Here is a 115,343-nt window from a genome sequence, read left to right on the forward strand (position 1 = left end):
CTGCTGTTGATCCTGCTGCTGTTGATCCTGCTGCTGTTGATCCTGCTGCTGTTGATCCTGCTGCTGTTGATCCTGCTGCTGTTGATCCTGCTGCTGTTGGTCCTGTTGCTGTTGATCCTGTTGTTGTTGATCCTGCTTCTCTTGCTCCTCTTCTTTCTGGAGTTGGTCGATCAGCATTTGAGCCAGTTGGGCGTTGGCTCGGGCGTCGGTGTCGTTTCCGTTGGCGGCCAGGGAGTTGCGATAGTGATCCAAAGCGGAGTTCAATCGCTCGATAGCCGCTGGCTTATCCTTTTGGGCAAGCTGAACTGCTTCGGCGTAATCGCAGTTGCCCAGGTTGTAGCGGGCTTGGGCATCGAGTGATTTATCGCCGGTGGCCAAAGTTTGGGTGAAAAGGTTACGAGCTGCCTCGAACTGGCCTCCTCGGTACTGTGCGACCGCTTGGTTGTAAAGCAGTTGCGGCGAGTTGGGCACTTCTGCGGCTGCTTGCTGATACGAATTCAACGCGGCTTCGACGTTGCCAGCGTGCAGCTCTTCATTTCCTTTTTGCACCAGGCTTTCTGGCGGAGCAGCTGCGGCGATGTTGGTAGCCACCAGGCAGAAGGCGATGGCAGCGGCACTTGCCGATTTGCCAAACATCCGCGAACGGAACCATGCTCGCTGCGGAGCACGTGCGGTCGTGGGGAGTAAGGTATCGATCAGCAGCAACAACAAGCCTGCCCCCACGAACCATTGAAAGCGTGGGATGTAGCTGTTGATGCGGGCCGTTTCGAAGTCTTGTGCTTCGACCTGAGCGATGTAATTGTGATAAACCTGATCCATTGCAACCTGTTTCGTGCCAGCGGGAATATAAGCCCCGCCCCCTTCAAGGGCGACTTGTTTGAGGGTGGTTCCGTTCATCTTCGACCAAACCTGTTCACCGTGATATTCCACGAACGAACGGCGGGACTGGCCATCGGGGATTCGGGCTCCTTGGTCCATGTCGCCCAGGCCAACGGTGAAGATGCGGATATCTTTATCATCATGCAATTGCTGGGCCACTTTGACAGGATCGCTCTCTTGATCTTCGCCATCGGTGAAGACGACGATAGCGCGGTGGTTTCCGGTTTCGTCGAGGAACCCATTGGCGGCCATTTGCAAGGCATCGCCCAGCCGCGAACCTCCGACGGTCACATCTTGCGGTCCCACTTCAGCCAGCGTCTTTTTGAAATCGTGATGATGGCTGGTCAGGGGAACCATTTGCCGCGAGTCGCCCGAGAAGACGACTAGGCCGACGCGGTCGCCCGCCATGGCATCGGTCATGTCTTCAATTTGCTGCTTGGCTCGCTGCAGACGGTTGGGGGTGGCATCTTGAGCCAGCATCGAGCGGGAGACGTCTAAGACGAACATGACTTCGATCCCTCGCTGCGGCACTTCTCGCCACACCTTGCCCCAGCGAACGTCAACTAAGGCCGCGACCAGGGCGATCATCGCGGCGACGACTAAAAAGCTTTTCACGAGGTAACGCCGCGAGCCGTTCTTGGCCGCAAACCGGTGCAGGAGGTTCGCCGTGGCGAAGCGTGCCAAAGCACGGTGCCGGGCGACGATAGCCACTGCCAGTACACCGACCACAGCCGCGACAATCCAAAGCCAGTTCAGGCTCGACAAGTTGCCAAATTGAATATCCATTCTTTCACTCACTCGGTTATCTTGCGGAAGACGGTATTACTAAGCACGATTTGGGCGGCCAACAGCCAGAACGCGATCAAGACGAAAGGAGGAAGGGTTCCTATCCCGGCATGAATCGGTTCGATGGCCAACTCGCGGTAGTCAACAAAGTGCTGGGCTTCGACCCGGCTTTTTTCCAACTGGTCGATCTCGCTATAGATCTTCTCCAGTGACTCGGTATCGGTGGCTCGGAAGTACTTGCCACCGGTGGCTTCAGCAACTTTCTTCAGGGTGGCTTCGTCAATATTGACTTGGGCCATCTGGAAAGTCTTCCGCCCGGTGAACGGATCGATCACCGGCACCGGGGCTTGCCCTTTGGTGCCAACGCCGATGGTGTACACCTTCACGTCCATGGTGGCGGCTAGTTCGGCGGCGACGACGGGATCGACATCGCCAGCGTTGTTCTCGCCGTCGGTCAACAGGATGACGACTTTGCTTTTCAGCTTTTGCTTGTCGCCATCCCCCAGGGCCGAGAGTTTCTCGACTGCCAGGCCCAGGGCATCGCCAATCGCGGTACCGTCTTCGTTGCGGTCCATGGCGATTTGTGTGTTATCTAATTGCTTGATCATGTAAGGATGATCGAGCGTTGGCGGCGCGATGCCGTCGGCATGCCGGGCGAAAGTCACCAAGCCGACCAGGTCGCTCGTACGGCCTGAAAGTTGGTCGTCGCCAGAGATGAACTTCGAGGCGACATCTTTCACTGCCGTCAAGCGATCGACCGGCTGGCCGTCGACTTGGAAGTCCATCGCTTGCATACTGCCGGAACGGTCGACCACCATTTCAATGGCGATCCCTTCGCTGTCGACCACCGTGTGCTTACGGCCTTCTTGCGGCCGAGCGAGGGCGACGATCAGCAGGACAATCGCAGCGACACGCAGAGCGTTGGGAACCCATTGCAATCGCTGTTTCCAGGTCGGGGAAAGGCCTGCCAGGAGGCCGGTCGAACTAAATGAAATGGCCGTTTTACTTCTTCCTTTCACCATCCACCAAATTAGTAGTGGCACTAAGAAGAGAAGTAGCAAAAACCAGGCCGAAGGTCCGTGAAACATTAGGCGTTCTCCTTAGCTGCCACCGGCGGCGGGGTAGTGGGTTCGACTGCCGATTGTTGAATGAATTGACTGGCCCGCTCGATGGCCTGATCGGCGTCTTTTTCGCCCGGTTGGAACTGGGCAAATTTCACCAAGTCGGCCAGCGATAGGAAGACACGCAATGTGCCACGCTGAGCGTCGTCGAGCAGACTGCCGGAGGCGATCTGGTCGAGGAACTCGTCCGTTGTCAATTTTGGGGCGGCGATGCCAAATTGGTTTTCGATGTATTGCCGCACGATATTGGTTAGGCGAACGTAATATTGCTCGGTCAGGCCAGCTTGTAAGAGGCTGCTGTGACGCAGTTCTTCCAGTTCGGCCAACGCTTGAGCCTTCGGGGAAAGCTGCTTGCGACGATTGGGCCAAGCCAACAACGCAGCGCCAGCCAATGCCAACGCGGTGCCACTACCGACCGACCAATAAACCCACGCATAGCTTGGTTTCTCGACGACCGGCAATTCGACCACGTCTTTGATATCGCGAAACTGCAGCGGATCTGGCGTTCCTTCCAGCACACTGGTGATCGCCACATTCATCGCAGGCGTTTCGACCACGTCACTGGAGAGAGCCGCTTCACGCCGATCGGAATAGGCGATCGCAATCGGCGGAAGCGTTTGCTCTCCAGGCACAAGGCTTTCGACCTGGTACCGGCGAATCCACTGTCGCCCGTTGGCGGTCGGGATATCGGCCGTGTCGTTCATGCTGAGGACATGAAACGAACCAAGTGTTTTCTGTTGTTGCGGTAAGGTGACCAGCACTTTTTCTGGGGCGTTCACGGTGACGGTTAATATCAGCGGCTCGGCGATTTGGGCGGTTGCTTTGTTCAAGGAAACTTGCACTTCGACCGGCCCTTGCGATTCGCTGCGTGTGATCGCGGCAGTGGCGTTGTCGGCCGCGCTGACTGCTGCCGAGGCCAGCGCGACCAACAACAAACTGAGTGCGGTGAGAGTCTGGTAACGTGAAATCATCGACGGCACTCCCTTTGGTGAAAAAATTTGCGTAGCGGATCGACGAAATCTTCCCCAGTTTGTACGTGAATGGGGTCCATTCGCAGACGTTTAAAAAGTTGGTCGCGTTGGTCAGCCAAGGCTTTGGTTTGTTCGGCGTAAAGCTGACGTTGGTGACGGTTGGACGTATCGATCATGACGACCTGACCCGTTTCGGCATCGACCAGGTCGAGCAAGCCGACGTTGGGTAGTTCAAACTCGCGGCGGTCCGCAACAACAATCGGGATGATGTCGTGCTTGCGACGGGCCACCTTCAATGCACGTTCGTAGCCGGTGTCTTGGAAATCGCTGACCAGAAACACGATCGAACGACGTTTGGCCGTGTGGTTGAGGTGTTCTAGGACGCGCGAAATATTGGTGCCGTGCCCCATGGGTTGGCAGTACAGCAGTTCCCGAATCACCCGCAACACGTGACGTGATCCACTGCGGGGGGGAATCGCTTTCTCGATGTTGTCGGTAAACAAGGTCAACGCGATCTTGTCGTTGTTGCTGATTGCTGAGAACGCCAATGAAGCGCCCAGTTCGGCAACTAGCTCTCGTTTCGATTGCCAGTTTGTGCCCAGCCCTTGCGAAGCGCTGAGGTCGACTAGCAAGGTGGCGGTCAGCTGGCGTTCCTCGCGAAACAACTTCACAAACGGTTCGCCGGTGCGGGCGGTCACGTTCCAGTCGATCGTGCGGATGTCGTCGCCGATGCGGTATGGCCGAACTTCTTCGAATTCGACACCCCGTCCTTTAAAGGCCGAGTGGTACTGACCGGCCAGCATGTTGTCGGCCAGGTGCGAGGTGCGAATCTGAATTCGGCGAATGTTTTGTAAGACTTCGCGGGGGATCATAAGTGGTTTCTCGTTAATACAACGTGTGTGAAGTGCCCTCGAATACGCCGCCGAGAACTGGTCGAGCTAGAGGGGGACTGACCAATTCTCGGACGACGTCTTCGCGTCTAGGGTACGGCAACGTGATCGAGGATCGAGCGGACCACGTCGTCGGAGGTCTTTTCTTCCGCTTCGGCCTCGTAGGTCACAATCAAACGATGGCGGAGCACATCCGGAGCAATTTCTTTCACGTCGCCAGGCACCACATAACCACGGCCGCTGAGGAAGGCGTTGGCCTTGGCTGCCAGGCTTAAGCTGATCGTCGCCCGAGGGGACACTCCATACTGAATCAAGTCGGCCAGCGGCAGGTTGTAAGCACTTGGCTCGCGGGTTGCCATGACCAAGTCGACGATGTAATCGCGGACCTTGTTATCGACGTAGATCTCGTCCACCAAGTCGCGGGCGCGGATGATTTCTTCCGGCGACAAGGTCGGCATGACTTCCAGCGAAGTCTTGGTCCGTGACATCCGTTCGAGAATCTGAATTTCTTCGTCTCGGGTTGGATGGCCGACGAGAACCTTAAGCATGAACCGGTCCATTTGAGCTTCGGGAAGCGGGTAGGTTCCTTCTTGCTCGATCGGGTTTTGGGTAGCCATGACCAGGAATGGATCGTCGAGCTTGTAGGTCGTGTGACCGATGGTGACTTGACGTTCCTGCATCGCTTCCAGCAAGGCACTTTGCACCTTGGCCGGAGCACGGTTGATTTCGTCGGCCAAAATCAGGTTCGAGAAAATCGGGCCTTTCTGAATCGCAAACTGCTGGTCTTGGGGACGATAAATCTGGGTACCAATCAAGTCCGCCGGTAACAAGTCGGGCGTGAACTGGATCCGCTGAAACCCGGTGCTGATGCCCTTGGCCAGGCAAGCCACCGCAGTCGTCTTCGCGAGGCCAGGTACCCCTTCGATGAGCAAGTGCCCGTTGGTCAAGAGGCCAACCTGCATGCGGTGGATCAATTGACGTTGTCCCACGATCACGCGACCAATTTCATCCAGCAGACGACGAAAAGGCGTACTGCGAATCTTGATTTCTTCTGTAAGTTCGTTGATTCGACCGTGAGCCGATTGTTGGGTATTTGTCACCACGTTGATGTTCCTCGAAAAAGAAAACAGGTTGAATTCGCCTGACAGTTGGTTGTCTCAAGCGGCTCAAGCGAGGTGCGGTAAACGATCCAGCACCGAGCCGCCACCTAGTAAGGCAACTTGTGTGCCAGAGGCGAATGAGCCTAGAAAACTAGGGTTTTCTTGTAAGTAAGGCCCGGCAGACTGGGGCATTTTGCCCCACGGTGTCAAAGTGCCCCAAAACCAAACGAGACATTTAGGACAGAGAAAGTTGGTCAGAGTGGAAAGATCGTGACCGGCGAAGAGGTTGGGCTATGTTGTTGAGAAAAGGAGAGAAAGAACCGCTCAATTCACGGATTAGAGAATGGTCAATCTGGTGTGCCCCGGGCATCTTGCCCGGGAGTCCCTGGTACCAGCTTCGCCCGGGCAGAATGCCCGGGGCACACACGATTTTCAAGCTATAGGATCGATGATCTTTGTGCTAATCATCAACACCGTATTGTTTCAGCTTGCGGTAGAGGGTCTTGCGGTCGAGTCCTAAGATTTGGGCGGCGATCGATTTGTTGTTGTCGACGGCTTGCAGCACGTGCAGGATATAGCGTCGTTCGACTTCTTGGACTGGGACTAGTTCGCTAGGGTCGTCGCCGCCGATGAAGACCTGGGAACTGCGGTAGTCGCGAATCTTCTCGGGAAGATCGTCCACGGCAATCTTGTCGAACGGGGTCAGCGCGACGGCCCGCTCCATCACGTTGCGTAGTTCGCGGACGTTGCCTGGCCAGGCGTAGTTTAACAACCGCTCAGCAGCCGGTTCCGAGATGCCCACCACGTTGCGGTGCGAACGCTTCGAGGCTTGTTCGACGAATTTCTGAGCGAGCAGCAAGGTGTCGGTACCACGCGCACGCAGTGGAGGAAGGTCGAGCTGAATCACGTTGATGCGATAGAAGAGGTCTTCACGAAAGCGGCCTTCTTCGACTTCGGTGAGCAGATCGCGATTGGTGGCGGTGACCACCCGTACATCGAAGGGAATCTCTTGGTCGCCACCCACCGGTCGAACGCGGCTTTCTTCCAAGGCACGCAGCAGCTTGGGCTGCATGGCCAAGGGAAGCTCGCCGATTTCGTCGAGGAAGAGCGTCCCTTTTTCGGCTTGAAAAAAGAGCCCGCGCCGTTCGGCTTTGGCATCGGTGAATGCCCCTTTCGCATGCCCGAACAGTTCGCTTTCGAGTAAGGCTTCCGGCAGGGCGGCGCAGTTGACCGGGATGAAGGGGCCACCGCTGCGGTGGCTGCGGCGATGGATCGAACGAGCGACCAGTTCCTTGCCGGTACCACTTTCACCACAAACGAGCACGGCCGTTTCGGTCGTCGCAATGCGAGAGATTTGGTCGTACAGTTTCGTCATCACCGGGCTGCCGCCGAGCATCTCTTCAAATTGATCGCTTTGGGCGGTGCTTTCACTGAGGAGCTTTACTTTCTCTTGCAGTTGCCGATGCTTGACGGCGCGAGACAAAGTGATTGCCAGCAATTCCATTTCGATTGGCTTGGTGACAAAGTCGTAGGCACCAGCGCGAATGGCTGCGACGGCTGTTTCCAGGCTGCCGAACGCGGTCATGACAATCACCGGGATGTCAGGGCGATTGGCGCAGACCCGTTCGCACAGTTCGGTGCCGCTCATGCCTTTCATGCGCAGATCGGTTAGTACGACGTCGAAGTCAGCGGACTTGACCAGCTCGATTGCTTCGTCCGCAGCGGTACGCCAAGTGGGCTGGAAACCACGCAGACGCAGGTCGGTTTCCAGCAGTTGGCACATATTGGCTTCGTCGTCGACGATGAGTATGCGGCCGTTGTGATTGGCTTCCATTTAAGCTTCCTGGGCAGGCAAATAGACCGTGAAGCGACTTCCTTCGCCGACTTGGCTTTCGACATCGATCCAGCCGTGATGGTCTTCAATGATACCGTACGAGACCGAAAGCCCTAGCCCGGTTCCTTCTCCCACATCCTTTGTGGTGAAGAATGGATCGAACAAGTGCGGCATGGCATCGTCCGCAATGCCGGTGCCCTGGTCTGCTACGCAAATACAGCAGTATTCGCGCAGGGGGGCTTTGGTGTCGGTCGGAGGGGTGGCTTCTTGTTTGAAAAGTGAAACGCGAATCTGATCGCCAGGAGAACTCGCATGGATGGCGTTGACAATCAAATTGGTAACGACTTGTTGAATTTGAGCAGGGTCGACTGCCGTAATCATCGGTTCGCAGTCGGTGGTGGTTAACTCGACATCACGTTGATGGGCCATCGGCTTCAGCAAGTTGATCGCGGTGGAGACGACATCGCCGATGTCTAACACCGATTGTTGGGGAGGACGACGGCGAGCGAAGTCGAGCAGTTGCCGAATGATGGTTGCCATTCGGTCGGCCTCCGATTTGATGACCAGGGCGCTATCGCGAACTTCGTCTTCGCTGAGGCGGTTGGATGCGATCAAGCCAGCACGCCCAGAAACAACATTAAGGGGCGTGCCAAGTTCGTGGGCCATGCCTGAAGCCAGGCGACCGACCGTTTTCAAACGATCGACATGCCGCAACTGTTCCATGGCCGAAATCCGTGCGGAGGAAGCGGCTTCCAACTCTTGCTGCTGCTGGGAAAGGGTGTCGCTCATTTGATTCAACGCCGCGCCCAGTTCCGAGATCTCGTCGTCTCCTTTGATTTCGACAGGCTCAGAAAAGTCGCCTTGGCTGATGCGTTTGGTTTTTTCGACCAGCTTATCGAGCCGCCGACCGACCATGCGAATGCCGAGCGTGATGATCATGAGCCCGCATGCCAGCATGCCAATGATAATCGCGGTGGTGCGGTACGTGGTTAGACGCGTGTACTCGGCCACATCGTTGAGTGGGACTTTAAATTCGACGTAGCCAGCCCGACTACTTTCGATGTCGATTGGGTAATAAATGAGGTACTGCTCGTTGCCGTCAGAGTCCTCGGTGGTGATGGTCGCCACGGTTTCAGGGGTGGCCAAGGCCAGCTCTTTGCTGGGGATGTCGGCTTGCGAGGTGGGCTGGTTTTCTTCGGTGGTGACCCAGCGGATGAGCATTTGCTGATGGCGGTTGGCGAAGTCTCGCACGAGGCGGATCGCCCCTTGATGCCCTTGGCTTTTCCAGGCTACCACCAGTGTCTCGCGGAATTCTTTGCCCAGCGAGGCGGCGTTCTGTTCTTTGATTCGCTTGAACTGCTGGTATTCGCTTTGGACGGTCAAATAGCCGAAAAGTGCCGTCAGCATCACGATGCCGAGCAGGAAAATGCTGACTATTTTCGCGGTTAATTTCATAAAGCTTAGCGAAGGTGAAGTGGATTGGCGTTGGCTATCTGGGATGGATGCCTACTGAACGGTTGCCGTCTTCTCATGAACTTTCGGGGTAATTTTTAACTATCGGCAAGGTACGTTACGTTTTTTTTCGCGAAGCGCCGAACGATGCTGAGGGATGGGCTATTGTTATTGAAACGATCGCCACGTGGTGTATTTTTGCGTTTGTTACGGATGCAAGAAAGCAACATGCAGGCGAAGAGAACGAAGCCAGCTAAGTGTTTTTCAAGCCAAGGGTCACGTTCATTATGAGGCCCATTTGTTGTCGGAATCGGTACGACAGCGAGAAAAGCATCGATTTTTTATCGTGAGAAAGACACTTTTTTTTCGCTCTTAGATCTCGTTTGGGAACGAATCGTGCAGTTGGTTTGTCAAGACGTGATAACGCTAACACTGCGGAGAATGTTGCCAGCGATGGGAATTGGTGGAGTGCTAGGGGGCGTTCTCCGATTCGTTAGGATCGAATTTGGCCTGCCGGGAACGTCTGTTGGACAAGTTGTGATCGGGAATTACGAGAATTTTGGCAGTAATGAACAATTATTTTCGACTTGTCTAAATGATGAACCCGATTTAATATTCACACAGCTAAATAGTTCGACGGATCGATAGAATAACCTTTTCTAGAGACGATCGTGTTCGGTTTTCCTTGCCAATCTGATGCTCTTGCTAAGTCTGCCCCGGCAGATTTTAGGAAGCTTTTGTCGCTCCGGCGGCTAGAGCAGATTGGTAAATCAAGTGGACTTGGTGCGTGGAAAGCGATCCTCGTACTTCTTTATACCGCTTGGTTGATCGGTGGGCTTTCTCAAACCCACCACCTACCCACAGGCAAACCTTCCCATCCTCATTCCGATGATTCGCTTTGTGCGGAAATTTCGGAGTTTGGCCACGATGAAGTCGAAGCTGAGATCGTCTACCTGGCAACGGTACCCGATCGGGTGACACCCTACATGCAGGTCATCTCCGAGCATGTGGTTAGTTGCCCCTTTTTGTATAGTGCTGACCAGCCTTGCAATTCTCATCTTCTCCGCGGCCCTCCGGTTGCTTAGCGCGCCGATACTCTAGCTGCAATGTGCCATATGAGTCGTGAATTCAATCGCACTGCGTAGTTTGGGGTCCCTCTCATGCTCCCCATGAATACCCCCTGATAAAACGCAGGTGGTTTGCCGCACTCGGTGCCGAAAGTTGCCTTTCGAACCCTACCGTTGTGATGGCTGTCGCAAGTGTTTTTTCACGAGGGGATTCCTCCCGATGTTTCCTCCTTCGTACTCTATGTCCGTGCCAGATTGGTCCGGGACATTCTCGCAATTAAGAGGTTTGTAACAAAACGATGAAGACCCCAGCCATTATGACCATCATGTTGGCGTTGGCTTGTCTTGCGTTCTCTGGCTGTGAAACAGCTGGCGAATCGCAAGAAGCCCATGCCTCACCCCATGCTGATGCTCACGGCGAAGAAGCTCATGGTGAAGAAGCTCACAGCGAATCAGGTCACCCGCAACACAAACTGATTGTCACAAGTCCTGTTAGAAAGGACGTGATCAGCACTCAGCAGTACGTTTGCCAGATTCACTCGTGCCAGCACATCGAGGTTCGCGCCTTGGAAGGTGGGTATTTAGAAGAGATTCGCGTCAAAGAAGGACAAGCGGTAAAGAAAGGGGAACTGATGTTCAAAATCTTCCCCCCTCTTTACAAAGCCCGACTTGATGCCGAGGTCGCAGAAGCCAATCGGATCGAAATCGAGCTGCAAAACGCCGAGAATTTGAACAAGAAAGGAATCGTGTCGCCGCAGGAGCTGGCCATCAAACGCGCCGAACTGAACAAAGCGAAAGCCAAAGTTGCTTTAGCTCAGGCCGAATTGAACTTCACCGATGTGAAGGCACCGTTCGATGGGATTGTTGACCGCCAGCGGAGCCAGCAGGGAAGCTTGATTGAAGAAGGAGATGTGCTAACGACCTTCTCAGACAACAGCCTGATGTGGGTTTACTTCAATGTGCCAGAAGCTCGCTACCTCGAGTACAAAGAAGAACTCGACAAAGACAAAGCGGAAGGTACCGGCGAACATCATTTGCAAATTGAATTGAAGTTGGCCAACGGTCAGATCTTTCCCCAGCATGGCGAGATCGGGGCGATTGAGGCCGACTTTAATAACACGACCGGTAACATTGCTTTCCGAGCCGACTTTCCCAATCCGACCAGCCTGCTACGTAACGGTCAGACCGGTACGATCTTAATCCATCGCACCTTGAAGGATGTGATTGTTATTCCACAGCGTGCCACTTACGAAATCCTTGCCAGACGTTATGCGTATGTGGTGGACAAGGACAACGTGGTTCATCAGCGCGATATCGAGATAGAGAGCGAACAGGACGACATCTTCGTTATCAAAGATGGACTCAAAGAAGGAGAGAAGATCATTCTGGAAGGCATTCGACAGGTTCGCGATGGCGACAAGATCAAATACGAATTCCGGGATCCCAAAGAAGTTCTCGCTCACTTGAAATACCACGCGGAATAAGGGGACCGGAAATATGTTTACCAAGTTTTTGCATAGGCCAGCGCTGGCCATCGTGATTTCGCTGCTCATCCTGTTTATGGGTGGGTTGTCGATCGCATCGCTACCGATTTCCCAGTTTCCGTCTGTCGCCCCGCCGAGTGTGGTGGTTGCGGTTTCGTATCCTGGGGCTAGTGCCAAGATTCTCGTGAATTCGACGCTCGTGATTCTGGAACGTGCCATCAATGGTGTTCCGAACATGCGTTACATGACCTCCGCCGCGACCAGTGCCGGTGAAGCGTCGATCATGATCACGTTCGAGCCAGGTACCGACCCGAACGTGGCCGTTTTGAACGTGAACAATCGTATCCAGATGGTCAAAAACCGTCTGCCACCGATTGTGGAACGAGAAGGTATCATCGTCATGCAGAACATGACGAGTATGTTGATGTACGTGAACGTTTACAGTAAAGATCCGAATCACGACCAGAACTTTCTTTACAACTATGTGAGCGCGAATCTGCTGCCAGAAATTCAGCGTATTCGTGGTGTTGGTCGGGCGAAGATCTTAGGGAACCGTGCCTATGCGATGCGTGTCGAATTAGATCTCGACCGCATGCGTGCCTACAACGTGTCCTCGGCTGACATCATGGAGGCGATCAAAGAACAAAGTATGATCGGCTCGCCTGGTCGACTTGGTCAGGCAACGGGTACAACCTCGCAAACGATTGAATATGTGTTGACGTGGGTCGGGCGCTATAACAAGCCCGAACAGTATGCCAATATGATTCTGCGAGCGAATCCCAACGGCGAGATTTTGCGGCTCAAGGACGTGGCAAAGGTCACGCTCGGTTCTTCTTTCTACGATTTGTACTCAGACATCGATGGCTATCCTTCCGCCTCTATCGTGTTGAAACAGATTCCAGGGTCGAATGCGTCGGACGTGATCGCGCAGGTGAAAGAGAAGCTGAGGGAGTTCAAGAAAGAGTCCTTTCCACCAGGCATGGATTACGCGGTGAGTTATGACGTCTCGAACTTCCTGGATGCATCGATTGAGAAAGTGTTGCATACACTGTTCGAGGCGTTCGTTCTCGTTTCGTTGGTGGTGTTTCTCTTTCTGGGAGACGTCCGTAGCACGCTCATTCCGACGTTGGCGGTGCCGGTTTCGTTGATTGGTACCTTCTTCTTCATGAGTATGTTCGGGATGTCGATTAACCTGATCACGCTCTTTGCGCTGGTGTTGGCGATCGGGGTTGTGGTGGACGACGCGATCGTGGTGGTGGAGGCGGTGCATGCGAAGATGCATGAGAAACACCTTTCCCCCTATGCCGCTACGAAAGAAGTGATCGGAGAAATCGCCGGGGCGATTATCGCGATTACCTTGGTGATGACCTCGGTGTTCATTCCCGTGACCTTCATGCCGGGGGCGGTGGGCGTGTTCTATCGCCAGTTTGCGTTAACGATGGCCATGTCGATCGTGCTCTCTGGGGTGGTCGCTTTGACGCTCACGCCGGTTTTGTGTGCGATGATTTTGAAGCCCCATTCCAAGCACGAAAAGCAGACGGGCTTGGTTGGCTTTGCCAATCGCTCGCTGAAAGCGGTTGGTGGTCGTTATGCCTTTGTGCTACGTGGTTTGTTAGCGATGATTTTAGGGGCAGCCACGGGATTTGCCGTGTACGAAGTGCTGCATATCAAGATCGTTCACGAAGTGATCTCTGAACAGTTCACCCTGACACCCATGCGGATGATGATCATTGGTGGTGTGTTGTCGGTTCTGTTTTTCTTTTCGTACCGAGCCGCCCTTTCCGGGAGCGAACCGGGGGAGAAAAAGAAACGGGGACCGATTGGTATCTTCCTGCATGTGTTTGACCGAGCGGTCGAAAAAGTGACGGGTGGGTATACCGGCATCGTGGGGCTGATTGTCACCCGCCGAGTTCTTACCTTGGCGGTCATCGGCGCGTTTAGCTACGGAATTCTCGTGGTGAACCAGGTTCTTCCTTCGGGCTTTATTCCCTTGGAAGACCAAGGCGTTATCTACGGGATTATTCAAACGCCGCCCGGTTCGACGTTGGAATACACCAACGCCAAATCGCACGAACTTCAGGCCATTTGTGAAGAGTTTGACGAAATTACTTCGGTGACTTCGTTGGCTGGTTACGAAATTTTGACCGAAGGTCGTGGATCGAATGCCGGTACATGTTTGATCAACTTGAAACCGTGGGCCGAACGAAAGCTGACCTCGAAGCAGATCATCGAGGAGTTAGAAGAAAAAGGACGTGAAATTGCCAACGTCAAACTTGAGTTCTTCGAGCCTCCGGCGGTTCCCGGTTTCGGTGCTGCAGGTGGTTTCTCGCTCTGTTTGCTCGACAAGACCAACAGCGGCGACTACGAGGCGTTCGGCGAGATTACCGAGAAATTCCTAGAAGATCTTGGCAAGCGGAAAGAGCTGAAAGGTATCTTCACGTTCTTTGCCAATAACTACCCACAGTATGAAATCATCATCGACAATGATGTCGCCATGCAGAAAGGGGTTTCTATCGAAGATGCGATGGAAAATCTCTCGATCGTGGTGGGTAGTACCTGGGAGCAAGGTTTCATTCGCTTTGGCCAGTTCTACAAGGTGTACGTTCAATCGTCACCGGAGTTCCGCCGTTATCCGGAGGATCTCGAGAACATGTTCGTCAAGAACGACGAAGGGGAAATGGTTCCTTACTCGGCATTCATGAAGCTCGAAAAACGCCAAGGGATGAACGAAATCAATCGTTACAACCTTTACACGACTGCGATCATTCAGGGGTCTCCGGCTGCCGGTTATAGTAGCGGTCAGGCGATTGACGCGATTAAAGAAGTGGCCGCCCAAACGTTGCCGCACGGCTACGACATTGGCTGGCAAGGTCTTTCGTACGACGAAGCCAACAAAGGGAATACGGCAATCTACATCTTTGCGATCGTGGTGTTGTTCGTGTACTTGGTGTTGGTGGGGCAGTACGAAAGCTTCCTGCTACCGTTGGCGGTACTCATCTCGTTGCCGGTTGGTTTGTTTGGCTCGTTCCTCTTACTGAAAGCGATGGGCTTGTCGAACGACGTGTACTGCCAGATTGGTCTGGTGATGCTCGTTGGTTTGTTAGGTAAGAATGCGATCTTAATTATCGAGTTCGCGGTTCAGCGGCGGCATGAAGGGTTGAGTATCAAGGATGCGGCGATCGAAGGTGGTAACCTGCGGTTCCGACCGATCGTGATGACCTCCTTCGCGTTTATTGCTGGTCTGATTCCGTTGGTGCGTGCTACTGGCCCTGGGGCGATTGGTAACCGAACCATCGGTACGACGGCGGTTGGCGGTATGCTGATGGGGACTCTGTTCGGAGTCTTGGTGATTCCTGGGTTGTATTACCTGTTTGCGAAGATTTCTGACGGCAAGAAATTGATTCGCGATGAGCACGATGACCCCTTGAGTGAGCTTGTCGAGCGGGAAGGAATTCACCCGCATCCAGAATAGTGCTTGCTGGTTAAATCAGAAAAGTCCGCGTAATTGATTTACGCGGACTTTTTCTTAGGTAGGTAGTCATTTCACGAGAACCTGATTTGCCTTCAGCGGCGGCCTTCACGCTGCGGCTGAAGGCTTTCATGGTAACCGCGACAAGGATGTCGTGTTCGTTGCTAAGAAGCGTCTAAAGGAGGGCCTCGGTGGGCCCAGACCATCAAGACGTTTGCTTATTAGGTCGACAACGCAGGAGGCGTTTTCTTCAAGGCATGCAACGACTTAGGCAATTCTTTTCGTTGCCAAGCATGGGCGAGTTGCAAAGTTCCATTTCGCTGCTCAGAAGCAGCCAGGGCACGGCTGCGCCCCAGAGGTTGCGCGATTCGAAAAGACAGCAAATGTTAATTTGGTAAAAATACGGGCGATAAGGGGACGATCGTAGCGATTCTCTGTCTTTTATCCAAATTACTACCGATAAGAACCATGCCGGCTATTACTGCGCCTACGGTTTGACAGGTATTGGCGATTGATTTGTCAGGGCATAGGCATTTGGTTTATGCGGCCGCAGTACCGGCAAAAGATGAAACGTTGGTTTCAACCACGAAATTGCCAAACCCCACGAATTTGTATTTTTTTGAGCTTTCGGCGATTTGATGATAGTGCAGGGTGAACAATGATAAGACAGAGCAACGCCTCCCAAAAATGCTGGGGGGTAATACCTCAGCGGCATCGGATTGTGAGTGCAATGGCCTGCGCCATGCTGATGGTTCTGTCCGGCTGTTCCATTCCGCAGCTTTGCTGTCCGCAGCCAGGACCAGCGATGCCGAACGACTTCAACGGAAAGTCGAGCGCGGAGAACACAGCGCAAGTGGGGATTGATGAATTCTTCAACGATCCTGTTCTGACGAATCTGATTTACGAGGGTCTAGCCTCGAATCAAGAGTTGAAGATACGGAACCAGGAAGTCCAAATCGCCCGCAACGAGATTTTATCGCGACGCGGTGCTTATCTTCCGTTTGTAAGTGTGGGGGCTCGTGGTGGCTTCGATCGGACTAGCCGCTACACGCCGCTGGGTGCTGCCGAAGACCAACTGACTTACCCAGGCGGTGGCCGGTTCCCCGATCCTTTGGGGAACGTAGGGCTTTCGGCCAACCTCTTCTGGCAGGTCGACATTTGGCGTCAATTGCGAAATGCTCGCGATTCGGCCACACAACGCTATGTGGAAGCGGTTGAGGCACGAGATTACTTTGTGACTCGCTTGGTTGCTGAGGTTGCCGAGAACTACTACGAGTTGGCGAGTCTCGACAAACGCTTAGTCTTCCTCGATCAAACCATCGAGATTCAAAAGCAGAGCTTGCAAGTTGCCGAGGCACAAAAAGAAGCTGCCCGCGGTACCGAACTGGGTGTGCAACGATTCTTGGCTGAAGTCCGCAAAAACGAAAGCCAACGGTTGATTGTTCAGCAACGGATCATTGAAGTTGAAAACAAGATCAACTTCCTTGCTGGTCGTTATCCCCAACGGGTCGCGCGTGAACAGTGGGATTTCATCAATCTCGATTCGCGGATACTCAATGTGGGTGTGCCTGCCCAACTGTTGCAAAATCGCCGCGACATCCGCGCTGCCGAACGCGAACTGGCCGCGTCAGGACTCGATGTGCAGGTTGCACGTGCCAATTTCTATCCACAGCTAAATATCTCGGCTGGCGTTGGTTTCGAGGCGTTTAACCCACGATACTTGTTCGATCCAGGTGCGTTCATCGCCAACACCGCCGGTGACTTGGTTGCTCCGCTGATCAACAAGAAGGCGATTCGTGCCGAATACCAAAGTGCCAATGCACGGCAGTTGCAGGCCGCCTACGATTACCAGCGAACAGTCCTCAACGCGTTTACCGAAGTGGTCAATCGCATGGCGAAAGTCGAGAACTACCGCCAGAGTGTGCTGATCAAACAAGGCCAGGTCAAAGCGTTGGAAGAATCGGTTTCGGTGGCGACCAACTTGTTCCAGAACGCTCGTGCCGAATACGTGGACGTGTTGCTCTCGCAGCGTGACTTGCTTGAAGCTCGTACGGCCTTGATCGAAACCAAGCAGCAACAGCTTTCTGCGATCGTCAATGCTTATCAAGCACTCGGTGGTGGTTACCTGCTGACCAGCGGGGGAACGACCTATGCCGACATTCGCTGCTTGCCGCCAGAAATGCTGCCGTCGATGTTGCCGATGGGTGAGGAAACCCCGGTGCCGCTGCCTGGTAACGAAACTTTGCCGGTCCCGCCGGGTGGCGATTCGTTGATGCCAGCTCCATTGGCTCCGGCTGCAGATCCCGCACCGGTTCCGGCCCAGTCCCCTGTCCTTGAACCGGCAGGGATGAGCCTGTTACCACCAACGACCGGTGAAGCAGTATTGCCGGTTTCGTACGGCCAGCACGAGCCGGTCATTCGGATGCAACATCTGCCAGAATCAACTTCGCAGATTCCCACGAAGTTTGAGAACTCGTTGCGGAACCCTCAATAAGAGGCCCGGCGACCGTTCGCCGCCAGTCCGAAAGCGATTTGTCGAAAGGAGCCGACCTATCCAAAAAGGTTGGCTCCTTTTTTTGCGCGCGATGGGTTGGTACCCCGCTTTGCGATTCAGGAAATCTGGCTTAGCGATTGGTTTCCGCAGGCGAAACCACGGAGGACGGTTTCCACCAGGTGATTAAATCCATCACCAAGCTGAATAGCAGCGGAATGACCAAGAGCGTAAAGATCGTGGCGAAGACCAGGCCACCGACGACAATCGCTCCGAGGCCGCGATAAAGCTCGCTGCCGGAACCGGGGGCAATCACCAGGGGAAGCATGCCGAACACACTGGTGAACGTGGTAATGAAAATCGGACGCATGCGAGTCCGCACCGATTCGCGAATCGCTTCCCTTGGAGGCATCGGTGGGATGTTGTTTCCTTGCTCGTCTTGTTCACCTCGCATGAAATTAAGAGCTTGATGCACGATCAAGATGGCATTGTTGACCACCACCCCAATCAAGATCACAAAGCCGAGCATCGTTAGCACATCCATTTGCTGGGTAGGATCTTGCTGGTGAACGATCCACAGTCCGAAGAACCCACCGATTGTGGCCAAGGGAACCGTAAACATAATCACGAAGGGGTGAATGAAGTTCTCGAACAACGCGGCCATCAGCAGGTAAGTAATGACCAACGCTAAAAAGAAACGACTCATCGCGACACTACCGAGCGACTGCCAGTTCCAACCGGTCCACTGCCCCATCAAGGTCGAGCGAACTTCGGATAAGCGGTCGGCATTGCCAGAGAGAGAAACAAAGATATCGCTCCCCATTTTGCCTTCCGCACGAGCTTGAGCCACGATATCAAGGATGCGGGCTTGGGCATCTTCCAGGGCAACTTCGTTGGGTGGGGTAACCGTCAAAGCGATGGCCCGCTGTTGTTCCACCCGCCGAATTTCCTGAGAGGCTTCGCTGGGAATAAAATCCGCGATCTGACCGAGCGAGACCATCACCACCGAGCCATCAGCCTCGCGCACGGCGATCGGTAGCTCGGCTACTTCTTCCGGCGAAATGCTGGAGGCTGGATCGCGAATCAACACTAAATCGATGTTGTCTCCTTCGAAATCGAAGTCTCCAACAAACGATCCATCGATCATGGAACGGGCCGAAACGGCCAGATCGCTGACGCTGAGGTTAAGCCGTTTGGCGACCTCTTGTTTGATACGCAATTGCTGCTCGGGGCCTGATTCACTGAAGTTCTCAGGCGAGGTTCTGACGGAGAAGCGTGAGAATTCTTTTTGCAGTGCCCCTTCCAAATAGGCACAAGCGGCCTTCAAACGATTCATGTCGTTGCCGCTAACTTCGATTTCCACCGCGTTCGAGCTACCGGCACCGCGGCCAAAGATCGAACGTTGTGAGGTTACCCCTTTGCTGGCCGGGATCACCTCGAAGGCCTTGTTGAAGACGGCGGCAACCGGCTTCACGTTGTTGGGATCGTCGCTGATGCCAATCATGAAAACACTTCCCCGAGCGACCACAAAGAAGAACTCTTTGAGCGCCGGGATGTCGTGATACTCTTTACCGGAACGGAGGTCGACAACCGGGCCATGCTGCGAAGCTTCTTCGCTGTTCTGGGCACTCCAAAACGGTTTCAACTCTTCTTCAATTCGCTGCCCGACGTAGAAGTTTTCCATGATGGAATAACCTGCTGGTGTCGACATGCGGCAAAACGTGAAGTTTTTGTTGCCGTTGGGCAAGTAGCTGGCCGGGGGCATCATCAGATAGCTAAAGCCGACTGACGCGACCATCAGCAATGTGATCACCATCATTCGAAGCCAGGCACTGGCCAAGCTAGGGAACGTAAGCAGATGAATAAACGACGCCCAGGCATTGCCCAACCACGAGAACAGCGGCACGAGCCCAAACAGGTTCGTGAATGGATTGCCAGCTTTCTCTGACTTGGGGCTATTGCTCAGAAACAGCGAAGCCAGCATCGGGATAACGGAAATGGAAACGATTAAGGAAAGGGCGACAGCAGCGCAGATGGCCAGCACCAAGTCGTAGAACAACTGGCCTGCTTCGTCCTGAATCGTTAGCACCGGGGCGAACACGGCAATGGTGGTTAGGGTGGAAGCGAGAATCGCGCCCCAAACTTCACGGGTTCCATGATACGCCGCCCTGAACGTACTGGCCCCCATTTGACGATGACGATCGATGTTCTCGAGCACAACAATCGCATTGTCGACCACCATCCCTACGGCGAAGCTGAGCCCCGCCAGCGAAATCACGTTCAAATTTCGCCCAGCGAGCCACATGACAACAAACGTGCCAATGATCGAAATAGGGATCGATACCGCAATGATTAGAGTCGAACGAAAGCTACGTAAGAACAAAAACAGAATCAACACGGCCAGCCCGCCGCCGATCAGCAAATTATCGCGCACCAGGCCGATCGCGCTGTAGATGTAGTAAGAATCGTCGAAGGCAGAACGAAGGCGTAAGCCGTAGCGATCGTTCTTGAACGCACGCAGCACGCCTCCTTCGGCGTTCATCTCGTCGACCACCACGTTCACTTTCTCGATGATGTCGAGCACGTTGCTGCCGGTCTTCCGTTTGATGAAGATCGTCATCGAGGTCTTGCCTTTGCTTTGATCGAAGTGATCTGATTTTTCTAAGGCAAGTTCCACATGGGCGACATCCGCTACGCGAATAGGACTTCCCTGTTCGTCGTACTTGATAATGGTGTCGCGGAGTGGTTCGAGGGAGTCGTACTGACCTAAGACCCGGAAACGAACATCCTGGCGATTGTTGGCTAAGTCGCCCGCCGAAGCGTTCACGTTGTCGAGTCGTAACGCGGCGTTCAGTTCGGGAACGGTAATGCTACGTTTGGCGAGGGCCTTGGGATCGAAGCGGATTTGAACTTGATGTTGTCGCCCTCCTTTGATATCGACCTCGGCGACCCCTTCAATCCGTTCCAAACTGGGCTTAAGGTAGCGATCGGCGTAATCGTAGAACGTGGCGACTTCAAAATTCGGGTCTTCGGCTTGGAGTAGCAGATAGGCGATCGCTTCGTCGCTGGCCGTGTCGGCGACATCGATGATGGGGCGGTCAACGTCTTCCGGGTATTCAGGAACTTCGTCGATCTTATTCGAGACTTCTTGCAGAATTCGATCAGGCGATGCGCCCACATTGAATTCGAGAGTGATCGTGGCCCGTCCTAAGCTGGCCAGCGAAGTCATTTTCCACAGCCCTTGAACCGACTTCAGCTTCTCTTCCTGTTCCAGGATGATCGACTTTTCGATTTCTTCGGGGCTGCGTCCGTCCCAGGTGGTTCGGATGGTGATTACTGGTCGGTCGACGTCCGGCGTCAATTGCACCGGAATTCGGGCAAAGGCGATCGCTCCGAACATCAAGATTAGGATCACCCCGACGGCGGTTTTTACCGGGTTTTCAATGGCAAACTTGATCGGGTCCATCAGTGGCTCTGAAGTCGTAGGAATAGTGTTCGCGAGCGAGGAAGACGAAGCGAAGCTGGGGCTAGTTGTCGGTCGAACTGCCTGGTCGGTCGACCATTTGTTGACCGGTGCGGTAGGTTCCCGGGACCGGCTGCAGGGGCGACTTGTCTGCATCAACCCGCACCAAAGCACCCGGCACCAAGCGTTCGAGACCTTCCGTAACGACTTGCACGCCGGGCGTCACAAGTTGACGATCGCTCTCGCGGACGCAGGCGATAGCGTACGCGTCTCGCGTGTGCGAAAGGATCCGCACTGGCACCGGTTGGACGACAAAATTGATTTGAGGTGACTTGGCCGTCCCCTGCGGATCTTGCTCGGTCAGCACCCAAATGGTCGATTCATCTGGCCGCGTGAGGACCGCATCGCGTGGGACAAGCAGTTCTGTCGATTCCCGGCTAAGAGGAACAAAGACACTGGCTCCCATGCCTGGCAACAGCTTGCCTGCCTGATCGTCGAGTTCAATACGAACAGGGAACGTACGGCTGCCGACAGAGCCTTGGGCATTGATGGACGAAACTTTGCCTTTGGTTTCGACCTTCAAACTATCGATGGCTACGTCAATCGTGTCTCCGACTTGGAGAATGCGAAGATTGTCTTCCGGCACCATCACGCGAGCATAGATCTTACCGGTGGAAACGATCACCGCAATTTGGCTGCCGACCGGAACGTACTCGCCGACTTCCGCTATTTTCGATACGACGGTTCCGTCGAACGGTGCGACGATATCAAGACGCTTTTTACGTTCTTGCACTTCTTTGAGCATAACTTCCAGATGTTGAACCGAGGCTTCCAATTCCTCCATCAAGGCGCGTTTCTGGGTTGTCTGACTTTCTGAAACCGCGTTTCGTTCCAATAGGTCAACATAGCGTTGGTAGTCCGATTTCTCGAACGTCAGGCTGGCCTTCTTTTCGGCGATTTGCGCGGCGATCTTATCAGCTTCCAAGGCGGTCCATGTTCCGTCGATGCGTGCCAGAATCGTTTGGCCGCCGATTACCTTCGCCCCTTCGTCGACGGGTAGTTCAAGAATCTTGCCGGCAACTTCGGTGGCAATCGTCGAGCTTTGAACGGCCATCAGGTCGCCAACTAAGGCACGTACCGGCACGATTGGTTTCTTTTCGACAACGCCTGTGCGGACGAGTTGTGCTTTGGGAGCGTTCCCTTTGCCAGAGCCGGCACCCTTGCTCGCTTCGGCTGCTGTGGTGTCGTGGGGGACAAGCTTGCCAAACGCCCAGGCTCCGATAACACCACCAACAAGGAAGGTGGTTAAAGAGATGGAAAGGACGAGCACCACAAGCTTTTGCGATTGGGATTCACTTCGCTTAGATGGGTCTAGCATATAGGAAAGTCATTGCGTAGGAGGCGGGGGAATAAAGCAGATGTGCATACGTAATATGACTGGTAATGCGTTATTCTCAGCAACCGAGTGCCAAAAAAACGGCAGAAATATTATGTGTTCCGCCCAGGGGAGGGGCTCTACAGAGACGGAAAGAAATACAAGATTCCTGTTATTTGTTGATTGCCACCAATTTGACCCATTTTTCCTCGCTTCGCAAATGGGGGTAACATTAGGCGAATATGCCCTGTCATGAGGCTTTAAGGTGCGGTGAGACAATCGCAATAGATCTCTGACCGGCAGCTAATTCTTTGCTGTTTGCTCTGTTGATAACAGGTGACATCCGCTTGGTGGCTTCCTTGATATTCATGTTGCAATTCACCAGAGGATGGTTGATATTGATCTAGCCCACCTAATCCCCGCACTAGCTGCGGTTCCCTCCCGCTTGCCCAAGCAAAACAAGACCTGCCATGTCTACTACTCCGCTTTTCGGATTGGATCGCCGGAATTTTTTGCGAGTTGCCGCCGCTGGTGTTGTCGGTTCGACATGGCCTACGTTGTCGGCTTCTGCGAACGATGCGAGCAAGCGCCGACCGCCTGGATTCGGCCAAGCGAAGTCGGTACTGATCGTGTTGTTAAGTGGTGGACCGAGTCAGCTTGATATGCTCGATCCGAAGCCTGAGGCACCAGCGGAAGTTCGTGGTGATTTCTCGGCGATTGGGACCACCATTCCTGGCGTGGCGGTGTGCGAACACTTGCCGAAGCTGGCAAAGCAAACCGACCGCTGGGCAATTGTTCGTACGTTAGCCCATCGCGAACATAACCATCTGCTGGCTACCCACGTCGCGCTGACAGGTCGCCCTACTCCGATACCACGTGGTGGCTCGGATTTAGATCGGGTGGAAAGCAGAAACGACTTTCCGAATTTCGCGGCAGCGCTCGACTTTATTCAGCCCCGCACCGACGGAATACCGAGCGGCGTTTCGTTGCCCAATTATTTGATCGAAGGGCCTTTGACTTGGCCTGGTCAGCATGCTGGTTTTCTCGGTTCCAAACATGATCCTTGGCAGATCAACGGCGACCCGAACGACAAAGACTTTCGTATGCAAGCCTTGTCGATGCGGGAAGGCGTTTCGACTGGGCGGTTGCAATCGCGTCGCCAACTGCTGGAAAGTTTAAATCGAGGACACACAACTCTGGCCGGTAGCGAGGCCAACTCTTTGCGCGATCAACAGTCGATCGCTTACAACTTGCTCACCTCTGGAAAGCTCACCCAGGCTTTTGAAATCAATCGCGAGTCGGACGAAACCCGCGACCGATACGGGAGAAACAAGTTTGGCCAATCGTTGCTCCTTTCCAAACGAATGATCGAAGCAGGCGTCCCTGTGGTGCAAGCCACGATGGGAATTGTGCAAACGTGGGACACCCACATCGATAACTGGGGCAGACTTAAGAACACGCTCTTGCCGCAACTCGACCAAGGGCTCGAAGCATTGACCGATGACTTGGCGAGTTCTGGCTTGCTGGATGAAACGTTGTTGATTGTGATGGGCGAATTTGGACGCACTCCGAAGATTTCGACCTTGCCAGGCCAAACCATTCCTGGACGCGATCACTGGGCGCATGCCTATTCTGGCTTATTCGCCGGTGCAGGTGTACAAGGTGGCCAAGTCTTGGGGCAAACCGACGCTCAGGCAGCCTACCCGATAACCAATTCCTGGTCTCCCGCCGACATTTGCAGTACCGTGTTCAATGCGTTGGGGGTCGACGAAGAAGCGACGATCTCCGACCCTCTGCAGCGTCCGCATTACCTGCTCAACGGGAAGGTGATTTCCAACCTCTATACCGGAGCGAGTGCATGAGCCGAGCCGCGCAGCGAAATCGGACGCACGGTTGGAACCATTCTCTGGTCACGCGGCGCGAGGCGCTGCAAGCCGGAGCGATTGGTATTCTTGGGCTGGGAATGAACCATCTGACAGGCCTACGAGAAGCGAACGCTGCGTCCGCTACTAAGCCGCACGGCAAAGCGAAGAAGTTGATTTTCATTTTCTTGTCTGGTGGATTAGCTCAGCACGAAAGCTTCGATATGAAGCCAGATGCTCCGGAGAATATTCGGGGCGAATTCAAACCCATCTCGACCAAGACCCCAGGTCTGCAGATTTGCGAACACTTGCCGTTACTGGCCCAGCGAAGCGAAAGCTGGGCTTTGTGCCGCTCGTTAACCCATGGATCGAACGAGCATTCCGCTGGGCATCACATGATGCTGACAGGGCATTCGACGCTGCCGACGGGGTTTAGCCCCAACGCCCCTAGCCGCAAAGATCGTGCCTCGATTGCCGCGATCGGCGGGTATGCTTTACGCGAGCGCCAAAAGAATAATCTGCCGACCGCCGTCGTGTTGCCAGAGAGATTGGTACATAGCAGCGGGCGAGTCATCCCTGGGCAACATGCCGGCGAGATGGGGCCGCGGCACGATCCGTGGCTGATTGAAGCTTCTCCATTTCACAATGCTTCGTACGGTGCTTTTCCGGAGTTCGCGTTCGATCATCAACAGCGAGGCAAAGCGGATAACCGCCTGTTTCAGGCCCCGCAACTTTCGCTGCCGAGTGGCTTGGGAATGGAATCGGTCGAGGGCCGCTTAACGCTGCTTAAGTCGATGAAGCGACAACGTCGCGCGTTAGGCCATCATGCGCAAGTCGAGAACTTCGACCGTTTACGCCAAGGGGCCGTTTCGCTGTTGACCGAGTCGAGTGTTCACGAGGCACTTGATGTTACCCACGCCGATAGTAAAGACCTCGATCGTTATGGGCGAAATTCATTCGGCTGGTCGCTGCTGATGGCACGTAAGCTGGTGGCGGCCGGGGTGACGCTTGTCCAAGTTAATTTAGGAAACGACGAAACCTGGGACACGCACGGCAATGCTTTTCCCCACTTAAAAGACAACCTGTTTCCTCCTACCGACAAAGCGTTGTCGGCCCTGCTCGATGATTTGCAAGCAAGTGGTGAGCTCGACGAGACGTTAATTGTCATGGCAGGGGAATTCGGACGGACTCCCCAAATTACTTTGCTGGAAAAACACTACAAATTGCCCGGTCGCGACCACTGGGGTGCGTTGCAGTCGGTGTTTTTCGCTGGCGGCGGCGTGCAAGGGGGGAACGTGATTGGAGCCTCGGATGCGATGGGGGCCTACCCGACCGAACGCCCTGTGAAACCTGAAAACTTCGCGGCCACCATTTACAGTGCCTTGGGCATCCCCGCGACGGCCGCCTGGCATGACATTGAAAATCGTCCCCACCAGATTTATCACGGCGAACCGATCGCCGAACTGTTTTAACGAATTTCCCTTCCCACGATTAACTAAACTGCAAGTTCATACACGAACGGCTTGTAGTCTTGCTCACCTCCACTTCCCTCCCCTTCCTGCAAGCAAGTGAATAATGTCACGGCGTAGATCAAATCAGACCAGTGGATGCGATGAGTTTCGCCAAGCGTCCCAAGTGAATCGTCGCCAACTTCTCCAAGTTGGGGCGCTCGGCGCCTTGGGCTTAGGCTGGGGAGGCTTACAGGCCCAACTGGAAGCGGCCAACTTGAGTCAATTGACACCCCGTAAAAAGCCCGCCAAGGCTTGTATCTTCATTTTCATGTGGGGTGGGCCCAGCCAGCTAGAGACCTTCGACCTGAAGCCCGATGCGCCTGCGGAAGTTCGGGGCGATTTCAATCCGATCGCAACCAAGGTGCCCGGTACGCAGATTTGCGAACACTTCAGCCGATTGGCCCAGTGGACCGATAAGCTGGCCATCATTCGTTCGTTAACGCATGACGATCCCGCTCACTTGTCCAGCGGACACGCCACGTTAACCGGGCAATTGGCCCCGGTTGTGAAAAGCGATGCCGATCCACCGAGTTCCAAAGATTCGCCGCATCTCGGTTCGCTCATTTCCAAGTTCCGCCCCAATCAAGCAGGGCTTCCTTCGTTCGTGGCGATGCCGTGGAAAGCCTTGCATCCGGCGGCGTCTGGGGGGGAAGCTCCGGGGCAGCATGGTGGTTGGCTCGGCTCGGCTTACGACGGGATGTTATTGAAAGGGGACCTGAACGATCCGAAGTGGCGACCGCAAGGGTTAGGGTTGCCCGATAATATGGGGCTCGATCGCCTAGAATCACGCGTCGCCCTGCTAAAGATGATGGACGCGCAGCGGGCAAGTTTGCATGAATCGCTGGCAGGTTCTGCGTTCGATAGCCATCAAACTCGCGCGATCGAAATGATCGGCTCGCCCCACGTTCGCCAGGCGTTTGATCTCACGCAAGAGTCGGACGCGACCCGCGATCGCTATGGACGCAATATTCATGGTCAGTGTGTCCTGATGGCACGCCGCCTGGTGGAACACGGCGTCCCGTTGGTCTCGGTGAATTGGCATAACGATGGGAAGAACTTCTGGGATACCCATGGCGACAATTTCAATCGGATGAAAAACGATTTAATCCCGCCTGCCGATATGGCCCTCTCCGCACTGCTGCAAGATTTAGAAGAACGCGGCATGTTGGAAGAAACGGTGGTGGCGTGGGTCGGAGAGTTCGGGCGACGGCCACAAATCACCAAGAATAACGCCGGACGCGAGCATTGGCCGTTCTGCTACAGCGGTTTGCTTGCCGGTGGCGGAATTAAGCCTGGGGTGGTGTACGGCGCCAGCGATAAGCATGCCGCTTACCCGGTTGCTGATCCCGTTTCGCCTCAAGATTACGCCACGACCATATTGCACGCGATGGGGGTGCCAACCGCCGAAACGCTGCCCGATCGTGAAAATCGTCCTCATCATATTTGTTCGGGAAAAGTCCTGCAGGATCTGCTGATTTAGACCCTCGGACGCTTTTCGTCTACCTTTTACCCTTCCTCGAACTCCTGCCCACAATGTTACCATGCGAATGAAAACGATCTCGACTTGTGTCGTCGGTATGTTGCTGACCTGGTCGCAGTTTCCATTGAACGCGCAGACGGTGGAAGCAATCCGGCCAAGGACTTGCCTGCCTGGGCAGGCAACCAAGCTGGTGATTCAGGGCAAAGATCTTACCGATTCGCTGCGAGTCGCGACCAACGTTCCTGGCGTGACTTGCCAGTTGGAGAAGGTCGAACCAACGCAGGCCGTTGTGTTGGTGACCATTCCCGCAGAGTTTCCATTGGGGCCGGTGCCACTGTGGTTGGTCACCCACGGAAACGCCACCCAAACAAGGACACTGCTGGTTGATGACTTGCCGGTGGTTGCCGATAACGGTGCGAATCATTCGATGGAAACGGCGCAAGAGATTCCGACTCTCGCTTCCGTGGAAGGGGTTTGCGATACGTCGGCGAGTGACTTTTACCGCATTCATGTGGCGGCTGGTCAACGAGTGGCCTGTGAGGTTCATACACAGGTGTTGCATTCCGCCATGGACCCGGTTTGCCGTGTGCTAAATGCCGACGGGAAGACCTTGATCCAGGCCGACGACACCAACGTCGGCCCCGATAATCGCTTCAGCTATCAGTTTCCTGAGGAAGGGGACTATTGGATCGAAGTGCATGACAATCGGAACGCGGCTGGTGGGGCGTTGTATCAACTGCGTGTGGGAGACTTTCCGGTGGTCAGCCAAAGCTATCCTTTGGCGGTACAAACCGATCAAAAGACTCGCGTTGCGTTCCTCGGCGCAGATGCCGATTTAACGCTACCCAGCGAAGTGCAATTGGCTGCGGGGCTGTCTGACAAAACCCATCTTCGGGCTCGCTTGCCCGAGGGGCAATCATCGACATGGGTTCCGCTGCAAATCAGCAAGCATCCGCAAATCGCGGAGTCGGCTGCCACGGAGACGCTAGCGGTGCCGGTTGGCATTAGCGGTTGCTTACAGCAGACGAAAGAAGTCGACAAGTTTGTGCTACAGGGGGTCAAAGGACAGACGGTCCGCTTCACTTCTCGCACGCGCAGTCTCAACAGTCCCACATTGCTGCAAATGCAGCTGTTTACTGCCGCAGGGGCAAAGGTCACCGAGACGAAGGTTGCTGACAGCGACGAATGGAGTATGGACGCCACGTTTCCGGAAGATGGCGAGTACCGTCTGGAGGTGTGCGACTTGCTAAAACGAGGCGGAGTGGACTTCGGCTATTGGGTCGAGATTGCCCCGGCAGGAACGTTTGCGGTATCGCTTCAAGGAGACGCAAATACACGCGAGCATTTTGGCGTCGCGCCCAAGAAGGGGGCGTGTGCAATCGATTTAACGGTAGCCCGATTTGGCTTCAATGGAGAGATCGACTTGTCTTTGGCCAATGCTGGGCAAGGGCTTCGGATTCTCAATCCACGAATTCCTGCCGGAGCTGGGGCGGCCCGAATTTATTTGACCGCTGACGATCAATGGAAGCCAGGCCAATTCGAGGTGCTCAAGATTGTTGCGACTGCGGTTGGTAATCCCCAGAACGCATGCGTGGTCGACAGCTATGCCATTCGTCGCGCGAAAGAGCCGGTGGTGCTCGCCCCTAATCCGCAATTGGATGGCGCGATCGCGATGGCCGCGATTGCGGAATCGGAATCTCCTTTCGCCTTGGAACCGGCAACACCGATTGCAATGGCGCGGCCAGTCCGCTCGCATGCCGCGTCGCTGACCTTGAAACGCGTTCAGGCTGAATTTAAAGCGGGCGTAGAGATCCTTTCGACCTCCTTGCCCTCGGGTTGGGGCTTAACGGCTAAGCCTGACAAAGATACGTACAACCTAACGCTCACGCGAGCCGAAGGAGAGCCTGAGCAGCTTTCGATGTTGGTGTACGGCGAGTTCAACGGAGCTGGCCGTTTGGAAACGTTTGACGTCCCGGTACGTTGGTTCGATCCGGTTCAAGTGAAGCTCGATTTCCCACACCCGCTGATTCGTGGGGGCAAAGGGACGGTTCAAGTTAATTTGAGCCGAGAAGGAGGCGAGCCGCAGCCCGTTACGCTGACTTTCGCCAATTTGCCGACAGGTATTACCGCACCGGAATCGCTTGTTGTGGCAGCAGACCAAACATCGGCTACGTTTGAGCTGACGATCGCCAATGAAGCGGCGCTCAATTCGGCTTCACCAATGACGATCAACGCTGCCAGCAAGTTTGGTGGGCAAGACTTTACCGTGGCCTCGACGCACGAGCTGCCGCCACTGATCGCGAGTCCGTCGGAGTTGGTGATTTATCCCTCCGCGATCCAACTGCACGATCCACTGGGGAGGCAGCAACTTGTCCTTCAAAGTGCCGGTAGCGAGGAGACGTCACGCGATTGGACTCGCTTGGCCCGGTTCACTTCGACACGTCCAGAAGTGGCCGAAGTGCGTGACGGCGTCGTCTATCCGGTGGCAGACGGCGAAGCAGAAGTTGTGGTCGAACTAGGTGCGATTCGCCAAACGATTCCTGTGCAAGTTACTCACATGACGACCACCCGTCCGGTCGAGTTCGAATCGGAAGTCTTGGTGGCGCTCTCCAAGCAAGGCTGTAACTCGGGCGCGTGCCATGGTTCGCCGAGCGGAAAAGGTGGCTTCCGCTTATCGCTCCGAGCCTTCGACATGAAGCTTGATGAGTTGACCTTGATCCGCGAGGAATTTGGTCGTCGTATCAATACGCTGGAACCGGAAGAAAGTCTCTTGCTGCTCAAGCCAATGATGAAGGTCGCCCATGGTGGCGGAAAGCTGTTACATAAACAGGACGAAGCATTTGCGATTTTGCGCGACTGGATTGCTGGCGGAGCGAAAGCCGACCCTGCGGGTTCACCACGTATTACCAAGCTGGAAGTGTTTCCCTCGGAGAAACAAGTTCATGCGTTAGCCGACGGCGCCCAGCAGTTTGCGGTGACGGCACATTTCTCGGATGGCCGTACCCGCGACGTCACGCACTTGGCGGCGTACGAAACCTCGAACACGAGTGTTGCCACGGTTGACGCCCATGGTTTGGTAACGCCGCGCGAACGAGGGGAAGTGGTTGTGTTGGTGCGGGTTCTTGAATACATCGAATCGGTTTCGTTGATGTTTGTTGAAGATCAGGAAGGCTTTCAGTGGGCCGCTCCGCCAGCGAACAATTACATCGATGAACTCGTCAATGCGAAGCTGCAGCAGTTGCAGTATGTTCCTGCCCAGACGTGTAGCGACGCCGAATTCATTCGTCGTGTCTACCTCGACTTGCTAGGCATTTTGCCAACGGTAGAGGAGTCGACCAGCTTCCTGGCAGATACTAGCGAAGATAAACGAACCCGTCTGATTGATGCCCTGCTAGAGCGTGAAGAGTACTCGAAGTTCTGGGCGTTGAAGTGGGGTGACTTGCTGAAGATGACCAGCAAGCAGGTCGGAGATGAAGGGGTTTACAAGTATCATCGCTGGGTGGAAAACGCCCTTGATAACAACATGCCGTACGATCAGTTTGCCATGCAACTACTGACCGGTTCCGGCAGTACCTTGGCCAATCCACCGGCGAATTTCTATCGCACTTCCGCCGACATGAACGATAGTGTCGAAACGATTTCTCAGGTGTTTCTGGGGGCACGTCTGCAATGTGCGAAGTGTCATAACCATCCTTTCGAGCGTTGGACGCAAGACAATTACTACGGCTTGGGGGCGTTCTTTAATCGTGTGCAAAAAAAGAAAACCGGGCGACCAGGAGAACTTTTCATCTATGCCGCAGCAGCAGGGGAAGTGACGCAGCCGCGCACCGGCCAGGTTATGTCTCCTTGGCTACCTCAAGTTGGTAGCATCGAGCGTTCCCCCGATACCGATCAGCGTGTGGCTTTCGCTGAGTGGTTGGTTAAGCCAGACAATCCATACTTCGCTCGGATTGAAGCAAATCGAATCTGGAGTCAACTGTTCGCGCGGGGAATTGTCGACCCTATCGACGACTTCCGCGACTCGAATCCACCGACGAATGGTCCTTTGCTGGATGCGTTGGCGCAAGAGTTTGTCGACAGTGGGTACGATCGGAAGCAACTGTTACGATCAATCTTGTCGAGCCGAACTTATCAGGCCAGTCATGTGACCGGTAAGTTGAATCGAGACGACACGCTTTACTTCTCACATCAGGAACCGCGGATGCTGAGTGCTGAGCAACTGCTCGATGCGATCAATCAGACATTGAATTTAGAGCAGAAGTTCGGCGGCTTACCGGAAGGTACCAAAGCCACCCAGTTGCCGGCCCCGGATGTGGTCAAAGTGGATTTCCTCAAGGTGTTCGGTCAGCCAGAACGAAGTACCGTTTGTGCTTGCGAACGGGCCGACGATTCGAACCTGGGTATGGCGATTGAGCTGTTCAATGGGCCGCTGATCCACGAGAAACTGCGGAGCGAAAACAATCGTTTTCGTAAGAGTTTGGCCGAAGGTAAGAGCGTGGAAGAAGTGATCCGCGAAATCTATCTGGCCGCCGTTTGTCGGCCTCCGGCAGATATTGAACTGAAGACAGCACTCGAGCATTGTGCGAAAAGCCCCGATCCGGCTGCAGGGGTCGAGGATGTTTGTTGGGCGCTCTTTAACACGGATGAGTTTTTGTTTCAGCATTAGTGGCGTTGCCATTTCATTCGTTGAATAACGGTCTGAAAGTTCGACCGACTACGTGAATAACCGAGTTGAAAATAGCACGATGAATCATTATCTCTCCGCCGCGTTTGTTTTGCTGAGCTTGGCTGCCCAATCGGCGCTGGCGGCCGAGCCCACAGTCAGCTTTCGTCAGGATATTGCTCCGATCTTGCTCGAAAACTGTCAGGCTTGTCATGGGGCTAAGAAAGCGGAAGGAGGCTATCGCGTTGATAGCTATGCCGAACTGCTGAAAGCAGGCGACTCTGGCGAGATTCCGATTGCCGAAGATCCTAACGATCCCAGCGAACTGTTACGGCGAATCGCTTGTGAGGACGAATTTGAACGGATGCCGCCAGAGAGCGATCCGCTGCCAGCCGACAAGATCGCGCTGGTGCAACAGTGGATTGCTGCAGGAGGCAAGTTTGATGGTGATAACCCAGAACAAACACTAGGGTTAGTGATTCCTCCCCCCACCTACGCCGCGCCGCCAGAGAAGTACACACATGCCGTTCCTTTAACCGCGATCACGTTTTCGCCTGATGGGAAGCAAGTGATTGTAGGGGGCTATCACGAGTTGACCGTCTGGAATGCCGAAGATGCCACACTTGCTCGGCGAATTCCTAATTTGGGACAACGCATTTTTGCCCTCAGCTTTTCGCCCGATGGCGAAACCTTAGCGGTGGGTTGCGGGGAAGCTGGTCAGAGCGGTGAAGTTCGCCTAGTGAATTTTGCTTCCGGCGAGGTCAAAGGGGTAATTGCCAGAACCAACGATGTCGTGCTCGATGTTGCTTTTCGCCCAGGCACGCCTGAGATCGCCGTCGCGGCCGCAGATAGTTCGTTGCGAATTATTAACACGCAAACATTGGCCGAAGTACGCGCGATCGCCAGCCATGCCGATTGGGTGAATGCGGTGGCCTGGAGCGATGATGGTTCTCTTTTAGTGTCCGGTAGTCGAGATAAGTCGGCCAAAGTTTATCAGGCAGAAACGGGCGAACTGTTGGCAAGTTATGTTGGCCATGGAGCGGCTGTGCGGGGCGTTAGCGTGCTGCCCGATAACAAACACATTGTTTCAGTCGGGGCCGATAACAAGCTGCATCGTTGGCAAGTCGCGGATGCCAAGAAGGTTGCTGAAGTTCCCCTGGGCAGCGAAGGGCAGAAGGTTTTGCGTGTGGCTAACGATCTTTTCGTCCCCTGTGCTGGCCAACGCTTGGTGCGAATTAATCTGGCCGATAATAAGATCACGCAAGAATACAAGGGGCACGGCGATTGGGTGTTGGCGATTGCCCAGCAGCCTGGCGAAGTCACCGACCCCAGCGGGCGACTTTTGGCGAGTGGCTCGTTCGATGGTGAGCTTCGGCTGTGGAAAGTTAGCGACGCAACGCCGGTACGCAACTGGATCGCCAAGCCGTAATTAGCGAAGCTTTTTGATGAATGCGCGAGGGAATCGAGGCATCGATCGATCCGTTTTGCCCCGATTTCCGGGGCTTCCGTTGGCTGACCCTGTTGGATTGCTGGCGCCGACGTCAAGAGAACAGCTCGCGGATGGCATCTCCTTCTTCGAGCAAGTTATAAGGCCGCCCTTGGCCATCGTGGGCTTGCAGGTTGTTGATGCCGGCGGCGTAGTAAACCGTTTTTGCAATGTCGGCCGGGGTAAGCGGGTGTTCGGCTGGATGTTCGCCTAGGCGGTCGCTGCTGCCAAATGCCTGTCCTCCTTGAATGCCTCCGCCGGCCATGAGCACGCTTTGGCAATGTGTCCAATGGTCTCGCCCGGCCCCGTTGACGCCACCGGAACGGGGATCGCCAATTTTAGGCGTGCGGCCCATTTCGCTGTTAACTACCAGCAAGGTTTGATCGAGCAGATTGCGTTGATTCAGGTCTTCAAGCAACGCGGAGAAAGCTTGATCGAATTCTGGTAGTAAATAGTTCTTCAAACAGTCAAAGTTGTTGCCATGGGTATCCCAGCCACCGGCGCTTTTGCACTGGTTTTTGATGGCCTCGTTCTCTTTCCAGAAAACGGTGATAAAAGGGACTTCCGATTCCACCATCCGGCGAGCCAAGAGCAAGCTCATCGCATTGATGCCCGATCCGTAACGTGCGCGAATCGATTCAGGCTCGCTGGCGACGTCGAAAACTTGCGAGGTTTGCGCGGATAGCAGTAAGTTCAAGGTCCGCTCTTGATGCTGCTTCCAGGTGCGCTCGATGGGAGAGTTCTCGAATTGACGGCGGGCAACATCGAGCGTCTCGAGCAGCTTCTGCCGAGAGCGAAGTTGATCGGCGGTGACATCGCCGCCAAGGACTAGCGACGGAACTTGAAATTTAAGAGGCTCGGCGATATCGCCTTGCACGTACAAGGGATCGAATTCAACGCCAAGGCGAGCCGCGAATTGGCCTGGGCGTGTGTAAGGTGCTTTGCTTGGCTTATGGGGCAACGTCATCGCGTTGGGAAGGCCACCCTGATCGCGCCGTCGCGAGGCAACCACCGAGCCGATGAACGGCCAATCGTCAGGATAAGGTCGACGATCGTTCCCTTCGATTTTGAAGGAGGCATCCGGCTGGTGCCCAGTTAGGTTGTAGTAGTAACCGGCGTGGTGATCGTTGGTGCTAACCGTTCCGCAAACGGAACGAATGACGGCCAAGTGATGCGCTTGCTGGCGAAGCAGGGGTAAGTGCTCGCAAAGCTGCAAGCCAGGGGCTGAGGTCGCAGCTGGTTGAAATGGGCCCCGATATTCGGCAGGGGCTTGTGGTTTCATGTCCCACGTATCGACGTGCGAAGCTCCGCCACACAGAAAGAACAAGATGACCGATTTCGCTTTGCCACCCCCCTGCCCTTGTGCGGTGGTGCTGGGCGAATAGGACGGTTCTGCTGCGGCAAGCTGCTGAGGTAAGCCAAAGTGCAGCCCCGCAAATCCCGACGCCGAGGCAACCAAGAACGCGCGGCGCGTGGCTAGATTGGTCGATCGTTTCATCTCGTTCTCGATTTCGTGGGGAGGTGGGTAAAGACTCTTCAGCGGAAGGGAAACGTATTTCTGGCTGGCAGTATAAGGCGGGCAAAGGAGAGCCTGAACAGCGTGATTGGGCTACAAAATGGCATCCACCGGCTTGCCGGTCGTAATGGCTAAGGGGCGGCCAAATGGATCGTGAATCATCGTCTCCGGCTCGATGCCTAGGCAGTGGAAAACGGTGGCGGCCAGATCTTGAGGTTCAACCCGTCCATCCAAAGGATAACCACCTTGGCGATCAGACTGACCATGAATAGTGCCGCCACGGACACCGCCCCCAGCCAAGGCTACCGAAAAGCAGTGCCCCCAATGGTCGCGACCTCCTTGGCCGTTGATCTTGGGCGAGCGTCCGAATTCACCCATCCAAACCACCAAGGTATCTTCCAACAGGCCTCGATCTTCTAAGTCTTCCAGCAATGCGGAGTAAGCTTGATCCATCGGTGGCATGAGGGCGTTCTGCAAACGCTGGGCATTTTTGGCATGCGTGTCCCAGGCAGGGGCTACGTTGTCGTCGTCTTCCCCACGCGTCCAATTGACTTGCACAAGCGATACGCCTTGCTCGACTAAGCGGCGAGCCAAAAGAACGCTTTGGCCGAATCGATTGCGACCATAGCGGTCGCGTAACGTCTCTGGCTCTTGATCTAGTGCGAACGCGGCTTGCGTCCCGGGAGAACCGAGCAGTTCAACGGCTTTGTGCTGCCAGTTCGACCAACGTTGAACCGGCGTACTTGCGAGCGAACGAAAATGCTCGTTCATAAAGCCCCGCAAGGCGTTTCTTTGGGCGAAACGTTCTGGCGAGATCTCGACCGGCAGGCCAATATCTGGGACATGGAAATCAGGTTTGTTGGGATCGCAGGTAACCAGCCAAGGGTCGGCATGATCGCCCAGCCAGCCGGCATCTTGCCCCGGCCATACAATCCGGCCGGTATTCCAGATCTCTTCTGGCAAACGAATCGCTCCTGGCAAACTCGTTCGATCTCCCTTCAAATGCCGGACGACGGCAGGAAGCGAAGGCCAGTTGTTGGGCGCGCCAGGCAAGGCGTTCTCTTGCCCTTTCGGCGAATGATGACGCCCGGTTAGCATCCAATATCCACTCGAGGAGTGCGCGTTGTCGTCGGTTGCCATCGCTCGTAAAACGGCAATCCGTTCGGTTAGCTTGGCCGTGAGCGGCATTAGTTCGCCCACGTGATAGCCTGGTGTCGCGGTGGCAGTGGTACCGAACTCGCCGCGAACTTCCTTGGGGGCTGCTGGCTTGGGATCCCACGTTTCAAGTTGGGGTGGCCCGCCGAGCATGAACAATACAATACAGCGTTTGGCCTTGCCAAACGAACCAGTTGTCTTGCCGAGAGCCCTCTTTTCAGAGGCTTGGGCTGAACAGAGTGCGCCAGACGATAACCCAAACGCGCTCAAGCCACCCAAGCGAAGCCATTCACGACGGGAAAGCTGGTCGCAAAGCTTGGGGCTTTTTCCCATAAACGACAGCATGCGGGACGTTCCTGAATACGAACGTTGTTTTTGGTAGGAAGGTGCCCGTATCTTAGCCGTCTTGAGGAAATAAGTACAAGGAAAACATGCCGATCGATCCATTTCCGAGATGGTTCGGACAACTTGTCTCCTTGGCCGCTGTTCTCACGCACGCTTGCCGGCGGCATTTAGTCTTGAGTGACGAAGCTGCCATCCGGTTTTTTAATTCGTAGGTAGTCGATCGCGAACATATACGACTTCTTCGCCTGCCGATTCGCTCCGAGGATACGCACGTTTAGCTTGTGTTCCTTGCCAGTAACGGCGACTTGCGGAAACGAGAGGACGCCGGTGGTCTGGACGTCGTTGTTGTACAGATCAATTGGCGGGCCAAGTGGTTGGTCATCTAAGGACAACTGCACGATGCCGTAATCACCGGCGGTTGTGAGGACGACTTCGACACCGACCTGGCCGGTGAACGGCGGAAGATCGAGGGCCAAGGTGTCGCCTGGCTTGGCACCTGTCCAAAATAGCTGAGTATCGTTGCTCCAATGGTCGGCTTTAAAGCCCGACATTTTCTGGGGTTGAAGCGTCCCACCGGTCGGTTTACCGGATTGCTTTTCTCCTTCCAAAGCGTTCTCGACTTGCCCTGTTTTCGGGTTAATTTTCGACTTCGGTCCACGCAGCGCTTCTGCGCCTTCAACGGTAGGCAGTTTTGGTCCGGCGTATACTTTCGGCTGCGCTGCTTCAAATTCGGCTTTGCTTGCTGCTTGGACTTTGTGCGTCAGCACATGAGCACCCAGCATACCGCCAACCACGATATCGGGAAGTTGATCGTTGTTGACATCGACAATAGAAATCTGGCGACCGATGCCGGCCTCGCCATCTGCTTGGTACGGAATCCAGTCGACGCCATTTTCACCACGGACCAGCTTGAACCAGTAAACCACCGCTCCGGCGTCCCATTGCGGGCTTTGACGATGGTGCGACCAATAGGTTTTGCCCGTCACAATATCTTTCAGTCCGTCTCCATCGATATCGGCTAAGGCGATCGAATGAAGTTCGCTGAACACGACGCCGTACTTATTTTCGGACGGATGTTCTCCCATGATTAAATGATGCTTGAAGGAGGTCGTGTCCCCTTCGGTTACCTGTTCGTACCAAGCCAGGCCAAAGTCGTGAGCGCGATGGCCGGTGATGATATCGTTGTCACCATCGCCATCGACATCGTAAGCATACATCTCGGCGCCGCCGTAACCTTCGGTAAAGGAAGCCGTATGCATGGCCCAGCGTGAGGTGAGGGGATTCTCGGCTGGCTGCTCGAACCAACCTTGGGCGAAGAGGATATCTTGCCGGCCATCCCCGTTTACATCACCTACGCCCAGGCCATGGCCAAATCTTTTCGATGCGATTTGATCGGAGACGCGATGAAACTGCCAAGGTTTGAAGGGGTGCTGCGGGTCGAATGTCGTAAAGCCAAAAAAGCCATCGCGGGTACAAACGAGTTCCGGTTGCTCATCCCCGACGATGTCGACCAACTGGGGCGATTCGTTCGATACCCAGTCGAACACTTGATGCTTTGGCCAAGGTTTGTCGTAGCCATCTTGGCCAGGGTTTTCGTACACGTAAGCAGGCGTCCCGGGAAAGCCGACGACAAAAACATCGTTCCGCCCATCGCCGTTGAAATCGTAAAGCCAGTTGAAGAAGTTATCGGCGTATTGTTCTCGATTTTGCGCGACCGGCTGATAGATCTCACGTTTGGTGGTGAACTCTGGCCCTGCAAACCAATAAGGACCGTAGACGACATCGACGATGCCATCGCCGTTGATGTCGGCTGCGTTAGCTCCTTCTGAAAAATAAACGCCGGTCAACTGCTGACGATCGAACGAGTGAAGATCAAACTCGTCGGCTTGGGCCGTTACCGTGGTGACAAGAAAAACCAAGGGAAGCAATCGTAAGAGATTCATGGGAAGGCCTTTGGGGGGATCACGATTTAGAATGCGAGAAGAGCGGAGTCGTGACGGTGGTAGGTCTCGATAGGAGTTGCGTATTATCGCGTAAGTTGCCTGGAGATGCGAAATTTGTTCTCCAATTTGATCGCGATTTTTTGGGAAGAGTTGCAAAGGATGGCATGGGTGCCGTTAAGCAGAGAAAACAGGCAATGTGTGTAGATTAACCTTCCCTACACAAGAGCGGCCTAATGCGGCTGCGCTGAATAGAATGCTTTCATGGGGAATAATCTCTGGAGTGTGAAATAATTCTCCGGTCTGCTTCTGTTCGTTGTGACTAGTCGTGGAGCTGGCAGCGGAGGGCGCAGGAGTGCCGCTTACGAAGGGACCGACGAGTTTGGTTTCAAGGTGGTCGACAACCGTGTCGGCGTGCTTGATTAGCTCGCCAAGACTTTACTCTCGCTGGGTTTCGATCTTGAGAGACTAATCGATCGCTACGCCGGTCGAGATTTTCGCCTGACCGACGTGGATGATCGTGTTCTGTGTGACATTTTCGCGTAACGCTGTTTAGCTGGCTTTCTTCCAAAGCCCGCCAGCGACGCACGCAAAGACCAACGCCAAGCTTAGCCAAACAACTTCGATGGGGTTCGACTCGGTGTTTTCTTCGACTTTCGCGAGTTCCTGCTCCACTTCGTTCATCTCGATCCCTTGGACATCCGGCGCGGTTTGGCTCGGTTGCAAGGCCGCCGACAATGCCAGTTGATAGTCGCCCAACGCTTGCACGTTGTTCGGATCGCTGGGGGAAGGAAGCTGCTGCTGCAGAAATTCGTGAAACTTGCCGTTGCCGCAGGTCTCGTACGAGCACGCTGCGCCGAACTCGGCGACCAGTTCGGTATGTAGCTTGGCCAGTTGTTCCAACTGCTGCGAGTCGGCCTCCCAATATCCCTTGCGGGCCGTCTCCAACATGACCGCCGTCAAGTCTTGCAAGGCATACGGATTCTTTTCTTCAAAGTAGTCTCGCATGTTCAAGTCGTGCTTGTCTTCAACATAAACTTGGTACGTTTCGTTCCACATGTCTTGGCTGATCGCGGAAGGTTGCATTACGTTCCAGCCGTACATGTTGCGAACGGTTTCGGTGAAAGAAGCAGCGGCGGAAGGGCCTTCGCGCTGCATGCTTTGAATGAACTTGGGATTCCACAGCGAAGTCCGGGCCTCCTCACGAATGGCCGCGACCGATGTGGTGACCTTCGCTCGGCCTGGCTGACGTAGATCGCTGAAGTAGCCATCGGGGTCGTTGCCGGTCGTCTCACGGACTGCCAAGGTGATGCCGCCCATAAATTCATAAACGTGATCTAACGAGAGTGGCCCCCAAGTATTCGACGAGCGAGGGTGTACCACGGCATCCACGCCTTGCATCTGGGCTTCAAGCAGCCCGGGGAGAACGGTCCCCCAGCGACCCCCATCGCGGTAAACGCCTGACATGTTTTTGATGTACTGACTGGCCACTTCTTGGGGATCTTCCCAGGAGTCTCCTCGCTCGACCAGGCCCATGATTTGGGTGCCGTAGCTGCTGTTGGCAGCGGAACCGAAGATGCGGGCCGTGGCGAACTCGCGGGCATCTTTGGGGGAAGCCCCTTGGGCTTTGAGCGTGCGTTCGGTTTCTTCGGTGCCACGACGAACGAAGTTCGGAAATTCCCCTTCTTCGAGTTTGCTGACAATTTGAACGGCCTTATCGATTAACGCAATTCGCGATGCCGCGGCGTCGCGGAATTGCCCCGAGGTTTGTACTAAAACGTCCACTCGCGGGCGGGCTAGTTCGTCATCCGGGATGACTTCGATGTCGTACACTACGCCGCGTGAATTCCAAACGGGACGCATGCCCATCAGATACAAGATCTGGGCGATCGCTGTTCCCTTGCCTCGAATAAACTCGCTACCCCATAACGAAATCGCTACTTGGCGCGGAAACTGACCTTCATGGCGTGCCCGGTGCGTTTCCAGTAATTGGTCGGTCAGCTTCATGCCAACTCGCCAGGCTTCTGGGGTGGGTGTTTGTTCGGCATTGATGGAATAAAGATTCTTGCCGGTGGGCACTGCCGCTGGGTTGCCCAGCGGATCGCCGCCGCTGGAAGGTGCGATGTACTGCGCGTCGAGGGCATGCAGGATCGCAGCAAGCTCAACCTCAGGAGACTGCTTCAGGTTCTCGGCATTCTCTTGAACTTGCTGAATCAAGTTCAGCAGTTGCCGCTGAAGTTCGGCATCGCGAAGAACGAGCGATTTGAACTGGGCGGCCGTCTGCCACTTCGCAGGGCCTGTTGCGTTTGTGGTGGCATCGGCAGGTAAAGTTGCTTCTGGTTCTGCTTTCAATTGTTCGGCAGGAGGTTTGTTTGCTGCCGGTTTGGTTTGTGTTGCCCCTGATTTTCCATCGGGGGAATGCTGGGGCTTGGGGCGGGCTGCTTCTGGAGGAGGCTGCAGGGCTGCCAGTTCTTCAGGCGTGAAAAGCTTCTCCTTGTGCAATTCTCCGGAAAGTACGTCCTGCACAAATTGCGCTGCGACCTCTTGGCGATATTCGCTGGCATCAGCCGACGCCGCTCGACCGAGTATGGCCAGGAGTTGGTCGACCCCTTGTTCACCGAGCATCGCGGTAGTGGTTTGTTGGATCTGGGTTGCGGATAACTGGCGGCCAATCACATGCAGCCCATCGGTGACGCTTTGGTCTTTGAGTTGGTGGATATAGTTATGGACAGCGGTAAGTTCTTTCTCGGTCAACATGCGGTCGGCCAACGCGTCGGACGGCAGACCTAGGTCTTCGGCCAGGTTCAATTCGTTGACCAACTGCGTGACGGAACGTAGCGTTTCTTCCCGAAGCAGGGGATCTTCGACCTGTTCCCAGTCGTGAATTTTGTCGTGCAAGAGGGAAAGGTCGCCGTAAAGCCCTGCTTCCATGAATGGGGGCGTAAGGTGCGAGACAATCACCGCATTTGAACGCCGCTTGGCGACCAAGGCTTCACCGACATTGTTAATCACGTACGGATAAATGTGCGGAATGTCTCCCATGAGTATCTGAGGCCAACAATCACGGCTCAGGCTATTCGACTTGCCGTAGGTGAACTCAAGCGAGCCATGCGTGCCGAAGTGCATGATCGCGTCGGCTTGAAATCCGTAACGAGCCCAGAGATACGCTCCGAGATAGAAATGGGGTACAGCTTGATCGGTGCCATGGATCGAACTGATTTCATCTTCGTTGGCATCCCCGCCGCCAACGGTCGGTTGCGGCATGATGACGACGTTGCCGAGTTGAATACGACTGATGACCAGGTGGGGCTGGCCGTCAACGCTGGTTACCATCCGATCGCCAGGCAGCTTGCCCCAACGGGCGATGGTCTCTTGTTGGCGTTTGGGGGAAAGCGTTTTCTGAAACCACTCGGCATAGCGTTGAGCAGGGACGAGTTCCGGTTCGGCTTCGTTGAGGAACTTCTCGAACGAACCGAGGGCCCACTGCCCCAGTGTTTTGCCCCGGGTTTGAATCAAAGCAAACAATTCGTCAGGGGTTTCTGGCAGGGCACCACCTAGATCGTAGCCTTCCCTTTCCAGTTGTTTGAGCGTGTTCCACAAAGCGGGGACCACTTCTAAGCCACCAGCGGACAAGGCCGAGTTGCCTGGGGATTTGTAGTAAACGATGACCACCCGTTTTTGTGCGTTCGATTTCTTGCGAAGCTTCATCCAATTCAGCGCCAAGCGGACGCGGGCGGCGATTTGATCTTCCATCGGGGTGCGGACGGTAAGCCCGCGCTCGTTAGCTTCCATGGAAGAAACCACCAGCGGTTCGATAATGCCATCCAATTCTGGGGCGGTAATCGATTGCCCCATGAAGCCACCTTCCATCCCGCGTTCGTCGGCCAGCCAAGTTTCGCGACTGCCCAGCAGTGGCAACGCGCTGACGATGGGGCAGTTGAGTTCAGACAAAAACTTGACTCCCTCGTCGCCGTACGAGAGTCGTCCATGGGGAAAGGTCAGTAGTAAGTCTGGCTGCACTTGGCGAATCAATGCGAATGCTTCTTCCCGGCCAAAGATGGGATAGACCTTCGCGCCGCCAGCTTCCAACGAGCGAATAATCGCATCAACCGGGGCCCGGTTCAGTTGATCCTGCGGATCCATAAAGCTGCCAAAGAGGACAACCTTGGGCTGGTCTTGGGGGGCATGAGGCGCACTTTGCGCGAGGTACTCTTCAAATTCGGCTTGCGTAGCAAAGACTTCGCTGCCCAAATGAAAGAAACCAAACTGCGGTTTCGGAACGACTTCTGGCACAGCGACTTCTCGGCCACCAAGATGATGAGCGGCATAGTGAGCCAGGCCGAGCAGATTTTCTTCGCCGCCATGTTTAAGGTATTCGGCAATCCGCTCGCGATGTTCCGGGGGAACCGACGTTTGCTGCTCGGACAAGGCATTGGTTGCGGTCCGCACATAGAAATGGGTTCCGCGGGCGGTCGCTTTTTGAATTCGTGCGACTTGCTCATTGGAAAGGTTCAGACCCTGCCCACGGATGAATACCAAGTTGTAGTTTGGCAGCGGTGCGGTATCGATCCCGGAGTCGTCGTAGCGATGCAGTGAGTAGGGAGTTTCTCGCAGAGCGTTTTCCCAGTTGGCGAACTCGCTATCGGAGAAACCAATCATCGCCACGCGGAACGGGCGAAGGTATTCGTAGTACGCCCACATGCCACCGCCGAAAGCGAGCAGCAGCAAAACCATCGAGACCGCTAGTTTCTTCATCGTATTATTCACTTGTTTCCGTTTGCTCGACTTCGTCTGCTGGGACATAGATCACGCGTCCGTCCGGTAAGCGATAGGCCTGGCCGAGAAGTTCCCCTTGGCCGGCTCCTTGCGACTGGGAGGCTTCGTAATGTTTGATCTCTTCACCTTGCTTGACGACGATTTCCATCTCGGGGGTCCCCGGATTGGTGATCACGGTGTAATCGTTTTCTTTCAGCAGGGCCGGAACTTGCAGGTACGAGACCAACGCTACCATCAGGGCCACGGCGAAGACCATTGCCACGTCGAACAGATTCGCCATGCCCGCCAGCGGGTCGTCGTCTTCTTCCACCACAAAAGGATTGTGCGTCGCCTTGCGAAGGCGGTATTGGCTAAAGGCTGAGAGGGAATCGTTGGGAGGAGTTGTTTGCTTAGGCACGGGCCGACTCCTGAGCGAATTGCTCTTCGGTCAGAGCGGCTTGTTCTTGCAGCACGGTTGAAGAAAGGTCTTGCCCCAATGAACCGCTGATGCGTTCCGCCAATAGGTTAAGCAAAGCAGAATCGGCCTGATACCAGTGCTTTTTCACGGTTGCTAACCAGCCAGCCACCATCCCAATGAATAGGCCAAGTACGGTGGTTGAAAAAGCAATGACCAGGTTGTTGCTCATCGTTTGAATGTCACCAACCGCCAAGCCAACCAGGGCAGGGCCAAGCGGAATGAGTGTTCCCATCAGACCCAAGCTCGGGCCAAGCTTAACCAGGCCACGAATGCGGTCGAGAGACATTTGCCATTCCAACTCAATCTGCGAGAGGGTATAGGCCAGGCCAGGAATGTTATCGCTGGCAACGATCAGCCGGTGGAGCGTACGACCAAGGGGGCCTTTGGTTGGTTGAGTTTGGACCAACGAACGATTTTCCAGGGCAAATCGTTCCAGTTGTTGACGCTCGGTTCGTTCTCGGCTGCGGGCGATGAATTCCTGTAAGGTTCTGCCGCATTGCACAAGCACACGTGCGAGCGACACCAACAGCAAGATCATCACCGGGATCAGCAACGCATTCGAGAGAACGTAAAAAAGATTGGTCACCGTGTTCATGATTTACCTGTGAGAGATACGGTTGAGTCGTTGGGAGTGAGCGCGGGAGGTGGATAACCGTTCCCAGACTATGCCGATTGCCAGGCAAACTACGCCAAGCAGGGCTGCCGGTACCAAGGCATATACGGCATGGGTGGCCAGTTCGGCTTGATTGCCAAGGGGCAACGCGTTTGCCGTAGTCGTGAACAAGCAACTGGCAACGCCGAGCAATAGCGCAGAAGTCAGTTGGCATAACGCCAGCCAAGTGTTGGGCAAAAGCCAACAAACGGCGCCTGCTCCAAGCATGATTGCCAGCATCAGCAGAGGAACGACCGTGCCGACCCATTCCGGACGAGCACCGAACTGCGCTGATAGCCACTGTTGTTCGATAAGCAGCATCGACAAAACAACCACTGGCTGAGGAACACAGCAGAGACTGGCCAAGAGCACCTTCCAGCGTGAGTTCTCAGGCTGAGCAACCAGGCGCAGTCCTACCGCAAAGCTGGCTGCGGAGAGGATGATTTGCAGGACACATGCCGCCAAATGAAAATCAGGACCGAGCAGTATCTGGCGTAACTCGAAGGCCGAACGGGAATCGGCCAACGGGTTCAGAAGGAAGCCGGTCAATGCCAACAGCCCTAAAGGGATCGGCAATAGATACCATTGCCGAGACCAAATAAAGCTCGAGGCCAGCGAAATGAGAGCAACGCCACAACCGACGCTCAGCAGCGCCGCGTCTCCGTTGTTTAGAATCGAGTGGATCAGCCCATGAAGGACATCCATGGTTAGGGGGCCTTTCTTTGCAGTTGATCGAACGGGGCTCCTTGGCCTTCCACGGCGGGGTGGAAATTCTTGCCGTGGAATTCCAGTAAGATCCAGCGACTGGAATCTCCGACGGCGGTTACCCAGTAGCAGCGATGCGTGCCGGAGTTGTCTTCGTAGCAGACGCGTTCGCCTTGAAAGGCTGGGTTTTCTGCTAAGTACATTTGCTTTTTGAAAAATGAGTCCAAGCTTTTGTCATGCTTGTCCGACCAAGGTTGCCGCGTCCACGATGTACCGTCTGCTTCAAACGAATCGGGCAGGACGACTTCGTGCATCTGCGTAACGGGACGGGGCCCACAGCCTAGGATGGCAAGGCAAGCCAGACCGAAGCAGGCCAGACGCACGATGGTTGCTTGCCGTCCTGTGAGTTGAATCATGGGAAGTTCCCTATTAGGTTCGCTTATTGCGAGAAGCCGGTGAGTACTTGGCCGTCATGGCGGTTGTGTAAGTTTCGCCACGTAGCTAGATCGATCGTTTCCGTAACAAAGCGGACGCTGCCGTCGCATAGCGAAACGTTTGCGCCGCCAGGGTGTTGGCTGCGTGCCCCAGAGATTGCTTCGCCGTGATGCGAAACATCGGGGGTTTTGGCATTCGGAGGAAAGAACGCGTTGATCAGCGTTTGATACGTGATATTGCGAATCCATTGGCCAGCACGGCGTCCTTCGTAACGCGTTGCCGAACGGGTGACGAGTGATTCTGCCGGAGCGGAACAAGGACCACCGCCACTGACACGCATGATTTGCGTGCGGTAGTCAACGAGATCGGCCGTATCGTCACCACGCAGACCATACAAGGTTTCAGCAAATGCTATCGTGTTGCTTGTTCCGTCGGTGACGTCGCGAAACTTGGTGTTCGAGCCCCGCCAGAACAGCCCGTCGGTGTCCGAGCGACTGCAGTAAGACATGCCGTTGCCCGGGCCCGCATTGGCCATGTAGTTGCCGCCAGCCCAGACGTTGCCTTTCTCGGTCGATAGCGGATTACCAGGATCGCTGGGGCATTGCAGCACACTAAGTGGTTGGCGAACCACATTGACCAACGCTGGGTTCAAGTCTGGATCGTTTGCGACGCCAGAAAGCAGGGGCTGAGAGTAATCGATCAGGTCCGAGAGATTGCCCTGTTCGATGAAGGGGAGCAGCTTCGCTTGGGTGGAATAGCCATACAGCGAGTCTCCGGCGGGTTGAGGAAACTGCTTGTAGGTCGATTCATAATTGTGCATCGCCAGCGTCAACTGCTTCAAGTTATTGGTGCATTGCATCCGGCGTGCTGCTTCGCGCGCTTGTTGGACAGCTGGAAGAAGTAAGGAAATAAGGACTCCGATGATCGCAATGACCACCAGAAGTTCGACAAGCGTAAACGCGGAACGGGCTGATTTCATGATTGATCAATTGTTTTGGGCTATTAGATTTCTGCGCGAGGAAACGAAGCAGGAGCCTACGGTTCCCTTTAGGATTCCGGGGACTCCGTTGGTCGTCCTTGTTGGCTTGGTAGCGCAGTTGTTAATCAGGGAAGTTCGAATGAAAGTCGCGAACGAGCAGACGTAGCCCAGCGAACTCGCTGGCTTTGCTGCGCGCGATGTTGAAATGAGAGACTCGCTTGCCCAGCGTTTCCTCTTGTTGAAGCGTGTGTGTGCTTAAACTAAAGAGGTTCCGCCGCCTTGCCACAACCGAACGGGTTTGGTCGGACCTAGTAAGCAGTCGTAGCATCGACGGCGGAACCCATTGCTTCGTCACACGAGCAGGCCAAAGCCATGCACGAATCGATGAGGAAGTTGGTACCGCCTGGAAAGCGAGTAAAACATCCGATGACAGCCGTACCGAAGCCTGATTCAAGCGTTACGTGGTTTCCTGCGCAGCATTCCATTCCCTTGTTCGAGGAACGAAACAGCGCAGCAATCCGCTAGAGAGTCAGGGGGGACACCGGAAGCTGCCTAAGCAGCCCGAGGAGGAGCCCGTGCTTGCGAGAGGGCGACGAGAGAGTCGCACACGGGAAGTTGGGTTTGCAGCGCAATCTGCTCGCAAGCGGGTTGCAAGCTAACGCGAACCGGCTTTACCCATGTAATGGCAGCCACAAGGGCCAGCGATTGGCAAACGACACAGCCATCGGGATGATGGTGTGGTGCTTGATCGGAAGGTTCCTCGCCAGGTTGTTCGGTTCGAGTCGCCGAAGAGGAATCGTGGTGGCAGCAATGGTGAGCCCCACAGGTCGTATCATGGTTAGGGTGGGCGTGAGTGTGCGAACCACGATCATGATGATGTGTTTGGCACGTATCGCCACACGTAGCCAAGTGAAACCAGGCCGGCGCGTGTCCAGCGGCGAGCATGCCGCATAGAACCAGAACATAAAGTGGTCGGAACAACGATACCACGGGGGACGTTCGTCACTCGGGGGGAGTATTGAATTGTTTAAATAACAGGGTCCGACCAAAGACACTTGCTAATGAATACGATGATCGATCGAAAACGGTTCGTCAAGCCGTACGGTTTTTCGCCTGCTTAATTTCAAGACCTTTCAAGCGGTATTGAGGCCAAGACCCCCTATTCTCGCAGTTGGAGAGAACAGGGGGCTTGTCTTCACGCTGGGTTAGTTGGCTTTGATGTCGTAACAGTACAGCGTGTTTTGATCGCGAATATAGAGTTTGCCATTGGCGATCACGGGGTGAGCCCAGGCAGGTTGGCTAGTCCGGTCTGGTTGCTCGAAGCGACCTTTTTCAACGAACTTTTCCTTGTTGGGCTCGATGAGCAGCACAGGCCCTTCTTCCGAACGCAGATAAAGTCGGCCATCGGCCATGGCCAGCGATCCCTTGGGGGCTTGGCGGTCACGCCAAAGGACTTCGCCGGTTTGGAAATCGAGGCAGGACAGGAAACCCCCACCGTTACCACCGTTGGCACCATATAGGCAGCCATCGACGACAATCAATCCGCCGTGATGGTTTTGCATGTTCGAGGTGAAGTAAACTTCTTCCGCCTCGATCTGGCCGTCGTCGGTTTGGTTGAGCTTCACCGCGCCACCGCCGTTGCCATAGGCCGAGGCCGCGAAGATCAGTCCGTCTTGAAAGACCGGCGTGGTGCAGTTGATGCCCATGCGGTTTGCCGGGCGATCGTATTGCCACAGCAGTTCCCCGGTTTCGGCATTCACCCCGATCAACGATTTGGAGGTGAATTGCACGTATTGCTTCTGGCCGGCGTCTTCAATCATGATCGCCGAGGAATAGGCCGCTCCTGGCTTCGGACCGCCAGGGCCACGCCCAGGTCCACGACGGCCACGTCCTTCCGAGCGTTCCCCTTCTTCACGTTCAGCAGGCGGGGTTGCTTCTTCTGCTGGCGGTTTGGTTGTCCACAAGGTTTTGCCGGTATTTTTATCGAGTGCTGCTAGGGTCGCTTCTTTGCCTCCGGGGGTAACGATGACCTTGTCTCCATCGACTAGGGGAGACTCGCGAAAGCTCCACATTGGCACAACCCCACCAAAATCTTTTTGCAAATCACGTTGCCAGATGATTTCGCCGTCGGCAACGTTCAAGCAAGTGACATCGCCGGCCATGCCCATGACATACATCTGGTCACCATCAATGGTCGGTGTGCCGCCAGGCCCTTCTTTCGATTGAGGCATTCGTTGCTCGTAGGCAGTGCCTAGCTTGGTGCCCCAGATTTTCTGGCCATCCTTTTCATTCAAGGCCCAGACCACTTCGTTGTCACCTTGAATGCTCATCCCATAGATTCGACCGTTGGCAATCGCAGGGGCGCTGTCGCCGCCACCGAGGTCCGTTGCCTTCCAGGCCAATGATGGACCACCTTCCGGCCATTCTTGAAGCAAGCCCGTCTCTTGAGAAACGGCATCGCGATGCACACCATTCCATTGCGGCCAATCGGTTGGCTTGGGCGAGTCCGCCCAGGCAGGCGAAATCGCGATCATGGTGAGGAGCAAGCTTGTTACGTATCGCATATCGATAGTTCTCGTGAAATTGGGAGCGATGAATGGCCAGCCGCGCGTTGCTCTTAATTTTAAGAGGCTCGAACTGCGGATCGATAGCCCGAACTTGGGAAATCGTGAACCGATTCCCCAAACGTTCTTCTGTTCTAGGGGCAGCGCACCGCCCGCTGCCAAAGGTAGTGCCTTCCCTAGTTGGGGGGGCAAGGGGCAGGGATCGACTTAGAGCGGGTCTGCTGCTTTGGGGCGGGCGATATAGTCGATGGCAATGACTACCGCCGCTGCTAAAACCATGAGCGCAAAGCAACTGATGGTTTCATGGGGATAAGGGTTTTCGACCGGAGCGCTTTCGTCCCAGGGCCACAACTTCTTCAATGCTCCGATCATGAAACCTCCCATCAGCGAAAGCGTAGCGGCTTCGTGCTGATGGAGGAGCCACTTCAGGAATTTGCTGAAAGAAAGGAGCCCAAACAGACAACCTAAGGCAAAACAGGCAAACGCAAACACATCCTCCATGACCAACTGCCCCTTGGCCATCGCTTTGGGGATACCGCTGAAATAATGGTAAGCACCTAAAATGAGCAGCAAGTACGAACCGCTGATCCCTGGCAAAATCATTGCGCAGATCGCGATCGCTCCGAGCAGGAAAGAAACCAGCGGATTCGGAGCGGTGGTGAAATCGTTTAGTGCCGGCAAGCTCGTCAACCAATAGGCAAACCCACCCCCAACGATCGCCAAAACGATGCAAAGAACAAGGTGTTGCCGGTTTTTCGGATGGATCATGCGGGTCACTAAGTAACCTGAACCAGCGATCGCCCCAAAAAAAGTGGCGTAAACAAGTGGCTTGGTACGTGCGGGATGATCAGGCTCGCCAATGAGGTCGTGCAGGATGGTGACGAACGTTAAGATGCCACACGCAACTCCCGCGAGTAGCGCCAACAGGAACCAAATATCGAACCGTTCGGCAAGGGCTTTCCAGTCTCGCTTCCGCAACAAGTGAAACGTCTGGCCGTTAACTTGGCTGATGGCATCGACCAAGCGGCGATAGATGCCCAGCACCAAGGCGACTGTTCCGCCGCTAATTCCTGGCACCGCGTCGGCTGCTCCCATCGCCAAACCGCAGAGGAAATGACGGACGGAATTGATTCGAGGTTCTGACATGATTGCGAGTCCAGTTGCATGGCGTATTGATGTGTGCGCGAGTAATCCAAGCCGCTAATTGAGCTTCTAGGCCACCAATTCGGGGCTTCTCAAACTTGGCTCGCCTCGATTGCTGGCGCAGGCCTCAATACCAAAGGGGCGATTTTAGTGAACAAAACGCATTGCGGGCAGGGCAAACTGGGATGTTCTTGCCAGTAACGGTGGGGGGAGCTGCGCAATTCCGGTTTTCGAAAGTGGTAATTGGCCGAAATGAGCTAGAGATTACCCAGGAACAACGGTGTGAATTTGCCTAACCGAATGCGATCGGAAGATAGGTGGCGAAACCCCAGTGATTTACCTTGACCGAGTCTGGAGGGGGGGATAAATTGCGTTAACACGCTACCATTGGTTGTAGTGTGCGCAATTAGTATTGAAACAGCGAATTGGCTTCACGCGGCTTCCGCTTTCTTAGATCGCTTGGCCTTTTGTGACAGGGCGACTTTCGAGATTGGGCGGAGGCTTGCTGAGTTTCGGCAGGGTGGCACGGATGTTGTTGCAACGATTAGCCTCCAAGGTATCCGTCCTTGCTCCGGCGAAGATCAACCTCTTTTTGGAATTGCTCGAGAAGCGACCAGATGGTTTTCATGAGTTGGAAACAGTAATGGTGGCGGTTTCGTTATTTGATCGGTTGGAAATCACGCCCCTGGCAACTTCCGAGATCGAGCTTGATTGTGCTTGGGAAACGGGACAGACGGCCCAAGCCAACCAATGGGAAGACCCAGCTCAATTTCTGGGAGACCTTCCCCCGATGGAAAGCAACTTGGTGTACCGAGCGGTCAAGCTGCTTCAAACAGAAGAAAATGTCCCACACGGAGCGCGGATTATTTTGCGCAAGCGAATTCCCTCTGCCTCTGGTTTTGGTGGCGCGTCGAGCGATGCTGCGGCCGCACTGATGGCGGCTAATTTAGCTTGGAATTTGGGGTGTTCGATAAATCGGCTGAGTGAATTGGCCGCCTCGCTGGGAAGCGACATTCCGTTTTTCCTGCATGCTGGTCAACTGGGCAGTGGCTTGGCGATGGCGACCGGCAGGGGCGAAAAGATTGCGACTTTCCCGGGAAAACGGCTCGATTTGGTGCTGATACGCCCAGCCGGCGGGCTTTCAACCCCTGAAGTTTTCCGACGATGTCGTATCCCCGCATCGCCTGAGTCCGCGCAGCCGTTGCTGGCCTCCCTGCAGTCGGATCAACAAATGTCGCTGCCACCGACGTTGACGAATCGACTTAGTTTGCCGGCGCGAGAGTTGTCGTCGACAATCGATCGTGTGGCGAACGCGTGCGAACAACTGGATGTCGTTGCCCACCAAATGTCAGGCAGTGGTTCTGGCTATTTCGCCATTTGTCGGAATCGCCCTCACGCAATGCGAGTTGCCGCCCGATTGCGTGCCGCGAACGTAGGCATGGTTTTCCCTGTCACAACCTGTGGAATCCGGGCCCTGAGAAATTAACACCGCGTCATAACGTCTCTGGAGTTTGCAGCCGTGAAAATCACCGAAGTTCGCATCAAACTGATGGAAGATTCTAGCGATCGGTTGCGGGGGTTTTGCTCCATTACCTTCGACGATGCGTTTGTGATCCGTGACCTGAAAATCATTGAAGGAGCCAATGGGCCCTTTGTAGCGATGCCCAGCCGCAAGCTGACCGGGCATTGCCCTAGTTGCGGCTGCAAGAATCATCTGCGGGCTAGTTACTGCAATCAATGTGGCATGAAGTTGAAACAGCCCCAAGTCGAACGTGGTAGCGATCAACGCGCCAAGCTGTATGCCGATATTGCACACCCCATTAATTCCGAATGTCGCGAGCAAATTCAAACGCGGGTGATTGCGGAATATCACAACGAGATTGAAGAGGCGAAGCGGCCTGGTTATCGCTCGAAGTACGACGATTTCTTTATCGATGCCGGCGAAGACTACGATCATGACGATGATCACGAGCATCCTTCGCCCGCCAAAGAGGTGCCCCAGCAAGATTCGGCGGCAAAGACGATCGAGCGGAGTGAAGATGCTTCGACACTGAAGGGGCCGCATAGCCGCTCTGCGGAAACTTCTAGCTCGGGACGCCCCCGCAAATTTGGGGAAGGCATCTTTGATGACTAACCCCTCGTTAAGGTATTCTTCCGTCTCCCCTGAAACCACCCTAGAATGGCAAGAATTCTGACTGGTAGAATATTTTTGCTAGGCGATAAAGTTGCTCTAGAGTGCCAAGGCAATGGAGAGGCTAAGGAAGGAATCGAATCTCAAGCTGGGCTGATTTCACGGACACGAAACCGATGCTCCCAGGCTGGATTCTAGATCGTTTAAACTGATCTAATCCGCGTAATTTACTCAACCGTTGATTACGTTTTCTTTCTTCATGCTCTCTGCGGTTAACCTTCTGTTCTCTTTAGTGGATCTCGCCGATAACCCGCAACGCTAGCACTTACCAACCACCCTCATACAAGGCGCATTAAGATGTCCGAATTTCGTATTGAAAAAGACTCGATGGGGGAAGTTCAGGTCCCTGCCAACGCCTATTACAGCGCCCAAACCCAGCGTGCCGTCGATAATTTTCCGATCAGCGGTTGGACATTGCCGCCGGCGCTGATTCATGCGATGGGATGGGTCAAATTTGCCTGCGCGATCGCCAACCGAGATTTGGGCAAATTGACCGGCACCGGTAAGAACCCGCTCAGCGACAAGCAGGTCGAGGCGCTACTAGCGGCTTGCGCGGAAGTACGCGAAGGGAAGTTCGACGGTGAGTTTCCGATCGATATTTTTCAGACCGGTAGCGGCACTTCGAGCAACATGAACGTTAACGAAGTGATCAGTAATAGGGCGATTGAAATCATGGGGGGCGATCGTCTCGCGGTCGCCAAACCGATCCACCCGAACGACCACGTCAACATGGGGCAAAGCACCAACGACACATTCCCCACGTCGATCCATGTGGCCGTGGCAATGCAAATCCAAATGAAGCTCATTCCGGCCCTGGAAAAGCTGCATGCATCGCTTGATGAAAAGGCCAAGGCCTGGGACAAGATCATTAAGATCGGTCGTACCCACCTGATGGATGCCACGCCCTTGCGATTAGGGCAAGAGTTCAGCGGGTTCGCTCGCCAGATCGAGCTTTCAATCAAGCGTGCCAAGATTGCCTTGGAATCGGTCTTAGAGCTACCGGTTGGCGGCACGGCAGTTGGTACCGGAATCAACACCCACCCGCAGTTCTCGGAAAAGGTTTGTGCTGCGTTGGCTGAAGGGTTGGATATTCCTTTCATGGAAGCAGTCAATCATTTCGAGGCGAATGCCAATCGCGACGGCTTGGTGCAATGCCATAGCGAGTTGAAAACGATTGCGACCACGTTGTTTAATTTGGCCAACAATATTCGCTGGCTGGGAAGTGGTCCTCGTTGTGGGTTCTACGAGGTGGCTTTGCCAACCCGACAACCTGGCAGCAGCATTATGCCAGGCAAGGTGAATCCGGTGATGAGCGAAAGTATGATGCAAGCGACGGCTAAGGTCATCGGCAACGATAGCTGCATTGCGCTTTCTGGTGCCGCTGGAGGAAACTTTCAGTTGAACATCATGATGCCGATTATGGGGCACACGGTGTTAGAAAGCATTCATTTGCTGGCCAACTCGTGCGATGCTTTTGTCGAATTCTGTGTGGCTGAAATGGAAGCGAACGAAGACAAGTGCAACGCGGCCGTCGAACAAAGCTTGTCGATGTGTACCAGTCTCAATCCGTTGATTGGGTACGACAAAGCCGCCAAGATGGCCAAAGACGCATTTGCTAGCGGTAAGACAATTCGAGAACTCGCCGAAGAACAAGGCGAAATCGAGCCAGAAGCCCTGAAAGATGCTCTCGACCCTTGGAAAATGACCTATCCTCACCAATAGTGAGGAATTGCGGTTTCCACCTTGGTGGCTAGGCGTCTGATTTGCTACGTTGAAAGTGGCCGGCCACCAATTGTTTCGAGGAGTTGTTTTGGGAGTCAGAAGGATGAACCCCCCTACCCTTTGGCCAGTGATTGTATTGCTAGTTGCCGTGGCCGCATCGGCAACTTTCGCTCAGGAGAAACAGACGTCTGATGCCGATGATACGTCGACAGAAACGGTTTCTAAGGTCGAGCAAGAACCAGCCAAATCGTACGACGAGATGGGCTTCGAAGAGTTGGACGCGTTGGTCAAGCAGCTTGCCGCAAAGCTGAAGGATCAAGAGAGTCTCGGCAGTGGCGGTGCCATTACCGAGGAGCGCATTGAGGAACAGCAAAAAGCGAATGAGCTACGCGAACAGCTGTTCAAAGCCAACATGGCTTTGCGTAAAAAAGGAGCCGAGATTCGTCAGGTCGAACGGGAGAAGTGGCTAGGCCATCTGAATGAGCTCACCACAAGGCTCGACGATATGAAACGCGAGCGTTTTACGATCTTGGAAAAGTTCTACGAAGCAAGCAAAGCAAAATACGATGCCGGGCGAGTGGGTATTGATGTGGCACTCGCAGCCGAAATTGAACTAGCTGATGCCGAGTTCGAGCTACACGGCAGAGATGCCTACAAGACTCGCATGATTCGTTTGCGTGAATGGCAAGAAGAAATCGAAGCTGGCGAGGCGAACGAACGACGCCAGGAAGATTATCTAAAAGTCAAATCACAATTCCTCAAAACCTATATCGAGTACCTCAAGGGGACTGAGGAAAGTTATCGCGAGATCCTTAAGCGATATCCTTAAAAATGGTGGCATTGCCGCCCTATAAAGCAGTGAAATGGTCCCGTTGTATCGGGGCCATTTTTCGTTCTTGTTGAAAGGAGTTTTCCATGCGAGGTACCTCATGGTTCGCGGCGGTGGTGATTGTCATGTGCGTTGGTCTTTTTGCGATCGCACAAGACGGAGCGAAACCTGACGCCGCAAAGACACCGCCGGTTTCTGTGCAAGGGAAGTTAGACGAGCTGCTCCACCAGCGGCGCGATACGTTGGCGGCCGCTTATGAGCATACGCTACAGCAATACAAATCAGGGGTTGGATCTTTCCATGAGGTGCTCTCGGCGGAAGCTGAGTTGGCCGGTGCAGAACTGGAACTTGCCTCGACCGTGGCTGCTCGACAACGGATTCATGAACGCCGTATCAAGGCCCTCGTGCAGCAAGAAAGAAACTTGGAAAAACAGGTCCGCTCTGGTACAATCCGAGAACTCCCCCTCTATCAAGCCAAAGCCCGCCGGCTTCAAGCTGAAATTGAGATGCTGCGTGATACCGAGGATTAGGCTTGTTGTGAACGCCGGGTGGTTTCTCTGGCAAGTAGCAGATTTGAGTTCTCTGGACTGCCTCTCGTGAACGGCTTGTAATTTTCCGCTTGCCACGTGCGGCAGTTCCTATTCTTGATCAATACATCCATGGCAATAATTCTCTTTTTGGTGTTGTGGCTTCTAACGTTTGCTCTTTGGTTGCTCGGATGCCGCCTAGGGCTCACTTGGGCGAAAGTGTCCCAGTACAAATTCGGTCAAATTCTTTTGGCTGCGCTGGTTTCCATTGTTGGGACTGGAGTGATCAATGCGATCTTCATGGCGCTGATAGCCAAGTCAGGGATGCCTCCCAGCATTGCTTTGCCGATGGGTTTGTTCGTGAATGTGGGACTGTGGGTAGCGATCACGGTCTTGGCTATCTCGTACATCATTCGCGTTCCGTTGCGTCCTTCGTTTTTGATCGCGATGCCCACCTTTTTGGCTCCGGTGGTGACTCTGTTGTTGACGATGTTTGTGGTTAAACCGTTTCTGTTGGAAGCTTATGTCGTTCCGGCCTCCTCAATGTCCCCCACGATTCTCGGGCGACATGTTTGTTCTGTCTGCGAGGAGTGTGGTGCGCCGCGGTACGGGAGTGCCTCGCTCTATCGTCCAGGCATTCTTGGAGGCGACGATGTGGAGATGATCTGTGAGAACTTCCACGTCACGAAGTCTCCGCCGCCTGATCCGGAGGTATTTCCAGGAGATCGAGTTATGGTAGCCAAATGGAAGAAACCGAAACGCTGGGACATAATTGTTTTCAAATATCCCAATGAACCGGAGGTCCCTTATGTGAAGCGATTGGTGGGGCTTCCTGGCGAAACAATCACGATTGAAGGAGGAGCCGTGTATGCCGATGGCAAGAAGTTAGAGTTGCCGCCCAACCTTCAAGGACTGACCTATGTCGATCACTTTGAAGACTCTCTTTTTTCCCATGGTCCGCATCTCTGGGGGCATGTCGACAAGCCTGCCATCTTGGGAGAGGACGAGTATTTCGTGTTGGGGGACTTCACGACCAATTCATCCGATTCGCGACTTTGGAGGGACGAGTACGACGATACGCATCATCCCTACGCGGTGCCGGCAGATCATCTGATAGGCGTTGTTTCTGAGATTTACTGGCCCGCTTCCCGATGGCGCTCGTTTCCCTGATGCCATTTGGCATGCTATCACTCTCGCGAATCGCTCTATCGCTGGTCCGGGGAACTCGCTAAATTCGCCGCCGGTTCCCGTTTGGCATCCCCCTAGGGGGTTCTTCTATTTCCGTGGCGAGATTTCTGGTGATGCAGAAGACATATCTCCAAACAGCTTTCGTGGGTTGGATCGTGCTGGCAAGTGCTTCGCTTGGCTGGGGCCAAGATGTAAAGGCCTTGATCACCGAAGCCGCTAAGTTGAGCGATACGGCTCAGACTCAGGAAGAGCTGACGAAGGTGATTGAACTCTGCACGACGTCTGCCCATTTAGAACTTGCTCCGCCCCAAGTCGAGTATTTCAACAACTTGGAAGCGTGGGCGCGAAACAAGCGGGGAGAGCTTTATTCGGTGGCTTCGCTGGAATCAGAAGATCCGGCGGAGATTCGTAAATTTGAAGCGGCTGCACTAACCGACTACACGCTGGCGGTGCAAAAGAACCCCAAGCATTGGCAAGCCGTCCACAATCGCGGGCTCAGCTACGCTGTGCTCGGAGAAACCGAGAAGGCACTGAGCGATTTCGACACCGCTTATCAGTTGAATCCCAAATTCGATACGGCTCTCTATAACAAAGCAGAAATGCTGTACGAAGGTGGCAAGTTCTCTGCGGCACTCCAGGCTTACCAGCAAGTTCTCAAAGCGAATCCCAAAGACGTTGGCGCGATGACCGGTCAGGCCCATTGCTTCTACCGCCTAGAGAACTACGAGTCGGCCATGATTGCCTACGGTCAGGCCATCAAGTTGGCACCTGACAATGCGATGGTGCTTGCCAATCGCGCCGATGCCTACAGCGATTTAGGTTATTGGAAAGAAGCCATTCTCGATTACAAGCAAGCCCTGACCTTGGAAAAAGACTTGCCGCGCGCTCAGCAAGGCTTGGCCTGGATATTGGCGACCTGCCCAGACGACAAATTCCGTAACCCGGAACTGGCACTAAGGTTCGCCAAAGCAGCCGTCGCCCAAACCGACTTTGTCGACTTCCGTTTCTACGACACCCTTGCCGCTGCCGAAGCAGCAATGGGGCAATTCGACACCGCCAAACAGCGGGTGGGCGAGGCCATTAAAGCTGCTCCTCGCACAGAAAAGCCGTTCCTGCAGCACCGTTTGGCCCTGTACGAGAAACGCCAGCCTTACCGCGAACCGAAACGGTAAGAGTTTCTCTTCAATATGGTTACATTCTGACCGAATAGGGGTGTGGGTATACACACTTTCATAAGGTCAGGGGTGTCATGAGTCTCGAATGGTACGAGCGTATCACGCAGTTCAATGGCGTATTGATTATTGCGGGAATCGTAGGAGCCCTGTTTTCGTTGACCTGCCTAGTCCTTCATTGGGCTTCCCCAAAACGACGCAGTGATGCAATGGGTTTGTTGTTTTTTCTGGGGTTAATCTGCCTGGCCTATGGCATTCAGTGCTTCACACTGCTTTGGATGTGAGTGACTAAAAGAAAGAGATTTCCCCGCGCGAACCTTTGCCACAGCACGACTATCTAAAGTTCGGAAGCCGAACAGGTTTGCCCGCAATGATAAAAATCGGTGAAAATTTCGCCTTCCCCATCTGAGGGCCTTGGTATACAGTAGAAGAGCAGCGTGGTTAGGGCACTTAGCCGTCCCTTAACACTTCATGGCTCTGACTAAGGGTTGGGGAGTTGATTTCGGAAATCACGCGCCGGTGTTAACTATCAATCAGTTAAGCCTTTACAGGGATTTTTAGTCCCGCATTTTGTATGAAGACCATCCATCTTCTCATTCTTTCGACGCGACGTCCCATTGTGGTGGGACCAGGAATTTCAGCAGCCGCTTAGCTGACGTTCCCCTCTCGACATGTGCGCCGGCATTCCCAAGTGATCTAGCGGGAACTGCCAAAACCAGTAAGATGCTGGATCACTATACGCAGGCTCCGCGAGCCCATATTAGGGCAAACTGGGCCCAGTGTCCGAGACGAGTCAGCAGCGGTTTACCGGATTCTGTTTCCGATTTTAGGTTCGCGCTTTTCCCCTTCCCTGAGCGAGAGCCGAACCCTTTGCTCCCTTACACCTGTTATTTATTTCAATCGTGACATTATGGACCTGAAGAAACTACGAAACATCGGTATTTCGGCTCACATCGACTCCGGTAAGACGACTCTGAGCGAACGCATCCTGTTCTACAGCGGACGTATCCACAAGATCGAAGAAGTTCGTGGTGGTGGCGACGGTGCGACCATGGACCACATGGAACTGGAAAAGGAGCGAGGGATCACGATTACCTCCGCTGCTACCAGCGTTTCCTGGAATGGTCACCCGATCAACCTGATTGATACCCCGGGCCACGTTGACTTTACCGTCGAAGTGGAACGCTCGCTTCGCGTTCTCGACGGTGCGATCCTCGTGCTTTGCTCGGTGGGTGGTGTGCAAGCTCAGTCCCTCACCGTCGACCGCCAAATGAAGCGGTACAAGGTTCCGCGCCTGGCGTTCATCAACAAGATGGACCGAACCGGTGCCAACCCCGACAGCGTGATCAAGCAGATGCGTGCCAAGCTGGGCGTGGATGCAATCGCGTACCAAATTCCGATCGGCAAGGAAGAGAACTTCAAGGGTGTTGTCGACCTGATCGAAATGGAAGCCATTTACTACGATGGCCAACAGGGCGAAACGGTCCGTAAGGAAGCGATTCCAGACGACTTGGTTGAAACGGCTCAGTTGGCTCGTCACGACATGCTCGAAGCATTGTCGAACTACAGCGACGAGATCATGGAACTGTTGCTTTCCGAAGAAGAAGTTCCGAACGAATTGATCTACAAGACCACGCACGACGCCGTTGTTGGTCTGCAGATCACGCCAGTCTTCATGGGAACGGCCTTCAAGAACAAGGGCGTGCAAACGCTGCTGGACGCGATCGTGCGTTACCTGCCGTCGCCGCTGGAAGTGAAGTACGCCGCGAATACGTTCCACGAATCGGAAGACAAGATTCCGCTGGCCTGCGACAACAGCAAGCCGTTCGTTGGTATGGCATTCAAGATTGTCGAAGATCCGTACGGTCAGTTGACCTTCATGCGGATTTACCAGGGCAAGATTGAAAAGGGACAACCTTACGTCAATCAGCGTACCGGCAAGACCGAACGTTTTGCTCGTATCGTGCGGATGCACTCGAACAAGCGTGAAGAAATCGATTCGGCTGGTGCCGGTGATATTATCGCCGTGACCGGTGTCGATTGTGCTTCTGGTGATACCTACGCCAAGGAACGCGAGTTCTGCTCGTTGGAAAACATCTTCGTGCCGATCCCGGTGATCAAGATTTCGGTCGCCCCGAAGAGCCGAGACGACAGCGACAAGCTGAGCAAAGCGTTGCAGCGTTTCCGTAAGGAAGACCCCACTTTCCACGTGTTCACCGATCCTGAGACGAACGAAACGATCATCGCAGGCATGGGTGAGTTGCACTTGGACGTTTACGTCGAGCGTATTCGCCGCGAATACAAGGTGGAAGTCGTCACCGGCCCACCGAAGGTTTCGTATCGCGAAAGCCCAACGCAATTGGTCGAGTACAACTACAAGCACAAAAAGCAGACGGGTGGTTCCGGTCAGTTCGCTCATATCGTCGGATCGATGGAGCCGCTGGCGCAAGACACCGAAGATGCCGAAAACTTTGTGTTTGAAGACAAGATCAGCCAGGGTCGTATTCCTAAGGAATACATCCCGGCCGTTCAGCGTGGTTTTGAAGACTGCATGGGTAAGGGGCCCTTGGCCGAATTCCCTGTGGTGGGCATGAAAGTTACCCTTTCCGATGGTTCGTACCACGATGTGGACTCCTCGGAAATGGCGTTCCGAATTGCTGCTCAAGGCTGCTTCCGCGAAAACTTCATGAAGATGAAGCCGACCTTGCTCGAGCCAATCATGAACGTGGAAGTTGAAATTCCTGAAGCGTTCCAAGGTCCGGTCACCGGCGACATTATTGTTCGTCGTGGTATGGTCAATCAAACCGATATGAATGGTGACACCACCGTCATTCGGGCTGAAATTCCACTCGCTGCCATGTTCGGTTACGCCACCGAACTGCGTAGCATGACCCAAGGTCAGGGTACCTTCAGTATGGAACTGGGCAGCTACAAGCCGACTCCGTCCCATATTCAGGAAGAAGTTGTCGCTGAACGTCGGAAAGAATTGGAAATGGCCAAGTAAGTGCTACTTACGCCATTTTGACATAACCGGCACCTCGGATTGGTTTCGCACCTTTCCGAGGTGTTTTTTTGCGCTCGTACCAGGCAGAAAACGAACTTCTCGGGTTGCCATGAATGGGTATTTTGGCGACTTTATTAGGAATTCGAGAGAGAGGTGAACGTACCTGCTTGTCCGGTTCCCTTGCCCCTTTGGGGAGAGGACCAGGTAAGAGATCGGAAGTGCGTGCCAGGTTCGCCCCCTCACCCTAGCCCTCTCCCCCGTGGACGGGGGCGAGGGGACCAGATTATCTCTGACGAGCAAACACCCATGAAATTCTTCGCCTTCCATCTGATGCCTTGGGACCGGCTCCCGGACGACTTCGAGCAAAACTATAAGACGGCCTGGACTTGGCTGCCTAACGAGATCTTCGATCCGCAGCATGGCGGCGAGCTTTACAATAACTATCTCGATCAGTTGGTGCTGGCCGATGAGTTGGGTTTTGATGGGGTTTGCGTCAACGAACACCATCAGAACGCTTACGGAACGATGCCAAGCCCCAATTTGATGGCGTCGATCTTGGCCCGCCAAACCAAGAACTGCAAGATCGCGGTCGTCGGCAATGCCATTCCGTTTTACGATCCACCAACACGCTGTGCCGAAGAATTCGCGATGATCGACTGCATTAGCGGCGGTCGTTTGATTGCTGGCTTGGTGGTTGGCGGTGGCCCAGAGTATTACAGCTTCTCGAAGAACCCGACATTCGCTCGCGAGATGTACCGAGAAGCGTTTGACTTGATCATGCGAGCCTGGACCGAGCCAGGTCCGTTCGAGCATTACGGCAAGCATTGGAAGCTGAAGTACGTGAATCCGTGGCCGCGCCCGATCCAGCAGCCACATCCGCCGATTTGGATTCCTGGGGCAGGCAGTCGCGAGACAATTCAGTTTGTAGCCGAACGCCGCTTTGCCTACATGGGCATTCCTTACTTCCACATGGACTTCTTCCAGCGGAACTTTGATATGTTCCGCGATGCGTGTGAGAAGTGCGATTACACCGCCGATCCCGAGCAACTCGGTTGGCTGCTGCCGATCTATACGGCGGAAACCGACGAACAGGCTTGGGCTGAGTATGAACCGCACTTGTGGTATTTCGTGAAGAAACTGCTCAAGGGGCTGGTCGTCTTTCCGCCCGGCTACACCTCGGCTCGTTCGATTGCCGGTATTCAAAAGGGCCTGCAGCAGTTCATGAGTACTTGCGAAACGCGGGAAGATATCGAGGCAGGTGGCTACGCGATTGTTGGTAGCCCCGATACTGTCCGCCAGAAACTCTCTGAACGCATCAAGAAGCTGGGTGTCGGTAACTTGTTGGGGCTATTCCAGCTAGGAACGCTGCCTCACGATTTGACGTGTAAAAGCATGAAGCTTTTCGCCGAGAAGGTTATGCCAGGTCTCCGGGAAGAACTGAACGCAACGGTTGGCGGTTAGCAACGGCCTCGTTCTCGTACGCCAGGTTGTGCCTGGCAGTCGCGATCTCATCTTCAAGATGTCAGGCACACCCTGACCTACCTAAGATTTAAACTACGCCAATGAAACTCGAAAACAAAACGCTCAACGTCGCCGGCAAGAAAACTCAGCTCACGGTCTTGGGGGAAGGCCCTCCCCTGCTCTATCTGCATTCGGCTGGTGGCGAGACCGAGCCGATCGCGTTTCACAAAAAATTGGCCGAGAAGCACACCGTTTACTTGCCGGCTCATCCCGGCTTCGCTTTAAGTGAAGGGCTCGACCAGATCGAAGACATCGGCGATCTGGCGTGGCACTATGTCGATCTGATTCAAATGCTAGAGTTGGAAGACGTTCCGGTGGTCAGCTATTCGTTGGGATCCTGGATCGCCTCGGAAGTGAAATTGCTGCGTCCACGCTTGATCGGTCCGACGGTCATGATCGCCGCCGCTGGGCTGCATCTGGAAGGGGCTCCGATGGCGGAGCTGTTCATCGATGAATTCGACGATCTCCGCAAGCTGCTGTTCTTTGATCCAGAGAGCCAGGAAGCGAAAGATTATTTCCCCAGCGATACGAACGACCCACGCATCTTGATGTGGCTACGCGCTCGCGAAGCAACGGCCCGGGTTGGTTGGAATCCGTACCTGCACAATCCAAAATTGAAAAATCATCTGCATCGCCTCGATAGCCCAGTGCAGTTGATCTGGGGCCGGCAAGACAAGTTGATCCCAGCCGCTCATGGCGAGTATTACGCCGAGCATTTGCCCAACGCGAGACTCATCGAACTGGAAGAGTGTGGGCACATGGTTCCGTACGAGAAGACGCAAGAGGCCGCCGAGATTGCGTTAGATTTTCTTGCTACCGAAAACGCGTGACAGCGCAGCATTAATTTGAGTTGTGAGCGTCGTTTTACACGTACCGGTGCATCGGCAAGTCGTAGTGTGGTGCCCAGCCAAGGGGGAGTGTGATGCCGGTGATCCAACTGGCTTCGTCCGAAACCAGAAAGGCGACCGCATTGGCCACATCGTGCGGGGCACCGACGCCCAGCGGGTGAACGGACTCGATGTCTTGGCGAAGCTGCTCGACTTCTTCCCGTGACTCGCATTCATCGGCGAAGCGCATTGCCATGGGGGTTGTGACGATGCCTGGAGCAATCGCTACGACACGGATCTTCTTGGGCCCTAGCTCCCAGGCCAGCGACTGCGTGAAGCCAGTCAGGCCTGCTTTGCTGGCGCTGTAGACGGAAAAGCCTACGCATCCACCCAGCCCTAACGCAGATGCCACGTTCAAGATCACACCGCCGGGCGAAGGAAGTAGCGGTAGGAATGCCCGAGTCATCCGAATGGCGCCGGACAAGTTGATGTCGAGCAGTTGTTGCCACTCTGCCTCGCCGTATTCTTCCAGGTTTTGGCAAAGCTCGATCCCGGCGTTGTTTATTAAAAAGTCGACCTTGCCGAATTGCTGGTCTACAAGCGTCTTGAGTTCCGCGATTTGCTCGGCGCTGGTCACGTCGCAGGTATGAAAGAGGTGCGGCGTTTTCAGCCGTTCGAGCCGTTTGAGAACCCGCTTCGGTTCGTGCCGGTTGGCAATGACGACCGAAGCCCCTTCTTTTGAGAGTCGCTCGACAATCGCCCCGCCGATTCCACGATCGCTGGCCCCGGTGACCAAAGCAACCTTACCGCTAAAACGTCCGGTGGAAGTATCGGAAGAGGTGCTCATCGATCGGCCGTAGTTCGGGGAGTGATATGGAAGTCGCAGGAAGTGTTGCAAGTCGCTCCTAAGCCCTGAAGGGGCGACCGACAATAGTCAGGGGCGTAATAAGCCACTGCAGGGAATGTCAAGAAGAAAGACGAGCCCCAATGGGGCGACAGAGGTGAATTGATTGAGAAATTCTGTCGCCCCATTGGGGCATAGGAAGTCGTATTTTTTCGGCAAGCCTGCTCGTTGGCCCCAAGCAATTAATGAGCCTTGGCACCACGATCGAACCAGCGGCGAAGGGTGTTGAAGGTCGTTTGGCGACCAATTTTGCCGATGCTCATTGTTAACGGAATTTTCTTCGGGCAGACAGCCACGCAGTTCTGGGCGTTGCCACAGATTTGAATTCCGCCTTCTTGGGCCATGATATCAAGCCGGTCGCGGGCGATCATCTTGCCGGTTGGGTGCAGGTTGAACAGCACCACCTGGCTGATCGCGGCCGGTCCGACGAAACCAGTGGTGTAGGCATCGGTCTTGCGATCATCAAACGCTTCGTCAGATTCGCCCGAACGCTGCATCAGTTCGATCTTGCCGTACTGCGGGCAAGCTTCCACGCAGCAGCCACAGGTCATGCACTCGCTGAGTGGGTAAGCCGTTTCCTGGTCGTAACGAGATTGCTTCGGACCGGGGCCTAGGTCGTAGTATCCGTCGGCAGGAATCCAGCCTTTGATCTTCTTGAGGGCGGTAAACATGCGGCTGCGGTCGACGAACAGGTCGCGAACGACCGGGAACTTCGTCATTGGGCGAAGTTCGATTTCCAGGCCGTCTTCCAGCAGCTTGTCGACCAATGCCGAGCACGATTGACGCACGCGACCGTTGATCACCATTGTGCAAGCGCCACACACTTCTTCCAGGCAGCCACAGTCCCAGCAAACAGGCGTGGTCTTCTGGCCGTTGGAAGTCTTGGCCTTCGCCGCGATCTTCTGCAGCACGCTAATCACGTTCAGCTCAGGCTCGTAATCGAGCTCGAACCGTTGCCAATAGCTCGGCTTCCCCGGGCCATCTTGGCGGAGAATTTTCACGTAGAAGTTTTTTGGCTTATTTGCGTGGGCAATCATCGGTTAGGCCCTATTGGCTAGTTTATACGTTGACTTCTAGTCAGCTCGCGATGGCTTAGGCTGCCGGAGCGGCAACCCTCTTTAGTTCGTCGCTGCAGCCTCTTGGGCGGCAGCTTTCTTTTTCGCTTTGCGTTCGTTCCAAACGATACTGATCTCTTCAGCGCCGACCAGCCCGTAGAGGCGAGGGCGAGGTGGTTCGATGCTGGTATCTACCTCTTCGTAGGTGATGTCCACGTGATCCCCATCGTAGGAGGCAATGGAACTCTTGAGGAATTTGTCGATGTTGGCCTCGAACTTGTCGCACCACTCTTCGGCTTGGCGGCGATGTTCGGCAGGATCATGCGAGGTCAGGCCAGGCAGTTCGAACTCTGGCTTGTAGTGGGCCCCACGGCATTCGTCGCGAGCCAGGGCCCCTTTGAGAATCGCTTCGGCGATCGGGAACATGTCTTGCAACGCCTTGGTGAAGAGCACGTTTTGGTTCGACCAGTTGCCGGTATCCGAGAGGGCACACTTCCAGGCACGCTGCTTCAAGTCGGCCAGCTTGCTAATTCCCTCTTCCAGTTGCGAATTGACCCGCACAACGGTCGCCGCGCTGGTCATCATGTTGCCCAGTTCCTGATGAATCAGGTATGGGTTTTCGTCGCCAGATTGTTTGAGCAACGCATCGTGGCGACCTTGCTGCTTCTTGGCGGCTGCTTCGTACAGTGAAGCGGGTTGGTCGGCAGCGGATGAACCAGGCTTCATGTTGTTGAGCAGCGTTTCGAGGCCAGGGGCGACGAAAAGGCCAGAGAAAATGCAGCTCAGCAGCGAGTTCGCACCCAGGCGGTTGGCACCGTGGTAGTGGTAATCGACTTCGCCAATCGCGTACAGGTTCGGGATGCTTGTGGCTTGATTCGTGGGCGAACCAGGAACCAGTCCACCGCTTTCTTTCTTCTCGTAGTTGGTCCAAAGCCCACCCATGCAGTAGTGAACTGCCGGGAAAATACGCATCGGAGTGTAGCAAGGATCGATACCCTGGAACTTGCGATAGATATCCAAGATCCCGCCCAGCTTCCGGTTCAGTTCGCTGGCTTCGATGTGGGTCAGGTCGAGGTAGACGCACTGGCGATCTTGTTCGACACTTAGCCCGTCGTTGACGCAAACGTCAAAGATTTCACGCGTGGCAATATCACGCGGGACCAAGTTACCGTAGGTCGGATAGCGTTCTTCAAGGAAGTAAAAACGTTCGCTATCGGGAATGTCTTTCGGAGCACGAGGGTCGTGTGGCTTGCGAGGAACCCAGACGCGTCCACCTTCACCACGAGCACTTTCACTCATCAAGCGAAGCTTGTCGGCACCGGGGATCGCGGTTGGGTGAACCTGGATGAATTCGGCGTTGCCATACTTGGCACCTGCCTGAAAACAACGGCTGGCGGCAGAACCGTTGCAGGTCATGCTCATGGTCGAGCGGCCATAGACCAAGCCAGAGCCACCGCTGGCAATCACGACGGCATCGGCACGGAACGAGCGGATTTCCATGCTGAAAAGGTCTTGGGCGACGGCCCCAACGCAGTCCCCTTCGTCATTCATGATAGGACCAAGGAAGTCCCACATTTCGTACTTCTTGACCAGGCCTTCGACCTCCCAGCGACGAACTTGTTCGTCTAAGGCATAAAGGAGCTGTTGCCCGGTGGTTGCCCCGGCGAAAGCAGTTCGCTTGTAAAGCGTACCACCAAAGCGGCGCCGATCGAGGAAGCCTTCCTGGGTGCGGTTGAAGGTCACCCCGAGGCGATCCATCAAGTCGATCACCTTTGGGGCCCACATCGCCATTTCGTAGACGGGAGGCTGGTGATTCAGGAAGTCGCCACCGTAAACGGTGTCGTCAAAGTGTTTGTATTCGTCATCACCAAGTTGCCGCGTCGCGTCGTTGACGCTGTTGATACCCCCTTGGGCACAGACGCTATGCGAGCGTTTGACCGGCGTGAGGCTCATCAAGTCGACCTTGATACCTAATTCGGCCAGTTTCATGGTGGCGGACAAACCAGCTAAACCACCACCGACAACCAGGACTCGCTTCTCTGCCATTCCCATCCACCTTTGACTCTTGGATTTTCCATTGGCGGCGTTTCTCCTTTCCGTTTTAACCGAAAGGAGTCACGTAGCTTTAACGATCCGATTCAGCCGAGTCGGCTTCTTCGTCGTCGTTTGTGTAGAACTCGGATTCTTTGGAGTGCTTATGTTCGTTGGGCAAGATATCGCCGGTTTCCGACAAAATCTGATATGCTTCGTCTTCTTGCACACGCACTTCGGCGATCTGCTCGCTACTCATCGTATAGAGGCCAACAATGGAGGCCATTCCGGCGATAGACAAGGCGACGAAGAGACAATTTGCGACCAGCTTGGCCCCCTCTTGGGCTTTAGGGCTAACCCAAAGTCCCCAAGTGATGCCGAAGGTGAAAATACCGTTCGACAGGTGGAATACCGTCGCCAGGACGCCGATTGCGTACAGAACGGGGAAGATGATCGAGCCTTGCATGGCCTCGGCCCCACTACTGGCGGCGTTGTAGGGGGAGAATTCCGCCCCGCCAAGTGGGTGGGCAACGTACTTCTCCCAGAACTCAGCATGAATCCAGCCGTGCATCTGAAAGACGTGCCAGGCAATGAACAGGAAGGCAATCAAGCCCGTGGCCCGCTGCATGGTGTAGCGGAAATTGCTGTTGTACGGGTAGGCCTGGGTATTGGGGTGACCACCCTTGGTGATAATCAGCCCGTAAACACCGTGGAAGATGATCGGCAGAAAGATGAACGTCCACTCGACCAGGGGCAAGATTGGCCCGAGGGAGTGAATGTGGAACACCAATCGCTGAAACAGTTTAGGTGACGCGAAAACACTCGCATTGACCAGCAAGTGAACGATGACATAAGCGCCAACCGGAACCAGGCCTAGCAAGGAATGCAGGCGTCGCAACAGAAATTCGTTGCGTTGAAAAAAATTGGGTGCCGAGCTCACCACAGACCCTTTCCGAAATCGAGATTCTTTTGGTGGTAGAATCTCGCTTGCAAGTGTTGTCTCTAGATAGCTTAAGGACGACGAAATCGCCACTCGGCCGCTACTCCGACCAACCATCGAAGGGGGCCGCTCGCATGCTGCAAGTTATAACGGAATCACGACTTAGTTATAAGTACCCCTTGTGATTTCCGCCAAAAATCACGTTCAGTATCAAAATTGCTGATAAAGTGGGCAGTTTGCGTCGATCGGTCTGTCAGAATGGCAGGCATTGAAAAAAACGGTTTTTTTGTCTCAGGCGTTCTGTCTGCCATTATGGTGATTTTCGTCCTAATTTATGGGGCTAGGTTGATTGGTATTGCTGCCAGAGCAATTAATTGCAAAGAATGGGAACTATATTTGCACTTTGAAGCATCGAACTTGTTGCTCTGCCAACACCTGTGTTTCTCCGTAGCGGCCCAGCCATGCGAAATTCAACCCAACCTGTGATGCTGATTACTGACGACGATCGCTCGTTTCGCGAGACGATGGCCGAGGTGTTTAGCCGTCGGGGGTTCGCACCACTTTTGGCTGCCAATGGTGAAGAAGCGATTCATGTCGCCCAAGAAGCCATCGTGCATGTGGCGCTGTTCGACTTTCACATGCCGCAGCGGACCGGTCTAGAATCGATTTCCGCGTGTCGCAGCATGGGAATCAATATTCCCTATATCTTGCTGACAGGGGCGCTCGACTCGGCGATCGCTACCCAGGCCGAAGACGTAGAGGTTTTCTCGCTATTAGAGAAGCCCGTTAGTATTCAGATCGTCACCGGGGTCGTCAAAGAAGCGATGGCGAGCCACTATCCGTGGTTTGAGTCAGGACGCTAAGTTACTGTTGGCTTGGCTGCGATGGATCGACTTTCCACTGCCCATCTTTAAGAACAGCCACAAGATCTGCCTGAACTGGGCGGTCCTCAGAAGGATCGACACCGATGGTTGATGTGGTGACTGAGATGGTCGTGGCGTCAATGCGCTTGGCATGTTGGATGGCAAACAAAGCGATTTTGCTCGGGGTAAGCTCCTCGTCGCCAACCTCTTCGATTAGATTCGTGCGATCTGAAAAGCGGGAGAGAAATTCTGGGGAGGCAGAATCGCCAAAGACTAGCACAAGCCACTTCTTTTTTCTTACTTCGCGACTCTTGTCTGCCTGTTCAAATTGATAACGAAGTGTCGCTTCCGCTACGTTTAGGGCATCTTTTTCCGAGATCGACCAGGTGTCGTACGGTACCTGAGGTTGTGGAGCCATTTTCCAGAATGCGAGCGCAACTATTAGGCCAATGGAAAGTAGCCTGCCGATGATATTCCACATACTTGATCTCTTGTCATTTTCCAGGCGGAAATGCGAATACGCAAGTTCAAGCATCCTAACTTATGGAAGTGACTCAATCTAGAAAAAAGCCCTCGCCGGGCGACATAGACTTTTCGTGAAAGCCTGACGCGCCCGGTGAGGGCTTTGCTTGTTTGCGTGATGTTGGCGAGCGACTAGGTTCCCTGGTCCATGCTTCCTGAAGAAGGGGGAATATCGTCGGCGTTGATCTCTTTGGGCGTTCCGGTCCGTTTGGTTTCAGTTCCGGGAACGATGCGTGGGCCGTCGGAGGTTTCTTCGATTACCCGCTTGAGCTCGTCGGCGTCGACTACTTCCAGCTCCATCAAACGCTCTGAGAGGGCTACGAGGGCGGACCGTCGGTCTTCCATCATTCGTTTGGTGCGAAGCAGTAGTTCGTCGATGATGCGTTTGATTTCCAGATCGATCTCGCGATAGGTTTCTTCGCTGTGCGAGCGGGCTCGTTCTTCCGATTGCTCGGGAATGAACGCCGACCGGCCACTGGCTCGGTAATTGACGCGTCCCAGGCGGCTCATGCCGAAATCGGTGACCATGCTCCGGGCGATCTCGGTAGCCCGTTCCAAGTCGTTTTGAGCTCCGGTTGAGATCTCTTCGTAGACCATCTCTTCCGCCAGAGTACCGGCTAACAGAACTTGGATACGGCTTTCTAGTTCGCTTTGCGTCATCAGGAAGCGATCTTCCGTGGGACGCTGCATGGTGTAGCCGAGCGCGGCCATGCCGCGGGGGATGATCGATACCTTATGGACTGGGTCGGTGTTCGGCAAGCAGTAGGCGACCAGGGCGTGGCCGCTTTCGTGGTAGGCGACCCGCAGTTTTTCGTCCTGGTGCATGACGCGTTGCTTCTTTTCCAGCCCTGCGGTGACGCGTTCGACCCCTTCGTCGAACTCTTCCATGCCGACCGCCACTTTGCCTTTGCGAGCCGCCAAGAGGGCCGCTTCGTTAACGAGGTTAGCTAGATCGGCTCCGGAAAAGCCGGTGGTGATCGCAGCAACCCCTTTCAGGTTCACCGTGTCGTCTAGTTTGACGTTACGGACGTGAACGCGCAGGATGTCTTCGCGACCGCCAGCATCGGGCCGATCGACCAGCACCTGGCGATCGAATCGACCTGGGCGAAGGAGAGCCGGGTCGAGCATTTCTGGCCGGTTGGTTGCGGCGATCAGGATGATGCCGGTATTCGCTTCAAAGCCATCCATTTCAACCAGCAAGGCGTTGAGCGTTTGCTCGCGTTCGTCGTGCCCGCCAACAAGGCCCGCTCCGCGCGTTTTGCCGAGGGCGTCAAGCTCGTCGATGAAGATGATACAAGGACTTTTTGCGGCGGCTTGTTGAAACAGATCACGTACGCGAGCCGCTCCAACACCAACAAACATTTCCACGAAGTCAGAACCGCTCATGCTGAAGAAGGAGACGCCTGCTTCGCCCGCGATAGCTTTGGCCAGCAACGTTTTACCGGTTCCTGGAGGGCCCACCAGCAGAACGCCTTTGGGAATACGGCCACCGAGTTCCTGGTACTTTTCTGGCGAACGCAGGAAGTCGACGATTTCTTTCACCTCGTCGATGGCTTCCTCGATCCCGGCTACATCTTCAAAAGAGATGTTTAAATCGTCCTGCATGTGGAGTTTGCCACGGCTACGGCCAAAGGCGATTGCGCTGCCCGTGCCGCCAATGCGCCGAATCATCATATAGCAGAACAAAACCCCCAGGGCGATTACCAAGAGCATGCCACCGTAGATCTCGAAGAAATTGGGAGGGCCGACCGCTTTGTAGTCGGTAAAGCCCTTCTCATCGAGCATGTTTTGGATTTTGCCTGCAGCATTCTCGCTGCGAACCAAATAGGTGACGACGGTTTGGTCATTGGTAGTCGCTTTGGAAGGGTCTGCCGAGTCGGCATCGTAGCGATCGACCTTACCGGTAACCGATGCCGGACCGATTTCCACGTCGCGTAAGTTGCTGTATTGGATCTTGGAAACTTTGTCGTCGCTCCCTTTGCGGCTAACGGTGGTGCTGCCGGTGAATTCCCCCTTGGCGTCCTTTTCCATCGCCGCGATCAGGTTTTCCAGCTCTGGCTGAGACAGTTCATCTGAGGTGGGGCGCATCAGATAAAGCACGGCCAGGAAAATGGCGACGCCAGCGAGGACGACATACCACAAATTACCGCCGTTGCTGTTTTTGTCGGGGCGTCGTTTGGGCGATTCGTCGTTGTTTTCCATGTTCTTCCGCTTTGATTTCTTCGCAAATATAAAGGGAGACGAGCTTCCACTAGAGAGACCAGGGCACCCGACGAATATTCATCGTATACCGGCAAGTGGCTTACGCCTATCTTTGCCAGCTGGCAAAAACGGGCAAGCTGCTAGCTCGTTGGCCGGAGGATGCGGTCTGAGCCGATTTTGCGGACTTTCTACGAGAAATCGCAACGGTTGTCCCCATTTCGGCTGGTCTGAGTGGCATCTTACCAGCTTCTGGTCAGTAAACAGGACTCTCAGGATGTTGATTCATGGTCTAGGGGGACATTTAACACGTGAACTTAGTTCTTAAATCGCTATATTGTACAAAGCTCATCCCCCAGCATCAGATGTACCCCACCGCCCCATTTTGCTTTAACCGGGGTTCAATATTAAGGAGATGCGCCCGTTAATTCGGCGATGGAACTGCCGGCGCGTGTTATTTAAGTCACTAGGTTTTGTCGTTAGGTTCCGTGATGCGTCGTCATTTTCTCAGCTTTTGGGGTGTTTTAGGGCTGTTGGCTGTGGTTAATCCGCTTGCGGCGGACGATCACTTTCTGACTATTGGTGGGGGGCCTGCGCCAGACAGTAATCAGGTTTCGCTGGAGAACAACGTTCTTTATTTCCAGCGGACACTCTCGCAATTAGAACGAGATACGGACGAACACGTGATTTTGTTTGCCGATGGCGAGAAGCCAGAGGCTGACTTGCAGTTTCAAAATCCGGAACGCGGTCCGGAAGATTTACATCGGTTGCTAGCAGAAATTGTCGGCCCAGCTAATGGGATTCGGTTCGACTACCGCAGCAGCACAGTACCTGGGGTTCAAGGGGCAGCCGATCCAGACACAATCAAACGAACGCTGGGGGATCTTTCTCAGCGTCTCAAGTCGGATGACCGCTTGATTCTTTACTTTACCGGTCATGGCGGGCGCGAGAGGCCAGAGAGATCTTCGCGTGGGCGGCGTCCTACCGCAGCGATTGCCGCAGACGAGGAGAAGCCGACCGAGAAGTCCGCTGAAGATAAGGACGAGCAAGAATCGGACCACGAAGACTCGAACGACGCGGCCGCCCCTGAAAAAGAAAATCGCTCGGAAGAGGCATCCCCGTCGAACGAACGTCGTTCTAAACGTCCTGGCTATACGGGAAATCACACGCATCTGTGGGATCACAAGACGATGACGGTGACGGCCTGGACGGAGATGCTAGATGAATTGCCGCAGGATATGCCGGTGGTCGCCGTCATGGTGCAATGTTACAGCGGTGGCTTTGGCAACTTGATCTTTCAGGGAGGCGATCCGAAGAACGGTATGTCGAGCCATCCACGTTGCGGGTTCTTTTCGACGGTGCCTGATCGTGTTGCTGCTGGTTGCACGCCCAATATCAACCAAGCCGAGTACCGCGAATACTCTTCCTACTTTTGGGAAGCGCTGAGTGGTGTCTCGCGAACAGGGGAAACGGTTCACACGCCTGATTTTGATGGGGATGGCCAAACATCGTTGTTAGAGGCCCATGCGTATACCGTTTTGCACGCCGACACGATTGATATTCCGACCCGAACTTCCGATTTCTTTCTGCGAGAGTACTCTGCCACGACGGGTAAGGAAGAGTTGCTGACGATTCACGCGCCCATTGAAGTCTTGCTGGCAACTGCCGATCCGTGCGAACGAGCGGTTATTGAAGGGTTGAGTGATAAGTTTGAACTCAGCGGGGGCGCTCGTGGTAAAGAAGTCGAGGAGCTGATTCGCGCGAAGCAAAAAGAGAAGCGGGAAGTCGATGGCGAAGTCCGCAAGCAGCAGCAAACGGTAGGTCGCAAGCGCAGTGAGATCAAATCGGCGTTGAAAAAGCGATGGCCAGAAATGGCAAACCCCTGGCATCCACGCGTGACGCACTTGTTAACGCAGGAAGCCGACACGCTGCGCGCGATGATTCTTGAGCATGAATCGTACGAAGGGCTGAAGCAAGCGGCCGAAGCGTTGGCAGAGGCTCATGCGAAGCAGGAACAGTTGGAGTTGGAAATCGTCAAGCTGGAACGCCTCAAGTTTTGGCTCGAACGACGAGCACTTGCGCTGAACCTGCCTAGACTGGCCGACGAGAAAACTCAGCAACAATTTGTGGGACTGGTTCGCCTCGAATCGCAACCGCTATAGAAGCGCTCCTGGCATCTCGTTACGGCGCGTTGTCATTCCGTCGATTCTTACGGCGGAATTGACTGGGAACATCTCCCATGGTTCGTTTGAAGCTGCGAATGAACGATTCGGTGTGATTGAATCCGCAACGGAGGGCTATCTCAGGGATCGCCAGGTCGGTATCACGCAGCAGCACGGCGGCTCGTTCTAGGCGAACGCGTCGCAAGATAACCGCCGGCGAGCGGCCCACCGACCGCTCGAAGCGGTTTTCTAAGACTCGACGGGAAACGTTTAACGCTCGTTCGACATCGTGAATTTGGATCGGTTCGCCGGCATTGTCACGAATGAACTTGATGGCGTCGGCGACAATTTCATCTTGAAAGCCGCTGGCATCGGATGAGCGGCGCGCGAACACGCCTCGTGGTGGAATTTCGATGGGCTGCTGCGGAGCTGGCTGACCTTGGATCATTCGGTCGAGCAGTTCGGCCGCCCGATATCCGACCGTGCGGCCTGCTTGGTCGAGACTGGAAAGCTCGACCGGAGCGAGCGCGGACATGAGCGAGTCGTCCTCGATGCACAGAATCGCCACGTCATCCGGGACTTCGATGGTGGCGTTGGCGCATTGGGTCATGACCATTCGACCGACAATCGCACTCCAGGTGATCACTCCCACCGGTTTCGGTAGGTCCATCAGCCAGCGTCGCAGGCCAAGTTCATTCGAGCGAATTCCATGTTCACGAAGCTTTTCATCGCGGGGGCGATAGGCGAAGACGTGCAGTTGGGCTTCGTCTTGGGCCAGCGTCTGGCGAATGGTTTCTTCCATGACGTTGCTATATCGCATGTGCGGGGCCGGGCCGATATAGGCGACGTTGCGATAGCCACGATCTAAGAAGTGGCTAGCCGCCATTCTGGCACAAGCCCTTTGGTCGGAAACGACACACGGAAAACGTGGCGAATGATCTCGCATCCACGAGACGTTTACGCAGGGTAACTGTCGACGAGAGATGCTGCGGACCAGACTCGCATTGGTCAAGCGGCCAATCACCCCATGGCCGCGCCAATCGGGCGGCAGTTGTAGCACATCCCAGAAACCGTGCGGCTCGATAAAACAGTCCCATCCCCCCTGCTCTGCTGCATAATCGGCGACCCCCCGCAAGACTTCGCGACTCCACTCGGTTGCCGTCTGTACGATCAAAGCAATGGAGCGCCGGGCAGGGACGCCTAACAGAGAGGTGCTCATCAAATCGCTTTTCTATCGGGGACTCAGGCAGCCAGCAACGCAATCAACGACCGTGCATAAGATCAATATACTCGCTTGCTTTGCCGTGTCGATCTGCTACGCATACCTCTTTGATGACATTCGCCGGATCTTGATCTTGTTGTTGAGGTCTGCGCCACCAATCCAATAGGGGCGACCAACGTAAGCCCCGGATTCGTGGCAAGTTGGCCCATAGTCAAGTTGGATTACAGGCGCAGGCGTCAATAATCCTGCCCGGCTTAAACATGCCCAGCCAAGTTAAGAAAACGAACCAACCTAACGTACTGGGGGAGCGTTGGGGTTTTGGGTCATTACGTTGTATTGTGGATCGAAGTACCAATACATGCCGCTGGGGCCTGCCATGTCGAGCAACCATTTTCGTTCGCGAGGCGAGCGGGCTTTTTGCATCAGGGCATAGATGTCGCTGATCACCGATTTGTTGTCGCCGTAGTACGCGTGGCCTAGCAGGCTCGTATCGATCTTCGTCACGTCGATGGTATCGATCCCGTTGAGGATCAAGATGTTCGCACCGACATCGCCAGCCCGTGGATAACCGTTGACGGCCCGCGAGGCTTTTAAGGCTAAGTCATTTTGGGAAGCATAAAGTGTGACATGCTGGGACATGCCGGTTAGCTTCGGGGCGATTTCTTCCGTGAAGACACGGGCATCCACGTCCGGCGCGGCCAAGATGACTTCGTTGAAGACCTTCTGGTTCTGATCGAGATCCGCCGCTAGCGACTCAATTGCAGCCCCAAAGGCGCGATTGCCCATGCTGTGCGCGATCAGGTGAATCGATTGGGCGCCGCTTTGCTGGTGAACCTTCAGGAGGAAGTCTTTGAGGTGCGAAGCTGTCCAGAACGAGTTGGAACGATCGGTCACGTAGCCTAGCAGCTCTCCTTGCGAAGGCCAGCTGAAGAAGACCGGGGCACCTTGGAATTCGAGGTCGTGCGCGATCTGAGCCGTGCGACGGGCTGCGTCTTCGAAGGTGACGTTGTAGCCATGGATGAAGATTAACAAATCGTTATGCGGAGACTCTGCGGCCCGTTGCCGCAGCATATCGAAAAATTCCTTCTCTTCTTTCGACTTCACCTCCATCAGCATGACGTGATCTTCAGGCTTCTCTTCGAATTCCCAATGGATTACCGAGGGGGATTCGAGGGAACCGGTTTGGTGTGACTTGGGAATGCTAACCCTGCACAAACCCAATTGCATCTCGCCTTGTTGTTTGCCGTAGACAATCGATTCGTTCGACAGGAAACGGTCGAACTTCTGGTACTGCACCCAACCTTCTTGCCCCACGACAACGGCACCAGAAAGAGCTACCAGCAGCGTGAGGCCAGAGATGATGTATTGCTTGAAACGTGTCAGAACCAACGCCACGGCAATTCCCAGCAGGCCACACGTAACCGCTGGCAAAAGAGCGTGAAATTTATGTGGGAGCACACCGCTGGGCCAAACCACGGGTGCGCGATCGGTTCCGTAGAAGACCTCGACGACATCGAAAGGATCTTCCGACTTCGATTCCGGCATTTGCTTGGCCAAGGATGATTCCGCCATTGGTTGGCTACGAGCAAACTCTGGCGGGGCTTGCATCGCCTCTGGCTGCATCATCTGTGGCGCGAATTGCGGTTGAGCTTGCTGAGCTTTAAGCGGTATGGCCTGCGGTTGTTGAAGCTGATTCGGTGCTGGTGCCGCGAGACGCTGTCGTGGTGCCGTGCTTTCCACATTTTGCCGAGCGAATGTGCGTGGTTGATACTGTGAAGGGGCGTTTTCTGGTGGGGGGATCTGTCCAGGGGCACTTGGCTGGCCCAGAGGAGCCATTTGGGGTTGCTGCTGAATGGGGATTGGTTGCTCTGCAGGAACCGGTGGCGTATTTGATTGCGCGACGGTTGCTGGAGAATCGGCTTTGGGTTCCGCTTTTTCAGCCTCTTGGCTACAGCCGGCCAGGAAGGCCAAAAGAACCATGACAGCCAACAGCCCGCCAGCGAGTGAGGTTTTCGATTGGTGAGCCAAAGATGGTTGGATGCAGCCGTGCATTACCCCAATCCTCTCGTCGTATTCAAATTAACTGGATGCCGTGTGGCAAAAGAGGGGATGATCGTACTTGGGAAGAAGCCCAGGAGAAAGATCGATTTTTGTGGGAATGCTGGCTCTCGCCAAAAGGGCGAATGTTTGTGCTAAATAATTGGCAATTTGAGACTTATGGCCTATGACAGAGGTATTGAGGCTTCTGCCGCATGATTTTGAACGTTGAGCAAAACTTTTCGCCTGCTCGGTTCGTCTTGTTCTTTAGCACGGCTCCGTTCGTTCAATCATTCTGGTATCGGCCAGTGAGATTGAAGCCTAGCCTGGATCCCCCAACAACCCTTTTCTTTTGCCCCGAGAATGTATGATGTTGGCGCTTGCTCGAACAACGACCTGGATGTTCGTAGTCCCTCTGTTTTTTGCCTCTTTGGCCTCCGCTGCCGAGGAAAAAGATGTAAATAGCCTGGATGAAACGCTTTATGAGTTGGTCCCGGCTTCGATTCGCGATGCCATGCAAGACCGCGAGTATGACACGGCCGTCAAGTTAATCGATGCCCAACTGGCCACCGACGAGGGAGACAAGGAGCAACTTCTTTATATCAAAGGGCGAGCTTTTCACTTCGCGGGAAAGTATGAAGAAGCAGTCCAGGTCTTTGAAGCACAGCTCAAACGTTTCCCCGATTCCCATTGGGCTCGCAAGGCGAAGTTTGCCATCGGCTTAGCCCATGCTCGACGGGGCGATTATCGCAGTGCGGAAATTGCTTACCGCGAGCAAGCCACGTATCTCTTGTCACTCGACCGGAAGGAAGAAGTGGCAGATATCTATCTGAGTTTGGCCAGTGTCGCGTTTACTTGTGGAGAAGAGACGAAAGACCAGCAAGAATACAGCAATGCTCTGCAGTTTTATCAAAAGGCTTTGGAAGTTGGGGCGAAGCCGAAAACCCAAGACAAAATCAATCTGCAGATTGCTCGCAGCAATAACCACTTGGGGCAGCTTGGGCCGGCGATCAACGTTTATCGAGAGTTGATCGACGCTAGCACCGATAGCGACATTCGTTTGGTTGCTCGCTATGAACTAGGCGATCTCCTGCTTAAAGCCGGCCAAACAGCGGAAGCTCGTCAGACCTGGGAAGACCTGCTCGCGCTGCACCAGGGCCAGGGCTCCGAGTTGCTACCCAAGGCGGCGTTTCGTTTAGCCGCGACTTATCACTTTCCAAATCCGCCCACCGATCAAGATTTGGAGCTGGGCGTAGCCGCGTTAAAAGCTTATCTCGCCAAGTATCCAGAACACGAAAGTGTTCCCCAAGCTCACTTCCAGTTGGCTCGGGCCTACTCTAGTCGTGGGCGAGGAGATGACGCTGTGGCGGCGCTCAAGTCATTCCTCCAGATCAAACAATTTGCCGATACCGATGCGTATGCCGACGCTCGCTTCCTGCTGGGTTCGATCTATGCTCAGCAAAACAAGTTCGACGAGGCTGTCGCGGCGTGGAGTGAATATCTTGCCAAACACCCTACGCATTCTCAGTGGAGTGAAGCCCAGCAGCAGATAATCAACGCCCAGTACCAAAAGGCAGAGCACGCGTATAACGAGAAAAACTACGAAGAATCGCGGCAACTCTGGCGCGAGTTCTTACAGCGGTATCCCATTGATTCGCGCGTGCAGCAAATTCAATTTCGCATTGGAAAGAGCTACTACGAAGAGGAGAATTGGAACGAAGCGATTGCCACTTGGAAACAACTCGCCAGTAAGTTTCCTGGTAGCCGAATCTCGGCGAACGCTCGCTACCAAATTGCCCTCACTACAGAAGAGAAGCTCAACCAACTTGCAGACGCCCTCGAACTGTATAAGCAATTAGAGTCGACCGAATTTGCTTCTGCTGCTCAGCGGCGCATCAAGCTGCTTACCGGCGAGCAGTTGGAAGTCGCCACCTTGCGCAAGTTTCGCTCGAACCAGAAACCTTCCATTCAATTGAAAACAAGGAACTTGGAAAAGGTCATCGTTCAGGTCTATCCGATCGATCTGGAGACCTATTTCCGCAAAATGCAGACGACCGGGGGAATCGAGAATCTCGATATCGCCCTGATCGACCCTGCCGAGACTTTTACCTTTGAAGTCCCTGAGTACGAAAAGTATCGCCTAGATACGAACACGGTTGAAATCCCGATTCATACGCCTGATGGCAGCGACGATGGCAAACTCACCGATGCCGGCGTAGTGGCAGTCACAATCACCGGCGAAAAACGCGAAGCCACCACTGTGGCCTTGCAGAGCGACCTGGACATGATTGTGAAAAGCTCGCGGGACGAAGTGTTCGTATACGCTCAGAATATGCGAACAAAGAAGCCGTGGAGTGACGTGCGCTTGTTGCTATCCAACGGCAGTGAGGTCTTTGCTGAAGCAGCGACCGGCGATGATGGTGTCTATCGTGCGAAGCGCGACGAATTGCATGGCTCTGGTGATATTCGTGTGCTGGGGGTTCATGGAGGTCATTCGGCGGCGAACATCGTCGACCTTCGCGGGCTAGAAATGGCCCGCGGCTTAGAACGCCGTGGCTATCTCTATACCGATCGTCCCGCTTACCGGCCTGGGCAATTGGTTCATTTGCGAGGCATCATTCGGCACGTGCAAGACGATCGCTACATCGTTCCGGCAGGCGAAGCGTATCAGCTAGAGGTCGTCGATCCACGTGGCCGCTCGCTGTACGTCGAAGAGGTGAAGCTAAGCGATTTTGGTTCGGCGGGTGGTTTTCTCGTACTGCCGAGCCAAGCACCGGTCGGGCAATACCAACTGGTGATGAAGTCCTTGAAAAATAAAGAGGACGTGTACCGAGCTAATTTTCAAGTCGCTGAATTTCAGCTTCCCCGTATCTTTCTGGATATCGAACTGGAGGAAAGCGTTTACTATCGGGGCGAAGTGGTGAAAGGGAAGATAGTGGCCAAGTATTACCACGGTGATCCTGTTATTGGCCGCAACGTGCAATATCGGCTCGATGGCAAACAGCTTGAAGCCAAGACCAATCAGCAAGGTGAAATCTCGTTTGAGATGCCAACCCGCGACTTGCGGGAATCGAAGGTGGTTCAAATTCAGGCCCAAATGCTTGGCGAACAGGCCGCGACCGCCAAAAGCGTTTTCATCTCGGCGGTTGGCTTTACGATGAACGCAAACGTCGTGCGAGATACCTATCTGGCCGGCGAATCGTTTGATGTGTCGGCCATGGTGAAAGACTTGGATGGTGAGCCCCTGGCAACCGACCTAACCCTTTCGGTTCTGCGAATTGCCAACGACAAAGCGAACCATTCGCAAGAAGTGTTGGTTTCCAAACATGATGTAAAGTCGAACGAAAAGGGAGAGGCACGGCAGACGTTGTTGCTGGAAAAAGGTGGGCGCTACATTCTCCGGTTCACAGGAGTCGATCGTTTCGAGCACGCGATCAGCGCTCAGACGGCAGTTCATATCTCGGACGAAAACGATCGTATTCGTTTGCATATCTTGGCCGATCGCCATTTGTTGAAAGCGGGCGAAAAAGCATCGATCAACGTCCATTGGCGAGGTGAGCCCACTTTGGCGCTTGTCACGTTTGAAGGCTCAAAGATTCTTGCCTATCGCTTGGTTGAACTTCAGAACGGAAAGAATGATCTGAAATTCGACGTCGATACCTTCCTGGCCCCCAATTTTCAGTTGGCAATTGCCGCGATGACTGACAACGAGGATGCCGACGCGGATCAGCCCGCTCCCTTGCGGTTTCATACAGCCGATAGCGACTTCCAAGTGCAACGAGACTTAAAGATTACTCTGAAGCTGCCTGAGAATGCCCGCCCTGGCGAAACGGTCAAGGCCACGCTGCATACGACCGATGCGTTGGGCAATCCTCTGCCAGCGGAAGTTAGTTTAGCCTTGGTCGAAAAGAGCTTGCTCGATCAGTTCCCGCCAAGCTGGTCGAAGCCAAGTGATTTTTGGCAAGGGAACGCTCGTCTGTTTGCGATGCGTGCAACCTCGAGTATCGACTTCCACTATCAACCGGCAACGGAAGAGATCAACAAACGCCTATTGGAAGAATCGGAGCGTCTACTGGCCGAGCGTGAGATGCGGGCCGAGTTAAATGACTTCTCTCGCGCGGCAGATAGCCCGGCTGATACGGCGGCAGCAGAAGTAGATGGCTATTCCAATAATATGCCTGCAAGCCAATTGGTGCCTAGTAGGGGAGGCTATGGTGGGTTCGCTGGCGAGCGTTTAAGTGGAGGCGGAGGCATGGGAGGCATAGAGGGCGGCATGGCCAACCAGGTGCCCATGTCCGATAGAGGTTATTTTGAAAAAGCTGCTATCAAAAAGCAGTCGCAAATGGCCGGGAACTATCCCGTCGACGACATATTATATTCAGTCGATCAGGCAGAAATACCTTTCGATAACCGCGCATTGCAAAATCGCTATACCTGGGAAGAGTCCAAAGCGATTCGCCAAAAAGCATGGGTTTGGGATAGCGACGGGAACGCGCAGATTGGCTTGCAAGTTATTGATGCCAATGGTCGCTATCTCAATCGTTTGATGCTTTTAGAGCAAGGGGAAGAGGCGAACCAGCAGCTGATCCAGGCATACATTACCGCCGCCCAGAAGCGTGGAGAGATTGTTCTGGCTGGTCTTCCCCAACAGGAAACGGCCTTCTGGGAGCCTAACTTAACCACCGACAAGCAAGGCAACGCAACCGTCGAGATCACGCTTCCTCCCAACTCGACAACATGGAAGCTGTTGGCTAAAGGGGTTACGGTCGAAACGTTGGCTGGCGAAACGGATGCCGAGTTGACGGTCGCCAAGCCGTTGTTCGCCGACATGAAGCTTCCCCTCGCGCTGCAAAGCGGAGATACCATTCAAATTCCGGTACGTGTTTTCAAGAAGGATGGTCAACCTGGGAAGGTGCAGCTTGAATTGGAAATTGCGATCGGCGAGAAGAAAATCACGCAAACGAAAACGATCGAGTTTCAAGAGAACCACGAACATGACTTGTTGATTCCGCTAGAAATCGACCCTGCTGCGGTAGAAAGTGCTTCGCCCGCCGAAGCTTCGTTTCAACTGACGGTCAAGTCGGGCGACATGGTCGATGTGGTTCACCGTTCGGTTCCCGTTCGTCAACGAACCTATCGCGTGGTCCGTTCTGCTGCCGGCAAGGCGGCCAGCGATATGACGGCGATCGTCAACTATCCGACAGGAATGCCTTGGGAGAACCCCCAACTAGAAATCGTCATCGGGCCCAATGTGCAGAGCGATTTGCTGAGTGTGCTTTCTCCTCCGGCGATGCCGCTGTATCGCTGCGGTATTGTCTCGGCAACGCCGATCGATACGACCACCAGCAATATCCTTGCCGGGCTGGCCTTAGAGAAACTGTTGTCTCAAAGCCCAGATGCAGGTGGGCCGGCGCTCGATTCCGTCAAGGCTTCGGTTGATTCAGCGATTGCTTCGTTGATTGTGATGCAAAATGGTGATGGTGGTTTTAGTTGGAGTGGTGCTCAAACAGGCACTAACCGCTATTCAACGGCGCGAGCCGTTTGGGCATTGGCCGCCGCTAAGAAAGCAGGACATCGCGTCGATACCGACCTGTTGCAAAAGAGTGTCTATACACTGAAGAACCAAATTCCTCAGTTGCCGGTCGGTGATTACGACAGCAAGGCGACCCTTTTGCATGCGTTGACGGAGGCTGGCAGCGGCGACTTTTCGCTGGCAAATCAACTTCACCGGAATCGCCCTTCGTTATCGGCTGCCGGTTGCGCCTATTTGGCCCTTACGTTTGCGGCAATGAACCGTACCGATACCGCACGCGAACTGGCAGATCTAGCGAAGAGCAAGTTCGGACAGAAAGATGTTGCTGGTTGGAACAGTTCCATCGTCGAGGCTCAAGCACTCTACGCATTAGCCGTTTGGGAAACGCAGCCTAAGTCGCCTGAGATGGCCCGCATTGCGAAAGAAGTTTTGCAGCAGCGGACCGGACATCGTTGGCAGCCAGATAAAGCTACCGGCCCGGCGATGTTAGCCATTTGTGGTTGGACGGCCGGTAAGCAGTTGGCCGCCGATGAATATCAATTGACGATTTTAGTGAATGACAAGGAAGTAAAAACATTAAACGTCGACGCTAACAGCATTACGCAGACGGTGCAAATTCCCGCCGACCTGTTGAAACGCGAGAAGCAGGAAACGGTCAGATTTCAACTGACCGGAAGAGGCGAGTTTACTTATCGTTGCCAGCTGTCGGCGGACGTTCCGTTGGACAAGCTAAAGTCAGATACCGCTCGCTGGAATCTGCAGCGTTATTACGATCCGGCTCCACTCCGTTTCGACGGCGAAGAGATTGCTCGTGGCTTTGGTGTGGTCAGAGGAGGCTATCGCTCGTTCCGAAACGAGCTCTCGCAGTTGGCGGTTGGCGAGCAAGGGAAAGTGCAATTGCAACTTTATCGGACGAATGTGCGTAACGACGAGGATGAACAGCAAATGGAATACATTGTCGTCACCGAGCCAATCCCAGCCGGAGCGACGATCGCCCCCAGCTCTATCATAGGGAACTATGAACGCTACGAAATTCATCCTGGCTATGTCTTGTTCTATGTGGGGGCTTTCCGTGGATCGAGGAGCATCTCCTACGAATTGGTAGGCATTCAGCCAGGAGATTTCTACATTGGACCAACGTTGGCCCAAGACGTTTATCGCCCAGAGGCCTTGGTGGTGGGCACGTCGAAGACGTTTAACGTGCTTCCGGCAGGGCAGACGAGTAAAGATGAATATCGTTTGACTCCACAGGAACTTTACGAACTTGGCAAACGCAAGTTCGCTCAGGGGGACATCGCAGGAGCAGAGAAGAACCTGACCGAGTTGTTCAGCAATTGGACACTCCACAACGATCCTTTCCGCGATACGGTCAAAATGCTGTTTGATATTCATCTGCAAGAAAAGAACCCTGCCGCTGCGGTGAAGTATTTTGAAATTTTGATCGAGAAGTTCCCTGACGAGCAGATTCCGTTTGCCAAGCTGCTGAAGGTAGGCGATGCCTACAACGAATTAGGGGAGTACGAACGAAGTTATCTCGTCTTCCGGGCAACGGTAGAGGCCAACTTCATGGTCGAAAGCCAAGTTGCTGGTTTTCTGGCCGACAAAGGTGAGATTATTCGAAGCATCAAGGTCATGCAGGACTTGCTGCGAGACACGCCTCAGGAAGCGTATGCGGCAATTGCCCAGTATGCCTTGGCGACCGATGTTTATAGCAGCGCAGCCAATGCGGCGGCTTCCAAAGAAGGGAAAAAGTTGCATCTCAATCGAGTCCATTTCCAAAAACAATCGTTGCAAATGCTCGAACAATTTTTGACGACCCATCCCGAAGATCCTTCTGCGGACGAAGCTGCTTTCGCGTTGGCCTCAGGAATGACCGAGTTAGAGCAGTACACACAAACGATTAAGTTGTGCGAGAAATACAGCAATCGTTATCCTAAGAGCGAGCACTTAAGCAGTTTCTGGTACCTGACGGCCTTCTGTCACTTTGCCTTGAGTCAGCCGCAAGATGCGCTGCAGATGTCGGCGAAAGTCGCTGAAAGTGTTCCGGCGGCGGTTCAGAATTCCGATAGTGTCGCTGCCCAGAATCGATGGCGAGCAATCTATATCATGGGCCAGATTCATCATTCGTTGAATCAAGCCGCTCAAGCCATTGAAGACTACCAGCAAGTCAAAGATCGCTTCGTCGATGCGGCTCAGGCCATCGAGTATTTCACACGGCAAGATATCTCTTTGGAAGAAGTCACCAGCTTCCTGCCGACCGAGAAAGTCGAACTGAAGCTCGATTACCGCAATGTGAAAGACTGCGAAGTCAAGGTCTACCGCATCGACTTGATGAAGTTCGGCCTGATGCAGCGTAATCTGCAGAAGATCACCACGATTAACTTGGCTGGGATTCAGCCGCTGCACGAAACGACCATCGTTTTAGGGGACGGCAAAGACTACCAGAATAAGCAGCGAACGATTCCGCTGCCTGTTACGGAAGAAGGTGCCTACCTGATTGTGGCCCGTGCCGATAATCTGCACGCCAGCGGTTTGGTGCTGGTGAGTCCATTAAAGTTAGACGTGAATGAAGACGCGGTCTCGGGTCGTGTGCGCGTGACGGTGAAGGACCAAACCAAAGATCACTATGTTGACGATGTCCATGTGAAAGTCATTGGCACCCACAATGCCGACTTCGTCTCGGGGGATACCGATCTGCGTGGGATCTTCATCGGCGATGGCATTCAGGGTCGCACAACGGTGATTGCTCAAGCCGATAAAGGGGAATACGCCTTCTTCCGGGGCACGACCGACCTGGGGCCAAATCGGCCAGAGATTATGAACCTAAATCGTGCGGCAGATCCGCAACAAAGGCAGCCGCAAGCGGAACAAGCGAAACCGATGGGGCAAACCAATGCCAAAGAGGAACTGCTGCGTGGTATTCAGTCAGGCAACGGCATCATCCAAGAGGAGCAACGCCGTAACCTTGATCTGTATTATCGCAACGACTTCAAGGGGGGCATCAAGAACTTCAAGTTTTAAGCCCCAGACCGATTGAATTTTTGCCTACGAAAACGCAGGCTGGCCGATGCACGAAGAACTCGCTAGGCCAGCCAACGTGCATCGTGGCCACGCTGGCGTAGTTCTTCCACAAAGCTTTTCGGCCCATGCGTGCAGAAAACCGCCTGGGGAGAGACTTGTTCGACAGCATCGAGTAGTTGATCGAAGTCGGCGTGATCTGAAAGCGGAATCCAATGGTCCCTCGGTGCCGATTGCCGTCGTTTGGCATCCATGGCCCAGCCGGTGACATGGATCTTTTCTACGTGAAGTGCCCCTGGTAGCCCGCTTGGGGCGAGAGGCTTCGGCGGTACGATCACCGCACAGCCAGGCACCGGGCGGCCTTCGTAAAGACGAAAGTCACCCAACTCGCAGCCCGACGCTTGATAGATCTGGCTGATCTCGAAGATCGTCGGATGCTGCAGCACGGGGATTCCATGCGAAGTAAGGATCTTGGTAACCTCTTGCGATTTGCCTAGTACATAAGCCGAAATAACCGGCGTGGCGCCTCGCCGGATAGCCTGGGTTACCGTTTCGAGAAGCATTTCAATGACGACTTCGCGAGCAGGCAAACGGTAGTTCGGGTGGCCGAACGTACACTCCATGATCAGGTAATCGGCCTGACAAAGTTCAGCCGGTTGGGCGGTTGCCGAAGGGCCGAGGCGAAAATCACCGGTGTAAAGGAGCGAGCCTTTCTCGTGTTCGGTAAAGAGCATGGCCGAACCAAAGATGTGTCCTGCCGGCAACGCTGTTAGCCGATGTCCGGCGATTTCCTGCGGCTGACCGAATTCCATGACCCGGGTGGTAACGTTTCCGAGCCGATGTCGAACCATCCGTGCGGTCGCCTCGGTACACAATGCCAACGCGTGGCTGGCCGCATGATCCATATGAGCGTGCGAAATGAACCCTATCGCCTGGCGGCGCGTCACATCAACGCCAATTCGCGAAGGAAGGAGAAACAGCCCTCGGTCGGTCGCAAACAGCCCGGAAACGTGGCCTGGACGGATAGTGGAAGGGGATAATTCAGGCATTAACCATTTCTGTCGCGCGTTATCTGTCGGTCTGGTCGCTTTTCTTTTGGTCAAGGAGAGCCTAGAATACAGGATACGAGGTAGTGGTCTGTCTTAGGCGGCTACCTCTTTGTACCTAATTCTTCATGCCAACGGGGCATTCTGCCGATAGGTAGAGGGCCTTTTCTCAGAAATGAGACGGACGGCAAGAAGAATCTTACACCGGGGGCGAACTGGTATCGACCGGGTAGTCTGAAGTGTAAGTTGCGTGTCGTGGTTGGTCAGCAGGCCACGTAAAAAGCAGACCAAACAATAATTGCAAACGATAACTTTGCACTGGCTGCCTAATTAGTTGTAGCCCCGACTGAGGGTCTTTGTCGGAGAGACCTGAAAGTCGGACGCCAATTCCGACTCGCCAACGGTCACGTGGAGCACGCCTGCGGCTAAAAAACGTTCTCCTCTAGCCTTCCGGGAATCCCGTCGACTGGAGCCCCGTTTGGCGAAACCTCAATAAGTCGAATACACACGTAGATGCTTGCATGGAAATATCGCGGCACGCGGGTTCAATTCCCGCCGCCTCCATCTAAAGCCGTCTTACGATCTTCGTAAGGCGGCTTTTTTCATGCGCTTACGTCAAATTCCCTGCAAAACAAGGACTTCGGAAAACGCTCTGTGTCAGGTTGCGTGTCAGGTTAGCCGCCAAAAGTGTCAGGTTGGCCCCTCCGTAGCCAAAGTCAGGCACCTGCTACATGCCCCAGTTTGGTCAACCCATTTTCACCAGATTGGAGGTACAAGATGCCAGCACGCAGACGAGAACTCAAACCTGACACGAAGGGCCGCTATCGCCCCTACCTTGGCTTCCGATTGGACGCTGACGGCAACCGCAAAGAACACCGCTTCAACCTCGGCACGAACAGGAGGGAGGCGGAACGTCGTGTGGACCGTCTGTACGACCTTCACGATGAGAGCGAGATCGTCGCAGGTGAGACAATCTGGACCCCGTTCGCCCTCTACGCAGCTAAGCTCATCGAGAAGGGCACTTTCACCATTCCGTATCCATTCCACGAGCATCTGTTGCGTGAAGAAGACCCCACCGCACAGTACGCTCAGATGCTTCACGTCGAGCAGCAGAACCACCCGTCCCTGCACATCGTCCCCGCTGAGCCGGACTTGTACGCTCACGGCCTCAAGGTCAACGGCTTGGCCGTGGGTGAGGAACTCAAGGAACTCGAAGAGGCAGCACGACTTCTCGGAGTCATCACCTCACGTCAGGTCATGCCCGACCAACTCGTCACGGGCACACTGCACGAAGCTCTCGATGTCTTCGGTCAAGAAGTCGTACACAAGAACAACGTGCGAGCCGGAACAGACGGAGAGTTGACCCAGTACGGAAGGCTGCGCATGGAACGGATTGGCCGCTTCAAGGAGCGGCACTCTGACATTCCCCTTTCTGCTTTGCACCTCGACAGTTGCACTGATCTCGTGCGTTACTGGGCGAACCGGCCACCGACCAAGAATCGGCGAACGGGAGGACTTGACGGAAAGCCCATCGCACGAAAGACCGCTGAACACCACATCAAAGAACTGTTCAGCTTTCTCAATTGGCTTGACGCTACAAGTCGATTCTCATGGATCAAACCTCGTGGTCTCGCCCAGATCAGTCGGAAGATCGCAGAACTTGATGTCGAGAAGGCGAACAAGCTGAAGGCAGTGCAGAAGGACACCTACACCCTAGAGGAACTCGCTGTACTCAATCGTCACGCCACTCCACTTGAACGACTACTGCTCTATGTGGCACTGAATTGTGGGATGGGCGCAGCAGAACTCGGGCGGCTTCGTTCGGACGACTTTCTTCTCGATCACGAACACGAACATGCTCTTCGGTTGGGGTTTACTTCCACGGAGACGGACAGTTTCATCCGGTTCCTTCGTCCCAAGACAGGTGTGTTTGGTGAGTGGCTGTTGTGGCCCGAGACGATTGTGATGGTTCGCTGGGGATTCGCCCGATCTCGCCGATTCGGAAGTGAACTGCTCTTTGTCTCTGAGAAGGGCGACCCGTGGTACAAGGAGCAAGCAAAACGGAATCCACAAGCGAAGTTCACGAACGTCTTCACCGCCCTGATTCGAAGAATCCAGAAGAGCGAACCGAGCTTTCGCAAATTGGCATTTGGAACCCTTCGTGACACGTTGCCGAACATGCTTCGCCTGAGCCATTCCAGCGAAATGGCGAGCATCTGCTTGGCCCACGGCTCGACATTCAAGGGTGACGAGTTGATCGACTGCTACACCAACAAGCCTTTTGGTCGCTTTCACGATCTGATGCGTGAAGCCAGACGCATGGTGGAAGTTGTCTTTGCTGCCGTCGATGGCGACCCAACCGAGGCTCCGACCCAACAGTACATTCCTCTGAAAGTTCGTGAACAGATGCGAGCAATGCTCAAAGAGCGACGGCCCACAGGAGAAATTGCCAAGACCTGCGGAGTTTGCAGAGCCACGGTCTGCCGTGAACGACAACGAATGGACTCGAACTGAGACCAAAAGCTGGGAGTCATTTGGGCGATCAATGTGGGATTTCCCACATTGATCGCCACAGCCCCTGAATCTGGACACCAAGTAGGCACCTGCTACTCAGGCACAACCGAAGCACAAATAGGAAGTGGAAAGGAGGTGAGTTCAATCAGTTCGAAACGAGTGAAGCCAAGAGAGTGTAGCAGGTGCCTGACCACCGGATCGGGATGAATTGCCCGTTTTGGAAAACGTTCTTGCTCGACAAGCTTGCTGCCAAGAGGCAGTCCAACTTTTGTAACCCCGACGTTGAACACGTCGGGTTTTTTGATCCCCCGACCTATTCGCCGGGGGCTTTCAGGCCAGACTTCACCTGCGTCTGAACCGCTCTCGGTGTGTCTGCAGAACCAACAGCCTTTACGACGACTTGTGAACCCCGACGTGCATTCGTGCGACGGGGTTTTCTTATGCCCTTTCGGAACGACCGGAACAGCTTCAACCAAGCGAGGCTGGTGCCTTGCGGCTGTTCCGGGTACATTTTCACCCAAGGAGACCATTCCATGAACACGACATCCATCACCATCAGCGACATCCAGATCGGCGAGCGTCACCGCAAAGAACTCGGTGACATCGGCAGTCTCGCCCATTCCATTTCCGACGATGGGCTACTCCAACCCATTGGCGTCACCCCGGACAACCGGCTCGTCTTCGGCTACCGCCGACTCCTCGCCTGCCGAGACAACTTGGCGTGGACCGAGATTCCTGCCGTTGTCATCGACATCGAGAACCTGACGCACGGTGAGTGGATCGAGAATACGATCCGCAAAGACCTGACCCTCTCCGAGATGGTCGCCATCACCGACGCTCTTCGAGATTTCACCCGTGGTGGAGATCGTCGTTCCGATCAATACCGGAAAAACGGTAGTGGTGTCACGAAGAAGGAAGCCTGCGAGATCGCTGGTTGGAAGATGGACAAATACGACGACGCCAAAAAGGTCGTCGAGAACGCTATCGACGAACTGGTGAGTGCGATGGACAAGGGGGAAGTCTCACCTCACGCTGCCGCCCAGTTGGTCGAAGAACCCGAAGACATTCAGCGTGAAGCTGTTGAAAAGCTCGGATCAGCCAAGACCGCTGCTGAGCGCCGAGGCATCCTGAAAACCGTGCGTCGTCTCAAGAACCAGAAGAAGCTTGCGGAACGACGAAAGGCTGAGCTTGAAGCTCCTTTGGACCCGGACTCCGTGAAGATTTTCCACACTCCACTCCAGCAGTTGCAGGAAGTCGCCAACCTGAAGTCGGGTTCCGTGCAATGTGTCCTAACCGACATTCCCTACGACGGTGAGTTTGTCAGCCAGATCGGTGATTTGGCTCGACTCGCTTCCGAAGTGCTTGTCGAAGGAGGCATCTTCATCTGCTTTGTTGGCCAGCACAAGTTGAACGATAAGATGCGAGCGTTCGACGAACATCTGACCTACCAGTGGATGGGAACGTCTCGATGGGTTGGGCGCTGCAACCAGATGCACGCCGTGAAGGTCGTGAGCAACTACACGCCCTTTGTCATCTACACCAAAGGACAGCGGAAGCCTGATGAATGGACCAAATGGGTGGACACGCTTGATCTCGACCGGCAGGAGAAGGAATACCATCCGTGGCAGCGACCGCTGGCCGAAGTGGAAAGCCTTCTCCTCAGTTTCACAAAGCCCGGCGATCTTGTTGTTGATCCGTGCGGTGGTGGATTCACCACGGCTGTCGCCTGCCAGCGACTCGGGAGACAGTGCATCTCCTGCGACATCGAAAAGGCATACGTCGTCCAAGGTTTGGAGCGACTTGCCAACGCACAGGCTTCAGAAGAGGCCGAGTCTCTCGATGGCACTGTCCCGATTGACACCGATCTGATTGACAACGAGCAGGCTGCTTGAAGCCGTCTTTCATCTCGTCCAGCCTTTGAAACGGGCTGCGTTCCTCTTGGACCGCAGCCCGTTTTGCTTTGCTTTCTAACCACTCTGGTTAGTGATTCCAACATTTGTTCTGCGACTGCGCTCAAGGTGCGCACTGAGCGTGGTCGCCAACCAAACCCGTGCGCACTCTGGAGGATCAACACATGGACAACCACTTCACACTCAACACAGTCGAGATTGGTGACTGCAAGGAAGTCAATCGACGGCTTCCAGACAAGTCCGTCAACTTGGCTCTCTGCTCACCGCCCTATCCTGAGAAAAGGGGCGACAAGTATCCAACTGTTTCAGAAGTGGACTACCCAACGTGGACAGCACGATGGATGGATTCCCTTGTCGGCAAGTTGGCCGACGATGGCAGTGTTGTCGTGGTCATCGACAAGCACGTCAGGAATGGCGTGATGTCAGACTTCCTTCTACTCACCCAGCTTGTCCTGCGGCAGCTTGGCTGGAAGCAGCACATGACCCAAATCTGGTTCAAGCACGATGGGCTTCCCCTCGGACACAAGTGGTGGCCGCACCACTGTTACGAAGAGATTCTGTGGTTCAGCCGGACCACGCATCCCTTCTGCGATCCGTGGGCTGCGGGATCACCCTCTACGAATCTGGCTGTGCGAAACTACGACCAGTCAGAATGGACCAATGGCGAGAAGAGTGAGAAGGAAGGCATTGCACGAATGCGTGACGTGCTGGTCGTGCCGGTCGGTGGAAACGCCAAAGGCGTGGACCATCCGGCCAAGTACCCACAGGCACTCTGCGAAGCCCTTATCAAGACGTTCTGTCCCGAGGGCGGCACGGTCTTGGACTGCTTCGCCGGGTCCGGCACGACGCTATTAGCAGCGAAAGCGACTGGGCGAAACTTCTACGGCATCGATGTTATGAAGAAGTACGTCGATCTCGCACGACGGCGACTGGAAGCGGATGATTCTCAAGCTGCCTAATAGCTGTCTGATTGGCGTCCGTTATTAGTCCACCTTTTGTAACAAGGAGATGAGAGACGTGATTCACAAGACCCGCTTGGGGTGCCAAGCCGATTTCGTGAGAAGAGCCGGGAATCCCCGGCTCTTCTCCTTTCGGCGCAGTTCATGTGATGGTGTCATCTGAGATGGCCGAGCAGGTCCGACTTCTTATCAGACATCGACGTGTCATGTGAGAAGTCTGCGAGTTTGGAGATTTTCGGGTCCAAAATGTTTTTGACGGACCAAATAGAGGCGTGTCCTTCAACCTCCCTGAAATGGAATTTGAGCGCCAAACATCGAATCGGCCAGTCCGTTATCAATGACGGAAATCCCGCATTGGTCGCCTCCCTCGTCCGACCATTGCTTGTCCGACGACGCTCTTGATCTTGTGAAGCTCAGTTCTACACTTCGTCAGAACCAAAGGGATGAGCTTCTTAGCTCTAGGGCATCCGGCAAAAGCCAACGGATGCGAAAATGGATTGGCGGTTCAAGGCGTCGAGTGACGTGACTGTGTAAGTCAGCCAGTTCAACCTGTGAAGAGGGTATCGCACCCGGCCCCCATCGACGGCTTTCGGGCGACTGGGTAAGATCATCGTTTGCCCTTGCCTTTACCTTTTTTCTTTCGCCTCTTGGCCTGTCGTTGTCTTTTTCGCTGGTGCTTGGGATCAGCAAGATTTCGCTTGCGTCCTTCTTCGTGCCGCTTCCTCTCATTTTCCTTTCGCTCGTACTCAGCCTTTACCGAGGCAACTTCTTCTTTTCCCTTGCGTTCCGCCTCTTGCTTTTGCCTCTCAACAACTGCAAGTCGCTCCTCTGCCCTTCTTGCAGCTTTCCACCCCATTTGTTCGACGAAGAGAGACTTCCCGACATCGGGTGTGCGTTGAAAGCCCTTTAAAATCGATTCCCGTTCCGACTGCTGATCCTGAACTGAACGAGCAACGGAATTGACATAATTATCGATCTCTCGTTTCAGCGTTGCGTTGGCCTCGGAAATCGCAGGCTTGAAGTATTTTTTGTACGCAGGTTCATCAATGACCGATATTCCTGCCGAATAGAAGCTTGTCGTAATCGCATGAAAAGCAGCGTCAGCATCGACTGTAGCACCATTCAAGTATGCGAGATGATTGTTGAGACTCTCTGGATACCATGTAATGAGGCCGTCTGTCCTTCGATAGATTATGTCTAGCAAACGGCTCGTACTTATGAAGTAAGCTTTTCGAATCGAGTCGTCACCTCGGAATCCATTTCTTCTGACATACCGCAGGATGTGCAACGCCTCACCTTCTGCTTGTGCCTGAACATCTCCTGCCCTGATGGTCCCCGCTCTCTCTCGCTCTTTGAAGATTTCATCTGACAGCGAGTCGATAGTGGCATCTCCACTGGGATCGATGTCGGAAGGCTCGATTACATCGATGTCAAGTGATTGGATAGCGGAACGCATTCCGATTCCATCCTCGTGCCCGATGGCTTCGAGGAATTCGGACTTGCTTCGCCACGCTCCAATGACATTTCCCTCCACAAACGCATCGAGGAAGGGGTTCTCTGAGTAGTCTGGCCGCTGCGTAACTTCCAACAGCGCTTGGCGTTCTTCACCGTCCAGAACACCCGCTAAACGAGATTGCAGCCAGCCCAATGCTCGATCCACCTCCGAAATGAGCTTTGGCGTCGTTACCGGGCGAATGCCGAGCGCCTTCAACTGATCCAGCAGTCCCGTCATGAAGCCGTGCTGAAAAGAATGCGGGGCCACTAAGGGAATTAGAATGTTCGAGTCGAATAGCCAAAGTGTCCCCTGAACTAGTCGCTTCCTCACCTCTTGCCCAGACGGGTCAATGCCGAACATGTGATACGCAAAGAACCCTTGTGCAAGGTGAGCAAGGTAGTTCTTTTGATCGTCATTTGGAGCAGTAAGAACATCCATCACAGCATTGCAGTATTCTGCTCGTAGAGTGAAATCGTCCACAGAAGTGGCAGGTGGGAACACTGCGTCGAAGAGTTCAGGCATGTCAGCCGGTTCGAAAGGGTTATCTCGAAACAAAAGCTCGGCTGCGGCCAGTCCACGCTTCCGAAAGACTGTCACAAGTGCCGCTTTGAATCCCGACACGAGTATTTCCACATCAGTTTCAGCACCATGTTTCAACAATCTCGATTTCATGGCGCCGAAGAACTGATCCTCCTCTGAGGACTGTCTCGCCTCTGTTTCGGCGAGCAGTTCCTTGCCCTTGGTTGTCACGGTCAGTTGAGTGTCGGTCGCTGATAAGTTCTCCAACTCCGTGAGATGGGTGATCGCCGTCTCGATCTCAGAAGCTATTGATGGCAAGTCTTGCAGCGTATTCGGTCTTAAAGCCACCTTGATATGCTCGGCTGCGATGCCATCACTTTTAGACGCTGCGAGCGATAGAATCTGCGGTTGAATCGTCTTTTGAATCAGGTTGACATCTCCCCCGAAACCGAGCGCCGAGTGAACATACAAAGACACTGCCTGCTCAGCCTCTTCCGCATCGGGAAAATCCAGTGGTGGAGTCGGCTCCGAAGTTCGTGGAACGACGAAGCGATCAACCTGCCGCAGCAGTTGAGTGAGATTCTTGAAGCTTCTATCAGGGTTGGGGTAAGAAAGAAGCCGGATGTTGAACTCTCGGTGGAGCTTGTCGGTTTCGGCTCGGCTTGCATCTGCCACAAGCATGTAAATGGGGTTTTCCGGTGAAGCAGATTCCTTAGCCAAGCGAAGAATCAATTGGAAATCTCGGTCAGTCATGCTGTGACCAAGAACAATCAGTGGCACCATCTGAAAGATGCTGACCAGCTTGTTGCGGAAATATTGTCGGCCTCCACCCGCCTCGAACTCGGTGTATTGGCTTGTCGTTAGTACGATGCCGTCCGGCGAGTCTAAGTCACCGTGGAGTTTCACAATGCGGTGCTGGCTGTTCGCCGTGATCTGCCCAAGCTCAGCCTGACTATTTCTCAGCAAAGTGAAGTGCTGGCCGAGTCGTTGCAAGTGGTTGTCGATCTCGTCGTCGTAGTTGGTCGTAAGATAGCAGCGTATCGGCCAGCGACAGATGATTTCGTATGCCTCACCCCGATCCTTTTTTGGCCCGAACGATTTCTTTAGCTCTGGCAACAAAGACGACACGCCTCCCAAACGCCCAGCAACACGCTCAAAGACTTCCAGGTAGTCTTTGTCGCCGATAAGTTCGGTAAGAACGGTTTGTTCCGGGTCAGAATCGGGCAGCAACGCTGTCGCATCTTTCGCCATGTGCCACCAAGACGGGTATTCCAATGCCGTGGAAAGGCCAGAGCCGATCAGTGCAAAACACTTCCCTGAATTCAAGTAGGTCAAGAGTTGGCGGGGAATACTCATTTGAGTCGCTCAAGCCTCCACGGTCACTTGCTGATCGCTGGCCGCAGTGGTCAGCAGGCGTTTGATGTAGGTGTTTCGGTCTTCCTTCTGGAACAGGACATGGGCCTTGGTGAACTCGTCTTTGGACAAGTCCTCGGTCCACCACCGAACCTGCTGGAAGGGCGTGTTCGAGATGATGAATGAGTTAAGGATCACGTTGGGATCACCCAGACGTACTTCAAGTTCCTTGATCGTGCGGTAGAACCGAATCTTGGGATCGTCGGGGCCTTCGAGATTTCGGATACCCTTCGGATCGACGAAGGTGACGTACTGCTTGTCGTCGGTCAGCAGCCACAACAGAAAGTCGGGGTAGAAGTTCCCGGCCTCGAAGAAGCCGATGCCTCGACCACGGCTCATGTTGCGGAGCAGGTACAGTTCTTGGTCCTCGAAGAAGGTAGGGTTGTCGTCGTAGAAGGTCCGCAGGTCGGCGACGAACTCCTTCTCTCCTTGGTTCAGGGAGACTGGACTGACATCAACGAAGTCACTCTTGAAGTGAAGGAGAGGCTGGTAGAGGTGCTGGCCGAACGAGATGGCGTGTAGGTTCCCGAACGACCAGTCGGCCAACGTGCCATCTTCGATCTTGCCCTTGAGTTCGCCCAACTTCTCCACGATGGCCTCTTGTGACTCGTCGATCAAGAGCCGGTACTCGGTGACAAAGTTCGTATCGTCTTCCCGAAGCTCATGATACTCGTAGAAGTCGGATTCCCATTCCTGCTTCTTGTTCTTGTAGTAGCGATCAGCGTACTTCTTGAGCAGGGCGACGGCGATCTCTTCCCACCGGCGTACACAGGCAAAACAATCTGGCATTTCCTCCAACGGGTGCTTTCGCTTTGGAAACTCCAAATCCTTCGGGTGGATAAACAACTTGTACCATCGGGAATCTAAGAGCAGGGGCACGATGCAATCTCTGTCGAGGTTCAGGTTGTACCACGACCGCTCGTTCTTGAAGTGCTGAAGCTGGAACCAGATGGAATCGATGTCCATGAATGCAAGGTGCCTCTCTTCCAGCGTGCCTTCTTGCTTCACCGCCGAGTCTTCGGTCTTGCCGACCCCTTTACTCTGCTGGGCCTGAATCTTCGGATACCAGTTCAGTGAGACGGGGTGTCGTAGGAGTCGGTCAAAAGGTTCAGCGAGAGTCGGCTTCGGTCCTTGGGCCTTGAAGTCCTTGCCTTCTTCGATGCGAACGCTCGTTAGCTTCTTCCCATTCAGGTTCTTCACGACCGGCAGTATGAACTCGATCCGCTCCTCGTTGCCGGGAAGACCTTCATCTTCCAGATACTCCTTGAACTGACGCATGTAGTCGGCACGCACGCCGAAGATGTTGAGCGTCTCCAACAGGCGGATGTTCTTAGGACGCTCGACTCCTTCAAGCTGGCTACTACGTTTCAGCGTCATGCCGTGTCCCTTGAGCCGGACCCCACGACCGAACAACTGGATGATTTCCGAGCCTTCCTTCTTGCCAACGTTCATCAGGCCCATCGTGCTGACTCGCCAACTGTTCCAACCCTCGGTGAACTTCTTCGATCCGATCAGCACGTTCACTGTGGAGTCGTCATCGTTGATCTCACGGAAGAGAGAACCTGAGAACTCTTTCTCTGTGACAATCAAGTCTTCTGGGAAATTTTCACACAGGTTGCACAGCTTGGGAGCATCCCCAACGTTGATGAGGCCGAAGGCATCGTTCTCTCCGAGTCGCAGAGCGATCTCGCCATCGCTCCCCTTCAAGTTCTCAACGTGTAGCGCTGCTTGGGTGGACGAGTTGAACAAGACTTTCAGGATGTCGTTGTAAATCTCCTCGCCTGACAATTTCGTTGAGATCAAGTACGGGAAGGCGGTGGCGAAGATTTCCTCGCCACGCTGGTTGAGCAAGCCGGGCTTGCCGCTGAGGAGCCGGTCCAGCAGGCTGATCGACTCTCGCTTGTTCTTCACAAACTCAGACAGCACCAGCAGGATGTCTACCACGTCGGAGACGGCCTTCTTCTTCTCTGTTCGCACGGCGTTGACCTTGCCGCCGACAAAGACCCAGAGAGGCTTTTCCAGCAGGAAGGGACGGAAGGTGTCCGGGTTGGCGTCGTAGAGCTTCTGCTGCTGGTAGAAGGCGACGAGGCAGGCTGTCAAATACAGGCGACGACGTTCATCATCGGAATCGTCAGCGAGATTCAGGATGCGGTAGTCCTTCCCGAAGCCGTCTCGGTAGAAATACTTGTACGAATAGTCGAAGAGAATGTTCTTGGCGTAGATCGGTTCGAGGCCCTTCTTCCCTTTCATGGCTTGCCCGAAGGTGGCGGAATACTCGAAGGAGAACCCGTTCTCACAGAGCCGGTTCCGGGCGCTCATCCACGCCCCCTCGACGCTCGCACTGGCACCACGATGTCCCTCATCGACCAGTACGAGGTTGTTCCCCTCGAAGGCGTCGATGGCGACTGTCTTCTGCCCCATCTCTTCCTTGAGCTTGGTGACTTCGATGATCTCGACCGTCTTGCCTGAAAAGAGGGACCGGGATTCCTTCGAGAACAGATCGGCGTCGATGCCCGAGGCATGGAACTCTTCGAGGTGCTGCTTGGACAGGCCCTCGTTGGGCGTCAGAAGGATGATCCGGTTCAGACTCTTCTCTTTGTCGTGCAGCTTCAGGTAGTGCTGGTACTGAAGGATGTTGACGTGCATCAACAGCGTCTTGCCGCTGCCGGTTGCGTTCCAGAACGCCAGCTTTCGCAGGTCATCCGGCTGGTACTCGGGAATCTGTTCCTTTGTGGTTTTTCCCTCATTGAACTTGATGACGTGCTGATTCAGGTCGGCCAGCAGCTTCTCAGGATCACGAAAAAATCGGTCGAGGTAAACCTCGGTGAACAGCAGCGAGAGGTATTGAAAGTATTTCCATTTGAGCGGCTCGGCTCGCTTCTCACTGAGTGCCAATGTGTGCTTGACGATGTTCTGGTCGTAGCCGAGGAGCGTGTCGCCGGGGAACTCGGCGTACTCCCAGAGCAGCTTCATCTGGTGCAGGAACCTGTGGACGTTGTTCTCGTCCAGTCCTTCCAGTTCCAGCGGCTTTAGATTCTCAGCCAGCTTGTCAAAGCTGCTCACCTCGAACAGCGACAGCATCCACTGGTTCAGGACGAGTTTCTCGTCGAACCTCAGCGGCGGTGTCTCGTTCTTCTTGGTTCGTTTCTTCCCCATGGTGGACTCTCCTTAAATATCCTGAACGTCGAACATGAGGCGTCCGAACTCTTCTTCGATGAGGCGGACCTTCCATGTCTGGTCGCCACGTCGGAGGTTTTCGAGGTTGTTGTCGCCGTTGACGTAGATCAGGTCGTACTCCTGATCCTTGGTGTTGTACTTCTGCTTCTGAAACCACTCGTCGAGCGCCTCGTTGTCGATCTCGTCAAGGTTCCGCCAGAGGACGAGCGTGCGGTCGCCATCCGGGTTCGTGCCTTCCACGACACGCACGCCCCGGATCACGTCGATGTGCATTACGGTCAGGCCCAAGAGCCAATTGAAGGTTTCGACCAGATCGACGTTGACCAGTTTGGTTTCGCCATCCCTCTCGACCCGTAGCTTGTATTCGTCCGGCGTGCGGAAGGAATCGACGTTCAGGAGCGACTGACTGCCTCGGGTCTCCACGTCGAGCATGTATGAGAGGACGTACTGCTCACGCATGTCGTCGTCCTGTTCCAGTAGTGTCGCCTGTTGGCTTGTTCGCTTCATCTCCAGATTTGCAAGAGCATCCTCATAAGACTCAAGTGCAATGTACTTGAAGCACTGCGACAGTCCCTCGTCGTGTGTGGTTGGTTTTCCCTTTCTCCACTCAGCACAGTACGCAGCCTTCTTCATCCGAGCTACAAGCACTGAATGAAAGTATTTTCCTACCTCAACGAGAACAAAACTCCGTGAACCGCCGTCTTCTCGATTTAGACTAATAACAGCGTGCCCTGTCGTTCCCGACCCCGCAAAATAGTCCAGCCCAATTCCATCCTTAGCATTTCGGAGGCCACTCACCCTGAGACAGTCAGTGACGGCATGAAGAGATTTCGGGAACATGAAAGAATGCGTTTCACCGAACATGCGAGATAAAAGATTCGTCCCATATTCGGCTGCGGAATACTCCGACTTATCCCACCATGTCTGTGGCAGAAGTCCTTCTGAATTGAGACGCCATTTTCGGTAAACGGCGGTGTTCCCCTGCGAGTCTTTCCGAACTGCCAGATGAGGAATGTTTGCTTTGGCAGTTTGGATGTTGAAATCCCAGATTCGCTCTCGACCTTGTGAGTCGATTGGCCACAAAACCTCCTCATCAGGACTAGGCTCTTCGTTGATCGTGTAAGTTCGTTTCACATTGTCCCATTCCAATTCTGGGATGCGGATGGTTTCTCCTGACACATAGATTGGGTAATACTGTCGTGGCCGGGCTGTTCGATATGTGTTTACACCTCCATGTTTGCGGAAATTCGTCCACTCGAACCGCCCCTCTTCGTCTTCCTCCTTGTAGCGAGCTTTTTGTTTCTCGCTGTGTTCTAAACGATTGACTCGTGACTCTTCTGATGCACCGTAGAAAAATGCGTATTCGTGGCAGAGTGAAAACCCAACTGTTCCTGTGCGACCTGCCGGATTGTTCTTTATGGGTACGACCCCCAGCAAGTTCTCTTCCGAGAAAGTAAGGTCCAGAAGATGCCGGAGGTTGTGTGACTCAAAGTCATCGATTGTGACACATGTTATCCCACTCGCAGTCAGCAAGGACTGAGCCAACTGCAAGCGACTGTCAAACAATGCGATCCATGAAGAGTTGCGAAAGCCATTCTTGTATGAAATCGGACCCGCATCAGTGTTGTACGGGGGATCGAGATACATGGATGTGACTTTCCCCTTCATGCTTGTGTGAAGCAAATTGACTGCTTGAAAGTTTTCGGAGTTCACCAAGAGTCCAGTAGACCCCTCGTCCAGACCGTCGAGTGATGACAACAGTGAATCTCGAAATGTTCGTGAGAAATAGAGCGTGTCGATGGGCAGATGGCTGAAGGACTTCAGGAACTCCACGGACAATGGTTCAGAATAGCCCGGCTGGTTCAGGTCTTTCTCGATCTCATCGATGGCAAAGAGCCGGACCCACTCCTCCCGCTGGGCGTCGTTGGCGGCGATGTCCGGGTAAAGCTCCTCGGGAATCCGGTCGAGCGTGATGCAGTAGTTCGTCTCCACCACGAACTTCTTCTTGAGCCACAGCTTCTTCTGAAAGTTCTCCAGTTGTTCGAGGAACTGGATGATCTTGTGGGCTATCTTGCGGATCACCTTGATCTTGCTGAGGTACTGCTCAACTCGGGGAACGGTATCGTGTTCGATGTCGTCGAGGTGCATCACCTCGTTCTTGATGTAGAAGTCGAGTTCCCGCCGCAGAAAGCCGCCCAAGTCCTTGTGAATGAAGTAGTCGAACGTGTTCCGGGCGGTGTATTGGGTGAGGTGCTTCTCCAGCACGGTGCGATTTGGGTTAGACTTCGTGGGCGCAGGCTTGGATAGCTCCCGAACCCAGTCGTCGAAGCCCTCGGAGTTCAGGACTTTTTCAATGGCTTCCTGATTCAGGGCGTCCTGCTTCTTCTGGCCTGTCTCGGGCCGGTACTCGAACCGGATGTAGAGTTCGCCAGCCTCCTCGTAGATCGGGTCTTCTTTGCAGATGACGAAGCGACGTTCCTTCCCTGCCTGCTCCTTCTTGTTGTCCTGCTCGGACGAGGCGGCGACCAGATGGACTCGGACCCGCTTGCCCGAGGGCATGGTGAAGATGTAGTCACGGAAGTATTCGCTGCTCTTGACGTAATACTGGTCGTGGTTGGCCCAGTGCAGTTTGACTTCCTCACCCTCGTAGGGAATGGCGTAGACACCTTCCTTGTACCGCCGCAGCGAGATGAAGTCGCCTTCGTGGTAGTAGCGGCGGAAAAAGTTGAACAGGTGGCTGAAGACTTCGTTCTCCAAGGCCGTGACATCGACGCTGGAATCCGCCATCTGCTGTTTGATCTCTTGGACCTTGGGCGACTCGTCGGGATTCATCCCGGCACCCTCAATCTGCGTGACCAGCTTGTCGAGTTCTTTCTGAAGCGTGGCCTTGTCCGCCGACTGGTAGTGACTGAACGCTTCCTTAACCTGCGGCAGCAAGTCCTTCTCCAGAAAGCGGACCACCTCGTCCCGCTTCTGGTTCATGATCCGGTAGATGCCGAAGTCCAGATCGGCCTGATCCAACTGGAACAGTTCTTCAAGGAGCTTCTGAAGTTTCTCAAAGTTGGTTGCCACGTTTATTCGTCTCCGTCGTGCCGCTGCACTGTGGGTTCTTGCTCAGTCCCAAACTTCGATCCGATCCATTCGGTTCGTTCGCTTAGAACTCTGCTAATGAATGTATCTGCGTACTGCTGCTCGTCGGATGTCAGGGCCGTTGGCGGTCCCGATTCACGCCTGTTTCTCAAAATGTGATCTTCAAGTGATGCTTGAAGGCTCCAAACGATGGCCTTTTCGATTCGACTCGCCGTCAATGGGCTAGGCACAAAGGCGTTTACTATTCGCACTGAGAGCAAGTCTGGCGAAACCACCTTGTTCGGAAGTATGTCATCCCAGATGACAGATTTGGTGCTGCCAGATTTCCGAAGGTGAGTTCCGAGTCGTACAAAAGGAGCGTTTCGCCCCGTGTTATTGCTCGTTCCGGTGATTCCGATGTAGACGTACTCGTTCAGAAGCAGTGAGTACAACGAAGGGTCGGTATTGGCAAAACCTCCCTGAGCCAAAGTCGAGACCATAAACTCCATATCAGGCCACCTCCCATTGGATCGTGAAGAGGTGAGTGCTGTGGGTCTTCTGGGTCATTCGCTGTTGGAGGCCGTCGATCAGATCGTCACGCTTCTCAGCGATCTCGTCTTCCACCTCGAAGATTTGCTGACGCTGTTTTCGTTGCTTCTTCTCCAGATCACGAAGCTTCTGTTGAAGATCGTTCTGCTCGTCGAGCGTGGTGGCCAAGCGTGACTGTCGCCGCACCGCTTTGATCTGAGCCTTGGTGTCGGCCAAGTCCTTCTCGACGGCTACTACCATGTCCTCAGCCCACTTCTCCAGCCGCTCACGCTCTTCGTTGAACAGGGCATTGTTACCTTCGAGTGAGTGCGTGATCGTCGCCTCGGCGTGTCGGCCTGCTTCTTTCTTCAGACGATCAGTCAGTTCCGGGGGCAGGTCGCTGGAGTCTGCAACTTGGGCCGCACAATGGAAGAGCTTCTGGCAGGTCTCTTGGTCCAGTGACTTGCCGGTCTCGTCCATCGCCGAGAAGAGCAAGTATTCCTCCCGGTCGAAGGAATCGATGGTGAGGTACTGGAGCGTGAGCCAGCCGGACTTCCCTTTCAGGGCTTCGACGACGGAAACCCTCATAGGATAGTTGGTCACATCAAACGTGACCTTCGCAACCGGGGTCTCGGCCTGCTTGCCCTGATCGATGCTCCATTCCCCCAGAGGGTGCGACAGGCGGTACAAGAAGTCGCCGGGGACATTCTGCCGTGTCTTGGAGATCAAGTGGTACGTTCCGGGCCGACATGTACTCAGAGGTGCCTCACGAAGCTCGAACGTGAGCGTGTCATCGCAGAAGGAGGCATGACCATCCAGCACAACTTTGGTCAGGGTCCAGAACTGGCGACCGATCCGGTCGAGGTTGGCACGAGCGTCATCAAGACGCATCTTCAGTCGAGCGTGGACATCCTCATCGAAATGCTCCATGAGCATCTGCCGGGTCTCATCCATCTTAGATTGGATGGTCTCGTCCATCTCTTCCTGAAGCTGCTTGAAGGCGGCATCGATCTCGTCGGTGGTCCGGCACTTCTCGTAGATGGCGAGGATGCGTTTCTCGAAATCAACTCCCGACTCGATCTGGCCCAGCACTTCGTCCGAGGCACCGAAGACTCCATTGAACAGGTTGAACTTCTCGGCCAGCAGTTCATGGACTCGCCGGTCGGCCTCGTTTCTCTCATTCAGGAAGTTGATGACTACGACATCATGCTTCTGACCGTAGCGGTGACAACGACCGATTCGCTGTTCGATTCGCTGGGGGTTCCAAGGCAGGTCGTAGTTGATGACCAGCGAGCAGAATTGCATGTTGACGCCTTCCGCCGCTGCTTCGGTGGCGATCATCACCGTGGCTTCATTCTGAAAATGTTCGATCAGAGCGGTGCGGCTATCGACGGGCCGGGAGCCAGTGACCCGCCCCGAGTCGGCATTGTCCTCGATCCACTTGGTGATGATCTGACGGGAATCAGGATCAGCGTTGGTCCCGTTGAACAGGACGATCTGACCACCGTAGCCATTCGATTCGAGGAAGTTCTTCAGGTAGTCCTGCGTCCGTCGAGACTCGGTGAAGATGAGGGCCTTGCGGTTGGCACCCATCTTGTCCATCTCGGCGAAGCCAAGTTCAAGAGCCTGCTTGAGTGACCGACTCTTGGTGTCGATGCCAATGCTGCGTGCCCATTGGGAGTATCGAGTGAGTTCGGTGATCTCTTCGTTCAGCTTGGGAAGGTCGATCTGGTCGTCATCTTCCTCTTCTCGGTCTGTGGTCCCTTCGAGAATCTCGTCGAGGTAGTCATCTTCGAGTTCCTCGGCCTCGATCAGTTCTTCCATGAACTCCTCGTCGTCGTCCTCCGACTTGGGAGTGTCACGCATATCCTCCAGACGGGACTTCATGGTCTCCAGCGTGCTGGCAATGGCGTGCGACGACGAGGCCAGCAGCTTTCGCAGGATCAGCGCCGTCAAGTGACGCTGACGATGGGGAACCGAGTAGGTCTCTTCCCGGTTCAAGAAGTCTGAGACCGCTTCGTAGAGCTTCTGTTCTTCGTCGGTGGGGCGAAAGCGAACGGTGAAGGGGATTCGCTCAGTGTACTGGATGTATTCGACGACCTGCCGCCTGAGAGTTCGCTTGCAAAAGGATTGCAGTCGGCCACGAAGAGCGTTCAGATCGGCCCCGGCATTCGTGTACTGGGTCCGAAACGAGTTCACGTCGCCAAAGATCAGATCGTCGAGGATCGTAGACAGGCCGTAGAGTTCGAGTAGCGAGTTCTGGAGGGGCGTGGCCGTGAGCAGGCACTTCTTCCGGTCCTCGATGGCCCACTTGATGTTCTGCCCCATCTTGTTGCTGGGCCGATAGGCGTTGCGAAGTTTGTGTGCTTCGTCGATGACAACGAGATCAAAAGGAACGGCACGAATGTCCCCCCGGAACCGGCTGGCGAAGTGGAACGACGTGATGACAACTTTGTTACTTGCGAACGGAGTGCCGTTGCCTTCTCGGACAGCCTGCTTGTACGTCTTCGAGTCGAGGATCACCGTGGACATGTTGAACTTCTCTTGAAGTTCCAGCGCCCATTGCTTTCGCAGGCTGGCCGGGCAGATGACCAGCAGCTTCCGCTTTCGCTCGGCCCAGTGTTGGCAGAGGACCAGACCTGCTTCGATTGTCTTGCCCAATCCAACCTCGTCCGCCAGAACGACGCCCTTCGAGAGTGGGCTTCGCAAGGCGAACATCGCCGCCTCGATCTGGTGAGGGTTCAGATCGACACAGGCGTCGAAGAGTGCCATCGACAAACGATCCACGCCACCCGGCTGTGCCTGCCGGGTCAACTCGTGAGCAAAGTATTTTGCGTGGTAAGGCGTGGTCATCCGGCCGATCGTCCCCTGTGTTGTTGACCAAAAAGTACAGGCAGCATACGATAAACCCACTTCACAGGCAATCAGGTGAGGACTTGGGATGCAGTTTGGCGAGCGAGTTCGTGAGCTTCGAGAAGCCCGGAAGCTGACTCAAAAGGCGTTGGCTGACCGGCTGGGGGTGAGCGTCTCGTACATCAGCAAGGTCGAGAACGAGAAGCTGCACTTCGGCGACTACCCGTCCGAGAAGTTCATCCACAAGCTGGCCTCAGAGCTTGAGGCGGACGAGGACGAGTTGCTGCTTTTGTCCGACCGTGTGCCGCCTGCGTTACGGCAGCGAATTTGTGAACGCCCAGACGTGTTTCGGGTCGTTGCCGAAATGAACGAACGGGAAATGGATCAGCTAGTTGAGCGATTCCGCAGAAAGTCGTAGCGGTGAGAATGCGAGGGAGACGACACACATGTCAATGACAACGCCTCGAATTGTATCGGATGACATTCGGGCTTTCTGCCAGTCGCTCGTTGCGGGTTCCACGGCTCTGTTTGTTGATTTTGTTCAAGTCGATGGAGCAGTTCCAGACGAGTGCTTTGACAACGTTGATCTGTTGGTCACCAATCAAGGCGGTCGCCCACTACTCGGATGGACGATCTGGGAGTGGGAGGGCGCTCTTTTGGAAGCAGAGTTTCACGCTGTTTGGGAAGACGATGACGGAAACCTTGTTGATCCAACTCCGAAAGCTGATGGCGAACAGAGGATTCTCTTTCTGCCCGACAGATCAGCCTCCGATCACGGTGGAGTGACACCAAGTCGCCACTACCCACTTCAGGAATGGGACGAAGTAACTGAGTACATTGCGGCGTGCAATGACATTTCGGGAGTGCAAATGCGTTTTTACCCAAACATTCCCGCAGACGAATGGATTCCAGTAATTCAGAGGCGAGAGAGATGTGCGGACGCATTAAACCGGCGAACTTCAGAGGAGGCCACCAGACAGGCCAGCCAACAAGAACTGATGACAGGTGTTGCACTCTCCGAGGATGATGCTCAGCGACGATCCGAAAGCAATCCAGTGGATATTGAAGCACGAACTGCTCATGCACGGTATCTCGCATCCAACGGAGATTTTAATGCCGCTTTCCAAGTCCTGCTTGAGTCAGCAAGGCAAAGTCAACAAGTTGCAAATGATCTGGGTGACACATTCCGACTTCTATTTACCATCTGCGACGATCCTACCCTTGTGAATGAGACTCGCCGTGAATGGTCCCGATGGCTTTACTAGTGACATGTTGAAAATCCTCTTCCTCCACGGCTGGACTAGCGTACCGGGCGGTCGCAAGCCAACGTTTCTGAAGGACGCCGGGCACGACGTTCTCAACCCCGCTCTGCCCGATGACGACTTCGATGAGGCCGTCAGGATCGCTCAGACTGAGTTCGACCAGCACGGACCCGATGTGGTTGTTGGCTCTTCCCGTGGTGGTGCCGTGGCCATGAACATCAATGTGGGAAATACCCCATTGGTCCTCTTGTGTCCGGCGTGGAGAAAGTGGGGCACGGCTACAACCATCAATCCAAAATCGGTCATCTTGCACAGCCGAGCAGATGACGTAGTGATGTTCGCCGACTCTGAGGAACTCGTCACGAACAGTGGTCTTCCTTCCGAGTCGATCATCGAGATTGGCGGCGATCACCGCTTGGCCGATCCCGAACCGTTGCGGACGATGTTGATGGCGTGTGAGTTTGCATCACTATCGAAGAACTGGTACACGATCTACCAGTGGGGGCGAACGGCACGGGTCGGTTATACGGAAGTGATGTCGTCTTTAATGTTGGCTTGGTATTCACAGATCAGCCTTGTGGAATCGAATCTCAGGCAATCCAACTTCCGGCTAGAAGACCACCGAGGACAGGCGAAACTTCAGACTGACATTGCTCAGTTCACAGAGAAGCGTTTCTGCCGTGCGCTCTACAATCGGTCAAATGTATCCCAGCTTGGAAAGGTGATCGATTACGAGGTGCCATTGAAAGGCACACAGGGTGCGCCTCATGGCGACATCGATTTACTCGCAGAGGCCACGGGCGAAGTTTTGCTCATCGAAGCCAAGAAGCCAGAATCGAACGAGTCCATCCTAAAGGCGATTCTCGAAGCCTTCGTTTATTCGTCGCTCGTCTCAACCGTCCGCCAAACCTTTCTTCATGAGTTCTCGTTGCCCTCAAATCTCATCGTCGTCCCAGTTGTGCTGACTTTCAGAGTCGCTGCATCGGGACGACAACTGGACAACATCCAAGCGTTCCCACGACTGAGGCGACTCGTGAGGGAACTGAATCAAAGCCTTGCGGAACGGGCGGTCGAGCCGCTCCGGTTTCTTTTTGTCGAGAACGAGCAGGATGAACTTTCCACCTGTCTGACTACAATTCAAGAATCGAATGGAGACGTGAAGGTTGTATTTCGAGACGGATTCGTGCCGAGGATTACGGAAGTCCCTCTTTCACTGGATCACTGACTGCGTTCGGTTCTGAACATTTGCTTGACTAAACGATTTACCACGACGCTGTGACTCGCAAGCTGAGTGTTCGATCCTGCGGTACAATGGTTTTCCCATTCTTTCCCTTTCGTGGTTTCCCAGAGTGCGTCTGGCCCTCGAAGATGTTTTTGAGAGTGCGTGCAAGCGTAACGGCTTGCGTGAATGACTCGTCGTTTAACCCTTTCATCATCAGCCCTGCTCCTCGGCTATCCTGACCTGCCCAGCCGAGTCGGTTTGCTTTCCAATGCCGGAAGTGGACTTCGATGAATGAATGAGTTTCCACACTCAACCATTTTCGGAAGCCTTCTGTGTTTTCGGAAATTGGATACCAAACGATCACATGTGGCTCTTGCTCAAGTAAGCCCTGCACGTTCGTCACTTCGGCTTTCTCTGACCAAAATGGGTCGCAAAAAATCAACTTGGGCGAGTGTGTCACTGCGTTAGCAGAAGAGTACCCGTCACCATCCTCGACAGTGATCCGCCCCGATTTATTCAGGTAGCTGGCAACCTGCGCACCACCAATGTCCCATCCGAGTATCTGCGTCAGCTTTGTAGAGAGTATCGCTTCATCGACTATCTTCAGCGAGCCGGGGTATAGAGTTGTTGACTTATCCCGGTTGCAACCAGCCTCCCATATTCCCCTAGTCGTCGCATGGAGTTCGTTCGCTCTACAACCCCGATACTCCACGCACGCTCGCCCTTCCATTGTTGACCCTGCTTGAGAAGCTCAAGAGGATAATCGTAATAGCCAGCGTGCGTCTCGCAGTACACCCATTCACCTGACTGTACCGCATCAAAACCCGCCGCTAATACGGGGAGTAGTGAGTGCTTGACTAAATCACCGATGTTCCCCGCATTTCGTCTTTGGTCGGCCATTCTTATTCTCCGAGCTTGTCTTTTACTTTGACGCTTCATTATGCCATTGCAGGTGCCTGTGTGCGCTGCCGCTGATCCACAAGTTGTATTGACCATTTTTCTGAAGGAGACTCAGGCACCTGCTACGTCGTCGTCACCAACACACTCTCACTCAGGAGACGACGACCATGCCAAGTCAAACCGACATTCGCCAACAGATCACTGACCAGATCATCGCCGCCCTTCGTTCTGGCAATTTGCCGCCGTGGAAGAAACCTTGGAAATCGCTGAACGGTCCTCACCGCAACGTCGTGAGCCAACGCAGCTACTCGGGAGTCAATCCACTCCTCTTGGAGATTTCGAGTCAGAGATTCGATTTCACGTCTTCACTTTGGGGCACCTTCAGGCAGTGGAAAGAACTCGGCGGAAAGGTAAAGAAGCGTCCCGCCGAAGTGAAGCCGGGTGCGTGGGGAACTACCATTGTCTTCACCAAGCCGGTCACGAAGACGAAGACTGACAGTGACGGCACCGAGTCCGAAGACAAGTATTGGATTCTCCGCACCTACACGGTCTTCAATCTCGATCAAGTTGAAGGTCCGTTCGATCATCTGCGAACCACGGTCAACGAACAGGCCAGCACGTTCGAGCAGTTCGAGCAGGCCGACGAACTGATCGAAGCCACGGGTGCAGACATCAGGAACGGATCGCAAGCGGCGTACATTCCGTCCGGCGACTACATCACGTTGCCGCCGAAGGAGTCGTTCGATTCCGCCGCCGACTTTGCCGAAACCGCCTTCCACGAGTTGGCCCACTGGACCGAGCCGCCCCATCGCCTGAATTGGGACCGCAAGGGCGAAGGGTATGCGATGGGCGAGCTTCGAGCGGAAATTGCGGCCTGCTACATCGCCACCGAACTGTGTATCCCGCACTCAGAACGTCTCGACAAATCCGCCGCCTACGTCCAGCACTGGCTTCGTTCTTTGGAGAACGACAACAGGGCGATCTTTCGAGCCAGTTCTCAGGCCAGCCGTGCCGCCGACTACCTTTTGTCGTTTGTTCGCTCGCCGGAAGATCAGCCTGCTCCCTCTGAGTCGCAAGTAGGCACCTGCTAGTGCCGTGTCCTTGAGGACAACCGAGCAGAGCCGCTCGGACAGTGATCTGACCGACGCTCAGGCTTAGACGCCAAGCGAGTAGCAGGATCGTCGAGTCGGACTGGCCAGCGACCGGCGAACACCACTGCATCTGCAAAGCCTCGACGCCTCGTGTGGGTCATCAACGGGCGGCTCTCTCGGCCTCTTCATTCCAAAAGTTGTACTGGAGCGAACATGTGCGAGCAGCAGCAAGCCACGCAGGAACACGACGACTATTGGGCGGCAGTTACCGACGTGGCCGAGAACGTCGTCGCCGATCTCGACGACGCAGAAGACGACAGAGACGAATGCCTGACTCGGCTGATCTCTGAGAAGTGCGATCAGCACGAGTACGTCATCGGCAACGATCTGTGCATCCACACGCTCAAGTATTCGGCCAACGCCTGCGCCGGATTCTTTGACGGCACGTTCGCCGCCAACCAATACGCTCGCAACGCCGAGTTCCCTTTCACCGATCTCGCCGCTGACGCTTTCGAGGCCGACGTGACCGACAAGGTGCGGGAACTGCTCGGCGATGAATAGGCACCTGCTAATTCGGCCAGCCGAGCAGGAATCAGCCGGTGAACAATGACGATCTGGGGTCTTCCTGCACAACACTCGGAGACCCCAGCATCCCTTGCTGTCACCTGCGGTCCTGCTCGGCCTTTTCTTGGTCTCATTGACCGGAGAGGCCAGTGCCATTCGCAAACAGGCACCTGCTAATCCGCCAGACAACCAATCAACCTCTGACGGAGAACGAACATGAGCAACCGACTTGGCGAACTGACCATCGAAGAAGCGGCGCAGGAAGCGGCAGGCAACTGGAAGGACTTCAACTGCTTTGTTTGGTATCGGGACGACATTCCCGACGCTGAAAACTGGGCGATCATCTACACCCATCACCGGGACAGCGGCTTGCTCGACCAGAGCAATGCGAGCGTTATTGAGAAGACGCTCGAACCTTTCACCGATGGTGACGATCCAGACGTGGTGATGGAGTCGCACAATCACTGGGCCGTGGGCCATATCGACGGGTTCAGCATCCGTGTCCTCCGAGACAGCGAAATCACCGAAGCCTTTCGGAAGTACCACGAGCTTGCTGAGGCGATGGACCAGTACCCGATCCTCGATGAAGAGGACTACAGCAACCGTGAACTCGAAGCGACGTTCGAGAACATCCCGCTGGCGGCGTGGCGGATCAAGGATGAATACGAAGACCTGCCGGATGACTGGACCGAACATGTCTACGACTGGTTGAGCAACCATCGATGCAGCGCACTTGAGAACATGGACGACCAAGGCGGCTGGCCGGATGAAGACGATCTCCGTGATGCCTTCGATGCCCTTGGATACGAGCAAGCCGAATCTGTTTGCTGATCTAGGCACCTGCTAGTGCGGCATCACCAATCCAACATTTGTAATGGGAGATCAACTCGTGTCGAACCACAACGTCAACGACGTGAAGCCAACCAGTCTAAACAGGATGATTGGCCAGTCCGCCGTCATCGAACAAGTTCGTGTGGCCCTCGATGCAAGCCACATGGACGGACAGAAGTTCCCGAATGCTCTCATGGTGGGTCCACCCGGCGTCGGCAAGACTCAACTCTGTCACATCATCGCCGCAGAGATGGCAAGCGACGTTCACGAGTGCCTCGGCAGCACGTTGTCGAATGCCAGTGACCTGTTCGCTCTGTTGCTGGCGGCGAAGGACAAGGATGTCGTTTACATCGATGAAATCCATTCTGCTCCAAAGAAGGACATCTTCGTCACGTTGCTACTTGCCATCGACCAGATGAAGGTTGTGCTTTCGGGCAAGAACCGATCTCCGCAGAGCTTGCCGCTGGCCAACTTCACACTGTTGCTCAGCACGACCGAGGAGTACCTCGTCCCGAGGCCGTTGTCGGATCGGTGCATGTTGCTGAGGCTTGGGTACTACAGCAACGAAGAACTCACGACGTTGCTCCTGAACCGTGTCCGGTCACTCGGCTGGGACATCCATGAGGAGATTCTGCCGCAGATCGCTCAACGATCTCGTGGCACGCCTCGGCTCGGGCTTCGCTTGCTCCAGAGTTGTTTTCGTTGTTGCCGTAGCGAAGGCGAGTCCACGATCACGACGAGGCACCTGCTTCGTGCATGTGAGCTTGAACAACTCGACGAACTTGGGTTGGGTCCGACCGAGCAACAATACCTCGGCATCGTGGCCGAGGGTCCGACTCGCCTCAATGTGATCGCCAGTCGGATCGGTCTGCCGTCACGCACCGTGAGCGAAGTCACTGAGAGTTTCCTGATCCGTGCCGGACTGATTGGCAAGGACGAGCAAGGGCGGCGCTGCCTCACCGAAGCAGGCCATCGCCACCTGTCTGAATCTCAGTGAGATGGTGTTTGGTTTCCGTTTGATTGCTGTCTCATTTCGGTTAGGCACCTGCTACTTGGGTGTCAGCAAGTCATCGTCCACATCATGGAGAATTGTTGAATGAATGAAGTTCAGAAAGCCGCCGTGTCCGTCTCGGAGATGGCTCGCATCGTCGGGCTAAGCCGGGCACGCTTCTACCAGTTGTTGAGTGACGGCGTGTTTCCGAAGCCGAAATACGACGACTCAACCAACCGCCCGTACTTCGATGAAGAGGCGCAGGCCGAGTGCATCGAGGTGAAGAGACGGAACGTCGGAATCAACGGCAAAGTCGTGATCTTCTACGCTTCGAGGCACCCGCTAACCGGGCAGCCGAAGCGACCAGCGAAGCCGAAGGCCAAAACAAAACCGACCAGCGAGTACACCGATCTGATCGAGTCGCTGTCGTGCCTCGGGTTGTCGGCGACCGCCCAGCAGGTGGAAGCCGCCGTCGCCGAATGCTTCCCTGACGGAATCCAAAAATTGGAATCTGGGGAGGTGGTCCGGGCGATCTTCCTGCATCTGAAACGCCAAGAATCCAAGTGATAACGTCCTCCGATAATGGAGATTATCTTCCCCAATCGTGTCTGAAAGGTGTCAACAAAGTGTCTGATTCTCGTACAGAAGGTCGCCACAATTCAGGTGATAATGTTTTCGACAACATCCCGGTCGGCAAGGACGAGGCCCGTCTGTTCGGCGAGTACCTCGACTCCTCCGACCTGTCGGCCAACTCCCAACGAGCCATCGTCAACGACCTGCGGAAATTTGCACGGTGGTTCGTGGACGCCAATCAGGAGCCACTGACGTTCGCCCGAGTCACCACCAGAGACATCACCGACTTCCGAGACTCGCTGCGTCGTGACCAAGAGCAAGCTGTCGCCACGGTGAACCGTGCCCTCGTCAGTGTCCGCCGATTCTGTCGTTGGCTGTGCGAAGATGGGCACCTGCAAGTGAATCCAGCGAAGGGCGTCAAAGAACTGAGAAAGCAGGAGCTTGCACCCAAGGGACTCGACCGAGCGCAGGTCCGGCGATTGTTTCGAGAAGTTGAACTTCGGAACGACGTGCGAGCGAATGCCGTGTTCTCGTCCATCATCTACACCGGCTGCCGGGTCGGTGATCTGGTGAGCCTGACACTCGGTGATCTCTTGTTGTCCGAGCGATCTGGCACGGCAGTCTTCCGCTCGGGCAAGGGAAACAAGCAACGCTCGGTCCCGGTTCCGCTGGCCGCACGCAAGGCACTGGTCGCCTACTTGGAAACTCGACCGCCAGTTGAAGGCGATGCCGTATTCGTCGGCGAGCGTGGACCCCTCAGCGACAAGGGAGTGCGATGTCTCTGTGACAAGTACAGCGTGGTCTGCGGGTTCAAGATTCATCCGCACCTACTACGTCACACGATGGCGCACAAGTTCCTCGAAGACAATCCCGGCGATCTGGTCTCGCTCGCTCAAATCCTCGGGCACGAGAACTTGAACACAACGAAGCGGTACGTCGCTCGAACCGAACAGGAGTTGGCGGACGCTTCGGAGCGGATGCAGTTCTGAGCAAGGCACCTGCTATCCGAGGGAACAATCACAACCCTTTCTCTCGGAGAACGCACATGACCAAGACCGCAATCGCCAACGGACAGGACGAAACAGTTCAGAAAGCCGCTGCCGACGCCAATGCCGTGCAAGATGCGTGCAACCTCGTAGCGGTGGTTGGTTGCTTCCATCGCCACCTGCTGGCTCTTCATCGTGCCGATGTCTGTGGCGACGATCTCATCAATCATCCGGTCGCCATCGCCTTCGTCAGCAAGCTGAGCAGTTTGTGTCGGATGAACTTCGACCGTGAGATGGCCGCTTTCACCGCCATCGACAAGCTTCAGCGTGGAGAGGACGCCGAGTACGAAGTAATCCCGCTGTGACCAAAGAGGCAATTCCCACTTTGATCGCCGACAGGAGGCACCTGCTACGTCTCCAGTCAAAGACCAATCCAACTTTTGTACTGGAGACTGGCGATGCCGAAAACGATCACTGCAACCTGCACGCTTATTGGCCATGAATTGACCAAGGTTCCCGTCGTCAATCCCGGCGACTGGTTCGGCAAGACATGGCTGCTCGAAATCGGCGGCTCTTACACGCCTCTGTTCCTAATCGTCGAAGCGGACTCGGCCAGTGACGCCATCGACGAACTCGCTGACAGCGAGAAGTGGGGACACAACATCGTGGTCGATGACGCCGATCTCGGCGACTACGACCCCGAAACTTGCCACTACGGGCCGTCTGGCCAAGTCCTCGATCTTGACCACCTCGCCATCCACGGCTGCGAAGGATGCGATGTGCCTTTCCCGTGCCGCTACCACGGCGACGGTCTGCCAACCGAAGGCGTCGATCCCGCCGAGTTCTGCTGGGACGACTTCGACGAAGACGAGTAGGCACCTGCTACTTGGGCATCAAGGCAATTTCACTCAAGCAGCAGGAGACCAAACATGGGCTGGACCTACCCCAACGGCGTGAATCGCAAGCAGTTGATCGCTCAACGAGTCGAAGGCTGGGAGCGAGACAACGGCGAGATTCAGGTGAAAAGCACCTGTCTCAAACATTGCTACCGAGGCGGCGTCTTTTCTGGAGTTCTCTGGAGCGTCTGGGAACGCACCTTCACGAAGAACGGCGAGGAAGCGCAGCCGTCTGAGCGATGGATTCAATGTGATCTGCTCCGATGCGACCGTGGCGAGTGGGGCTACAAGGACATCGAAGAGTCGATGGGACCGTACTACTTCAGTTGTCCACTCGGATACCTCGAACTCGTTCCCTTCGACCGCTACGGCGGCAACGCCGAGTGGCGAGAACAAGTGATCGAGCATCACCGCCGACGTGCCGAGAAACGGCAGTGCCGAGCCATCATCGTCTGAGTGTGACAGAGCTAGGCACCTGCTACTTCACCGTCAGCCAATCCAACTCGAACTATCGGAGATCACATGGTCGCAGAACGCAAACAGTTGTTTCCTCTTGGTCAGGTCGTCGCCACGCCAGACGCACTGGCTGCACTTGAAGAAGCAAACGAGTCAGCGATTCCGCTGTTGAGTCGTCATCAGTCAGGAGACTGGGGTGATTTGTGCGATGAGGACCGGCAACTGAACGACGAAGCCGTTGAGAATCGGTCACGCATTCTCTCCTCGTATGTCCTCGAAGCGACGGGCCAGAAGGTCTGGGTAATCACCGAGGCCGACAGATCAAGCACATGCGTCTTGCTCCCTGAAAATTATTAGGCACCTGCTAATCGAGCGTAACGACACTTCACTTCAGCCACGGGAGAATCGAATGACAGACGAAACCGAATCGATCCGCCGACAGATGGTCCAAGACATCAACGCCGAACCGGGAAGCCGGGAACACCTCGAATCGAATCACGGACAGGTGTGGGACACACAGCAGTTGCAGGAAGACTTCAGCGTGCTGGGGTTCATGGCCCCGCTGGTGGT

The 115,343-nt window shown here is 54.6% G+C and carries 75 protein-coding genes and 1 other RNA gene (1 of these 76 running past the window's edge); 40 read left to right on the top strand and 36 right to left on the bottom strand.

Annotated elements, in window-relative coordinates:
- From DTL42_RS26035 to DTL42_RS13860, 7 genes are all read right to left on the bottom strand, one after another.
- Positions 1–1,665 (bottom strand): VWA domain-containing protein (locus tag DTL42_RS26035; protein ID WP_147274281.1); only part of this gene is annotated, 1,665 nt, incomplete at its 3' end.
- An 8-nt stretch (positions 1,666–1,673) separates the two neighbouring features.
- A complete protein-coding gene (locus tag DTL42_RS13835) occupies positions 1,674–2,753 on the bottom strand; it encodes a vWA domain-containing protein (protein WP_114369325.1) in 1,080 nt (359 codons plus the stop codon).
- The gene (locus DTL42_RS13840; RefSeq protein WP_114369326.1) at positions 2,753–3,757 is read right to left on the bottom strand and encodes a hypothetical protein; all 1,005 of its coding nucleotides are present in this window, start codon (positions 3,755–3,757) and stop codon (positions 2,753–2,755) included. Before DTL42_RS13840 ends, DTL42_RS13835 begins: the two co-directional genes overlap by 1 nt.
- Positions 3,754–4,629, bottom strand: coding sequence for a DUF58 domain-containing protein (locus tag DTL42_RS13845; protein WP_114369327.1), 876 nt, complete (start codon positions 4,627–4,629; stop codon positions 3,754–3,756). The genes DTL42_RS13840 and DTL42_RS13845 overlap by 4 nt, the downstream gene beginning before the upstream one ends.
- Positions 4,630–4,736: 107 nt before the next feature.
- Positions 4,737–5,750, bottom strand: a complete 1,014-nt coding sequence (locus tag DTL42_RS13850; RefSeq protein WP_234824210.1) for an AAA family ATPase — start codon at positions 5,748–5,750, stop codon at positions 4,737–4,739.
- Positions 5,751–6,207: 457 nt separating this feature from the next.
- Positions 6,208–7,581: a sigma-54-dependent transcriptional regulator gene (locus DTL42_RS13855; RefSeq protein ID WP_114369329.1), complete on the bottom strand. Its 1,374-nt coding sequence runs from the start codon at positions 7,579–7,581 to the stop codon at positions 6,208–6,210.
- Entirely contained in the window at positions 7,582–9,036 is a 1,455-nt protein-coding gene (locus DTL42_RS13860) for a sensor histidine kinase (RefSeq protein WP_114369330.1), read from the bottom strand. It abuts the gene before it with no gap.
- A 734-nt stretch (positions 9,037–9,770) separates the two neighbouring features.
- Here DTL42_RS13860 and DTL42_RS13865 point away from each other — a divergent pair.
- The 4 genes from DTL42_RS13865 (at position 9,771) to DTL42_RS13880 (ending at position 17,547) form a co-directional block, all read left to right on the top strand.
- Complete coding sequence (locus tag DTL42_RS13865) at positions 9,771–10,118, top strand: hypothetical protein (RefSeq protein ID WP_114369331.1); 348 nt, start codon at positions 9,771–9,773, stop codon at positions 10,116–10,118.
- A 281-nt stretch (positions 10,119–10,399) separates the two neighbouring features.
- Positions 10,400–11,584, top strand: a complete 1,185-nt coding sequence (locus tag DTL42_RS13870; RefSeq protein ID WP_114369332.1) for an efflux RND transporter periplasmic adaptor subunit — start codon at positions 10,400–10,402, stop codon at positions 11,582–11,584.
- A gap of 13 nt (positions 11,585–11,597) precedes the next feature.
- Positions 11,598–15,056 (top strand): efflux RND transporter permease subunit, encoded by a 3,459-nt coding sequence (locus DTL42_RS13875; RefSeq protein ID WP_114369333.1) that lies wholly within the window; start codon positions 11,598–11,600, stop codon positions 15,054–15,056.
- Positions 15,057–15,795: 739 nt separating this feature from the next.
- The gene (locus tag DTL42_RS13880) at positions 15,796–17,547 is read left to right on the top strand and encodes a TolC family protein (RefSeq protein ID WP_234824211.1); all 1,752 of its coding nucleotides are present in this window, start codon (positions 15,796–15,798) and stop codon (positions 17,545–17,547) included.
- A 130-nt stretch (positions 17,548–17,677) separates the two neighbouring features.
- On the opposite strand, the gene DTL42_RS13885 is transcribed toward DTL42_RS13880, so the two are convergent.
- Positions 17,678–21,010 carry an efflux RND transporter permease subunit gene (locus DTL42_RS13885; RefSeq protein WP_158545375.1) on the bottom strand — a complete coding sequence of 1,111 codons (3,333 nt, stop codon included), beginning with the start codon at positions 21,008–21,010 and terminating at the stop codon, positions 17,678–17,680.
- Positions 21,011–21,071: 61 nt separating this feature from the next.
- Positions 21,072–22,385: an efflux RND transporter periplasmic adaptor subunit gene (locus tag DTL42_RS13890; protein ID WP_114369336.1), complete on the bottom strand. Its 1,314-nt coding sequence runs from the start codon at positions 22,383–22,385 to the stop codon at positions 21,072–21,074.
- A gap of 467 nt (positions 22,386–22,852) precedes the next feature.
- Here DTL42_RS13890 and DTL42_RS13895 point away from each other — a divergent pair, with 467 nt between their 5' ends.
- From DTL42_RS13895 to DTL42_RS13915, 5 genes are all read left to right on the top strand, one after another.
- On the top strand, positions 22,853–24,244 hold the full coding sequence (locus DTL42_RS13895; RefSeq protein WP_114369337.1) for a DUF1501 domain-containing protein: 1,392 nt from the start codon (positions 22,853–22,855) through the stop codon (positions 24,242–24,244).
- The gene (locus tag DTL42_RS13900; RefSeq protein WP_114369338.1) at positions 24,241–25,716 is read left to right on the top strand and encodes a DUF1501 domain-containing protein; all 1,476 of its coding nucleotides are present in this window, start codon (positions 24,241–24,243) and stop codon (positions 25,714–25,716) included. The genes DTL42_RS13895 and DTL42_RS13900 overlap by 4 nt, the downstream gene beginning before the upstream one ends.
- Before the next feature lie 163 nt (positions 25,717–25,879).
- Positions 25,880–27,235: a DUF1501 domain-containing protein gene (locus DTL42_RS13905; protein ID WP_158545376.1), complete on the top strand. Its 1,356-nt coding sequence runs from the start codon at positions 25,880–25,882 to the stop codon at positions 27,233–27,235.
- 61 nt (positions 27,236–27,296) lie between these two features.
- Entirely contained in the window at positions 27,297–31,901 is a 4,605-nt protein-coding gene (locus DTL42_RS13910) for a DUF1549 domain-containing protein (RefSeq protein ID WP_114369340.1), read from the top strand.
- 79 nt (positions 31,902–31,980) lie between these two features.
- Positions 31,981–33,327, top strand: coding sequence for a c-type cytochrome domain-containing protein (locus DTL42_RS13915; RefSeq protein ID WP_114369341.1), 1,347 nt, complete (start codon positions 31,981–31,983; stop codon positions 33,325–33,327).
- 112 nt (positions 33,328–33,439) lie between these two features.
- Here DTL42_RS13915 and DTL42_RS13920 read toward each other — a convergent pair whose 3' ends face one another.
- The 13 genes from DTL42_RS13920 to DTL42_RS13975 all read right to left on the bottom strand — a co-directional run bounded on the left by DTL42_RS13920 (position 33,440) and on the right by DTL42_RS13975 (position 50,054).
- Positions 33,440–34,882 carry a DUF1501 domain-containing protein gene (locus DTL42_RS13920; protein ID WP_114369342.1) on the bottom strand — a complete coding sequence of 481 codons (1,443 nt, stop codon included), beginning with the start codon at positions 34,880–34,882 and terminating at the stop codon, positions 33,440–33,442.
- Between the two features lie 111 nt (positions 34,883–34,993).
- Complete coding sequence (locus DTL42_RS13925) at positions 34,994–36,400, bottom strand: DUF1501 domain-containing protein (RefSeq protein WP_114369343.1); 1,407 nt, start codon at positions 36,398–36,400, stop codon at positions 34,994–34,996.
- A gap of 167 nt (positions 36,401–36,567) precedes the next feature.
- The gene (locus tag DTL42_RS13930; protein WP_114369344.1) at positions 36,568–38,343 is read right to left on the bottom strand and encodes an FG-GAP repeat domain-containing protein; all 1,776 of its coding nucleotides are present in this window, start codon (positions 38,341–38,343) and stop codon (positions 36,568–36,570) included.
- A gap of 549 nt (positions 38,344–38,892) precedes the next feature.
- A complete protein-coding gene (locus DTL42_RS13935) occupies positions 38,893–43,143 on the bottom strand; it encodes a cobaltochelatase subunit CobN (RefSeq protein WP_114369345.1) in 4,251 nt (1,416 codons plus the stop codon).
- On the bottom strand, positions 43,100–43,513 hold the full coding sequence (locus DTL42_RS13940) for a DUF2149 domain-containing protein (RefSeq protein ID WP_199590140.1): 414 nt from the start codon (positions 43,511–43,513) through the stop codon (positions 43,100–43,102). The genes DTL42_RS13935 and DTL42_RS13940 overlap by 44 nt, the downstream gene beginning before the upstream one ends.
- Positions 43,506–44,168, bottom strand: a complete 663-nt coding sequence (locus tag DTL42_RS13945; protein WP_114369346.1) for a MotA/TolQ/ExbB proton channel family protein — start codon at positions 44,166–44,168, stop codon at positions 43,506–43,508. Before DTL42_RS13945 ends, DTL42_RS13940 begins: the two co-directional genes overlap by 8 nt.
- A 3-nt stretch (positions 44,169–44,171) precedes the next feature.
- Positions 44,172–44,930 carry a hypothetical protein gene (locus DTL42_RS13950; RefSeq protein ID WP_114369347.1) on the bottom strand — a complete coding sequence of 253 codons (759 nt, stop codon included), beginning with the start codon at positions 44,928–44,930 and terminating at the stop codon, positions 44,172–44,174.
- Between the two features lie 2 nt (positions 44,931–44,932).
- Positions 44,933–45,346 (bottom strand): hypothetical protein, encoded by a 414-nt coding sequence (locus tag DTL42_RS13955; RefSeq protein WP_114369348.1) that lies wholly within the window; start codon positions 45,344–45,346, stop codon positions 44,933–44,935.
- Between the two features lie 23 nt (positions 45,347–45,369).
- Positions 45,370–46,344: a DUF1559 domain-containing protein gene (locus tag DTL42_RS13960; RefSeq protein WP_114369349.1), complete on the bottom strand. Its 975-nt coding sequence runs from the start codon at positions 46,342–46,344 to the stop codon at positions 45,370–45,372.
- A gap of 121 nt (positions 46,345–46,465) precedes the next feature.
- Positions 46,466–46,672, bottom strand: coding sequence for a hypothetical protein (locus DTL42_RS26040; protein WP_147274282.1), 207 nt, complete (start codon positions 46,670–46,672; stop codon positions 46,466–46,468).
- A gap of 224 nt (positions 46,673–46,896) precedes the next feature.
- Positions 46,897–47,334: a hypothetical protein gene (locus DTL42_RS13965; protein WP_147274283.1), complete on the bottom strand. Its 438-nt coding sequence runs from the start codon at positions 47,332–47,334 to the stop codon at positions 46,897–46,899.
- A gap of 215 nt (positions 47,335–47,549) precedes the next feature.
- Positions 47,550–48,908, bottom strand: coding sequence for a PQQ-binding-like beta-propeller repeat protein (locus tag DTL42_RS13970; protein WP_114369351.1), 1,359 nt, complete (start codon positions 48,906–48,908; stop codon positions 47,550–47,552).
- 207 nt (positions 48,909–49,115) lie between these two features.
- Positions 49,116–50,054 carry a DUF368 domain-containing protein gene (locus DTL42_RS13975; RefSeq protein WP_114369352.1) on the bottom strand — a complete coding sequence of 313 codons (939 nt, stop codon included), beginning with the start codon at positions 50,052–50,054 and terminating at the stop codon, positions 49,116–49,118.
- A 526-nt stretch (positions 50,055–50,580) separates the two neighbouring features.
- On the opposite strand from DTL42_RS13975, the gene ispE reads away from it, so the two are divergent.
- The 10 genes from ispE (at position 50,581) to DTL42_RS14025 (ending at position 63,035) form a co-directional block, all read left to right on the top strand.
- Positions 50,581–51,537 carry a 4-(cytidine 5'-diphospho)-2-C-methyl-D-erythritol kinase gene (gene ispE, locus DTL42_RS13980; RefSeq protein ID WP_114369353.1) on the top strand — a complete coding sequence of 319 codons (957 nt, stop codon included), beginning with the start codon at positions 50,581–50,583 and terminating at the stop codon, positions 51,535–51,537.
- A 33-nt stretch (positions 51,538–51,570) separates the two neighbouring features.
- Entirely contained in the window at positions 51,571–52,185 is a 615-nt protein-coding gene (locus DTL42_RS13985; RefSeq protein WP_114369354.1) for a SpoVG family protein, read from the top strand.
- A gap of 354 nt (positions 52,186–52,539) precedes the next feature.
- Positions 52,540–53,964: a class II fumarate hydratase gene (locus DTL42_RS13990; protein WP_114369355.1), complete on the top strand. Its 1,425-nt coding sequence runs from the start codon at positions 52,540–52,542 to the stop codon at positions 53,962–53,964.
- A gap of 103 nt (positions 53,965–54,067) precedes the next feature.
- A complete protein-coding gene (locus DTL42_RS13995) occupies positions 54,068–54,793 on the top strand; it encodes a hypothetical protein (protein ID WP_114369356.1) in 726 nt (241 codons plus the stop codon).
- 86 nt (positions 54,794–54,879) lie between these two features.
- The gene (locus tag DTL42_RS14000; RefSeq protein ID WP_114369357.1) at positions 54,880–55,323 is read left to right on the top strand and encodes a hypothetical protein; all 444 of its coding nucleotides are present in this window, start codon (positions 54,880–54,882) and stop codon (positions 55,321–55,323) included.
- 216 nt (positions 55,324–55,539) lie between these two features.
- Positions 55,540–56,490, top strand: coding sequence for a signal peptidase I (lepB, locus tag DTL42_RS14005; protein ID WP_158545377.1), 951 nt, complete (start codon positions 55,540–55,542; stop codon positions 56,488–56,490).
- A 131-nt stretch (positions 56,491–56,621) separates the two neighbouring features.
- On the top strand, positions 56,622–57,680 hold the full coding sequence (locus DTL42_RS14010) for a tetratricopeptide repeat protein (RefSeq protein WP_114369359.1): 1,059 nt from the start codon (positions 56,622–56,624) through the stop codon (positions 57,678–57,680).
- Positions 57,681–58,590: 910 nt separating this feature from the next.
- The gene (fusA, locus tag DTL42_RS14015) at positions 58,591–60,684 is read left to right on the top strand and encodes an elongation factor G (protein WP_114369360.1); all 2,094 of its coding nucleotides are present in this window, start codon (positions 58,591–58,593) and stop codon (positions 60,682–60,684) included.
- Between the two features lie 306 nt (positions 60,685–60,990).
- A complete protein-coding gene (locus DTL42_RS14020) occupies positions 60,991–62,145 on the top strand; it encodes an LLM class flavin-dependent oxidoreductase (protein WP_114369361.1) in 1,155 nt (384 codons plus the stop codon).
- A 101-nt stretch (positions 62,146–62,246) separates the two neighbouring features.
- Positions 62,247–63,035 (top strand): alpha/beta fold hydrolase, encoded by a 789-nt coding sequence (locus DTL42_RS14025; protein ID WP_114369362.1) that lies wholly within the window; start codon positions 62,247–62,249, stop codon positions 63,033–63,035.
- Positions 63,036–63,069: 34 nt separating this feature from the next.
- On the opposite strand, the gene DTL42_RS14030 is transcribed toward DTL42_RS14025, so the two are convergent.
- The 4 genes from DTL42_RS14030 to DTL42_RS14045 form a co-directional block, all read right to left on the bottom strand.
- Positions 63,070–63,879 carry an SDR family NAD(P)-dependent oxidoreductase gene (locus DTL42_RS14030; RefSeq protein WP_114369363.1) on the bottom strand — a complete coding sequence of 270 codons (810 nt, stop codon included), beginning with the start codon at positions 63,877–63,879 and terminating at the stop codon, positions 63,070–63,072.
- A gap of 239 nt (positions 63,880–64,118) precedes the next feature.
- Positions 64,119–64,973, bottom strand: coding sequence for a succinate dehydrogenase iron-sulfur subunit (sdhB, locus tag DTL42_RS14035; protein ID WP_114369364.1), 855 nt, complete (start codon positions 64,971–64,973; stop codon positions 64,119–64,121).
- A gap of 81 nt (positions 64,974–65,054) precedes the next feature.
- The gene (sdhA, locus tag DTL42_RS14040; protein ID WP_114369526.1) at positions 65,055–67,037 is read right to left on the bottom strand and encodes a succinate dehydrogenase flavoprotein subunit; all 1,983 of its coding nucleotides are present in this window, start codon (positions 67,035–67,037) and stop codon (positions 65,055–65,057) included.
- A gap of 79 nt (positions 67,038–67,116) precedes the next feature.
- A complete protein-coding gene (locus DTL42_RS14045; RefSeq protein ID WP_234824212.1) occupies positions 67,117–67,920 on the bottom strand; it encodes a succinate dehydrogenase cytochrome b558 subunit in 804 nt (267 codons plus the stop codon).
- 503 nt (positions 67,921–68,423) lie between these two features.
- Here DTL42_RS14045 and DTL42_RS14050 point away from each other — a divergent pair.
- Positions 68,424–68,825 (top strand): response regulator, encoded by a 402-nt coding sequence (locus DTL42_RS14050; RefSeq protein WP_147274284.1) that lies wholly within the window; start codon positions 68,424–68,426, stop codon positions 68,823–68,825.
- Between the two features lies 1 nt (position 68,826).
- Here the strand turns inward: DTL42_RS14050 and DTL42_RS14055 are convergent, their stop codons facing one another.
- On the bottom strand, positions 68,827–69,243 hold the full coding sequence (locus DTL42_RS14055) for a hypothetical protein (RefSeq protein ID WP_114369367.1): 417 nt from the start codon (positions 69,241–69,243) through the stop codon (positions 68,827–68,829).
- Positions 69,244–69,479: 236 nt separating this feature from the next.
- On the bottom strand, positions 69,480–71,549 hold the full coding sequence (ftsH, locus tag DTL42_RS14060) for an ATP-dependent zinc metalloprotease FtsH (RefSeq protein WP_114369368.1): 2,070 nt from the start codon (positions 71,547–71,549) through the stop codon (positions 69,480–69,482).
- Between the two features lie 488 nt (positions 71,550–72,037).
- On the opposite strand from ftsH, the gene DTL42_RS14065 reads away from it, so the two are divergent.
- Positions 72,038–73,708 carry a hypothetical protein gene (locus DTL42_RS14065; protein WP_114369527.1) on the top strand — a complete coding sequence of 557 codons (1,671 nt, stop codon included), beginning with the start codon at positions 72,038–72,040 and terminating at the stop codon, positions 73,706–73,708.
- A 19-nt stretch (positions 73,709–73,727) separates the two neighbouring features.
- Here the strand turns inward: DTL42_RS14065 and DTL42_RS14070 are convergent, their stop codons facing one another.
- A complete protein-coding gene (locus DTL42_RS14070) occupies positions 73,728–74,927 on the bottom strand; it encodes a xylose operon transcription regulator XylR (RefSeq protein ID WP_114369369.1) in 1,200 nt (399 codons plus the stop codon).
- A gap of 294 nt (positions 74,928–75,221) precedes the next feature.
- Positions 75,222–76,982, bottom strand: a complete 1,761-nt coding sequence (locus DTL42_RS14075) for an alpha/beta hydrolase (protein ID WP_114369370.1) — start codon at positions 76,980–76,982, stop codon at positions 75,222–75,224.
- Between the two features lie 385 nt (positions 76,983–77,367).
- Here DTL42_RS14075 and DTL42_RS14080 point away from each other — a divergent pair, with 385 nt between their 5' ends.
- Entirely contained in the window at positions 77,368–85,521 is an 8,154-nt protein-coding gene (locus DTL42_RS14080; protein ID WP_158545378.1) for a tetratricopeptide repeat protein, read from the top strand.
- Between the two features lie 62 nt (positions 85,522–85,583).
- Here DTL42_RS14080 and DTL42_RS14085 read toward each other — a convergent pair whose 3' ends face one another.
- Positions 85,584–86,567 carry an MBL fold metallo-hydrolase RNA specificity domain-containing protein gene (locus DTL42_RS14085; RefSeq protein ID WP_114369372.1) on the bottom strand — a complete coding sequence of 328 codons (984 nt, stop codon included), beginning with the start codon at positions 86,565–86,567 and terminating at the stop codon, positions 85,584–85,586.
- A 203-nt stretch (positions 86,568–86,770) separates the two neighbouring features.
- On the opposite strand from DTL42_RS14085, the gene ssrA reads away from it, so the two are divergent.
- The 4 genes from ssrA to DTL42_RS14110 all read left to right on the top strand — a co-directional run bounded on the left by ssrA (position 86,771) and on the right by DTL42_RS14110 (position 91,947).
- Positions 86,771–87,131, top strand: a transfer-messenger RNA (tmRNA) gene (gene ssrA, locus DTL42_RS14090).
- Positions 87,132–87,341: 210 nt separating this feature from the next.
- Positions 87,342–89,078 (top strand): hypothetical protein, encoded by a 1,737-nt coding sequence (locus tag DTL42_RS14095; RefSeq protein WP_114369373.1) that lies wholly within the window; start codon positions 87,342–87,344, stop codon positions 89,076–89,078.
- Between the two features lie 533 nt (positions 89,079–89,611).
- The gene (locus DTL42_RS14105) at positions 89,612–90,970 is read left to right on the top strand and encodes a DNA methyltransferase (RefSeq protein WP_158545379.1); all 1,359 of its coding nucleotides are present in this window, start codon (positions 89,612–89,614) and stop codon (positions 90,968–90,970) included.
- A 182-nt stretch (positions 90,971–91,152) separates the two neighbouring features.
- Positions 91,153–91,947 carry a DNA-methyltransferase gene (locus DTL42_RS14110; RefSeq protein WP_114369376.1) on the top strand — a complete coding sequence of 265 codons (795 nt, stop codon included), beginning with the start codon at positions 91,153–91,155 and terminating at the stop codon, positions 91,945–91,947.
- A 607-nt stretch (positions 91,948–92,554) separates the two neighbouring features.
- Here DTL42_RS14110 and DTL42_RS14115 read toward each other — a convergent pair.
- Genes DTL42_RS14115 through DTL42_RS14135 form a run of 5 tightly spaced genes read right to left on the bottom strand, consistent with a single transcriptional unit; the run spans position 92,555 to position 105,001 of the window.
- Positions 92,555–95,317, bottom strand: coding sequence for an SIR2 family protein (locus DTL42_RS14115; RefSeq protein WP_114369377.1), 2,763 nt, complete (start codon positions 95,315–95,317; stop codon positions 92,555–92,557).
- Between the two features lie 9 nt (positions 95,318–95,326).
- Entirely contained in the window at positions 95,327–98,530 is a 3,204-nt protein-coding gene (locus tag DTL42_RS14120) for a DEAD/DEAH box helicase family protein (protein WP_114369378.1), read from the bottom strand.
- 12 nt (positions 98,531–98,542) lie between these two features.
- Positions 98,543–101,623, bottom strand: a complete 3,081-nt coding sequence (locus DTL42_RS14125) for a site-specific DNA-methyltransferase (protein WP_199590141.1) — start codon at positions 101,621–101,623, stop codon at positions 98,543–98,545.
- A 2-nt stretch (positions 101,624–101,625) separates the two neighbouring features.
- A complete protein-coding gene (locus DTL42_RS14130; protein ID WP_114369379.1) occupies positions 101,626–102,129 on the bottom strand; it encodes a hypothetical protein in 504 nt (167 codons plus the stop codon).
- A 1-nt stretch (position 102,130) separates the two neighbouring features.
- Complete coding sequence (locus DTL42_RS14135; RefSeq protein ID WP_114369380.1) at positions 102,131–105,001, bottom strand: SNF2-related protein; 2,871 nt, start codon at positions 104,999–105,001, stop codon at positions 102,131–102,133.
- 88 nt (positions 105,002–105,089) lie between these two features.
- Here DTL42_RS14135 and DTL42_RS14140 point away from each other — a divergent pair, with 88 nt between their 5' ends.
- The 14 genes from DTL42_RS14140 to DTL42_RS14210 form a co-directional block, all read left to right on the top strand.
- Entirely contained in the window at positions 105,090–105,419 is a 330-nt protein-coding gene (locus tag DTL42_RS14140) for a helix-turn-helix domain-containing protein (RefSeq protein ID WP_114369381.1), read from the top strand.
- 28 nt (positions 105,420–105,447) lie between these two features.
- Complete coding sequence (locus DTL42_RS14145) at positions 105,448–106,266, top strand: tetratricopeptide repeat protein (protein WP_114369382.1); 819 nt, start codon at positions 105,448–105,450, stop codon at positions 106,264–106,266.
- Complete coding sequence (locus tag DTL42_RS26570) at positions 106,241–107,488, top strand: alpha/beta fold hydrolase (protein WP_199590142.1); 1,248 nt, start codon at positions 106,241–106,243, stop codon at positions 107,486–107,488. The genes DTL42_RS14145 and DTL42_RS26570 overlap by 26 nt, the downstream gene beginning before the upstream one ends.
- A 1,064-nt stretch (positions 107,489–108,552) precedes the next feature.
- Positions 108,553–109,476, top strand: coding sequence for an ArdC family protein (locus DTL42_RS14160; RefSeq protein ID WP_114369384.1), 924 nt, complete (start codon positions 108,553–108,555; stop codon positions 109,474–109,476).
- A 213-nt stretch (positions 109,477–109,689) separates the two neighbouring features.
- Positions 109,690–110,037 carry a hypothetical protein gene (locus DTL42_RS14165; RefSeq protein WP_114369385.1) on the top strand — a complete coding sequence of 116 codons (348 nt, stop codon included), beginning with the start codon at positions 109,690–109,692 and terminating at the stop codon, positions 110,035–110,037.
- 219 nt (positions 110,038–110,256) lie between these two features.
- Complete coding sequence (locus tag DTL42_RS14170; RefSeq protein WP_114369386.1) at positions 110,257–110,871, top strand: hypothetical protein; 615 nt, start codon at positions 110,257–110,259, stop codon at positions 110,869–110,871.
- A gap of 58 nt (positions 110,872–110,929) precedes the next feature.
- Positions 110,930–111,868 (top strand): Holliday junction DNA helicase RuvB C-terminal domain-containing protein, encoded by a 939-nt coding sequence (locus tag DTL42_RS14175; protein ID WP_199590143.1) that lies wholly within the window; start codon positions 110,930–110,932, stop codon positions 111,866–111,868.
- A gap of 99 nt (positions 111,869–111,967) precedes the next feature.
- The gene (locus DTL42_RS14180) at positions 111,968–112,429 is read left to right on the top strand and encodes a helix-turn-helix transcriptional regulator (protein ID WP_114369388.1); all 462 of its coding nucleotides are present in this window, start codon (positions 111,968–111,970) and stop codon (positions 112,427–112,429) included.
- Positions 112,430–112,488: 59 nt separating this feature from the next.
- Entirely contained in the window at positions 112,489–113,424 is a 936-nt protein-coding gene (locus DTL42_RS14185) for a tyrosine-type recombinase/integrase (protein ID WP_114369389.1), read from the top strand.
- Positions 113,425–113,480: 56 nt separating this feature from the next.
- Positions 113,481–113,786 carry a hypothetical protein gene (locus DTL42_RS14190; RefSeq protein ID WP_114369390.1) on the top strand — a complete coding sequence of 102 codons (306 nt, stop codon included), beginning with the start codon at positions 113,481–113,483 and terminating at the stop codon, positions 113,784–113,786.
- Between the two features lie 93 nt (positions 113,787–113,879).
- Positions 113,880–114,296 (top strand): hypothetical protein, encoded by a 417-nt coding sequence (locus DTL42_RS14195; protein WP_114369391.1) that lies wholly within the window; start codon positions 113,880–113,882, stop codon positions 114,294–114,296.
- Between the two features lie 54 nt (positions 114,297–114,350).
- Positions 114,351–114,773, top strand: a complete 423-nt coding sequence (locus DTL42_RS14200; protein WP_114369392.1) for a hypothetical protein — start codon at positions 114,351–114,353, stop codon at positions 114,771–114,773.
- Positions 114,774–114,839: 66 nt separating this feature from the next.
- Positions 114,840–115,130: a hypothetical protein gene (locus DTL42_RS14205; protein WP_114369393.1), complete on the top strand. Its 291-nt coding sequence runs from the start codon at positions 114,840–114,842 to the stop codon at positions 115,128–115,130.
- 52 nt (positions 115,131–115,182) lie between these two features.
- On the top strand, positions 115,183–115,343 hold the 5' portion of the coding sequence (locus DTL42_RS14210; RefSeq protein ID WP_114369394.1) for a hypothetical protein. The gene runs 85 nt beyond the window's last position; only the first 161 of its 246 coding nucleotides appear in the window; it begins with the start codon at positions 115,183–115,185; the stop codon falls past the right edge of the window.

This window comes from Bremerella cremea, assembly GCF_003335505.1.
GTDB classification, from domain to species: domain Bacteria; phylum Planctomycetota; class Planctomycetia; order Pirellulales; family Pirellulaceae; genus Bremerella; species Bremerella cremea_A.

Excerpts from the sequence above, each read along its gene's own strand:
- DTL42_RS14085 (WP_114369372.1), bottom strand. The coding sequence starts at position 86,567 with ATGCCTGAATTATCCCCTTCCACTATCCGTCCAGGCCACGTTTCCGGG.
- DTL42_RS13935 (WP_114369345.1), bottom strand. The coding sequence starts at position 43,143 with ATGTCCCAGCAGACGAAGTCGAGCAAACGGAAACAAGTGAATAATACG.
- DTL42_RS13900 (WP_114369338.1), top strand. The coding sequence starts at position 24,241 with ATGAGCCGAGCCGCGCAGCGAAATCGGACGCACGGTTGGAACCATTCT.
- DTL42_RS14110 (WP_114369376.1), top strand. The coding sequence starts at position 91,153 with ATGGACAACCACTTCACACTCAACACAGTCGAGATTGGTGACTGCAAG.
- DTL42_RS13970 (WP_114369351.1), bottom strand. The coding sequence starts at position 48,908 with ATGCGATACGTAACAAGCTTGCTCCTCACCATGATCGCGATTTCGCCT.
- DTL42_RS13855 (WP_114369329.1), bottom strand. The coding sequence starts at position 7,581 with ATGGAAGCCAATCACAACGGCCGCATACTCATCGTCGACGACGAAGCC.
- DTL42_RS13875 (WP_114369333.1), top strand. The coding sequence starts at position 11,598 with ATGTTTACCAAGTTTTTGCATAGGCCAGCGCTGGCCATCGTGATTTCG.
- DTL42_RS14075 (WP_114369370.1), bottom strand. The coding sequence starts at position 76,982 with ATGCACGGCTGCATCCAACCATCTTTGGCTCACCAATCGAAAACCTCA.
- DTL42_RS13950 (WP_114369347.1), bottom strand. The coding sequence starts at position 44,930 with ATGGATGTCCTTCATGGGCTGATCCACTCGATTCTAAACAACGGAGAC.
- DTL42_RS14095 (WP_114369373.1), top strand. The coding sequence starts at position 87,342 with ATGCCAGCACGCAGACGAGAACTCAAACCTGACACGAAGGGCCGCTAT.
- DTL42_RS13915 (WP_114369341.1), top strand. The coding sequence starts at position 31,981 with ATGAATCATTATCTCTCCGCCGCGTTTGTTTTGCTGAGCTTGGCTGCC.
- DTL42_RS14200 (WP_114369392.1), top strand. The coding sequence starts at position 114,351 with ATGGGCTGGACCTACCCCAACGGCGTGAATCGCAAGCAGTTGATCGCT.
- DTL42_RS13910 (WP_114369340.1), top strand. The coding sequence starts at position 27,297 with ATGCGAATGAAAACGATCTCGACTTGTGTCGTCGGTATGTTGCTGACC.
- DTL42_RS13955 (WP_114369348.1), bottom strand. The coding sequence starts at position 45,346 with ATGATTCAACTCACAGGACGGCAAGCAACCATCGTGCGTCTGGCCTGC.
- DTL42_RS13835 (WP_114369325.1), bottom strand. The coding sequence starts at position 2,753 with ATGTTTCACGGACCTTCGGCCTGGTTTTTGCTACTTCTCTTCTTAGTG.
- DTL42_RS14065 (WP_114369527.1), top strand. The coding sequence starts at position 72,038 with ATGCGTCGTCATTTTCTCAGCTTTTGGGGTGTTTTAGGGCTGTTGGCT.
- DTL42_RS14055 (WP_114369367.1), bottom strand. The coding sequence starts at position 69,243 with ATGGCTCCACAACCTCAGGTACCGTACGACACCTGGTCGATCTCGGAA.
- DTL42_RS13995 (WP_114369356.1), top strand. The coding sequence starts at position 54,068 with ATGAACCCCCCTACCCTTTGGCCAGTGATTGTATTGCTAGTTGCCGTG.
- DTL42_RS14130 (WP_114369379.1), bottom strand. The coding sequence starts at position 102,129 with ATGGAGTTTATGGTCTCGACTTTGGCTCAGGGAGGTTTTGCCAATACC.
- DTL42_RS14000 (WP_114369357.1), top strand. The coding sequence starts at position 54,880 with ATGCGAGGTACCTCATGGTTCGCGGCGGTGGTGATTGTCATGTGCGTT.
- DTL42_RS13925 (WP_114369343.1), bottom strand. The coding sequence starts at position 36,400 with ATGCTGTCGTTTATGGGAAAAAGCCCCAAGCTTTGCGACCAGCTTTCC.
- DTL42_RS14205 (WP_114369393.1), top strand. The coding sequence starts at position 114,840 with ATGGTCGCAGAACGCAAACAGTTGTTTCCTCTTGGTCAGGTCGTCGCC.
- DTL42_RS13890 (WP_114369336.1), bottom strand. The coding sequence starts at position 22,385 with ATGCTAGACCCATCTAAGCGAAGTGAATCCCAATCGCAAAAGCTTGTG.
- DTL42_RS13860 (WP_114369330.1), bottom strand. The coding sequence starts at position 9,036 with ATGAAATTAACCGCGAAAATAGTCAGCATTTTCCTGCTCGGCATCGTG.
- DTL42_RS13920 (WP_114369342.1), bottom strand. The coding sequence starts at position 34,882 with ATGAAACGATCGACCAATCTAGCCACGCGCCGCGCGTTCTTGGTTGCC.
- DTL42_RS14025 (WP_114369362.1), top strand. The coding sequence starts at position 62,247 with ATGAAACTCGAAAACAAAACGCTCAACGTCGCCGGCAAGAAAACTCAG.
- DTL42_RS13870 (WP_114369332.1), top strand. The coding sequence starts at position 10,400 with ATGAAGACCCCAGCCATTATGACCATCATGTTGGCGTTGGCTTGTCTT.
- DTL42_RS14070 (WP_114369369.1), bottom strand. The coding sequence starts at position 74,927 with ATGAGCACCTCTCTGTTAGGCGTCCCTGCCCGGCGCTCCATTGCTTTG.
- DTL42_RS13930 (WP_114369344.1), bottom strand. The coding sequence starts at position 38,343 with ATGAATCTCTTACGATTGCTTCCCTTGGTTTTTCTTGTCACCACGGTA.
- DTL42_RS13990 (WP_114369355.1), top strand. The coding sequence starts at position 52,540 with ATGTCCGAATTTCGTATTGAAAAAGACTCGATGGGGGAAGTTCAGGTC.
- DTL42_RS14165 (WP_114369385.1), top strand. The coding sequence starts at position 109,690 with ATGTGCGAGCAGCAGCAAGCCACGCAGGAACACGACGACTATTGGGCG.
- DTL42_RS14105 (WP_158545379.1), top strand. The coding sequence starts at position 89,612 with ATGAACACGACATCCATCACCATCAGCGACATCCAGATCGGCGAGCGT.
- DTL42_RS14020 (WP_114369361.1), top strand. The coding sequence starts at position 60,991 with ATGAAATTCTTCGCCTTCCATCTGATGCCTTGGGACCGGCTCCCGGAC.
- DTL42_RS14135 (WP_114369380.1), bottom strand. The coding sequence starts at position 105,001 with ATGACCACGCCTTACCACGCAAAATACTTTGCTCACGAGTTGACCCGG.
- DTL42_RS13840 (WP_114369326.1), bottom strand. The coding sequence starts at position 3,757 with ATGATTTCACGTTACCAGACTCTCACCGCACTCAGTTTGTTGTTGGTC.
- DTL42_RS13895 (WP_114369337.1), top strand. The coding sequence starts at position 22,853 with ATGTCTACTACTCCGCTTTTCGGATTGGATCGCCGGAATTTTTTGCGA.
- sdhB (WP_114369364.1), bottom strand. The coding sequence starts at position 64,973 with ATGATTGCCCACGCAAATAAGCCAAAAAACTTCTACGTGAAAATTCTC.
- ispE (WP_114369353.1), top strand. The coding sequence starts at position 50,581 with ATGTTGTTGCAACGATTAGCCTCCAAGGTATCCGTCCTTGCTCCGGCG.
- DTL42_RS14030 (WP_114369363.1), bottom strand. The coding sequence starts at position 63,879 with ATGAGCACCTCTTCCGATACTTCCACCGGACGTTTTAGCGGTAAGGTT.
- DTL42_RS14115 (WP_114369377.1), bottom strand. The coding sequence starts at position 95,317 with ATGAGTATTCCCCGCCAACTCTTGACCTACTTGAATTCAGGGAAGTGT.
- DTL42_RS26040 (WP_147274282.1), bottom strand. The coding sequence starts at position 46,672 with ATGCTACGACTGCTTACTAGGTCCGACCAAACCCGTTCGGTTGTGGCA.
- DTL42_RS14145 (WP_114369382.1), top strand. The coding sequence starts at position 105,448 with ATGTCAATGACAACGCCTCGAATTGTATCGGATGACATTCGGGCTTTC.
- ftsH (WP_114369368.1), bottom strand. The coding sequence starts at position 71,549 with ATGGAAAACAACGACGAATCGCCCAAACGACGCCCCGACAAAAACAGC.
- DTL42_RS14080 (WP_158545378.1), top strand. The coding sequence starts at position 77,368 with ATGTTCGTAGTCCCTCTGTTTTTTGCCTCTTTGGCCTCCGCTGCCGAG.
- DTL42_RS14140 (WP_114369381.1), top strand. The coding sequence starts at position 105,090 with ATGCAGTTTGGCGAGCGAGTTCGTGAGCTTCGAGAAGCCCGGAAGCTG.
- DTL42_RS14180 (WP_114369388.1), top strand. The coding sequence starts at position 111,968 with ATGAATGAAGTTCAGAAAGCCGCCGTGTCCGTCTCGGAGATGGCTCGC.
- DTL42_RS13945 (WP_114369346.1), bottom strand. The coding sequence starts at position 44,168 with ATGAACACGGTGACCAATCTTTTTTACGTTCTCTCGAATGCGTTGCTG.
- DTL42_RS13975 (WP_114369352.1), bottom strand. The coding sequence starts at position 50,054 with ATGTCAGAACCTCGAATCAATTCCGTCCGTCATTTCCTCTGCGGTTTG.
- DTL42_RS13845 (WP_114369327.1), bottom strand. The coding sequence starts at position 4,629 with ATGATCCCCCGCGAAGTCTTACAAAACATTCGCCGAATTCAGATTCGC.
- sdhA (WP_114369526.1), bottom strand. The coding sequence starts at position 67,037 with ATGGCAGAGAAGCGAGTCCTGGTTGTCGGTGGTGGTTTAGCTGGTTTG.
- DTL42_RS14050 (WP_147274284.1), top strand. The coding sequence starts at position 68,424 with ATGCGAAATTCAACCCAACCTGTGATGCTGATTACTGACGACGATCGC.
- DTL42_RS14195 (WP_114369391.1), top strand. The coding sequence starts at position 113,880 with ATGCCGAAAACGATCACTGCAACCTGCACGCTTATTGGCCATGAATTG.
- DTL42_RS14190 (WP_114369390.1), top strand. The coding sequence starts at position 113,481 with ATGACCAAGACCGCAATCGCCAACGGACAGGACGAAACAGTTCAGAAA.
- DTL42_RS14170 (WP_114369386.1), top strand. The coding sequence starts at position 110,257 with ATGAGCAACCGACTTGGCGAACTGACCATCGAAGAAGCGGCGCAGGAA.
- DTL42_RS13960 (WP_114369349.1), bottom strand. The coding sequence starts at position 46,344 with ATGAAATCAGCCCGTTCCGCGTTTACGCTTGTCGAACTTCTGGTGGTC.
- DTL42_RS14120 (WP_114369378.1), bottom strand. The coding sequence starts at position 98,530 with ATGGGGAAGAAACGAACCAAGAAGAACGAGACACCGCCGCTGAGGTTC.
- DTL42_RS14160 (WP_114369384.1), top strand. The coding sequence starts at position 108,553 with ATGCCAAGTCAAACCGACATTCGCCAACAGATCACTGACCAGATCATC.
- DTL42_RS13880 (WP_234824211.1), top strand. The coding sequence starts at position 15,796 with ATGCTGATGGTTCTGTCCGGCTGTTCCATTCCGCAGCTTTGCTGTCCG.
- DTL42_RS14010 (WP_114369359.1), top strand. The coding sequence starts at position 56,622 with ATGCAGAAGACATATCTCCAAACAGCTTTCGTGGGTTGGATCGTGCTG.
- fusA (WP_114369360.1), top strand. The coding sequence starts at position 58,591 with ATGGACCTGAAGAAACTACGAAACATCGGTATTTCGGCTCACATCGAC.
- DTL42_RS13885 (WP_158545375.1), bottom strand. The coding sequence starts at position 21,010 with ATGGACCCGATCAAGTTTGCCATTGAAAACCCGGTAAAAACCGCCGTC.